Annotated in this window: 72 protein-coding genes, 2 tRNA genes and 2 rRNA genes (2 of these 76 running past the window's edge); 50 read left to right on the top strand and 26 right to left on the bottom strand. The window is 71.4% G+C overall.

The annotated features are described in order from the left end of the window. Positions 1–577, top strand: a 23S ribosomal RNA gene (locus WMF14_RS40000); it begins 2,430 nt to the left of the window's first position. 129 nt (positions 578–706) lie between these two features. After that, a 5S ribosomal RNA gene (gene rrf / locus WMF14_RS39995) occupies positions 707–823 on the top strand. Between the two features lie 624 nt (positions 824–1,447). Here the strand turns inward: rrf and WMF14_RS39990 are convergent. From WMF14_RS39990 to leuS, 7 genes are all read right to left on the bottom strand, one after another. Further along, positions 1,448–2,275, bottom strand: coding sequence for a hypothetical protein (locus WMF14_RS39990; RefSeq protein ID WP_437795128.1), 828 nt, complete (start codon positions 2,273–2,275; stop codon positions 1,448–1,450). Positions 2,276–2,338: 63 nt separating this feature from the next. After that, positions 2,339–5,002 (bottom strand): MGH1-like glycoside hydrolase domain-containing protein, encoded by a 2,664-nt coding sequence (locus WMF14_RS39985; RefSeq protein WP_437795126.1) that lies wholly within the window; start codon positions 5,000–5,002, stop codon positions 2,339–2,341. A gap of 87 nt (positions 5,003–5,089) precedes the next feature. After that, positions 5,090–5,617, bottom strand: a complete 528-nt coding sequence (locus WMF14_RS39980) for a peptidylprolyl isomerase (protein WP_272102685.1) — start codon at positions 5,615–5,617, stop codon at positions 5,090–5,092. Between the two features lie 59 nt (positions 5,618–5,676). Next, on the bottom strand, positions 5,677–7,053 hold the full coding sequence (locus tag WMF14_RS39975) for a hypothetical protein (protein WP_437795123.1): 1,377 nt from the start codon (positions 7,051–7,053) through the stop codon (positions 5,677–5,679). After that, positions 7,053–7,667 carry a penicillin-binding protein activator LpoB gene (locus WMF14_RS39970; RefSeq protein WP_437795121.1) on the bottom strand — a complete coding sequence of 205 codons (615 nt, stop codon included), beginning with the start codon at positions 7,665–7,667 and terminating at the stop codon, positions 7,053–7,055. Before WMF14_RS39970 ends, WMF14_RS39975 begins: the two co-directional genes overlap by 1 nt. A 61-nt stretch (positions 7,668–7,728) precedes the next feature. Then, positions 7,729–8,850: a trypsin-like serine protease gene (locus WMF14_RS39965; RefSeq protein ID WP_437795119.1), complete on the bottom strand. Its 1,122-nt coding sequence runs from the start codon at positions 8,848–8,850 to the stop codon at positions 7,729–7,731. Positions 8,851–9,162: 312 nt separating this feature from the next. Next, the gene (leuS, locus tag WMF14_RS39960; RefSeq protein WP_437795117.1) at positions 9,163–11,727 is read right to left on the bottom strand and encodes a leucine--tRNA ligase; all 2,565 of its coding nucleotides are present in this window, start codon (positions 11,725–11,727) and stop codon (positions 9,163–9,165) included. A 542-nt stretch (positions 11,728–12,269) separates the two neighbouring features. Here leuS and WMF14_RS39955 point away from each other — a divergent pair. Next, positions 12,270–13,559, top strand: a complete 1,290-nt coding sequence (locus tag WMF14_RS39955) for a hypothetical protein (RefSeq protein WP_437795115.1) — start codon at positions 12,270–12,272, stop codon at positions 13,557–13,559. Positions 13,560–13,642: 83 nt separating this feature from the next. Beyond that, positions 13,643–15,103, top strand: coding sequence for a UDP-N-acetylmuramoyl-tripeptide--D-alanyl-D-alanine ligase (locus tag WMF14_RS39950; RefSeq protein ID WP_437795113.1), 1,461 nt, complete (start codon positions 13,643–13,645; stop codon positions 15,101–15,103). A 51-nt stretch (positions 15,104–15,154) separates the two neighbouring features. Here WMF14_RS39950 and WMF14_RS39945 read toward each other — a convergent pair whose 3' ends face one another. Beyond that, a complete protein-coding gene (locus WMF14_RS39945; RefSeq protein WP_272102692.1) occupies positions 15,155–15,766 on the bottom strand; it encodes a peptide deformylase in 612 nt (203 codons plus the stop codon). Positions 15,767–15,897: 131 nt separating this feature from the next. Here WMF14_RS39945 and WMF14_RS39940 point away from each other — a divergent pair, with 131 nt between their 5' ends. The 4 genes from WMF14_RS39940 (at position 15,898) to WMF14_RS39925 (ending at position 21,882) form a co-directional block, all read left to right on the top strand. Beyond that, complete coding sequence (locus WMF14_RS39940) at positions 15,898–18,357, top strand: MMPL family transporter (protein ID WP_437795110.1); 2,460 nt, start codon at positions 15,898–15,900, stop codon at positions 18,355–18,357. Between the two features lies 1 nt (position 18,358). Further along, the gene (locus tag WMF14_RS39935; RefSeq protein WP_437795108.1) at positions 18,359–19,765 is read left to right on the top strand and encodes a hypothetical protein; all 1,407 of its coding nucleotides are present in this window, start codon (positions 18,359–18,361) and stop codon (positions 19,763–19,765) included. After that, complete coding sequence (locus WMF14_RS39930) at positions 19,762–21,123, top strand: hypothetical protein (protein WP_437795106.1); 1,362 nt, start codon at positions 19,762–19,764, stop codon at positions 21,121–21,123. Before WMF14_RS39935 ends, WMF14_RS39930 begins: the two co-directional genes overlap by 4 nt. Positions 21,124–21,459: 336 nt before the next feature. Beyond that, the gene (locus WMF14_RS39925) at positions 21,460–21,882 is read left to right on the top strand and encodes an RNA recognition motif domain-containing protein (RefSeq protein ID WP_437325211.1); all 423 of its coding nucleotides are present in this window, start codon (positions 21,460–21,462) and stop codon (positions 21,880–21,882) included. A 115-nt stretch (positions 21,883–21,997) separates the two neighbouring features. Here WMF14_RS39925 and nhaA read toward each other — a convergent pair whose 3' ends face one another. Further along, positions 21,998–23,404, bottom strand: a complete 1,407-nt coding sequence (gene nhaA / locus WMF14_RS39920; RefSeq protein ID WP_437795103.1) for a Na+/H+ antiporter NhaA — start codon at positions 23,402–23,404, stop codon at positions 21,998–22,000. A gap of 155 nt (positions 23,405–23,559) precedes the next feature. On the opposite strand from nhaA, the gene WMF14_RS39915 reads away from it, so the two are divergent. The 7 genes from WMF14_RS39915 (at position 23,560) to rpsI (ending at position 30,607) form a co-directional block, all read left to right on the top strand. Next, positions 23,560–24,912, top strand: coding sequence for an MFS transporter (locus WMF14_RS39915; protein WP_272102698.1), 1,353 nt, complete (start codon positions 23,560–23,562; stop codon positions 24,910–24,912). Between the two features lie 58 nt (positions 24,913–24,970). Then, the gene (glmS, locus tag WMF14_RS39910) at positions 24,971–26,806 is read left to right on the top strand and encodes a glutamine--fructose-6-phosphate transaminase (isomerizing) (RefSeq protein ID WP_272102699.1); all 1,836 of its coding nucleotides are present in this window, start codon (positions 24,971–24,973) and stop codon (positions 26,804–26,806) included. Positions 26,807–26,971: 165 nt separating this feature from the next. Further along, on the top strand, positions 26,972–28,732 hold the full coding sequence (locus tag WMF14_RS39905; RefSeq protein WP_437795101.1) for a sensor histidine kinase: 1,761 nt from the start codon (positions 26,972–26,974) through the stop codon (positions 28,730–28,732). Between the two features lie 191 nt (positions 28,733–28,923). Then, positions 28,924–29,010 (top strand) — tRNA-Ser (locus WMF14_RS39900). Positions 29,011–29,115: 105 nt separating this feature from the next. Beyond that, a tRNA-Ser gene (locus tag WMF14_RS39895) sits at positions 29,116–29,200 on the top strand. Positions 29,201–29,756: 556 nt separating this feature from the next. Beyond that, positions 29,757–30,206, top strand: a complete 450-nt coding sequence (rplM, locus tag WMF14_RS39890) for a 50S ribosomal protein L13 (protein ID WP_272102702.1) — start codon at positions 29,757–29,759, stop codon at positions 30,204–30,206. An 8-nt stretch (positions 30,207–30,214) separates the two neighbouring features. After that, entirely contained in the window at positions 30,215–30,607 is a 393-nt protein-coding gene (rpsI, locus tag WMF14_RS39885) for a 30S ribosomal protein S9 (protein ID WP_272102704.1), read from the top strand. A 220-nt stretch (positions 30,608–30,827) separates the two neighbouring features. Here the strand turns inward: rpsI and WMF14_RS39880 are convergent, their stop codons facing one another. Next, positions 30,828–32,942: a peptidoglycan DD-metalloendopeptidase family protein gene (locus tag WMF14_RS39880; RefSeq protein WP_437795099.1), complete on the bottom strand. Its 2,115-nt coding sequence runs from the start codon at positions 32,940–32,942 to the stop codon at positions 30,828–30,830. A gap of 117 nt (positions 32,943–33,059) precedes the next feature. Here WMF14_RS39880 and WMF14_RS39875 point away from each other — a divergent pair, with 117 nt between their 5' ends. Both WMF14_RS39875 and WMF14_RS39870 read left to right on the top strand, forming a co-directional pair. After that, positions 33,060–33,932, top strand: a complete 873-nt coding sequence (locus tag WMF14_RS39875) for a tetratricopeptide repeat protein (RefSeq protein ID WP_272102706.1) — start codon at positions 33,060–33,062, stop codon at positions 33,930–33,932. A gap of 3 nt (positions 33,933–33,935) precedes the next feature. Continuing rightward, positions 33,936–35,183 carry a DUF2062 domain-containing protein gene (locus WMF14_RS39870; protein ID WP_437795096.1) on the top strand — a complete coding sequence of 416 codons (1,248 nt, stop codon included), beginning with the start codon at positions 33,936–33,938 and terminating at the stop codon, positions 35,181–35,183. A 1,241-nt stretch (positions 35,184–36,424) separates the two neighbouring features. On the opposite strand, the gene WMF14_RS39865 is transcribed toward WMF14_RS39870, so the two are convergent. Continuing rightward, positions 36,425–36,877, bottom strand: a complete 453-nt coding sequence (locus WMF14_RS39865; protein WP_272102708.1) for a DNA-binding protein — start codon at positions 36,875–36,877, stop codon at positions 36,425–36,427. 2,088 nt (positions 36,878–38,965) lie between these two features. On the opposite strand from WMF14_RS39865, the gene WMF14_RS39860 reads away from it, so the two are divergent. The 4 genes from WMF14_RS39860 (at position 38,966) to WMF14_RS39845 (ending at position 45,055) form a co-directional block, all read left to right on the top strand. Next, positions 38,966–39,214, top strand: coding sequence for a hypothetical protein (locus tag WMF14_RS39860; protein WP_437795093.1), 249 nt, complete (start codon positions 38,966–38,968; stop codon positions 39,212–39,214). A 118-nt stretch (positions 39,215–39,332) separates the two neighbouring features. Beyond that, positions 39,333–41,588 carry an excinuclease ABC subunit UvrC gene (gene uvrC, locus WMF14_RS39855; protein WP_437795091.1) on the top strand — a complete coding sequence of 752 codons (2,256 nt, stop codon included), beginning with the start codon at positions 39,333–39,335 and terminating at the stop codon, positions 41,586–41,588. Between the two features lie 282 nt (positions 41,589–41,870). Then, a complete protein-coding gene (locus tag WMF14_RS39850; protein WP_437795089.1) occupies positions 41,871–43,208 on the top strand; it encodes a serine/threonine-protein kinase in 1,338 nt (445 codons plus the stop codon). Between the two features lie 77 nt (positions 43,209–43,285). Beyond that, positions 43,286–45,055, top strand: a complete 1,770-nt coding sequence (locus WMF14_RS39845; RefSeq protein ID WP_272102711.1) for a VanW family protein — start codon at positions 43,286–43,288, stop codon at positions 45,053–45,055. Positions 45,056–45,224: 169 nt separating this feature from the next. Here WMF14_RS39845 and WMF14_RS39840 read toward each other — a convergent pair whose 3' ends face one another. After that, positions 45,225–46,253 (bottom strand): tryptophan--tRNA ligase, encoded by a 1,029-nt coding sequence (locus WMF14_RS39840; protein ID WP_437795086.1) that lies wholly within the window; start codon positions 46,251–46,253, stop codon positions 45,225–45,227. A 277-nt stretch (positions 46,254–46,530) separates the two neighbouring features. Between WMF14_RS39840 and coaBC the strand changes: the two genes are divergently transcribed. Continuing rightward, positions 46,531–47,889 (top strand): bifunctional phosphopantothenoylcysteine decarboxylase/phosphopantothenate--cysteine ligase CoaBC, encoded by a 1,359-nt coding sequence (gene coaBC / locus WMF14_RS39835; protein WP_437795083.1) that lies wholly within the window; start codon positions 46,531–46,533, stop codon positions 47,887–47,889. Next, positions 47,886–48,689, top strand: a complete 804-nt coding sequence (locus WMF14_RS39830) for a CPBP family intramembrane glutamic endopeptidase (RefSeq protein ID WP_437795080.1) — start codon at positions 47,886–47,888, stop codon at positions 48,687–48,689. Before coaBC ends, WMF14_RS39830 begins: the two co-directional genes overlap by 4 nt. Before the next feature lie 22 nt (positions 48,690–48,711). Here the strand turns inward: WMF14_RS39830 and WMF14_RS39825 are convergent, their stop codons facing one another. The 4 genes from WMF14_RS39825 to WMF14_RS39810 all read right to left on the bottom strand — a co-directional run bounded on the left by WMF14_RS39825 (position 48,712) and on the right by WMF14_RS39810 (position 53,736). After that, a complete protein-coding gene (locus WMF14_RS39825; protein ID WP_044966745.1) occupies positions 48,712–49,461 on the bottom strand; it encodes a YebC/PmpR family DNA-binding transcriptional regulator in 750 nt (249 codons plus the stop codon). A 306-nt stretch (positions 49,462–49,767) separates the two neighbouring features. Then, the gene (locus tag WMF14_RS39820) at positions 49,768–50,982 is read right to left on the bottom strand and encodes an ammonium transporter (protein ID WP_272102715.1); all 1,215 of its coding nucleotides are present in this window, start codon (positions 50,980–50,982) and stop codon (positions 49,768–49,770) included. Between the two features lie 143 nt (positions 50,983–51,125). Next, the gene (locus WMF14_RS39815) at positions 51,126–51,572 is read right to left on the bottom strand and encodes a universal stress protein (protein ID WP_437795076.1); all 447 of its coding nucleotides are present in this window, start codon (positions 51,570–51,572) and stop codon (positions 51,126–51,128) included. Beyond that, positions 51,547–53,736 (bottom strand): DUF2079 domain-containing protein, encoded by a 2,190-nt coding sequence (locus tag WMF14_RS39810; protein ID WP_272102717.1) that lies wholly within the window; start codon positions 53,734–53,736, stop codon positions 51,547–51,549. The genes WMF14_RS39815 and WMF14_RS39810 overlap by 26 nt, the downstream gene beginning before the upstream one ends. Before the next feature lie 137 nt (positions 53,737–53,873). Here WMF14_RS39810 and WMF14_RS39805 point away from each other — a divergent pair, with 137 nt between their 5' ends. Next, positions 53,874–54,512 carry a hypothetical protein gene (locus WMF14_RS39805; RefSeq protein ID WP_437795074.1) on the top strand — a complete coding sequence of 213 codons (639 nt, stop codon included), beginning with the start codon at positions 53,874–53,876 and terminating at the stop codon, positions 54,510–54,512. Between the two features lie 79 nt (positions 54,513–54,591). Here WMF14_RS39805 and WMF14_RS39800 read toward each other — a convergent pair whose 3' ends face one another. Both WMF14_RS39800 and WMF14_RS39795 read right to left on the bottom strand, forming a co-directional pair. Next, positions 54,592–55,575 carry a lysylphosphatidylglycerol synthase transmembrane domain-containing protein gene (locus WMF14_RS39800; RefSeq protein WP_437795071.1) on the bottom strand — a complete coding sequence of 328 codons (984 nt, stop codon included), beginning with the start codon at positions 55,573–55,575 and terminating at the stop codon, positions 54,592–54,594. 114 nt (positions 55,576–55,689) lie between these two features. Further along, on the bottom strand, positions 55,690–56,751 hold the full coding sequence (locus WMF14_RS39795) for a glycosyltransferase family 2 protein (protein ID WP_437795068.1): 1,062 nt from the start codon (positions 56,749–56,751) through the stop codon (positions 55,690–55,692). A 512-nt stretch (positions 56,752–57,263) separates the two neighbouring features. Here WMF14_RS39795 and WMF14_RS39790 point away from each other — a divergent pair. Further along, entirely contained in the window at positions 57,264–58,847 is a 1,584-nt protein-coding gene (locus WMF14_RS39790; protein WP_437795066.1) for an AAA family ATPase, read from the top strand. After that, complete coding sequence (locus WMF14_RS39785) at positions 58,799–60,427, top strand: ATP-binding protein (protein WP_437795064.1); 1,629 nt, start codon at positions 58,799–58,801, stop codon at positions 60,425–60,427. The genes WMF14_RS39790 and WMF14_RS39785 overlap by 49 nt, the downstream gene beginning before the upstream one ends. A 140-nt stretch (positions 60,428–60,567) precedes the next feature. Here WMF14_RS39785 and WMF14_RS39780 read toward each other — a convergent pair whose 3' ends face one another. Continuing rightward, positions 60,568–61,395, bottom strand: coding sequence for a hypothetical protein (locus tag WMF14_RS39780; RefSeq protein WP_437795062.1), 828 nt, complete (start codon positions 61,393–61,395; stop codon positions 60,568–60,570). A 337-nt stretch (positions 61,396–61,732) separates the two neighbouring features. Between WMF14_RS39780 and WMF14_RS39775 the strand changes: the two genes are divergently transcribed. From WMF14_RS39775 to WMF14_RS39730, 10 genes are all read left to right on the top strand, one after another. Beyond that, positions 61,733–63,691, top strand: a complete 1,959-nt coding sequence (locus tag WMF14_RS39775) for a serine/threonine-protein kinase (RefSeq protein WP_437795059.1) — start codon at positions 61,733–61,735, stop codon at positions 63,689–63,691. 47 nt (positions 63,692–63,738) lie between these two features. Further along, positions 63,739–64,038: a hypothetical protein gene (locus WMF14_RS39770; protein ID WP_437795056.1), complete on the top strand. Its 300-nt coding sequence runs from the start codon at positions 63,739–63,741 to the stop codon at positions 64,036–64,038. Continuing rightward, complete coding sequence (locus WMF14_RS39765; RefSeq protein ID WP_437795054.1) at positions 64,035–64,868, top strand: sigma-70 family RNA polymerase sigma factor; 834 nt, start codon at positions 64,035–64,037, stop codon at positions 64,866–64,868. The genes WMF14_RS39770 and WMF14_RS39765 overlap by 4 nt, the downstream gene beginning before the upstream one ends. Positions 64,869–64,894: 26 nt before the next feature. Continuing rightward, positions 64,895–65,890, top strand: coding sequence for a hypothetical protein (locus tag WMF14_RS39760; protein ID WP_437795051.1), 996 nt, complete (start codon positions 64,895–64,897; stop codon positions 65,888–65,890). A gap of 47 nt (positions 65,891–65,937) precedes the next feature. After that, positions 65,938–67,080 carry a PEGA domain-containing protein gene (locus tag WMF14_RS39755; RefSeq protein ID WP_437795048.1) on the top strand — a complete coding sequence of 381 codons (1,143 nt, stop codon included), beginning with the start codon at positions 65,938–65,940 and terminating at the stop codon, positions 67,078–67,080. Positions 67,081–67,094: 14 nt separating this feature from the next. Further along, a complete protein-coding gene (locus tag WMF14_RS39750) occupies positions 67,095–68,654 on the top strand; it encodes a PGRS family protein (RefSeq protein ID WP_437795046.1) in 1,560 nt (519 codons plus the stop codon). Between the two features lie 172 nt (positions 68,655–68,826). Further along, positions 68,827–69,945, top strand: coding sequence for a PEGA domain-containing protein (locus tag WMF14_RS39745; RefSeq protein WP_437795043.1), 1,119 nt, complete (start codon positions 68,827–68,829; stop codon positions 69,943–69,945). Between the two features lie 263 nt (positions 69,946–70,208). After that, positions 70,209–70,985, top strand: coding sequence for a PP2C family protein-serine/threonine phosphatase (locus WMF14_RS39740; protein ID WP_437795041.1), 777 nt, complete (start codon positions 70,209–70,211; stop codon positions 70,983–70,985). A 266-nt stretch (positions 70,986–71,251) separates the two neighbouring features. Further along, entirely contained in the window at positions 71,252–71,509 is a 258-nt protein-coding gene (locus WMF14_RS39735; RefSeq protein ID WP_437795039.1) for a hypothetical protein, read from the top strand. A 591-nt stretch (positions 71,510–72,100) separates the two neighbouring features. Beyond that, the gene (locus WMF14_RS39730; RefSeq protein ID WP_437795036.1) at positions 72,101–72,844 is read left to right on the top strand and encodes a DUF434 domain-containing protein; all 744 of its coding nucleotides are present in this window, start codon (positions 72,101–72,103) and stop codon (positions 72,842–72,844) included. A 16-nt stretch (positions 72,845–72,860) separates the two neighbouring features. On the opposite strand, the gene WMF14_RS39725 is transcribed toward WMF14_RS39730, so the two are convergent. After that, positions 72,861–73,820, bottom strand: a complete 960-nt coding sequence (locus tag WMF14_RS39725) for an NAD-dependent epimerase/dehydratase family protein (RefSeq protein WP_437795033.1) — start codon at positions 73,818–73,820, stop codon at positions 72,861–72,863. A gap of 581 nt (positions 73,821–74,401) precedes the next feature. Here WMF14_RS39725 and WMF14_RS39720 point away from each other — a divergent pair. Together WMF14_RS39720 and cysK are read left to right on the top strand one after the other, a co-directional pair. After that, positions 74,402–75,472: a sulfate/molybdate ABC transporter ATP-binding protein gene (locus WMF14_RS39720; RefSeq protein ID WP_272102724.1), complete on the top strand. Its 1,071-nt coding sequence runs from the start codon at positions 74,402–74,404 to the stop codon at positions 75,470–75,472. 55 nt (positions 75,473–75,527) lie between these two features. Beyond that, positions 75,528–76,484 carry a cysteine synthase A gene (gene cysK, locus WMF14_RS39715; RefSeq protein WP_272102725.1) on the top strand — a complete coding sequence of 319 codons (957 nt, stop codon included), beginning with the start codon at positions 75,528–75,530 and terminating at the stop codon, positions 76,482–76,484. Between the two features lie 12 nt (positions 76,485–76,496). Here the strand turns inward: cysK and WMF14_RS39710 are convergent, their stop codons facing one another. Then, positions 76,497–77,249 (bottom strand): hypothetical protein, encoded by a 753-nt coding sequence (locus WMF14_RS39710; protein WP_437795030.1) that lies wholly within the window; start codon positions 77,247–77,249, stop codon positions 76,497–76,499. A 242-nt stretch (positions 77,250–77,491) separates the two neighbouring features. Then, on the bottom strand, positions 77,492–78,025 hold the full coding sequence (locus WMF14_RS39705; RefSeq protein ID WP_272102727.1) for a hypothetical protein: 534 nt from the start codon (positions 78,023–78,025) through the stop codon (positions 77,492–77,494). An 89-nt stretch (positions 78,026–78,114) separates the two neighbouring features. Between WMF14_RS39705 and WMF14_RS39700 the strand changes: the two genes are divergently transcribed. From WMF14_RS39700 to WMF14_RS39670, 7 genes are all read left to right on the top strand, one after another. After that, the gene (locus tag WMF14_RS39700; protein ID WP_437795027.1) at positions 78,115–79,179 is read left to right on the top strand and encodes an AAA family ATPase; all 1,065 of its coding nucleotides are present in this window, start codon (positions 78,115–78,117) and stop codon (positions 79,177–79,179) included. Further along, positions 79,176–81,314 carry a hypothetical protein gene (locus tag WMF14_RS39695; protein WP_437795024.1) on the top strand — a complete coding sequence of 713 codons (2,139 nt, stop codon included), beginning with the start codon at positions 79,176–79,178 and terminating at the stop codon, positions 81,312–81,314. Before WMF14_RS39700 ends, WMF14_RS39695 begins: the two co-directional genes overlap by 4 nt. Then, positions 81,311–82,555: an ABC transporter ATP-binding protein gene (locus tag WMF14_RS39690; protein WP_437795021.1), complete on the top strand. Its 1,245-nt coding sequence runs from the start codon at positions 81,311–81,313 to the stop codon at positions 82,553–82,555. Before WMF14_RS39695 ends, WMF14_RS39690 begins: the two co-directional genes overlap by 4 nt. Then, a complete protein-coding gene (locus WMF14_RS39685) occupies positions 82,552–84,300 on the top strand; it encodes an ABC transporter permease (RefSeq protein ID WP_437795018.1) in 1,749 nt (582 codons plus the stop codon). Before WMF14_RS39690 ends, WMF14_RS39685 begins: the two co-directional genes overlap by 4 nt. 238 nt (positions 84,301–84,538) lie before the next feature. Then, a complete protein-coding gene (locus WMF14_RS39680) occupies positions 84,539–85,789 on the top strand; it encodes a serine/threonine-protein kinase (protein WP_437795015.1) in 1,251 nt (416 codons plus the stop codon). 942 nt (positions 85,790–86,731) lie between these two features. Next, complete coding sequence (locus tag WMF14_RS39675; protein WP_437795012.1) at positions 86,732–87,964, top strand: hypothetical protein; 1,233 nt, start codon at positions 86,732–86,734, stop codon at positions 87,962–87,964. Positions 87,965–88,103: 139 nt separating this feature from the next. After that, positions 88,104–88,964: a hypothetical protein gene (locus tag WMF14_RS39670; RefSeq protein WP_272102734.1), complete on the top strand. Its 861-nt coding sequence runs from the start codon at positions 88,104–88,106 to the stop codon at positions 88,962–88,964. A 39-nt stretch (positions 88,965–89,003) separates the two neighbouring features. Here the strand turns inward: WMF14_RS39670 and WMF14_RS39665 are convergent, their stop codons facing one another. Then, complete coding sequence (locus tag WMF14_RS39665; protein WP_437795009.1) at positions 89,004–90,854, bottom strand: hypothetical protein; 1,851 nt, start codon at positions 90,852–90,854, stop codon at positions 89,004–89,006. 207 nt (positions 90,855–91,061) lie between these two features. Further along, on the bottom strand, positions 91,062–91,574 hold the full coding sequence (locus tag WMF14_RS39660; protein ID WP_272102736.1) for a hypothetical protein: 513 nt from the start codon (positions 91,572–91,574) through the stop codon (positions 91,062–91,064). A 415-nt stretch (positions 91,575–91,989) separates the two neighbouring features. Here WMF14_RS39660 and WMF14_RS39655 point away from each other — a divergent pair, with 415 nt between their 5' ends. After that, the gene (locus WMF14_RS39655; RefSeq protein ID WP_437795006.1) at positions 91,990–92,910 is read left to right on the top strand and encodes a transposase; all 921 of its coding nucleotides are present in this window, start codon (positions 91,990–91,992) and stop codon (positions 92,908–92,910) included. 178 nt (positions 92,911–93,088) lie between these two features. Here the strand turns inward: WMF14_RS39655 and WMF14_RS39650 are convergent, their stop codons facing one another. Continuing rightward, on the bottom strand, positions 93,089–93,976 hold the full coding sequence (locus WMF14_RS39650) for a hypothetical protein (RefSeq protein ID WP_437804386.1): 888 nt from the start codon (positions 93,974–93,976) through the stop codon (positions 93,089–93,091). 656 nt (positions 93,977–94,632) lie between these two features. Here WMF14_RS39650 and WMF14_RS39645 point away from each other — a divergent pair. Both WMF14_RS39645 and WMF14_RS39640 read left to right on the top strand, forming a co-directional pair. Continuing rightward, the gene (locus WMF14_RS39645; RefSeq protein ID WP_437795003.1) at positions 94,633–95,649 is read left to right on the top strand and encodes a DNA methyltransferase; all 1,017 of its coding nucleotides are present in this window, start codon (positions 94,633–94,635) and stop codon (positions 95,647–95,649) included. A 45-nt stretch (positions 95,650–95,694) separates the two neighbouring features. Beyond that, a complete protein-coding gene (locus WMF14_RS39640; protein ID WP_272102739.1) occupies positions 95,695–96,654 on the top strand; it encodes a gluconeogenesis factor YvcK family protein in 960 nt (319 codons plus the stop codon). 123 nt (positions 96,655–96,777) lie between these two features. Here the strand turns inward: WMF14_RS39640 and WMF14_RS39635 are convergent, their stop codons facing one another. Beyond that, the gene (locus tag WMF14_RS39635; RefSeq protein WP_437795001.1) at positions 96,778–98,664 is read right to left on the bottom strand and encodes an APC family permease; all 1,887 of its coding nucleotides are present in this window, start codon (positions 98,662–98,664) and stop codon (positions 96,778–96,780) included. Between the two features lie 460 nt (positions 98,665–99,124). Here WMF14_RS39635 and WMF14_RS39630 point away from each other — a divergent pair, with 460 nt between their 5' ends. Both WMF14_RS39630 and WMF14_RS39625 read left to right on the top strand, forming a co-directional pair. Continuing rightward, a complete protein-coding gene (locus WMF14_RS39630; protein ID WP_437794999.1) occupies positions 99,125–99,508 on the top strand; it encodes a hypothetical protein in 384 nt (127 codons plus the stop codon). A 180-nt stretch (positions 99,509–99,688) separates the two neighbouring features. Next, on the top strand, positions 99,689–99,952 hold the beginning of the coding sequence (locus WMF14_RS39625; protein ID WP_437794996.1) for a hypothetical protein. 354 nt of this gene lie beyond the right edge of the window; 264 of the gene's 618 nt are visible here — the first part of the coding sequence; its start codon is at positions 99,689–99,691; its stop codon lies off the right edge, out of view.

The following is a 99,952-nucleotide window of genomic DNA, read 5'->3' as shown; positions in this document are numbered from 1 at the left end:
CAAACGCACAAGGGAGCTTAACTGTGAGACCGACAGGTCGAACAGGTGCGAAAGCAGGCGTTAGTGATCCGGTGGTTCTGTATGGAAGGGCCATCGCTCATCGGATAAAAGGTACTCTGGGGATAACAGGCTGATCGCGCCTGAGAGTTCATATCGGCGGCGCGGTTTGGCACCTCGATGTCGGCCCATCGCATCCTGGGGCTGGAGCAGGTCCCAAGGGTTCGGCTGTTCGCCGATTAAAGCGGTACGCGAGCTGGGTTTAAAACGTCGTGAGACAGTTTGGTCCCTATCTGCCGTGGGCGTAGGACACTTGAGAGGAGCTGCCCATAGTACGAGAGGACCTGGGTGGACGTACCTCTGGTGTTCCGGTTGTCCTGCCAAGGGCATAGCCGGGTAGCCATGTACGGAACGGATAACCGCTGAAAGCATCTAAGCGGGAAGCCGGCCTCAAGACTAGGTGTCCCGGGCCGCAAGGCCCCTAAAGACCCCTTGTAGACCACGAGGTTGATAGGCCGGGTGTGGAAGCCGAGCAATCGGCGGAGCTAACCGGTACTAATAGGTCGTGCGGCTTGACCATACTTCTAAGGCAAACATCGAAGCGTCGCGCCCGGAGTTCGGGTGACGAGCAGCGTGACACAGCTGGCCTGGCGTAGAGCGTCGCGAGAAGCGGGCTCCGTCGGGTTCCGATTGGACGCACCCACAAGTTTCCGGTGGTGATATCGAGAAGGTCACACCCGATCCCATACCGAACTCGGAAGTTAAGCTTCTTGGAGCCGATGGTACTGCCAGGGCAACCTGGTGGGAGAGTAGGACGCCGCCGGGATTTTCTTCGAACCTGCGCACGGTGAGAGCCGTGCGCAGGTTTTTTTTTGTCCATTGTGCTTCGAACTCCGGATGCGCGTTGCGGCGTCCTGGCCGCAGTGAGGCCTCGTCAGGGACGTCGGCCGCTGCGCGAGGCGCGTTCCGGGCTGATCGGCCCCCGGCGAGGGTGCTCGTCGGGCGGCGCAGCGAGGGCTGAACTCGCCTGGGACGTTCTGTCTCCGGCGCGCTGTGCACGCCGGCGACAGAACGTCGATCGGGCTCAGACATCAGCCATCGCCACGCCGCCTGACGAGCCCCCTCGCCGGGAGCCTACGGTTCGTCAGGACGGCTTCGTTGGGAGCAGGCTCAGATCAGCCCTCGCCACGCTGCCCGACGAGCCCCCTCGCCGGGAGCCTACGGTTCGTCAGGACGGCTTCGTTGGGAGCAGGCTGAGACATCAGCCCTCGCCACGCTGCCCGACGAGCACCCTCGCCGGGGCCTGCGGTTCGTCAGGACGGCTTCGTTGGGAGCAGGCTGAGACATCAGCCCTCGCCACGCCGCCCGACGGCCATTTTCGCCGGGGGCCTACGGTTCGTCAGGACGGCTTCGTTGCGGCGGCGTCGGGATGTATGTGCCGCGAGGGCCGTCAGTGCGGGCGCTCGGCGGCTCGCCTCGGGCCGTAGCTGCGCAGGAGGATGAGGCCCGCGAGGACGGACAGGGCGGCGATCTGGAGAGCGAACGGGATCTTTTGCACCCATTCCTCCTCGTCGATCCCGATTGTGGCCAGGAAGAGGCCGAGCAGGCCGCCCATGGCTTCGCCGGCGCGGCTCACGGATGTCGCTGGGCCGCTGGCGACCGCCTCGTGGGAGAGCGCGTGCAAGAGGAGGCCCGCCACCGCGGAGAGCAACCAGGGCTCGATCGCCTCGAAGTGCTCCACGTCGACAAGCCGCGTCGCGAAGGCGCCAACCACCGTGGCGAGCGCAATGCCCGCGAGCGCAGCGCTCATGGCGCGCTTGCCGCCCGCATCGGCTCTCACCTCGAGGACCTGAATGGCCACCACCATGGCGAGCGGCACCGTGTGCGCAGCGATCACGAGCACGACAGGGAGCGAGAGCTGTCCAACGCGTGAGAGCGACGCCACCGCCGCGCCCTCGCCGAACTGGTGCGCGAGCACCGCGGCATACCCCATCGCGAGCGCCGTCGTCGGCGTCTGGTGACCCCCAGCGTCCCCGAGCACGAGGCGCTCCAGCACCGCCGGCGCGAGGAAGCCAGCCACCGCGGCGAACAACGCGAGCCAGCCGATCTCGCCGATCGCCTCCGGGAGCAGATGAAGCAGCGCGATCGACGCCGCACCGACGAGGGCGAACGTCCGCAACGCAGACATCGCGCCCTCACTCCGGTGACGGAACACCGCCGCAATGCCGCCCAGCACGACGGCCAACGCGAGGAGCGAGACGCCGAACGCCAGCGACACAGGCGCCCTCCTAGCACGGATCCGGCTCGAACCGGTGATGAGCCGAACGCTCTGTGGGGTGCGCTACGAACGTGGGGGGGTGTGCCGTTCCGTGCGTAGGATCAGGTCGCCCACGAGGGCAGTCCAGCCGGTCTGGTGTGAGGCCCCGAGCCCAGCGCCGGTGTCGCCGTGGAAGTACTCGAAGAAAAACAGGCGATCTCGGAATCGAGGATCGCGCTGGAAGAGGGGGTGCTCGCCGTAAACAGGGCGGCGCCCCTCGCGGTCACGCTCGAAGATCGCGATCAGCCGGCGCGCGATCTCGTGCGCTCCGTCGCGGAGCGTGCGAGGGCCGTGGCCGCCGAGCGACGGGATCGTGGGCACGTCCCCGAAGCCGTGGTCGAGCCGGAGGAGCGAGCGGTAGAGCAAATAGCCGAGCGGGAACCAGATCGGGCCGCGCCAGTTGGAGTTGCCGCCCTTCATGCGCGTGATCGACTCGCCCGGCTCGTAGTCGACCTTGTACTGCGCATCGCAGGGCTCGAGCCCGAGCGAGACGGGCGCGGCCGCGTGCTCCTTGGAGAGCGAGCGCGGGCCGAACGGCGAGAGGAACTTGTCCTCGTCGAACAGGTGCGCGAGCACCCGCTCGAGGCGCCCCGGCGGCACGGCGGAGAGCACCTGGCGGCCGTCTGGACGTACGGTGATCGCCTCGGCCAGCGCGGGGTTTCTGCCGAGGAACCACTCGGTCCGGCGCCGGAAGTTCGCGAGCTTGCCGTAGATCTCCGGGGTGATGACGTGCACCGCGCAGAGCGGGATGAGGCCGACCGCCGATCGGATCTTGACGTGCCGCGGCTTCCCTCCGGCAAAGAGGATGTCGAAGTAGAAGCCGTCCTCCTCGGACCAGAGCGGCAGCCGGCCGTCCGCCGTGTGGTGGAGCGCGTGCGCGATCCGCAGGAAGTGCTCGAAGAACTTGCTGGCGAGATCCTCGTACGCGGAGTTGTCGAGCGCGAGCTCCAGCGCGATGCGCATGAGGTCGAGGCAGTACATCGCCATCCACGCCGTGGCGTCCGCCTGCTCCAGGCGCATCCCAGGGGCGAGCCGCTCGCTGCGATCGAAGAGCGAGATGTTGTCGAGGCCGAGGAACCCGCCCTCGAAGACGTTGTGCCCCTCGGCGTCGCGCTTGTTGACCCACCAGGCGAAGTTGATGAGGAGCTTGTGGAACACCCGCTCCAGGAACACCCGATCGCCCTCGCCCCGCTGCTTCCGCTCGATCTTGTAGATCTGGTAGGTCGCCCAGGCATGCACGGGGGGGTTCAGATCCGAGAACTCCCACTCGTAGGCAGGCAGCTGCCCGTTCGGGTGCTGGTACCACTCCTTGACCATCATCTTGAGCTGGGCCTTCGCGAGGTCGATGTCGAGCGAGGCCAGCGCGACCGCGTGGAAGGCGAGATCCCAGGCCGCGAACCAGGGGTACTCCCACGCGTCGGGCATGGAGAGGACATCGGCGACGGAGACGTGCCGCCAGTGGGCGTTTCGGCCGCTCAGCCGCTCGGGCGGCGGCGCGTACGCGTCGCCGCGGAGCCAGGTGTCGACGTCGTAGTGGTAGAACTGCATCGTCCAGAACAGCCCCGCCGCCGCCTGACGCTGGATGGCGCGGCGATCGTCGGACAGGGCAGGGCCCTGGACGGCGAGATAGTACTCGTCCGCTTCCCTGCGCCGCGCTTCGAGGAGCTCGTCCGCGCCGTCGAAGGGGCACTCCACCGGCTCGGGCGCGAGCCGGAGCAGGATCCGCCGGCTCTCGCCGGCCGGCACCTCGAGGCGATGCCAGCTCGCCGCCTTCGTGCCGCGGCGCTCGGCGTTCACCCGCGCCTCGTCGCCGTGGACGACCCGGTGATGGAACGCGTCCTTGACGTACGGTGTCCGCGAAGGGGCGCCATAGAGCCGCTCGCGGTTCGTCTCGTTGTTGGTGAAGAGCAGCTCCGGGCTGCCCTCGATGTACAGGTGATGCGCGCCGTGCTCGGGGTGCGCCGCGCGCAGCATCACATGACCGGGGTCGGTCTCCATGGCCCGGATCTCCGGGACCGAACCCGGAGGCTCGCTCCAGGACCACGTGTTGCGGAACCAGAGGTGCGGGAGCACGTGGATCGGCGCGGCCTCCGGGCCGCGGTTCACCACGGTGATGACCATCAGGATGTCGCTCGGGCTCCGCTTCGCGTACTCGACGAAGACGTCGAAGTAACGATCCCCGTCGAAGGCGCCGAGATCGGGGAGATCGACCTCACCCTCCGAGAGGCCGCGGTCGCGCGCGGCGGCGACGAGCGCCTCGTAGGGGAACGGCCGCTGCGGGTACCGGTAGAGGTAACGCAGGTAGCTGGAGGTCGGCGTCGCGTCTTCGTAGTAGTAGATCTCCTTGACGTCCTCGCCATGGTTGCCCTCCGGCCCGGTCAGGCCGAAGGCCCGCTCCTTCAGGATCGGATCCCGCTCGTTCCAGACGGCGACGGCGAGACACAAGATCTGGTGTCGGTCGCAGATGCCGCCGAGCCCGTCCTCGTTCCAGCGATAGGCGCGGCTCCGGGCATGGTCGTGAGGGAAGTGCGCCCACGCGTCCCCGTTCGCGCTGTAGTCCTCGCGCACCGTCCCCCAGGCCCGCTCGGAGAGGTAGGGGCCCCAGTGCTTCCAGCGCAGGAGGCGCTCGCGCTCTTCCTCGAGGCGGCGGTGCTCAGCGGTCGGCGCAGCGCGGACGGTCCTCGTCATGCGCGCCACGCTAGGCGACGAAGGCCGAGGCGTCGAGCCCGCGGCCGGCGCGCGGTGAGCTGGAGCGCTGGAGTGCTGGAGCGGGCGCTACTCGGTGCGCTTGATGATGTGGAAGCCGAACGGCGTCTCGACGATCTCGCTCACCTCGCCGATCTTCAACGCGAAGGCGGCGTCGGAGAAGCCCTTCACCATCATGCCGCGCTCGAACACCCCGAGATCCCCGCCGCGCTCGGCGGCGCCCGGCTCGTCGCTGTACTCCGCGACCACCTCCTCGAAGCTCGCCCCGCCGCGGATCTTGAGGAGCGCCTCCTGCGCGCGCGCGTGCGCCTCGGCGCGCGTACGGCGGAGGCCCTCGGGCTTGCTCTTCGAGCCCTCGTGCATGACGAGGAGATGCCGCGCGCCGATCTGCTTGGGCTGACTCGCGATCACGGCGCGCTCCCGCTCGATCGCGGCGTCCTCCTCGGCTGCCCGGATCGGCGCGGAGACCGCGAGGCCGCCGCCGACCCAGGAGGGCGAGGTGGCGAGCGTCCCGCAGGCGGTCGCGCAGAGGAGCGCGAGGGGAGAGCACGCCGAGAGCGCGTGGACCAGCACGGCGCGGAGAGGAGGGCTACGCATCGGCGCGGAGACTGCCGCGGGAGGGGTGCGCCCGCAACCCTCGCGTCCGCGCGCGTCGCTCAGCGGAGCACCATCACCGGGACGAAGGCCCACCCGCCGGCGGCCACGCTCACCCGGGCGCGCCGCGACTCGCCGCGGACGCCGACGACCACGTCGTGCGTGCCCGCGCGGACGCGGGTCCGCGCGATCGCGATGCGCGCGGGGAGCGTCGACCATCCGCGCGTGTCCGGCGTGTCGAGCGCGGTCAGCGTCGCGCTCGTCAGCAGGCCGACGAGCAGGCCCAGCGGCCCGGAGTCCTCCGCAGCAGCCTCGGTGGCGCCCTGCGCGGCCTCGCCGGCCGCGATGCGGGCGAGGGTCCTCGTGATGGCCGACAGGATGACGGTCCCCTCGTTCTTCTTCCAGGCCGCGCGCACCTGCGCCTCGACGTCGAGCGCCTGCTCCATCGGCTGCGAGCGCCCATCCAGCTTCAGCGTCGGAATCGAATAGCCGCCCTTGCCGCGCGCGAGCGTCGGGTAGTTGACCCAGGTCACGAGCCCCTTCGCCGCGAGCTCGCTCGCCCGCGCGCGATCCGTCGGGCTGAGGTCGTTGGCAACGAGCGTGAGCGCGAGGCCGATCGGGAGGCGCTGCGGCACCTTCTGCGGGACGCGCCCGAACCCGACGACGACGATGAGCTCGGCCTCGCCGGTCTCGTCGAGGGGCGGCGGCGGGGCCTCGCCCTCGATCAACGCGGCGATGCGGGGCGATCTCGGCTCGCCGCGCGTGAGCGCGCGGAGCGGGCGGCGGAGCGACGGATACGACCCGTGGCGGAGGGCGTCGTCGTAGTGGAGGAGCGCCTCGTCAGCCTGGCTGCTCTTCTCGAAGGCGAGGCCGGCGAGGTAGCTGCCGAGGCCGAGGAGCGCCGTCTCGCCCTCGTGATCGCGCAGGTATCTCTGCATGACCGCGAGGCGACGAGCCTCGACCCTGGCCCCGCTGAGGTCGCGCTGCGCCAGGTAGTTCATCATGTTGATCGTGTTGATGAGCAGTTTCTCGTAGGCGGGCGCCTTGTACGGGCCCACGTCGTCCGAGAAGAGGTATTTGCCGAGATCGTGGGCGGCCCCGCGGGACATGTCGAGCAGGTCGATCGACTTGTCCGCGGCGCCGAGATCGCGCGCGGACAGCCGGTAGCTGTCCATGCTGAGGAGGATGTTGCCGCGGTCGAGCAGGAGGAGCGCGTTGTCGCCCCGGAGCGCCGGGAGCTGGGCCGCCGTCTCGACCTCGAGCTGCTCGTTCAGCGCGGCCACCGCCTCGGCGGGAGCGCCGCGATCGAGCGCCTGGAGCGCGGTGCGCACGCGATCTTCATGTCCGCCGCAGGCGGCCTGCCAGAGGCCGAGGAGCAGCGCGAGAGGAGCCAGGGCCGCACGCTTGCGCCCCGCGAGGCCCGCGTGCCGCCGGCGCATCACTCCTGGATGAGCGCCTTGGTGAAGGCCGCCCTGTTCTGCCAGGCCACCGCGCTCGTGGCGACCTCGATGAGCTGCATGAACATGAAGTACTGGACGCGGCGCTCGTCCTCGGTGCGCTCATCGGCGGTGAAGACCTTGCCGGTGAGGTAGTACTTCGCGCCGAGCTGGCGGTTGTACTCGGCGATGTGGCTCGGATCGAACCCGCCGCCGTGCTGCTTCTCGACCTCCGCGACCATCTGCTGCTGGCGCTCGACGCTCACCACGGTGACGAGGCTCGCCTGAGCCAGGTACGTCTCGACATCGGAGAGGAGCGCCTGAAGCTGGCTGTCGATGTGCTCGCTCGTCTGGTTCGACAGCGGATAGATGGCGAGCGTGGGCCGCGAGCCGTCGTGCGCCCACGCCTTGGCCACCGGAGAGGCCATCAGCGACGTCAGGTTCTCGTGGAGGAGCTGCTCGATGTCGCGCCTGTCGATCCCCGTGCTCATCGCCGCGTCGTCGAGCCCCTCGACCTGATTGCCGCGCACGTAGGTGGGGCCGCAGCCGATGGGAAGCGCGGCGAGCGTGAGCGCCGCGAGCAGCGCGGCCGGACGGATGATGGGCGAAATGGGCATGGACACTCCGCAGGGCAGGACGCCCGCATCCTAGCAGGCGAGGTGTGCGCTGGAGCTTCGATCAGGCGGAAATCGTGCTCTGCGACGCCGCGCGCGCGCCGCGTGCACGCCGCGCGCGGCATGTCAGCAGCGCCGACGTCCTGGCTCGCTTCAGCGCGAGCAGCGCGAGCAGCGCGAGCAGCGCGCGCGCCGCTGGGGCCCCGCTGTCGTCGCCGACGACGGGGCCGTACGCGCACGAGAGCCAGCGCTCGTCGAGCGGCCGGCGCGAGGGCAAGCGCTCCGCGGAGTCCGACGCCGTCGCCCACCAGGGCGGGTCGTAGTCGCCGACGTCAGCGGCGCGCCTCGCCTCGGTGACGATCCAGTCGCGATGGGCGATCAGCCCACCATAGATGGGGTCGGCGCAGCCGGCTGGCCCGCGCGACGTCACGCCGATGATCCGCCCCGCGACGTCGAGCGCCGGTCCGCCCGAGTCGCCGCTGCAGATGCCGTTCTCGCCGCGCCACTCGCCTCCTGTGACGCGCTCCTGCGTTCCACACCCGTACCCCACGCACTCGACGTGGAGCCCATCGCGGCGCCTGCGGACGCCGCCGCCGCGCGATCTGCCCTCCGTGTCGCCGAAGCCCACCGCCGAGTAGACCTCGCTCTCCTCGGGCGGCCGATCGAGGCGAGGCGCGAGCGGCGTGACCTCGCTGCCGCCGAGCGGGGAAGACAGCACGACGAGCGCGATGTCGCGCCCGCAGACGGCGTTGCCGTCGGGCGGGCTGAGCAGCGCGCGCGCGCCGATCCACGGCGTGTCGGCGGCCCACAGGGCCCCGCCGAGCGTGGCGTAGACCTGCGAGGCATCGACCGGCTCACCGAACGTCGCCGTCTTGCAGGCAATGAGCTTGGGAGCCTCCGCGATGCAGTGCTGCGCGGTGAGCACCAGGTTGGGCGCGATCACGGTGCTCGAGCAGGTCCGCGCGACGCGCCCTCGGCGATCGGTGATGAGGAGCCCGGCGATCGCGCGATCTCCAGCGTCTGGATAACCTCCCTTGATCTCCAGCGCGGCCTCGGCCGCGTCCTCCTCGTGCAGGTCAGCTTCGTCCGCGTCTCCAGCGCAGCCCGCCAGCGCGGCGGCGAGGAGGCATCCAGCTCGGGTACGCCATGCGGTGCTGTTCCGGCACACGGCCAGCCGCCATTGCACGGCACCTGCCAGCCTGGGCTGTGCACCGCCGCGCTCCCCGAGGGAGGAGAGGGTTGCTTCCGAGGAGGCTCGACCGCCGGCGGAGCCACGCCGCTGCGCTGTGGTGCGGGATGCGGTCAGCGCGCCGGTCGGGCTCATGTACAGCCGAGCGCCCGACCCTGTCGTCAACCGAGCTCAAAGCTTCGGTGAGGAGGCGGCGCGGGCGCGCGGCCTCGCGCTCCGGGAACACCTCCCTCGCGCTGGTGTCGCGCGCGTCCGTTCGCGACGTCGCCGCGCTGCGAGCGTTCACCCTCTCCCGGCGGCGCCCGAGCGTCAGCCGACCACGATGTTCACGATCTTCCCCGCGACGTAGATGAACTTCTTCAGCTGCTTGCCGGCGGCGAGGGCGGCAACGCTCTCCAGGCCGAGCGCGGCGGCTCGTGCCTCTTCCTCCGATGCCGCCTTCGCCAGCATCACGCGACCGCGGACCTTGCCGTTCACCTGCACCGGGATCTCCAGGACGTCGTCGACGCAGAAGGCCTCGTCGTACGTGGGCCATGGCTCATAGCTGAGCGAGCGCTCGTGGCCGGTGAGCCGCCACAGCTCCTCCGCGAGGTGCGGCGCGAAGGGGGAGACGAGGAGGATCAGCCGGAGGACCGCCTCGCGCGGCGGCGAAGGCAGCGAGCTCAGGTGATTCACGAAGACCATCATCGCGGAGATGGCGGTGTTGAACGCCATCGCCTCGATGTCGCCGGTCACCTTCTTGATCGTCCTGTGGAGCTGCCGGCTCGTCGCGTCGTCCATCGCGTCCGAGAGCGGCCGCGTGCAGGTCGCGAATACGCGGTCCCGGAACCGGACCACCCCCTGGATCTGCGCCGATTGCCACGGCTTCACCGCCTCGAGCGGGCCCATGAACATCTCGTACAGCCGCAGCACGTCGGCGCCGTGGACCCGCACGATGTCGTCGGGGTTGATCACGTTGCCCCGCGACTTCGACATCTTCTCGTTGTCCTCGCCGAGGATCATCCCCTGGTGGACGAGCTTCGCGAAGGGCTCGGGGTGCTTCACATGGCCGAGGTCGTAGAGCGCCTTGTGCCAGAAGCGCGCGTAGAGGAGGTGCAGCACGCCGTGCTCCGCGCCGCCGACGTAGAGGTCGACGGGCATCCACGCGTCATACGCGGCCTGCGAGAACGGCTCCGCGTCGTTCTGCGGATCGAGGAAGCGAAGGTAGTACCAGCACGAGCCCGCCCACTGCGGCATCGTGTTCGTCTCGCGCGCGTACCACTTGCCGTCCTGCTGAAAGAAGCGCCAGTCGACGGCGCGCGCCAGCGGGCCCGCAGGGTCGTTGCCAGGGCGGAAGTCGGCGAGCGGCGGCAGCTCGATCGGGAGGCTGGCCTCGTCGACCGCGATCGGCTGATCGTAGCGGATCGTGTGCGCGGCGCCCTTCCTGGGATCGCCCTGCGGATCGGCGAGCTCGACGGGGAAGTAGATCGGGATCGGCTCGCCCCAGTAGCGCTGGCGCGAGAAGACCCAGTCGCGCAGCTTGTAGTTCACCTCGCGCTTGCCTCGCCCGAGCGCCTCGAGGCGCGCGATGACCGCGCGCTTGCACTCCTCCGTCGCGAGCCCGTCGAACTCGCCGCTCCGGACCGCGACGCCCGGGTCGACGTAGGCGGCCTCGAGCTGGTCGTGCAGGGTGCCGTCGGGGCTCACGACCTCGACGATGGGCAGCCCGTAGGTGCGGGCGAAGGAGAAGTCGCGCTCGTCGTGCCCTGGCACCGCCATCACGGCGCCGGTGCCGTAGCCGCCGAGCACGTAGTCGGCGACCCAGATCGGCACCTCCACGCCCGTGATGGGGTGGACGGCGACGAGGCCGGTGTCGACGCCGGTCTTCTCCCTCGCCGCCGCGGCGAGCCGCTCGCGATCGCTCTTGCCCGCCGCGGCCGCGACGTACGTGCGCACCGCCTCGCGGCGCTGCTCGGACGCGCCGCTCTCGGCGCTCGTGAGCCATGTCGTGAGCGGGTGCTCGGGCGCGAGCACGACGTAGGTGACGCCCATCAGCGTGTCGGGGCGGGTCGTGAACACGCTCAGCGAGCCCTTGCCCCATCCCTTGACCTCGAACGTGATGAGCGCCCCCTCCGAGCGGCCGATCCAGGAGCGCTGCATCGCCACCGTCCCTTCAGGCCAGTCGAGGAGGCGGAGATCCTCCGCCAGGCGGTCGGCGTAGGCGGTGATGCGGAGCATCCATTGCCTGAGCGGCGTCCGGTAGACCGGGTGCGAGCCGCGCTCGCTCTTGCCGTCGATTACCTCCTCGTTCGCAAGGACGGTCCCGAGCGCCGGGCACCAGTTGACGCTCACCTCATCCTGGTACGCGAGCCCGTTCTTGAAGAGCTGGAGGAAGATCCACTGCGTCCAGCGCACGTAGCGCGGATCGGTCGTGGAGAGCTCTCGCGACCAGTCGTAGCTGAAGCCCAGCATCTTGAGCTGGCGCTTGAAGGTCGCGATGTTCCGCGCCGTCGTGTCGGCCGGGTGCGTGCCGGTCTCGAGCGCGTGCTGCTCCGCCGGCAGCCCGAAGGCGTCCCAGCCCATGACGTGCAGCACGTCGATCCCGCGCATGCGGAAGTAGCGGGACATGATGTCGGTCGCCGTGTACCCCTCGGGGTGGCCGACGTGCAGCCCCGCCCCCGACGGATAGGGGAACATGTCGAGCACGTAGCGCTTCGCGCGGGCGGGGTCCGCGCTGCGGACGGCGCGGAACGTCTCGCCTTCCTCCCACGCGCGCTGCCAGCGCGGCTCGACGGCGGCATGATCGTAGCGCGCGGGCTCACGCGGCTCGTTGGGAGAAGGTTCGGTGGAGGCGCGGGGGTCCATCGTCTCGGCGGCCATATCGCGACGTGCCATAGCACTGCGCTGCCGCGGTCGACAGCCGCCCCGCGGCGGCAGAAGCCTGCGCCCCGGCGGGAGCGGCATGCCCGTCCGCGGCGCGCCGCGGCCATGTCGAGAGTTCCCGAGAAGCGTGGACAGCGCCTCGGTCCGAGCTCTGCCGTCGGAGACGCCCGCGCCCGAGAGGGCCGACCGCGCGCTCCGCCGCGCGCTCCGGAGCCACCCGCGCGCTCCGGAGCGGCGTGCGTGCCCCTGCGCGCCGCTGGCGCTGGTGGAGGAGCGCGCGCCTCGTGAGCGCCTCGGCGGCGGGACGAGCTCGCTCTTCACCGAGCCGACCGGAGGCGCGCACCCCTGGCGTCGCTGTCCTGCGTCCGCGACGGGCGGTGTCGTCCCGTGAGGCGCGCGTGGCGTCAGCGCTGACGAGCGGCAGCGCCTCGCGGGGACGGGGCGACGCGTCAGAAGAATGGCCGCACGCCGAGACTTGGGGGTAGATTGAGAGCGCTGTTCCGCTTCAGTGTGAGGCGGAGGGGTCGCGTGGGCGGTCCCTCCGAGGCGCGCGGATGACCGACAAACACGTTCCATGGGGAGCCCCCGAGAGTGAGAGGACGGCGCAGCCAGGCCGGCCGCTCCCGTCGGCGCACGGCTCGGGGAGCCCTTTCCGGCCGCTGCCCGTGCCGCCGCTGATGGCGCCCGGCGCCCTGCGCCCGCTCGCCGCGCAGTACGCGCTGAGCCCTCATCTACAGCAACAGAGCCCGCCCGCGTTCTCGAGGCCGATGCCGTCGGCGCCCGCGTATTCGGGGCCGGCATTGTCGGCGCCCGCGTTCTCGGGGCCAGCTCCCGCCGGGTACACCCAGCCGCCCACCGCGAGCGTCTCGGCGCGCGGAGGGACCCTTCCGCCCGGGCTCGTCTCGCAGCAGGACGTGCTCTCGGCCAGCGGCGTCTTTTCTCCGAACGCGCTCCCGTTCATCTCGGCGCCGCCGCAGTCGGATCCGGTGCCTCCGAGCCAGCCGGCCTTCCAGCCGGCGCCGATCACGGACCGGATGGGCGCGAGCGGGGCGCAGCCGCCTGCGCCGGCAGCGCCGCCCGGGTTCGCGAGCCCTGGCTTCGGTGCCGCCGCGCCCGCCGCGCCAGAGGCCGCACGCGCGCCGATGCCCTCGCCGCACGCCGGCCAGCCGCCTGCGCCGGCAGCGCCGCCCGGGTTCGCGGGCCCTGGCTTCGGTGCCGCCGCGCCCGCTACGCCGGAGGCCGCGCGCACGCCGCTGCCCTCGCTGCACGCGGGGATGTCGGCTCAGGGCGGGCCGCCATCGGCCGCTGCGCCAGCGTCGGCGATGAGCGCAGCTCCCGGCGCGGCGGCGCACGGCGCGCCCCAGGGGGCCGGCGGGTGGGACGGCGCGGCGGCGCACGGCGCGCCGCCGGCGGCAGGCGGGTGGGACGGCGCGGCCATGCCGCCGGCCGAGAGCCCGTGGGCCACCACGTCGGCGCGCCTCGAGATGCCGGCGCTCCCGTCGACCTTCGTGCAGGAGCGCCCGGAACCGCAGAAGCCACCCGCCGCCGTCACGCCGCGGCGGCGGGAAGGGGGCAGGACGCTCATCATCGTGCTCAGCGTGATCCTGGCGGTGGCCTTGCTGGCGCTCGTCGGGATCACGCTGTGGCAGAGCATGCGCGGCGGAGGACCGATCGCGATCGACTACAAGGAGCCGCCGCCCACGGCCACCGAGGCGTCGCCAGGGCCCACCGTGAGCGTGACAGCGGCCCCCAGCGCGCCCGCCGCGCCCCGCCCGGCCGCGCGCCCGCGGCCGAAGGGCGACGACATCTACGACGAGGTCGACAAGGAAAAGACCCGGCGCTGAGGCGGCGCGACGCCGCACAGACGGGGCGCGCCGCAGGCGATTCGTTGGCCCCGCGCCCTGTTCCGTGCTGGTGATCGCCCGCGATGGCGACGCCGATCCCGCACAACCTTGCCCCCTTCTCCCTCGACGAGCTGGCGCGCGCGACCGGCGGGCGCGTGCTGAGGAGCGGGCCGGACGCGCGGGGCATCTCGACCGACAGCCGGACGATCGCGCCCGGAGCGGCGTTCGTCGCGCTCACCGGCGAGAGCTTCGATGGCCACAGGTTCCTCGACGCCGCCGCGCAGCGCGGGGCGGCCGCGTTCATCGTCTCCCGCGAGGTGGCCCTGCCGCCCGGAGGAGGCGCGGTGCTCGTGGACGACGGCCTCGCGGCGCTCGGGGCGCTGGCCAGAGCGCACCGCGAGCGATGGCGGAGGGGCGCCCACGCCGACGGGCCGCGGGCGATCGTCGGGATCGGCGGCTCGGCCGGCAAGACGACGACGACGCGGACCATCGCGGCGCTGCTCGCGGGGGTGGGCCGCGGCGAGGTGCACGCGACAGCGGGCAACCTGAACAACGCCATCGGGCTGCCGATGACGCTGCTCGGGCTCGAGGACCGCCATCGCTTCGCGGTCGTCGAGATCGGCACGAACCAGCGCGGCGAGGTCGCGGCCCTCGCGCGGATCGCGGGGCCGGACCTTGCCGTGCTGACGTCCATCGGCGTCGAGCACACCGAGGGGCTCGGCACGCTGGAAGACGTCGCCGCCGAGGAAGGGGATCTGCTGGCCGCCTTGCCGGCCGAGGGCGTGGCCCTCGGCAACGGCGACGACGCGAAGGTGGTCGAGCAGCTCGAGCGCGCCGGCGCCGCGCGGCGGATCACCTACGGCTTCGGGGAGCGCGCGCGAATCCGGATCGCGGGGAGGCGGCCGGTCGGGGTGCGCGGCACCTCGGTGAGGATCGAGCGGGGAGGCGAGGCGCTGGAGCTCGTCGTCCCGCTGCTCGGCGAGGCGGGGGCGCTGGCGGCGGCTGCGGCCGTCGCCGTCGTGGAAGAGGCGGTCGGCGAGCCGCTCTCGACCGAGCGGGCGACCCGCGCCGCCGCAGGGCTCGCGCCGCCAGGGGACGGGCGGCTGTCCGTCCGCGAGCTGCGGGACGGGACCGTCGTCATCGACGACACCTACAACGCCAACCCGCTGTCGATGCGATCGTCCCTCAGGACGGCCGTCGAGGTGGCCGAGGCGCTCGGGAAGCGGCTGGTCCTGCTGCTCGGCGAGATGCGCGAGCTCGGCGCGCTCGCGGCGGCGGAGCACGACGCGCTCGGCGAGCAGGTCGGCGCCGTCCGCCCCGCCGCGCTGATCGCCGTCGGTGGCGAGGCGGCGCGGATCGCGCGCGCCGCCGAGGCTGCCGGCGTGCGGGCGTGGTTCGCCGGCGACGCGGACGCCGCCGCGGCCCGAGCGCAGGAGATCGTCGAGCGCGGCGATCTGGTGCTCGTGAAGGGCTCGCGCGGGATCAGGATGGAGCGGATCGTGGAAGCCCTCGTCGCCAGCGCCGGCTCATCACCCTCGCCGTGAGCGCGCGTCCGCCGGTCGAGCGCGCTCGCCTCCCGGCGCGCCGGACCGCGGTCACGCGTCGAGCGCGGCCCGCGCCTCGGCGACGGACAGGCTGAGCAGGAGCTTCGCCTCCTCGTTGCTGCAGAAGGAGCGCGTGACCATGCGATCGACGTACAGCGTGCCGCGGAGGTGATCGACCTCGTGCTGGAGGATCCGCGCGGGCCAGCCCGTCGCTTCCCACCGGACCTCCTTGCCGTCCTCGTCCACGCCGCTCACCTCGACCGACAGATCTCGCTCGACCAGCGCCATGTAACCCGGGACGCTCAGGCAGCCCTCGAAGAACGTCGCCCGCCCCGCGCCTGCCGCGTCCGGGAGCGACGGCGCGAGGACCCTCAGCGTCGGGTTGATGACGACCCTGAGCGGGAAGGGCACGCGCCCGCGCTCGGCGCGCTGGCCCGGCGTGAGGCGGGCCATGAGCTCCTCGCTGTCTTCGAGCACGATCACCTGCTGGCCGACGCCGATCTGCGGCGCCGCCAGCCCCACGCCGGGCGCCTTGCGCATGACGGAGACCATCGTCGACACGAGGTGCTTGAGCCGCTTCGTCCCGATCTCTTCGGGCGGGACGGGCGCGGCGGGCTTCCGCAGGACGGCTCTGCCTGCGAGGACGATCGGGGGGAGCTCCATGCTGCCGGGATGAATCGGCGCCCTCGCGAGCGCAAGCGTTGTGAGCTCGAGAGCATGGTCCGTGTGTGAGGCCTCGCGGCGAGGCGAGCGTGAGGGTAGAGGAGCGGCGCCGGGCTCGGCTCCGGGTTTCCATGGCAGCACCCCCTTCGCCTCCTCCGGCTCGCGCGGACGCCCGCCGCCGGCCGCTCCGCCTCGTCGTCGTCGTCGCCCTCGCGGCGCTGACGCTCGCCGCCTTCGCCGCCGTGACGCTGCGGCTACAGCTCGAGCCGAACGTCGCCTCGCTCCTGCCGGAGCGCGGGGACGCCGCGGCGCTGCGCCGGTACGTGCGCGGGTTCGGGGGCGGCGACCTCGGCGTCGTGATGGTCAAGGGCGACGACCCCGACGAGAACGCGGCCGTGGCCGCGGAGATCGCGCGGGCCCTCGCGGCGCGCCCGACCGTGCAGCGCGCCGCCGATCGGATCGACGTCTCGCGCTCGCTCGATCCGTGGGTCGCGTTCCGGCACGCGGACGCGCGCGTGCGAGAGCGCCTCGCCGCCGCGCTCTCGCCCGAGGGGATGCGGGAGCGCCTTGCCGAGACGCGCGCCATGCTGCTCGCGCCGGGCGGCGGCGCCGCGGCCGAGACGATCGCGGCCGACCCGCTGCGCCTCTCGCAGCTCGTCTTCGAGTCCGCGGACATCGGATCCGGGGTGCGCACGCAGGCGGACGGCGCCTTCGCTTCGGACAACGGCAAGGTGCACCTCGTCTTGGTGCAGCCGGCGGGGCAGGCGCTCCGCGGCGCCGACGCGCGGGCGTTCGTCGCGGACGCGAACGCCGTCCTCGGTCCTGTGCGCGCGGCGCACCCGGGGCTCACGCTCGGGCTCACCGGCGGGCACGCCATCGCCGCGGCGACCGAGGCGATGCTCACGCGCGATCTCGCGATCTCGGGGTCGCTCTCGATGCTGCTCGCCTCCGTCGTCTTCGCGCTGCTCTTCCGCCGCCTGCGCGCCCTGGCCGCGGTGATGCCGCCGCTCGTGCTCGGGACCCTCTGGACCGCGGGGCTCGCCACGGCGCTCCCGGGCGGGCTCAGCGCGATCGCCGTCGCCTTCATGTCGGTGGTCGTCGGCGTCGGCGTCGACACCGGCGTCCACGTCTACGCCGCGCTGCTCGAGGCGCGGCGCGAGGGCCTCGATCCCGAGGCGGCCGGGCGCGCAGCGAGGGCGCGGACCTCCCGCGCCGTGCTCATCGCCGCCGTCACGGCGGGGGCGGCGTTCGGGGCCCTCGCGCTGTCGGACATCAACGCGCTCCGGCAGCTCGGGCTCCTGTGCGCCGCGGGCGAGGTCCTGACGGCGATCGCCATCGTGCTCGTGACGCCGGCCGTGGGCGCGTGGCTCGAGCGGGGGACCCCGCCGATCGAGGCGCCGGCGCGCTGGCCCGACTTCCTCTACCGGCTCACCCGTACCCGGGGCCGCGCGCTCGCGCTCGCGGGGCTCGCGGCGCTCCCCATCGCGGCCGTCGCCCTCGGCGCCTCCCCGCCGCTCGCGGAGGCCATCGTCGCGATCCGGCCAGCCGAGCTCGAGCCGCTCAAGGTACAGCAGGAGATCTTCGAGGCGTTCGGCGGACGGCGGGGGCAGTGGGTGGTGCTCGTCGCGGACGGCGACCAGGAGCGCGCCCGCGCGCGGGGCGACCGGATCGCGGAGCGCCTCGCCTCGATGAAGGACGACGTGGAGGCCGTCGACGCGCTCACCGCGCTCGCCCCCGCCGCCCCGACGCAGGCCGAGCGCTTCGCCGCGCGCGACGCGCTCGATCTGCCCGCCAAGGCCGACGAGCTCGAGCGCGCGCTCCGCGACACGGGCTTCGCGCCCGAGCGCTTCTCGTCGGTGCTCGACGGGATGCGCGCGCCGCCCCGGCAGGAGGTGGCGCTCTCCGATCTCGAGCGCGGCCCCGCGTCGATCCTGCTCTCGCGCTACCTCGGGGCGGACGGGGGAGAGGCGCTCGTCGCGCTGTACGTGAGGCCCCGCGAGACCGGCTCGGTCGAGCGGATCGAGCGCGCGCTCCGCGAGGAGGACCCGCGCGCCATGCTCACCGGCTACAGCCGGCTCGAGGCGTCGCTGCGCGAGACGCTCGCGCACGACATGCCGCGGATCGCGCTCGTCGCGGGCGCGCTCGTGCTGCTGGCGCTCTCGGCTTCCCTCCGCAGCGCGCGCGACATCGCGCTGGCCGCGCTCGTCGTCGCCTCGGAGATCTCCCTCGTCCTCCTGCTGATCCGGGTGCTCGGCATCCCCCTGCACGCGTACGACGCGCTCGTCATCCCGGTGCTGCTCGGGATCACGGTGGACGAGGGGATGTTCCTGCTCCACCGCGCCCGCGAGATCGAGGCGGCGGGCGGCGGCGACGCCGTGATCCGCGAGATGCTGCGCCGCGAGGGGCCGGCGATCGCCGCCACGGCGCTGACCACGGCCGCGGGCTTCTCCGCGCTCGCGTTCTGCGGCTTCGACGGCCTCCGCGACCTGGGCCGGGTCGGCGCGCTGGGCAGCGCGGTCGGCCTCGTGGTCGCGCTCCTCGTGGTGCCGGCGGGGCTGCGGCTCTGGCCCCGGGCCCACGGACGCGCGTAACATGTCGCCGTTGTCGCCCCGGGGCCTCCTCCTTGTCGCTCTCCTCGCGCTCGCGCGTCCCGCTGCCGCGCAGCCGTCTCCTCCGCCCGCTGCGCCGCCTCCTGCCGCGCCGGCGCCGAGGCCGCCGCGCTCGGCCGTGGCGCGCGCCGTCGACGCGCTCGTGCGCTCGCTCGGCGCCGTGGACGGCCGCGCGCTCGTGGCCGCCGCGCCGCTGGTCTCCGACGCGCCGGCGCCGCGCGGCGCCCAGCTCGTGGCCACGCTCGCCGCCCAGGTCGCCGGCAAGCTCGGCGCCGGCGTGCGCGCGCAGAAGGATCCGATCCCGCTGCCGCTCGCGCGCGAGGCGGCGCGCGACGACGCGGCGCTCGTCCACCTCATCGTCGAGATCGCGGCGGGAAAGCTGCGCGTCACCGCGGACGTGTACCCGGTGCCGCGCACCGTCTGGGCGCGCATCCGCGATCCGGAGCCGGGGCCGATCGCCCACGCCTACGCCGAGGCGCCCCTCGACGCGGAGATCCGCAGCTTCCTCGCGCCGATCCCGCTCGTCGCCGCCAGGGTCGACCGCGCGAAGAACTTCGAGGGCGACGTGGTCGCGCTCGCGTGCGGCGATCTCGACGCCGACGGGGCGCTCGAGCTCCTGAGCGTGAGCCGCCGGCGCGTGACGACGCTCCGCCTCCGCGGCGGCCGGGTCGTGCCGCTCGCGTCGCGCCCGTGGCCGGACGTGGTCGCCGTGCACCCGGCGCCGCTCCGCGAGCCGCTCGCGTTCGCCACGCTCGTCGAGCGCGCGAGGGACGGCGAGCTCCTGCCTCCGTTCGCCGACATCGGGCTCACCGATCGCGCGCGCAGCGTCCGTTTCGACGGCGAGCTGAAGGCGCTCGCCGAGCTCCCGGGGCTGGCGATCCCGGACGCGGGCGGCTCGGCCTGCACGACGACGTGGGGGCCGCTCCTCACGGGCCCGCTCGGGCCGTGCGCCCCGGCCGATCCCCCGCCGGCGACCGCGACGCTCTCCGGCCGGTACGACGCGCTCGCGTCGGCGCAGCTCCTGTCCGCGCAGGGCGAGCCCTTCGCGGTCTGGGCGACGCGCGAGCGCGGCGCGGTCGAGCTCCGGGACAGCGCGGGCCGTCGCAAGGTCGTGGGTAGCGCCGGGGCGCAGCTCGCGATCGGCGATCTCGATCAGGATGGAGAGCCCGAGCTGCTCGCAAGCCTCGACGTCCTCGATCCGCTAGAGGACGCCGTCGTGGTCTGGTCGTGGCGGCGCCGGGAAGGCGGCCCGGCCCGCGCGGCGCCCGAGGAGATCCTGCGCTTGCCGGCGCCGGCGGGGGTGCGCGCCCTCGCGGTCTGTCCGCCCGACGGGGCCGGGCGCGCCCCGTTCGCCGTCGCGACGGCGGACGAGATCTGGGTGGTGCGGTGAGCCGATCGCTCCTGCGCCGCGCCTTCCTCGGCGGCGCCGGCGCGCTGCTCGGCGCGGCCGTCCTCCCGGAGGGCGCGCGTGCGATGGGGCGCATCCCGCTCGGCGGCCGCCTCTCGATGCACCTCCCGTGGCCGACGAGCTCGCTCGATCCGCACGACCTGAGCGATCCCGCCGCGGCGCTGTTCGCGCCGGCGATCGCCGACAGCCTCTACGGGCTCGACGCGTCCGGGAACCCGTACCCGACGCTCGCGTCCGCGCTGCCGTCCCGCGAAGGGGACGGCGCGGTCGTGCGCCTGCGCGAGGGGTTGCGCACCGCGCGCCTGCTCAAGCTCGACGGCCGCGACGTCGTGAGCTCCGTCGAGCGCGCCCGCGCTCGCGGCGCCGCCGCGGCGCTCGCCGACATCCCGAGGCCCGAGCGGCACCCGAGGGATCCGCTCGCCGCGGTGTTCCCGCGCGCGGATCCCGCCCGCGTCGCCCGCGCGCTCGCGTCGCCGATGGTCGCGCTCCTGCCGCGCGCCTTCGACCCCGCGGCGCCGGATGGCACCGGCGCGTTCCGGGCCGACGTCGGCCCGGGGCAGATCACGCTGACGCGCAACGACGTCGCCGCGCGCGGCGCTGCCTTCCTCGACGCGATCGAGGTGATCCGCTCCGAGGACCTGACGACCTCGCTGCGCGCGTTCGAGACCGAGCGCGACGACCTCGGCTGGCTCGGCGCCGGCCTCCACACGAACCGCCGCGGCGCCGTCCGCTTCGATCTGGGCGTCGCCGGGTGGATCGTGCTCACGACGGGCCCCGACGCCGGGCTCTTCGGTCAGCCTGGCGTCGCGCAGCGGCTGGTCGACGCGCTGCCGCCCGAGCGCCTGGCGCACCTCGGCCTCGTCGGCCTCCCGAGGGCGCACGGCGATCCCGGATGGGGAGGGCCCCCGGCGCCGCTGCTCGTGGACGAGTCTGCCGCTCACCTCGTCGAGGTCGCCGAGGCGGTCGCGCCGATCCTCTCGCGGCCAGGGCACGAGGTCACCGCGGAGCCGGTGGCGCGGGCGGAGCTCGGGCGCCGCCGCGCCCGCGGGAAGGCGACGCTCGCGATCGAGCTGGTGCGCCCGCTCGGCCCGGGGCCCCTCGGCGCGCTGCTCGCCCTCGCGACCGCCGACGATCGCAGCCGCGCCCTCGATCTTGCCCGTCACCCGCCCCGCCTCGCGCCCGGCGCCGCCCCGCGCTCGCTCACCGCGACGCTGCGCCTCGGCGTGATCGCCGAGGTCCGGATCGCGGGCGGCGTGCTGCCGGACATCGCGCTCGCGCGCGCCGCCGGCGGAGAGGGCTGGGATCTCGGCGCCACCTTCCGCCGCCCTGCGAGGCGCTGATGTGTGCCTACCCGCGTGGAAGCGAGCGCGACCGCGCGGCAGCTGTTCGGGACGTCCGGGGGAGCCTCGCGACGATGGGGGCCGCTTGGAGCGCTTGCGCGGTGGGGACATTTGGTTACTATCGGCTGGTCACGAACGTCACTGGCACTCGACACGACGCTTCTCTTCTCGGGGATCGCGGATTGATCGCGGACTGGACGACGCAACGTGTGGCGCATCGGGGGCTCCTCCCCAGCGCCGCCCCCCCTCGATCCCCCACGGCTCCATCGGGGCGGCAGGGCACTGTTCGGCACCGAAGCTGACGCATCTCGCAGAGCCGTGAAGTGAATCAGTGTCATGGGTACTCGCCTCTACGTTGGTAATCTCCCCTTCTCCGCCACCAAGGCCTCCGTGCAGGCCGCGTTCGCTCAGAGCGGCGAGGTGACGGATGTGCACATCGTGACCGACCGCGAGAGTGGCCAGTCACGCGGCTTCGGGTTCGTCACGATGGGCACGCCTGAGCAGGCCCAGCAGGCGATCGAGAACATGAACGGCGCCATGATGGACGGCCGTCCGCTTCGCGTGAACGAGGCGGAGGAGCGGGTCCAGCGTGGTGGCGGTGGTGGCGGCGGCGGCTACGGCGGCGGTGGCGGCGGCGGCTACGGCGGCGGCGGCGGCGGTGGTGGCCGCGGCGGTCGTGGCGGTGGCGGCGGCGGTTACGGCGGCGGCGGTGGTGGCGGCCGCGGTGGTCGCGGCGGCCGCGGCGGCGATCGGTACTAAGCCGAGATAGGCCGACGTTTCAGCGGCGGCGCCTCTCCCCAGAGGCGCCGCTGTTCTCGTTTGTGCGTTGCCCCTTGGCGGCGACCGCCGCCTCGCGCTCCGAGGTCCCGGTCGCTCAGTACTCCGTCGATGCCTCCGCCTCATCGGCCGTCGCGGCGATCTGGCCTGCCTGCGCGGGGCGGAGCACGAGCTTGCCGACGGCCATCGCGACCAGGGCCGAGAACAGCGACCCGAGCAGGACGGCGAGCTTCGCGACCCCGAGCCTTTGCCCCGTTCCGAACGCGAGCCCCGCGACGAAGATCGCCATCGTGAAGCCGATGCCCGCGACGCAGCCGACGACGAGCACGCCTCGCCAGAGGACGCCGCGCGGGAGGGCGGCGAGGCCGAGCTTCACCGACAGGAAGCACGCGACCATGATCCCGAGCGGCTTGCCCATCGTCAGGCCGAGCACGACCCCGAGCAGCAGCCGCGTCGAGCCCGCCGCGCCGAGGTGCACGTCGCCGAGGCTCACGCCCGCGTTGGCGAACGCGAAGAGCGGCATGATCCCGTAGGCGACCCACGGATGCAGCGCGGCCTCCAGGCTCACGACGGGCGGCAGCGCCTCGCGCCGCGCCTGCGCGAGCTGCGCGAGCGGCCCGGTGAGCTCGCGAGCGTCATGCCCGCCGGTCGCGCGCTCCTGGAAGTCCTGCAGCGCCCTGCGGGCCTCGGCGAGGAAGCCCTCCTCGCCGAACCAGGGATGCACCGGCGTGAGCAGGCCGAGCAGGACCCCCGCGATCGTGGGGTGCACGCCGGCGCTCAGCAGGCCGGCCCAGGTAACGACGCCGGGCGCGACGTAGACCGCCGGCGAGCGGACGCCGAAGCGCTGAAGCGCGAGCACGCCCGCGATGCCCAGGGCCACGAGCCCGAACCCCGCGACCGAGATGCTCGACGAATAGAAGACGGCGATGACGAGGATCGCGCCGATGTCATCGATGATCGCGAGCGCGAGGAGCAGCACGCGCAGCGCAGCCGGGACGCGGTTGCCGAGCAGCGCCAGCGCGCCGACCGCGAACGCGATGTCCGTCGCCATCGGCACGCCCCACCCGCTGCGCTCCGGCGGGCTCGGGTTCAGCGCGAGGTAGATGAGCGCCGGGAAGAGCATGCCCCCGAGCGCGGCCGCGACGGGCAGCACCGCCCGCTTCAGGACGGAGAGCTCGCCCTGATGGATCTCGCGCCGGATCTCGAGCCCGACGACGAAGAAGAAGATCGTCATCAGCCCGTCGTTGATCCAGAAATGGAGATCGTGCTCGACGAGGTAGGAGCCGAGGCCGAGCCTCATCGGCGTGCGCCAGAGGCGCTCGTACGAAGCAGCCCAGGGAGAGTTCGCCCACGCGAGGGCCACCGCGGTGGCGATGAGCAGGACGATGCCGCTCGCCGCCTGGACGTGGAGGAACCGCTCGAGGGGCTGGAAGATCCAGAGCGCCAGGCGGCGCGCGGGCAGCCAGGTTCCGGGCGGCGCGTTGCGGAGGTCCGAGGTGCCCATCCCGCGCGTACGGTAGGGCGCCCCACGGCGATCGAGAAGCGGCAATGAAGGCTGCTCCGCGCTTCCAGAGCGCGGAGCTTGCTCCTTTGCCTGGCGGGCGTCAGAGAGCGGCACGCTGCCCGCCCCTCGCGCTCGGGGCGGGCCGCTCACAGCCGATGCCACCTCCCATCCCTTCAGAGCACAGGCCGTCGCCGCGGGCGATCTCGCTTTACTACTTCGGTATCTTCGCCGTCCTCGGCGTGTACCTGCCGCTGTTCCCGAGCTGGCTGGAGGCGCGCGGGATCCGCGGTCTCGCGATGGGGGCGATCGCGGCGACGCTCCCGGCGATGGGCCTCGTCGCGCCGCCGGTGTTCGGCTTGATCGCCGACGCGCTCGGCGTGCGGGTGTGGCTGCTCAGGGCAGCCTGCGCCGGCGCCTTCGTCGTGTTCGCGCTGCTCGCGCTGTCGTCGGCGCTCGGCGTGTCGCTCGGCTTCGGCGGCCTCTTCGTCGCGGCGCTCGCGTTCGCGTTCTTTCGATCGCCGATGTTCATGATGGCCGACGTCGTCGCGGTGGAGGCGTCGGCGAGCTCCGGCATCGCTTACGGCAGGCTCAGGCTCTGGGGCTCGATCAGCTTCGCGCTGATGGCGATCGCCAGCGGAGCCCTCGTCGATCCGGCGCGGCCGGCCGCGTTTCCCAGCACGATCGCTGCCTCCCTGCTGATCGCGTTCGCCATCTCGTGGGCCCTTCCGGCGCGCGGCGAGGCGCCCTTCCGTCGGTCCGCGCTGCGCGACGGAGCGGCCGACGCCGCCGGCGCTGCGCGCTCTCCGGCCGCCGAAGGCGAAGGCGCTGCCGGCGCTGCGCGCTCTCCGGCCGCCGAAGGCTCCGTGCGGCAGCGCGCCCGTGCCCTCCTCCAGAGCCACGATTTCCGCCTGTTCCTCGCGGCGTCGTTCCTGGCTCAGAGCGCCACCTCTTCGTACGATCTCTGTTACACGCTGCACCTGCGCGACATCGGTTTCCCCGAGTCGCTCGTGGGGGTCGCGTGGGCCGTCGGCGTCGCCGGCGAGATCGCGCTCATGGCGTTCTCCGGCCCCCTGCTCAAGCGGTTCGCTCCGCCCACGGTGCTCGCGTTCGCCTTCGCGGGCGCCTCGCTCCGCTGGGCGCTGCTCTCGTATGTGCGCTTCTGGCCCGCCCTGCTGGCCATCCAGCCGCTCCACGCGGTCTCGTTCGGCATGATGTGGGTCGCGTCGCTCGCCTACACGCGGGATCGCTCCCCGCCTCAGATCCTCGCCACGGCGCAGGGGCTCTTTACTGCCAGCGCTGGCGCTGGATCCGTCGTCGGGATGCTCGTCTGGGGGGAGCTCTACAAGCACGGGGGCGGCACCCTCACTTTTGGGGTCGCCTCGATCACGGCGTTGATAGCGTTCGTCCTGGCTGTGACCTTCGCGCGATCAACGCGCCCAACGCGACCGACGCGGCGTTCACCGTCAGGGGGCTCGATTTTCTCTGTCAGCTCCCGGTGCCAGGAGTAACGTTCCATTTTCCGCCGCACGCGTAGGCGCGCGCGGGCACTACCTGAACGAGGCGAGCATGTGCGGGATCGTCGGATACGTTGGGTCAAAAAAGGCGGCGCCGATCATCGTCGAAGGGCTGCGGAAGCTGGAGTATCGAGGCTACGACTCGGCCGGCATCGCCATTCATGACGGTAAGGGCATCGAGATCGTCCGGACGCTCGGCAAGCTGATCAAGCTCAGCGAGGCGCTCGAGAAGCGGACCCTCGACGGTACGACCGGCATCGGCCACACGCGGTGGGCGACGCACGGCCGCCCGAGCGAGGTGAACGCGCACCCGCACTCCGCGGGCCCGGTCGCCGTCGTGCACAACGGCATCATCGAGAACCACGTGGCCGTCCGGCAGCAGCTGGAGAGCCAGGGGGTCAAGTTCCTCTCCGACACGGACACCGAGATCGTCGCTCACCTCGTCCACCGCGAGCTCCAGAAGGGCGCGAAGTCGCTCTTCGAGGCCGTGCGCGGCGCGCTCCGGCAGGTCCACGGCGCCTACGCCATCGCGGTCCTCTCGCGCGATGAGCCCGACGTCATCGTCGCCGCCCGGTACGGCTCGCCGCTCGTCGTCGGCGCTGGCGAGGACGAGATGCTGTGCGGCAGCGACATCCCGGCGCTGCTCGCGCACACCCGGGACATGATCTTCCTCGAGGACGGCGACATCGTCGAGCTGCGCGCGAGCGGCGTCCGCATCGAGACCGTGGCCGGGGGCGAGAAGGTCGAGCGGCGCGTGAAGCGCATCGACTGGAGCCCCGTCCAGGCGGAGCGCGGCGGCTACAAGCACTTCATGCTGAAGGAGATCCACGAGCAGCCCGACGTCGTCGAGGCCACGCTGCGCGGCAGGATCGATCTCGCCGCGGGCGACGTGCACGCGACCGAGATGGGGGTCACGCCCGAGTTCGCGAGGGAGCTGCGCCGCGTCTACATCGTCGCGTGCGGCACGAGCCACCACGCCGGCATCGCCGGGCGCTACTGGATCGAGCAGCTCGCCAGGGTCCCCACGGTCGTCGAGCTCGCGAGCGAGGTCCGCTACCGCGAGCCGATCTTCTTCCCCGACGATCTCGTGATCGCCATCAGCCAGTCGGGCGAGACCGCCGACACGATCGCGGCGCTCAAGGCGGCGAAGGCGCAGGGCGCCAAGGTGCTGGCGCTCTGCAACGTGCTCGACAGCGCGATCCCGCGCCTCTCCGACGGCGCGCTCTACACGCACGCGGGCCCCGAGATCGGCGTCGCCTCGACCAAGGCGTTCACCACGCAGCTCGCCGCGCTGCTCCTGCTCGCCGTCTATCTCGGCCGCCGCCGCGACTCGCTGTCGGCGGAGCGCGGGCGCGAGATCCTCCAGGCCCTCTGGGAGATCCCGAGCCACATGCGCGAGGTGCTCGGCGACGCCGACTACGTGCACGCGATCGCGAAGCGCCTCGTCCACGCGAAGGACGTCCTGTTCCTCGGGCGCGGCCTCGGCTTCCCCATCGCGCTCGAGGGCGCGCTCAAGCTCAAGGAGATCTCGTACGCGCACGCCGAGGGCTACGCGGCCGGCGAGATGAAGCACGGGCCGATCGCCCTCATCGACGAGGCGCTCCCCGTGATCGTCGTCTGCCCGCGCGACGCGCACTACGACAAGACGTTCTCCAACCTGCAGGAGGTCCGGGCGCGCGAGGGGCAGGTCGTCGCGATCGCCACGAAGGGCGACGAGTCGATCCTCGAGATCGCTCAGCACCACGTCTGGATCCCCAAGGTGCCGGACGAGGTCGGGCCGCTCCTTACCGTGCTCCCGCTCCAGCTCATCGCCTATTACGTCGCCAACCTGAAGGGCAACGACGTCGATCAGCCGCGCAACCTCGCGAAGACGGTCACCGTCGAGTAACGAGCAACGCCGCTCTCGCGGCGGGGCATCCCCGCCGCGGCGAGCGGCCTCCTGTGCGACGCGCGCAGCGCTCCTCTGCAGGGCGCGCCCCTCTTTCTTCAGCGCGGGCTTCAGCGCCGGCGCTCCCGCGCCGCGCCTGCGCGGGGCCGCGGTTATGCTGCGCGCATGCGCATCCCCGGCAGGACGGAGCGGCGGGTCGTCGCGGCCATCCTCGTGACCGCCCTGATCCCGCTCGTCGCCAGCATCGTGGTCGCCAGGACGGTGATCGCGCGGGTGTCGGCGACGGCGTTCCAGCCGGAGTTCGGCGTCCACCTGGACAGGGCGCTCGGCGTGTACGCCGAGCTGGCCGCCGCCATCAAGCAGGGCATGCGCTCCGAGGCCGACGCGATCGTCGCGGCGGACCCGCTGCGCGAGAGCGCCTTCAGGGGCGACGCGCAGCGCCTCGATGGCGAGCTCACGCGCATCATCGCGGCTCACCCCGCGCTGGTCTCGCTCCGCGTCGAGCGCTGCGGCGGCGATCTCGTCGGAGCGCGCGAGCGCGGCCGCCCGGTGGATCCGGCGCACGAGAAGACGCTCACGGTCCGGAAGGCCATCGCGCGCGCGCCCGGCCACGCCGCGGAGCCCGGCGATCCCGCGCCCGACGACGGCGACTGCGACGGCGACGAGCGGACCCTCGTCGCGACGTTCGCCGCGCCGAGCGCGCGCTTCGACGAGCTCGACGCGGCGCAGGCGTTCGCGCAGGCGTACCACGCCCTCGAGCGGGAGCACCGGAAGGAGTACCTCGACGAGAGCTACGGCGACGCCTTCGCCGCCCTGCTCGGCGCGACGATCCTCCTCGCGATCCTCGCGGGTGTGCTCGTGGCGCGCCCCGTGGTCGACCGCATCGCGCGGCTCGCCGCGGCGACCCGGCCCGTCGCGGAGGGCGACCTCTCGGTGCGCGTGGGGCTGCAGGGCGACGACGAGGTCGCCGATCTCGGCCGCGCCTTCGATCGCATGCTCGAGGAGCTCGAGGGCAGCCGCGCGCGGATCGAGTTTCTCAAGCGCATGGGCGAGTGGCAGAAGATGGCCCGGCACCTCGCGCACGAGATCAAGAACCCGCTGACCCCGATCCAGCTCGCCGTCGAGGAGTGCCACCGCCGCTATGCGGGCAGCGATCCGAGGTACCAGCGCTTGCTCCAGACGACGCTGGAGGTCGTCGAGGAGGAGGTCGGCACCCTGCGCCGCCTCGTCGGCGAGTTCTCCAATTTCGCGCGGCTCCCGCGGGCAGAGCTCGAACCCTCGGATCTCGCGGAGTTCCTGCGCGAGCAGGGCGAGCGCTTCGCCGCGGTCGAGGAGGCGGGGCGCGAGCACGCCTCGGACGAGGTGCTGCTCGGGCGCGTCGATCTCGAGTTCGACGTGCCGGATGTCCTGATGCCGGCCGCGCTCGATCGCGAGATGCTCCGGCGCGCCCTCGGCAACATCGTGCGCAACGCGGCGCAGGCGCTGCGCGACGCGCAGCGGGCGATGCCCGGCGGAGCAGCCCGAGAGCGCCCGGGCGCCGGTGCGTGGGGCAGGGTTCGCGTCTCGGCGCGGAGCGAGGGGCAGAGCCACCTCATCGCGATCGACGACGACGGCCCGGGCATCGATCCCGCCGTGCGGGACTCGGTGTTCGATCCGTACGTCACGACGAGGTACGACGGCACGGGGCTCGGCCTGAGCATCGTGAAGAAGATCGTGGTCGATCACGGCGGCACCATCGACGTGCTCGAGTCCCCGCTCGGAGGTGCGCGTTTCATCATCCGGCTCCCGCGCGCAGGCACGCCGGCGGCGCGCGCCGCGCTCGGGGCCGCGGCCTTCTCCGAAGGCGATCGCGCGCCTGCGTCCGAGGGCGCCGCGCCGGCGCGGCCAGCCGCTCGCGGCGGGCAGGCGCCGCGCGGGGCGGGGTAGGGCCGCGCCCGTCCCTGCGCTGCGCGCGGATCCTGCAGCGCCTGAGAGCCGCACGCTGGACGACGATCTCCTGCCCCGGGAGCGCGCGCCGGGCTGCTGGCGAGGGGCCTCGGAGCTGAAAGCGCACCTCGGACCGGTCGGTTGTCAGGAGATGCTTGACCAGCCGGCCCCGCTTTGCCATGTTCGCCGGCGGAGAGGTGACCGAGAGGCCGAAGGTGCCTGATTCGAAATCAGGTGTACCCGCAAGGGTACCGCGGGTTCGAATCCCGCTCTCTCCGCTACGCTTGGCTGCTTGCCCCCGTTGAAACAGGTGGGCTCTGACCGCCCGCTCTCTCGCGAGCGGCGCCGGTCGGGCAGAAGCGGGGCGCGTTGAAGTTGTATCGGGAGAGGTGACCGAGTGGTCGAAGGTGCACGACTGGAAATCGTGTGTACGGCAACGTACCGCGGGTTCGAATCCCGCCCTCTCCGCTGAGCTGAACCGTCGATCGATTCCCTGGCGTGATGAGCTCCTTCAAGCGAGCCAGCAGGACGTCGGCGAGCGATGTGACGTGAACGATGAGCGATGAGACCGAGCGGTCGGTCGCTCGACCGCCGTGCCCGCTCGTCGAGCTGAAGTCGGGTTTTCTGTAAAGTGTGGCCTGACGCGGCGCCCGAGGGGGCTCCGGGGTCGGTCGCCGTCGATGCCGCTGAGGCGAGGCTCTGTGCGGGGCGACTGAGCTGCACCGAGCAGGGAGATGCATCGATGCGAGGGGGCTCTGTCTGTTCAATGCCCTGGTGATCTGGATGGGCGGGCAAAATGAGAGAAATCTGGGAGCCCGAGACAACCAGCGATGCTAGGCGGGACGGAAGAGACGACGGGGACGACGACGACGGGACGACGACGACTTCTTGACGGACCCGCTTGACCAACCCCTGCTGGACGATGACGATGCTGCCCCAGAAGCCTGACGCTTGACAGGCGAAGGGCCGCCTTGTAGAAGTGGCGCCCCTTTTTGGCAGGCGCCCTTCCGGAGTTTTTCGCCCAATGAATCCTCAGCCCAAGTCCTTTTCCGCCAAGCCTGCGGAGGCCCGCAACGAGCGTACGTGGTGGGTGATCGACGCGGAAGGCAAGCCCCTCGGCCGCCTTGCCAGCCGCATCGCCACGGTGCTCCGCGGCAAGAACAAGCCCACGTTCACGCCGCACGTCGACACCGGCGACTTCGTGATCGTCGTGAACGCCAAGAAGATCCTTCTGACGGGCCGCAAGCTCCAGCAGAAGAACTACGTGCGGCACAGCGGCGAGCCGGGCGGCTTCCGCTCCGAGTCGTACGGTCACCTGCTCGAGCGCAAGCCGGAGCTCCCCATCCAGAAGGCCGTGAAGGGCATGCTCCCGAAGAACGTGCTCGGGCGCGAGCTCCTCACCAAGCTCAAGGTCTACGCCGGTCCCGATCACCCCCACGCGGCGCAGAAGCCGCAGCCCCTTAGCTACAGCTGAGCAAAGCCATGACGGAAACGAGAACGTACGCCACTGGTAAGCGTAAGACCGCCGTTGCGCGGGTCTTCCTCTCGCCGGGCACCGGCAACATCAAGGTGAACCAGAGGCCCGCTGACGATTACTTCGTCCGCGAGACCTCGCGCATGGTGATGCGTCAATCGCTCGAGTTGCTCGAGCTGCTCGATCAGTTCGATGTGAACGCGACCGTGGTCGGCGGCGGCCACAGCGCGCAGGCCGAGGCGATGCGGCACGGCATCGCGCGCGCCCTCTGCGAGCTCGATCCGGAGCGCAGGTCGTCGCTCAAGCGCGCGGGCTTCCTCACGCGCGACGCGCGCAAGAAGGAGCGCAAGAAGTACGGCCAGCCCGGCGCCCGCAAGCGCTTCCAGTACTCGAAGCGTTAACAGGCCTGGGCCGCCGCCCATCGAGGCGGATGCCATGGCAAGGACATCGAGGACGCGAGGGTTCACCCCTCCGCGTCCTCGGTGCGTTTTGTCTGTCGGATGCCGCGAAGGCGCCGACGATGGGACGGCTGGCCCCTCGGCATCTCTCTCATCGAGCGGACCTCTCGGCCCGCTCGGTGTTCTCTGGTCTCCTCGAGCGGACCTCTCGGCCCGCTCGGCGTCACATCGCTTCCGGCGGGCTCTTGAGATCGGCGCCTTCGATGAGCTCGCCCTCGTCGTCCCCGGCGCCTTCCGGCGGCCGCGCTTCTTGCTCGGTCGGTCCACTCGGCCCGACATCCGGTGCCGCGGCGGCCGCCGGCTCGCTGCTGGTGGCCGCGGGCGGCGGCGAGGGAGGCTCTGCCGCTTCGAGCTTCACCGGTTCGGGCGGCGGCTCGGGCAGCGGAATGGCGTCGAGCCGCTTGTCGAGCGCTTCCTTCGTCGCGGCGAACGCCGCGCGATCGACGCCGGGCATCACGCGCTCTCCGTCGAGCTGGAGCGACTCGGCATCGAAGTACTTGCCGTCCCTCTTCGCGCTGAAGTGAAGGTGAGGGCCCGTCGAGCGGCCCGTCGACCCGACGTAGCCGACGAGCTGGTGGGTACCCACCTTCATGCCGGCCTTGATGCCGGGGGCATACCTCGACAGGTGCGCATAGCCGGTGGTGACCCCGTTCGCGTGCGTCACCGTGACGAGGTTGCCGCTCGGACCCGCCGGACCGACCCAGTCGACCGTGCCGCGATACGCCGAGTACACCGGCGTTCCCATCGGCGCGCCGAAGTCCGTCCCGTTGTGGGGCATCCTCTTCTTCAGCACCGGGTGCATTCGCTGCGGGTTGAACTTCGACGTCACGGGGGCGCCCGGGACCGGCGCGCGCCAGCCGCCGGCGTGCGGCTGCCGGCCGCGCTCATCGAACGTGCCGCGAGCCTCCTGCCCCTTGAAATCGTAGATGCGCACCGGCTTCTCCGCGGGATCCGGGGGCCGGTACTCGAGCGCGATGACCTTCTTGTACCGGGAGAACATCCCGAGCGCCGTCTCCTCGATGGCGATCAGCCGGACCGTGCCCCCCTCCTCGAAGCTCTCCGTCGAGAGGCGCCCGTTCAGCGCGTCGTCGATCACGTCGAGCACGCCGGGCTCCAGGCCCCCTGCCCGGATCGCGTTGGCGAGATCCTTCCCCACGTAGAAGGAGGCGACGACCTCCTCCTCGGCGATCTTCATGTCGAGCGCGGCGCCCGCGAGCCGCCCGGCCGCGTCGTCCCTCGCCTGGTAGATCTCGCTCGCCGAGACCTCGTACTCGAAGGCGCGGACGCGGCGCGTGGAGCGATCCATCGCGACCGTGAACCGGTCCTTGCGGCCGCACTTGTCGAACTTCCGCAGCCCGTCGAAGGCCTTCATGATCCGGTAGATCTGCGCCTTCGGTACGCCCTTCTCGTCGAGGGCCGCGATGAACGACCTGCGGTCCATCACGTCGCTTACCAGGAGCACGGAAGGATCCTTCCCGAGCTCGGAGATCCGCCACGGGCCGGGCAACGGCGTGCGCTGCTTGGTCTTCACCTCGGACATGGAGGAAGGCTTGGCGGCCTCATCCGTACCTGCTGCCGAGGTCGCCGGGCTCGCCGCGACCAGCGCGCGCTCGTCGCGCACCGGGACGCCCTGGATCAGCAGCGCGATGAGCGAGGTGAGCGTCGCGAGGCCGAAAATACCGCCGAAGACCGCGGTCATGCGCGGCGACAGGTGCGGTCCTGGAGGGGGCCGGCCGAGGCCGGGTGGGAGCCGCGGGCCGTCCGTCGAACCGGGGCCGGCGTGGGGTCCGCCGTCCATGAGCGACGGCGTCCGCAGGGGCTGCACGCGCGGATCGCTGCCGCGCGACCAGGGCGCCGATGAGCGCCCGCGAGAAGAAGGAGGAGGGAGCTGCGGCCACGTCGATGCCGCGCGCGCGCGCGGATCGTTGCCGCGCGACCAGGGAGCGGCCGGCGCGCCCTCGCCCCGCCGGCTGCCCTGCAGCGGAGCGGTCAGCGGCGGCGTGGCTGGTCTGCCCGGGAGGTCGAGCGCGTCGTCCGCGACGTCCTCGGCCGCGCCGATGCGCACGATCTCCGCGCGCGGCGCGTCCTGCGGGACGGCGGCGCCGGGCGGCGCGTCCTGCGGGACGGCGGCGCCGGGCTCCGCGCGCGGCGCGTCCTGCGGGACAGCGGCGGCGGGCTCCGCCGCGCTGCCGGCCTCTCCGCTCCGCTCCCTGGCGCGGTCCTCGGCGTCCGGCGCTCCGGAGGCCTCGAGCGGGTTCTGGGGTACTGCACTCGGCACGCCGACGTGCGTACCAAGGCATCGACGGGGTTGCAACCGCGGGGCTCCCTCGCCGACGCAAGGGTTGCGCGGAAGGCGGATCCCATTGTACGCCGGTCGCGTAAGCTGACGGGCCTGATGGACGACCGGCTGAAGCAGCTTCTGGTTCTCGGCAGGGAGCACTACGAGCGGCGCGAGTACGATCTCGCCGAGCACGCCCTGCGACAGATCATCGAGAAGACCGACCGCTTCGCGGACGTCTACAACATGCTCGGCGTCATCCTCCACGAACGCGGTGATTTCCTCGCGGCCGAGGCCCACTTCGAGCGCGCGGTGCAGCTCAACGAGCACTACACGGAAGCGCTGCTGAACCTCGCCGTCACCTACAACGACCTCGGCAAATACGAGGCCGCGCGGCAGGTCTACTCTCGCATCCGCCGCGGCGAGGGGGAAGGCGGCATCCTCGACCCGTTCGCGCGCGGCAAGATCGCCAACATGCACGCCGATCTCGCGCAGGCCTATGCCGACGTCGGTTGCGCGCAGGAAGCGATCGCCGAGCTCACGCGGGCCGTGGCGCTGTGTCCGACGTTCGTGGATCTTCAGCTGCGCCTCGGGACGATGTACCGCGACGCCGGGAATCTGGAGCTCGCTCGCGAGCATTACGCCGCCGCGCGCGACGCGAACCCGAAGTACGCCCCAGCGCGCGTGCTGCTCGGGGTCGCGCTGCTCTCCCTCGGCGCGCCCGATCAGGCGAGCGCCGAGTGGCGCGAGGCGCTCGCGATCGATCCCGACAACAGGACGGCGAAGATGTACCTCCGCACGCTGGAGGCGCAGCGGAGCGGGCGCACTGCGGCCGCTGAGTCAGGCGATCCGGCGCCGGCCGCCGCGGCGGGTGGCACGTGGGATGCGCTCGACGAGGCGACACCCACGACCGTGAGCGACATCCTCTCCAAGACGACGGCCGATGCAGCGGGTGAGACGGATCGTGCTGCACGGGAAGGCAAACCCTGAACGTTGGCGAAATACTCTCTCCTCCGAGAGGAGGCGCGCCGCGCGTGGCGTGAGCTCCGTGGCAGCGAGCTCTCCGCCGGCCGGACCGCCGTGGCGGTGGCGATCGGCCTGTTCATCGGATCGCAGCCGATCTTCGGCTGCCACACGCCGCTCGTGCTCCTCCTCTGTCTGTGGTTCCGCCTGGATGCAGCGATTGCCTGGGTCGCTGCGAACATCTCCAACCCCTTGTTCGCGCCAGCGCTGCTCACGGCCGAGGTCCAGGTCGGCGCGTACCTCCGCACGGGTCGCTGGCTGCGCCTCTACGAAAAGATGAGCTGGGCGCAAGCGCTTTCGGACTTCCCCGAGTACATGTTCCTCGGCGCCCCGGTGGTCGGGCTCGCGCTCGCGGCGCTCGGCGGCGGCCTGATCTTCGTCCTCGTCACGCTGAAGCGGCGCCGCGCTCCCCTGCAGCAGAGCAGCAGGATGGAGCCGTATCGGCTCCCCGGGGATGCACCGCCGTGGGTTCACGCGGTCGAGCGCGTCGCCGGGCGGTACAGCCCGCCTGAGGGCGCCACGCCGGCGCAGCGTACCCGCTTTCACTATGTCCGCTTCAAGCTGCTCGGCGACCCCATCGCCCGGTTGATTGCCGACATCGCTGGCGACCGCCCCGGCGCGCTCGGGGAGGTCCTCGATATCGGGACCGGGGCTGGCCAGCTGCCGATTCTCCTGCTCGAGCTGGGGAGGGCCGAGCGCGCGCGTGGGTTCGACTGGGACCGAGCCAAGATAGAGGACGCTCGGCGCGCGGCCGGCGGGGGCTCCGGCGCACCTCTCCCGCGCTCGTCCGAGTCGCCCGGCGCGCAGCGCGCGGCCCACGCCGCCCCTCCGCTGGACGCCGAGTTCTGGTGCGCGGATGCGCGCGAGGCCGAGCTCGGAACTGCAGACACCGTGCTGCTCATCGACCTGCTCCACTACTTCCGCGTGGAAGAGCAGGACGCGATCCTGCGGCGGGCGGCGGCCGCGGTTCGTCCGGGCGGGCGCCTGCTCGTCCGCGAGGCGGACACCGAGCGCGGCTTGAGGAGCTCGATCACGCTCCTTGAGGAGCGCGTCTTCACCGCGCTTCGATTCAACCGGGGCGAGCGTGTGCGCTTCCGTCCTGCCCGAGAGATCGTGGCGCTCCTCGAGCAGCTCGGCTTCTCCTGCGAGACGATGCCCGCCTGGGGGAAAACGCCCTTCTCGAATGTCCTCATCGTCGGGAGCCGAGCCCAGCGCTGAGCCCGAGTCGCCCTCCCCGCGAGCTCTCACCCTCCCACCGCCCGCGCCGCGCCCTCAGCGTCAGCAGCCGTTACCGGGTGTCTGATCCGGCGCGCGGCCTCTTCTGAGCGCATCGCCCAGTGGCTCGATCACCGCGGATGGTCAGAACCTGTCCGGTATGTTGACGCGTTGCTCTCGAGGCTCCTTTCGGTACACGAGCCGAGCTATCCGGTGGAGCGACCCCCCTCATGGCACAGGCCATGCTTATCCCACGGGCCTGGCGGCGGAGCCCCGCTGTCCATGTTTCTTCCTGATCGCTAGAGGCCGACAGGCCTCCAGGGCACCGCCTTGCCAGGCGTCGGGCTCGCCCACATGGCAAGCTGGCAATATCCGCCTGGGGCGTCCTGTCCAGGTGTCCGTGGAGGTGCGTTGAGCTCCGGGCCGGCCGGGTCCAGTGTCGCTCCGAGGGCGCCGCGCGATCGTCGAGAAGGCGCCGGATGGGCGGAGCGGGTCAGGCGTTCACAGCAACAACGCCTGCGCGCAGCGCCGATCGTGCTCTTCCACGTCGGCAGTCCCTGCCGCCCTCACGACCCCACGGAACGAGCTCCGCCCGGCGGGGGTCCGGACCGGGATGACCGGACTCCCGCGCCGCGTCGCCGCGTCGCGCCGGTGCCTCTCGCTTTCGCTTCCTTGGAGCTCCGCCCCGCTTCACGCCCCAGCGTCCGTTTCGAGGCCGCGTCATCGCTGCGTGACAGGAGGCCCGACGGGATCGCTGATGCGCGAAACTAGATGTGGTGGTCCATCGATGATGCCCCACGATATGTTGGGGTCTCAGGGGTGATGGCGTGATGGTCTCTCCCGATCCGCCGTCGACAAGAGCACGGGCGTGGCGGCTCGGTAACCCAGCGTCCTGGGCACCAGAGCGGACATGTGCTCACAGACGCGATCGGGGAGAGGCGCAGCCTGCGTCGAGTCACCAGGCGGATCCGCTCAGCAGCGGTCGGGCGGCAGCTGACGTGCCTTGCGCGCGGATTTCTCCGTCGTCCTACGAGGAGACGACATGACTTGGAGGGACTTCCTGAGGGGCATCCAGCAGCGTGTATGGCTGCGGAGCTTGCTCCGCCCCGATGTGCGACGTCTCCGCGCCTGCCGGAATGGCTCCTGGCTCGCCGCGATTTCCCCTGCTGGGCTTGGGGGAAGGCGGGAGGTCGACCTCGGTCGGTTTGGCCGGACCCTTCTTCTGGAGAGCGTCGAGGCTGGCTTCAGCGGGAAAAGTACTTGGTAGCCCGCTTCTCTCCTTTCGACGTGATCTTCTTCTCGACGAGCAGCTTCCGAATCGGGAGGGTCAGCTCCTTCGTGGTCGTGCCCAGATCCTTGGCGATCTGCTCGACGCCCTGGCCGCTGTTGCTCCGGATGTGCTCCAGGACCTTCTGCGTCATCGCGGCGAGCTCTTCCTTCGAGCGCTTCTCGCCCTTCTTGCGGGTAGGCTTCGCAGCGCGAGCGGGGCGACCGACCGCCTTCTTGACCTCCGCAGGCTGCTGAGGAGCGGCCTTGGCCCGACCCACCTTGCGCGGCGCGGCGGCCGCAGCGACCGGCTGGCCCTCGCCTCGCAGGGCGTTGGCGACAGCCTCGAGAGCCGCTTTGCGGACAAGTCCGCTCAGCTGAGAGACGAATGCATCAACGTGGCTTTTGATCTCGGTTTCGACGTTGTTCATTGGATCTCGCGTCCCATGAATAGCTAGAGTTGTCAACTGCTGAACAGCACCTTGCTTGAAAATAATTCGAGAGGTGTCCCCTCAACGTGCGTCAAGAACCCGCGCTCGCCACCTCCCCGTCGGGTCATGGGGTGCTGGGGGCGACCGGTCGAGCCGGACTCCAGCCACCTCGTCTCCCTGGCGACGTCGCGCCGCGAAGCCAGGCACCGCCCCAACCAAGAGGGTGCGATGGACAGCGCCGTGCTCCGCTCTGCACCGCGCTCCGGATTTGGATGCCGCGGCGCGCGTGCCGTGGGCAGCCCCGTAACCGAGGGGAGCCAGCGACATTCCCATGAAGATCTGCTTTCCTGTGCTCCGGACACACGCGCCCCACCGCGCATCGGCCGAAGCGGGCGCCTGACCGAGGGACCGTGGAGGAGCCCGACCCCCCGGGTGGAGCACCCGCGATGAGGAAAGGTGTCATGGCCGAGGTCGCCGTTCCAGCCGATCGCCGGTGAGCTGGAACGGCAGCCTTTCACTTCTGCACTCCACCCTGCTCCCGCGGCGTAACCGTATGCCCGAGCTCTCGTCTCCCGACCGAGCCGCTCTCCGGGATCGACCGCAACGTGTCGGCCGTCGAGACGCCCTCCGGCGGTGTCGACGTCATGAGGGCTACCCCACCCACCTGCCAGGACATCCCCCTGGCTGATCGGCGCGGCGGCCCGACGCGGTTGCTCCCACCCATGTTGCAGCCCCCAGGCCATGTCGCCTCCGGTCTGGCTGCGTCTTTTTGCGGCTGTGCTGGAGCTGCCCAGCCTCCGGCCGAGTCTCCCAAACCGCTCGCCGTGCCCGAGCTCCGACGGCCGCCCCGGCAAGCCGGAAGTCGCCCTGCGGGAGGCCGCGAGGCTGCCGCTCCTGCTCAGCCGCTCATCCTGATTCAGGGGGTGACACTCGTGCTGCGCACCAGGGTGACGCTCGCCCGCGGCTCGCTCCCGTGCGAGGGGGCAAAGCTCACCGTCGCCGCCGAGGGCGACATCGATCCCCCGAGCGGGGCGGTGGTGATGGACGCTGGTGGACAGTTCGTCACTCCTCGGCAGCTCGACGCGCACTCCACCTCGGGGGCCGCCCGACACCAGGCGCAGCGGCGCACCTGGACGGCAGCGAACGGGAACCAGACACGGGGCCGGTGGCGCCGCAGGCTCAGTTCGCCGATGCCTTCTGGCCCCAGGACCCGGGTATCGAACGGGCAGTCGCTGGTGGTGTTACGACCATACAAGTCCTTTCGGGTTCAGGCAACCTGATTAGAGGGTGCGAGGCAACGATGGAGCTCCGACCGGGCATCGGTCCTCCCATCGCCCCTCCCTGATTCCTCCCAGATGCTTCCCAGACGCTCGCCACCGTGGCGCCCGGCGGGCTGAAAGTGGCTTGCGGGGAGAGCCCGAAGCGCAGCTACGGCGGGGACAAGCGGGCACCGATGGCCGGTACGGGCAACCTCGCTCTCCAGCGGGCGACCTCTCTCAAGACCAGGAAGCTCCAGACGGACTGGGCGCGATGGAGCGACCGGGAGTCGCGCCGGATTGCGACCGAGGCGAAGATGCCGCGGTCCGCCAGGCCACGAAGGAGGAGCGCTCGACACCCGAGACCTCCTCCCGCGGAGATCCTGCGGTCGGACCTACTGGCTGCTCGAGGGCGTGTCTCGCGTCGACCCGGGCGCGGCGGGCCATCACCGCAGTCGCTCGCGCTGCCTCCTACACGGGCGGTCGTGCGACGCGCGACGGCACACCGTGATCGGGTGGCCTCGCGAGCGCCGCGCGTCACCACGCGGCGCGCGCGGCTCACGTGATCAGGCCGCGGCGCGCGCGGCTCACGTGATCAGGCCGCGGCGCGCGCTGCGCGGCTCACGTGATCAGGCCGCGGCGCGCGCGGCTCACGTGATCAGGCCGCGGCGCGCGCTGCGCGGCTCACGTGATCAGGCCGCGGCGCGCGCTGCGCGGCTCACGTGATCAGGGCGCTCGCGCGCGCCGCGCGGCTCACATGATCAGGGCGCCCGCGCGCGCCGCTCACGTGATCAGCCCGCCCGCGTGCGCTGCGTGATGACGCGCGGCTCACATGATCAGCGCGCCCGCGTGTGGCCCGCGTGTGGCCCGCGTGTGGACCGATGGCAACGTGGTGCGCGTGGGACTCCCGCCTCGCCGCGCGGCGGCGATCGCCCGCAGTCTGGCCGGCGTGTTCGTGTCGCCTTCGCTTCGGCTCGAACATGGCCTCGCGAACGTCGCGGTCGGGTCGGGCGACCCGCTCGACATCTCGACCTGGGCGTTCTGCCCCGTCGCTCCCGGCGAGCGGCGCCGCGTCACATGACGGCGCTTTTCTAGATGTAAAGGAGAACCGGCACGGGCCGCGTCGGCCGCTCTCCACGGGAGGAGCCGTGATCGCGGCGCTTGCTGCCGGCGCGCGCGACTTCTAGATCGTTCCGGCCGTGGTCAACCCGAGCGCCAAGCAGGATCCCGAAGCCCTCCTCGCCGCCAAGCTCGCGTCGCTCCCGACGACGCCGGGCTGCTATCTGTTCATCGACAAGGCCGGCGCCGTCGTCTACGTCGGCAAGGCGAAGAGCCTGCGCTCGCGCGTCCGTAGCTACTTTCAGGAGAGCGGGAGCGACGCCAGGTACTTCATCCCGATACTCCGGAAGATCGTGGCCGATCTGGAGACGGTGGTCACCGCCACCGAGAAGGAAGCGGCCGTACTCGAGAACGAGCTCGTCAAGCAGCACAAGCCGCGGTTCAACGTCAAGCTGCGTGACGACAAGGACTTCCTTTGCCTCAAGCTCGACACGCAGAAGGCGTGGCCGATGCTCGAGACGGTCCGCCGTCCCGCCCCGGACAAGGCGCGCTATTTCGGGCCCTACCACTCGGCGACGAGCGCGCGGCGGACGCTCCACCTGGTCAACAAGCACTTCCAGCTCCGCACCTGCTCCGATACCGAGATGGCGTCGCGCCGGCGCCCCTGCCTGCAGTACCAGATCAAGCGTTGCCTCGCGCCCTGCGTGATGGATGTCGACCGGGAGCTCTATACGGAGATGGTCCGCTCGGTCGCGCTCTTCCTCGAAGGGCGCCACGACGAGCTCACGGGCGAGCTCACCACGCGAATGCGGGACGCGTCGCGGGAGCTCGAGTTCGAGCGCGCCGCCATCTACCGCGATCAGCTCCGGGCGGTCGAGGCGGTGCGCGAGGCCCAGCGCGTCGTCTACGTGAAGGACGTCGATCAAGACGTGGTGGGCATCTACCGCGAGGGGACGCTCGTGGAGGTCGAGGTGATCTTGGTGCGGAGGGGGCGCGTCGCAGACACGCTGTCCTTCTCGCTCCGCAACATGGAGCTGCCGGACGACGAGGTGCTCGGCGGCTTCCTGAACGAGTACTATGGCGTCGCGTCCACCACGATCCCCGATGAGGTCCTCGTGCCGGTGTTGCCAGACGGCGCGGAGGGCGTTGCGGAGTGGCTCGGCGATCGGCGCGGCCGCAAGGTGGCGCTCTTCGTGCCTCAGCGCGGGCCCCGCGTCGATCTGCTCAAGATGGCGAGCGAGAACGCAGCTCACGCGTTCCGGGAGAAGCAACGGAGCTCGGACGATCTCGAGGCCCGGCTCGAGGAGCTCAGGGAGCGCCTTCGTCTCCCGACGCTCCCGCGTCGCATCGAGTGCTGCGACATCTCGCATCTCGGCGGCGGCGACACGGTGGGATCGATCGTGGCGCTCCTCGATGGTCAGCCGGACAAGAAGCGCTACCGCAGCTTCAACGTGAAGAGCGTGGCCGACGGCGACGACTACGCCGCGATGTACGAGGTGCTCTCACGGCGCTTCCGCCGCGGAAAGGCCGCCCGGCAGGCGAGCCCCGCGTCCACCGCAGAGAGCGAGGCCGCCCTCGGCGCCGAAGGCGCGCCCGAGAGCGACGTGATGGAGGGCGTCGCCGAGAGCGACATGATGGAAGGCGTCGCCGAGAGCGACATGATGGAGAGCGATCCGGCGGAGAGCGACGCGCTCGAGAGCGATGCGATGGAGGGCGACGTCGCTGAGGAGGACATCGGCTTGGCAACAGCGAGCGACGCTACGCCGCAGACGGAAGGGACGCAGGTGTCCGCTGCCGCGGAGCGGGAGAGCGCCGGCTCGGGGGGTGATGTGTCGAGGAGCGCCGAGGCCAGCGGAGGCGAGTGGGATCTTCCAGATCTGTTCGTCGTCGATGGTGGGCGCGGCCAGCTCCAGGTAGCGCTGTCGGCGGCGCGCGATCTCGGCCTGCACGGCCTCCCGATCGTCGGCTTGGCGAAGGAGCGGGAGACGCAGACCGGAGAGAAGCTCGTCGACCGCGTCTACCTGCCTGGCCAGAAGAACGGTATCCCGCTCCGATCGACGAGCTCCGCCCTCTTCTTCCTGGCGCGCGCGCGCGACGAGGCGCACCGCTTCGCAAACCACGCACGCAAGCGGCTAGGCAAGGCGCGGCGCCTCCGGTCCGCGATCGAGGACATCCCAGGGCTTGGCAGCGCGGTGAGGACGGCGCTCCTCCGGGAGCTCGGTTCCATGGAAGGAGTGCGCCGCGCGACGGACGCTCAGATCCTGGCGGTGACAGGGGTCACCAAGCGACACCTGTCCGCGCTGCGCAAGGTCATCCCGTCTCCCGAGTCCTCACAGCCCGACGCGCCGGCCGAGGACACCGGCGATCTCTCCAAGGCTCGCGGGCTCACGCGCTGAGCGCGACCGCGGCCGCGCCGCGATGGATCGGTGAAAGATCACGCTGCGACCCGAACGGCGTTCCGGGTTGAGCGCCAAGGCGTTCTCTGCGACGATCCGAACACCAGGCGCCCGGCCGCAATCCGGGCGCACGCGGTCATTTTTCGATCAAGAGCACCACCTGGCACACCGAGCGCTTCTTGCGGACCCGACGTAGTGGGCGGGCCGCGGCGGGCCGCGCTCGGCGGGCTCGATTCCCGGCGGGCACTGCCTCGCTCCGGGGTTACGCGGCACGTGAGCACCATGGGAGAAGTACGCGCTGGCCACACGCTCGGTCGCTATGAGCTCCTCGTCCCCATCGCGCTCGGGGGCATGGCCTCGGTGTGGGCCGCTCGAACGGGCGGCCAGCTCCCCAGGATCGTCGCCGTCAAGCTGCTGCGCGCCGAGCTGAGCGACGATCCCGACTTCGAGGCGATGTTCCTCGACGAGGCCACCCTGGTCTCGCAGATCCATCACCCGAACGTCGCGGAGACCATCGATGTGGGCGAGGAGGACGGCGTCCTCTACCAGGTGATGGAGCTCATCGACGGCGAGCCGCTCAACCTGGTTCTCCGCGAGAGCAAGGCGCGCGGCGGCCTGCCGCTCCCCTTCGCGCTCCGCATCGTGGCCGAGGCGGCCCTCGGCCTGCACGCCGCGCACGAGCTGCGCGGCCGCGACGGCAAGCCCGTCGGCCTCGTCCACCGCGACGTCTCGCCGCAAAACATCCTGGTCGGATACGACGGGTCGGTGAAGATCCTCGACTTCGGCGTCGCCAAGGCCGCCTCGAACCTGCAGCGAACCCAGGTCGGCCAGGTGAAGGGCAAGTACGCGTACATGTCGCCGGAGCAGGCCGGCAGCGAGCCCATCGATCGCCGCACCGACGTGTTCACGCTCGGGATCGTCTTCTATCAGCTCGTGACCGGCAGGCACCCCTTCCACGCCGAGAACGATCCCGCGACGGTGCGCCGCATCTGCGACAAGGCGGCAGCCGAGCCGCCGCAGACCCTCGTCCCGTCGCTCCCGGAGGACGTCGGGCGCATCATCATGAGGATGCTCGCGAAGCCGAGGGAGGAGCGCTTCGCCTCGATGGCCGAGCTGCGCCGCTCCATCGAGCAGCTGTCGCCCGCGACGCCGATCGCCACCTCGGATGAGCTCGCCGCGCTGATGCAGCAGATGCTCGGCCCGCGCGGCGAGCGGCGGCGCGCCGCGATCCAGGAGGCCATGCAGATCGCGCGCGAGCGCGCGATCGACCCCGACTATCCGCAGTCACAGCAGAGCTCGCCGCACGCCGCCGCCCAGCCCGGGCGCGCGAGCGCTGAGCGCGGCGCCGCCGCGCCGCAGGGCGCTCCGCCGGCGCCGCCGACGTCCGAGGAGGGCCACGCCCGGCGCTGGCTCGTCCCTGCGACCGTCGGCCTCGTGGTCCTCGTGGTGCTCGCGGGCGCGCTCCTCCTGCGCTCCTCGCCGCATGGCGGCCCGCCGCGCCAGCGGGGCTCTCTGCTCGTGCCCAGGGCGGGCTCGATCGAGGATCCGCTCCTCAGGGCCGCGCGCGCCGCATCCAAGGCGCCCCGCGGCGGCGCCGACGCGACGCGCGCCGCACCGTAGCGGCGCACCTCGTCCGCGTTCCTGGCCCGCGTTCGCTTGACGGTTCGGGCAACGCTTTTCAAGATGGCCGCCCTCGCATGGATCTTCGCCGCTCGCCGGAGCTCTGGCGGTTCGCCGCGCTGGTGGCGATCTTCGTCACGAGCGGCCTGGTCATCACCTACCTCGTGCTGCCGCCCCCGCCGGACGACGGCCCGAAGCCCCCGCCGGTCCTCCGCGTGGCGCAGGTGCCCGTGCCGACGGGCGGCGACGTGGTGGCGAACGCGCTCGACCTCGTGCGCCGCTACGCGACCGGGGAGATCCGGATCGTGCTCCCCGACGGCTCCGCGCGCGCGCTCCGCCGCAACGATCTCGGCGTCGAGATCAACCGGGTCCGCCTCGCCGAGTTCGTGCGCGAGGCGCTCCGCCCCGAGAGCGCGCTCCGCCGCGCGCACGAGCGGGCCGGCGATGGCGACAAGCGCGATGAGGACGCGCCGCTCGACATCCCGATCCCGCTCCTCCTCGACTCCGAGCGGGCGATCAGCAAGCTGCTCGACCTGAAGGTCGAGCTCGACGCCCCCGCGGTCGACGCGTATGTCGACCTCGAGGCGAGGCAGCTCAAGCCCGAGAAGATCGGGTACCGGCTGGACGTCTACGGCACGCTCGCGCGCATCGACGCCGCTCTCCGGGCGGGCGAGGACACCGCGCTGGCCAGCGTCGAGACGATCCCGCCGAAGCTCGTCGCCGAGCAGCTTGGCAACGTCAAGTTCGATCAGGTGCTCGGCTACTTCGAGACGCGCTACGCGACCGGAGGGAGATCCAAGGAGAGGACGTACAACCTCAGGCTCGCCGCGTCCAAGCTCGACGGCGTGGTCGTCATGCCGGGCGAGATCTTCGACTTCAACGAGACGGTCGGCCCGCGCGACGAGGCGCACGGGTACCGCGTCGCTCCGGTCATCGCCCAGGGAGAGCTCGTCGACGGGCTCGGCGGCGGGACCTGCCAGATCTCGGGCACGCTCCACGGCGCCGCGTTCTTCGCGGGGCTCGAGATCGTCGAGCGCTACCCGCACTCCCGCCCGAGCTACTACATCAAGCTCGGCCTCGACGCGACCGTCGTCTACCCGACGATCAACTATCGCTTCAGGAACCCGTTCGACTTCCCGATCGTGCTCCACGAGACGGTGGCCGGCGGCGTCGTGCGCGCCGAGATCCTCGGGCCCTCGCGCAAGCTCACGGTCACGTACTTCCGTCGCATCGACGAAGTCATCCCGTTCGAGGAGCTGGAGCGCCCGACGCCGAAGCTGCCCGAAGGGATACGGGCGCTCGCTCAGCGCGGCATCCCCGGCTTCAGGACGACGAGCTCGCGGGTCGTCCGCGACGGCGCCTACGCGGTGCGGGAGAAGTGGAGCGACAGCTACCCGCCGACCGCGCAGATCATCCATGTCGGGAGCGGCCCGCGCGACCCGGAGGCCAAGACGGCCGACGACAATCACCCCGAGTACGTCGCGGACGAGTACCTCGTCGTCACGCAGGGGCCGGACGTCCGCACGCCGGGCGTGACCGGCCCCGAGCCGGGCGGCGGCACCGTCGAGAGCCGCGAGCCCGGGCTCACGGGCGAGCGCGGCTGGACCGAGCGCGCGGGGTTCGGCACGTTCCGCGCGAAGGGGGCGGAGCGCGCCGAAGGGGAAAGCGGCCGCGCGCGCGGCGAGGACGCGCCGCCCGCCGAGGGGATCGCCGTCATGCAGGCCCCGGGCGCGGCCGCGCCAGAAGGCCGTGGCCAGCGGGACCCCGCGGGGGACGAGGCGAAGGGCGGCAAGGGCAAGAAGCGACGCCAGAACCAGAAGAAGACGACGACGAGCGACGGCGGCTGAGCGGGTGGCGTCGAACGAGAGTGACGGCGGCTGAGCGGGTGGCGTCGAACGAGAGCGACGGCGGCTGAGCGGACGGTGTCGAACGAGAGCTACGGCGCCTGTTCGGCGGCGCTCGCTGAAGGCCGCGCTGGCCTCGGCGGGCTCCGCTCGTCCTCCGCCGTCGCGGCCTTCAGCGAGCGCCGACCGCCCGGCGCACCTCGTGGAGCGTCGGGCTCGCGAGCGCCCGCGCGCGCTGGGCGCCTTCCAGGAGCAGGGCGTCGACGCGGGCCGGGTTGGCCATGAGGTCGGCGTAGCGGCGCCGCGGCTCCTCGAGCGCGCGGTTCAGCACGTCGAACACGGCCTCTTTCGCCTCGCCCCAGCCGATGCCGCTCTGGTAGCGGCCGCGGAGCGCCTCCGCCTCTTCGGGCGTGGCGAACTCCCGGTAGAGGTGGAAGAGCGGCGAGGTGTTCGGATCCTTCGGCTCGCTCGGGGGCGACGAGTCCGTCTTGTACTTGAAGATCGTCTTGCGCAGCTTCTCCGGCGGCAGGAAGAGCGCGATGGTGTTGTCGTAGCTCTTGCTCATCTTGCGGCCGTCGAGGCCCGGGATCACCGCCGTTTCGGCGCTGATGCGCGCCTCGGGCAGGATCAGGGTCGGGCCGTAGATCGCGTTGAACCGCTGCGCGATATCGCGGGCGATCTCGATGTGCTGGACCTGGTCCTTGCCCACCGGCACGACATTCGTCTTGAACAGGAGGATGTCGGCCGCCATCAGCACCGGATAGCCATAGAGGCCCATGTTGATCCCGGCGTCGAGGTCGTCGCTGTCCTCGACGCCCGCGGCGCCCGACGCTCCGGCCCGCGACTCCATGTTCTTGGCGACAGCGGCCTTGTAGGCGTGGGCCCGGTTCATGAGCCCCTTCGCCGTGAAGCAGGAGAGGATCCAGCTCAGCTCGAAGATCTCCGGAACGTCGGATTGCCTGTAGAAGATGACCTTCTCGGGATCGAGGCCGAGCGCGAGCCATGTCGCGGCGACCTCGTGGACCAGGCTCCGGAGCTTCTGCGCGTCGTGGATGACGTTGAGCGCGTGAAAGTCGGCGACGAAGTAGAGCGCGTTCGACGCGGTCCCTGCGAGCGCGAGCGCCGGCTTGATCGCCCCTACGAAGTTGCCGAGGTGCGGCGTTCCGGTGGGCTTGATGCCGGTGAGGACGGTGCTTGCCATCGTTGTCGTGTTCCTCTGAGAGAGCTCATCCCATTACGCGCTCCGCGCGAGTGATGCCACTGCCGCGCCCCAAAAAATCTGCCGGGTTTCTGGCTGCCGGCGCGCGTCGGCGCGCGGCGTGCGCGCCGGCACGAGCGCTCTGCCCGCAGCGCAGCGCGGCCCTGGAGCGTCTCCGCCCGCGGCGCCGCGTGTACCGTGTCGTGGCCGTGTACGATCGGCGATTTTCGTGCCACGGTGGACGCCGGACCGACCCCCGACCCACGCTGGCACCTGCGCCATGTCCGGCCAAACGCCGTCATCTCCCGCACCTCGCCCCGAGGCCTCCGCCCCACCGCCCGCTGGCCGAGCCCCCGAAGGCGCGCGGCCGACCGTCGCGCTCGCCGTCTCGGGCAGCATCGCGGCGTACAAGGCCGCCGAGGTGGCCCGGCTCTTGATCCAGGGCGGCGCGCGCGTGCTCCCGATCATGACGCGCGCGGCGCAGCAGTTCCTCGGGCCCATGACGCTGAGCGGGCTTTGCGGCGAGCCGGTGCGCGACACCATGTGGGATCCCGGCTTCGCGGGCGAGCTGCACGTCGCGCTCGCCGCGGAGGCCGATCTGGTGCTGCTCGCGCCCGCGACCGCCGACGTGATCGCTCGCCTCGCCGCGGGGCGCGCCGACGACCTCGTGACGGCGCTCGCCCTGTGCGCGCGGGGGCCGGTGCTCGCCGCGCCCGCGATGCACCCCCGCATGTGGGTTCACCCCGCGACGGCGCGGAACGTCGCCACGCTCGAGGCCGACGGGCGCGTGGAGCTCGTCGGCCCGGTCTTCGGCGAGGTCGCCTCGGGCGAGCGCGGCCTCGGGCGCATGGCCGAGCCGGCGGCGATCGCGGCCGCGGCGTTCTCGCGGCTCGCACCGCGCGATCTCGCGGGGCTCCGGGTCGTCGTCACGGCGGGCCCGACGCTCGAGGACCTCGATCCCGTGCGCTTCCTCGGCAACCGGTCGACCGGCAAGATGGGCTTCGCCGTGGCGGAGCGGGCCGCGGCGCGGGGCGCGCAGGTCACGCTCATCGCCGGCCCCGTGTCGCTCTCGACGCCGCCGGGCGCGCGCCGGGTCGACGTGCGCGGCGCGCTCTCGATGCGCGAGGCGCTCTGGCAGGCGCTCGGCGAGGACCTGCACGGCGCCGACGCGCTCATCATGACGGCCGCCGTGTCCGACTACCGCCCGGCAGAGCAGCACGCGACCAAGCTGAAGCGGACGCCCGACCTCGCGTCGCTCCCGCTCGTGCCGAACCCTGACTTGCTCGCGGAGATCGGCGCGGTGCGCGGGGGTCTGGCCGGCGCTGACGGCGCCGATGGAGCGCGCTCGCCGGTGCTCGTCGGGTTCGCGGTCGAGACCGCCACCGACGAGGGGGTGATCGCCTATGCCCGGCACAAGCTCGCGAGCAAGCGCGTCGACATGATCGTCGCCAACCACGCGGCGGACTCGTTCGGCCGGGACGACAACCGCGCCACGCTCGTGACCCGCGACGCCGCCGACGCGCTCGGCGTACTGCCCAAGCCGGTGCTCGCGGACCGCATCCTCGATCGGATCTTGCAATTGTGTTGGCCGAGTCGGACGGGTTGGCCGAGTCGGACGAGTCAGGCGAGCGCGCGATGATCCCGGGCGAAGACCGCGCCGCGGCTCCTTCCGCCGCGGCTCCTCCGGCTGCCTCTGGCTCGGCCGCCGCGGCCTCGTCGCGCGATCGGCGGGCGATCGATCCGCGCGAGCCGCCGCGCTCGTCGCGCCGCGAGGCCGCGCTCATCGCCGCGTCCGTCACCGTCGGCGTCGCGCTCGCCGTCTCGTTCGCGTTCGATCCCGATCGCGCGGGCACGCCTACCATGCTCGCGGCGCTCGGCGCGCTCTACGCCGTCCTCACGGCGATCACCGTGATGTGGCTCCGCCGGCGCGGCGAGCTCCGCGCCGCGCTCCGCCCTCTGTCGGGCGATCTCGCGCGCGGCGCCCTTGTCGCGGCGGGGCTCTACGGGCTCGCCATGGCGGTGCAGCTGCTGCTCGCCCCGCGGGGCTCGCCGCGCGAGGCGTGGGTCCTTCGCCTGTACCTCCAGCTCGGCGACCCCTCGGCCGACGCGCGCGTGTTCGCCGGCGCGCTCGTCTTCGTCATCGCCGCGCTGGAGGAGATCGTCTGGCGCGGGCTCGTCCTGCGCGCCCTGGAGGGGCCGCTCGACCAGGTCGCTGCGTGGCTGCTGTCGAGCGCGCTGTTCGCCGCCGCGCACGCCCCCACGCTCTTCCTGCTCGGCGATCCGGTGGCCGGGCCGAACCCGCTGCTCGTCGCGGCGGGCTTCGGCTGCTCGATCGTGTGGGGTCGCATGGTGCACCGGACCGGGCGCCTGGCTCCGGCGGTCTTCGCCCATGCGTTCTTCTCGTGGGCGATCGTGAGCTTCCCCATCTGGCGCCCGTGACGGGCGCGCGCCCGGGCCGGGATCAGCCCTCGAGCTTCGCGAGCTCCTCTTCGGGCACGTCGAAGTCGGCGTAGACGTTCTGCACGTCGTCGTGGTCGTCGAGCGAGTCGACGAGGTTCAGGCAGACCTCGGCGTCGCGGCCCGCGACCTCTTTCTTGTTCTTGGGGACGTAGCCCGCGGAGTTCGACTTCACCGCGATCTTCGCGTCCTCGAGGGCCTTCACGACGGTGTCCATCACGTCGACGCTGGAGAGCACCTGCCACTCCTCTCCCTGGTCGCTGTAGTCGTCGGCGCCGGCGCCCACGGCGGTGTCCATGAGCTGATCCTCCGTCGCCGCGTCCTTCGCGAGGAGGATGATCCCCTTCCTCTCGAAGGCCCACTGCGCGGAGCCGCCGGCGCCGAGCTGCCCGTTGTTCTTCTCGAAGATCTTCCGGATCTCGGCCACGGTGCGGTTCCGGTTGTCGGTCATCGCCTCGCAGAGGAACAGCGTCCCGCCGGGCCCTGTGCCTTCGTAGAGGATCTCCTCGTAGTTCGCGCCCTCGATCTCGCCGGTGCCGCGCTGGATTGCGCGCTTGATCGTGTCGGCGGGCATCGCCTGGCCCTTGGCGTCGTTGATCGCCTTGCGGAGCCGCGGGTTGCCGTTCGGGTCTCCGCCGCCCATGCGCGAGGCGACGGTGATCTCCTTGATCAGCTTCGTGAAGAGCTTGCCGCGCTTCGCGTCGAGCGCGCCCTTCTTGCGCTTGATGGTGGCCCACTTCGAATGGCCGCTCATGCCTGTCTGCTCCGTGATGACGGGGCGCTCGCTCGCGGCGCGCGCCCAGGGGGAAGGTTCGGCGCAAGATGGAGCACCGATCGGTTCGGGCGTAGAAACCGTCAGGGCGCCGGGAGCGCCAAGAGATTGTCGAGCTCTCTTGGCGCTCTCGGCGCCTTTCGGTTCGAACCGTCTGTCGCTCTAGCGGTGCGCTCCGGGGGAGGCAACAACGACGGCACCCCCGGCCGCGTATCCCTCCTCACCGGGAGAACGAGCGCGGCCGGGGGCCCTTGTCGACCTGGGTCTGTGGCTGCCCCCTCTGTGTCGCTACAGCGCGTAGCCGGTCTCGCCGTGCTCCGTCGCGTCGAGGCCCTCGCGCTCGTCGCTCTCGGGCACGCGCAGGCCGATCAGCTTGTCGACCAGCTTGAGGAGCACGAAGGTCACGATCGCGGCGTACAGCCCGACGGCCGCGATGCCGGCCAGCTGCGGGACCAGCTGCCCCGGGTTGCCGGCGATCACGCCGTCGCGGCCGGCCTCGTTCAGGGCCTTCTCGGCGAAGACGCCGGTGAGGACCGCGCCGAGGAGGCCGCCCACGCCGTGGACGCCGAACGCGTCGAGCGAGTCGTCGTAGCGCAGGCGCTCCTTCGAGACGACCGCCGCATAACACACCACGCCCGCGAGCAGGCCGATCACGACGGCGGCCCACGGCGCCACGAACCCGGCCGCGGGCGTGATCCCGACGAGCCCCGCCACGATGCCGGACGCCACGCCGAGCGCGGTCGGCTTGCCTCGCTGCGCCCACTCGACGAGGAGCCACGCCGCGCCGCCCGCCGCCGCCGCGAGGTGCGTGTCGAGCAGCGCCAGCGCGGCGAGCCCGCCCGACGTCAGCGCGCTGCCGGCGTTGAAGCCGAACCACCCGAACCACAGGATGCCCGTGCCCGTCAGGGTCATCGTCAGGTTGTGCGGCACGTGCCGCTCGTGCGGATATCCCGTGCGCCTGCCCAGCACGAGCGCACAGATCAGCGCCGAGATGCCCGCCGCGAGGTGAACCACGGTGCCGCCCGCGAAGTCGAGCGCGCCCATCTCGAAGAGCCAGCCCTTCTCCGCCCACACCCAGTGCGCCACCGGGTCATAGACGAGCGTGGACCAGAGCAGGATGAAGACCAGGTACGCCGAGAACCGCATCCGCTCGGCGAACGCCCCCGCGATGAGCGCGGGCGTGATCACCGCGAACATCATCTGGAACGCCGCGAACGCGAGGTGCGGCACCGTGCCGCGCTCCGCCATCGCGATCCCGTGCAGACCGACATAGTCGAACCCGCCGATGAGCCCACCGTGCGAGGTCCCGAACGAGAGCGAGTACCCGATGGCCACCCACTGCACCGAGATCACGGCGAGCGCGGCGAACGAGTGCATGAGCGTCGCGAGCACGTTCTTGCGGCGCACCATGCCGCCGTAGAACAGGGCGAGGCCCGGCGTCATGAAAAGGACGAGGGCTGTCGATGCGAGGAGCCAGGCCGTATCCCCAGTGTCGATCTTCATGGCTCGGGCGTAACGTGCCCGATGTTTCAACGAGGTTTCGTGGTCGCGGCAGGACGCATTTGACAGGAAGTCGGGAAATTTCTAACGCCCGATCTGGCGGCGCCGGACACCGAATCCGATCGTTTCGTGATGTCACATACACATCAGGCCGGTTGTGGTCCTCGTATGGACATTACCGGGACCTTTGCCGATCTCACCACCCGCTGCGCAACGCTGCCGAGCAGCGCCCGCGCGACGGCGCCGCGCGCGTGTGTCCCGATCACGATCATGTCGGCGCCGATCTCGTCCGCGAGGCGGGAGATCTCTTCGTCGGGGACGCCGGCGCGCAGCACGCCCGAGATCTCGACGCCGGGCGTGGCGCGCCGGCGCTCGAGCACTTGATCGAGGCTCCGCTGCGCCGCATCGGCGATGCGCGCGGCGTCCTCGGCCGAGGGGATCAGGGACGAGCCTTCCGGGAAGCTGTACACGGGCACGCTGTACACGTGCGCCACGACGATCTTCGCGGACAGCTTGCGGGCGAGCTCGATCGCCGTGTCGAGGGCGATCTCGGAGGTCGCGTTGAAGTCATGGGCCAGGAGGAGGGTCTTCATCTTGCTCCGCGGTGCTGGAGGGCGCAGGCGGCGCGCCGCCGTCCTTTCGGTCCGGCTTTCGTAGCTCCGGGGGCGGGTCTCCGGTAGGGGGCTCGTCGGAGGCCGCCGGGGCCGGCGGCTGCGCCTTCGACGGCGGCTTCACCCGCTTGAACAGCGCCATCTTCTTCAGCCGGCTGAGCTCCTCGAGCTCGCCGCGCTTCACCGCCGCGTTGTGGCGCTCCAGGTCCTTGCCCTTGAGCTCCCCCTCGTCGAGCAGCACGTACTGGACGGCCGCGGCGCGGTCGCCCGGATAGAAATAGGCCTCCTTCCGGTTCGACACGTGCGGTCCCATCTTGCTCGTCGCGCCGACCACGGCGTCGCGGGGGATCGCGTCCGCCTGCTGGCGGACCCAGGCGTAGGTCGCCTCCTGGTCGGGCGTGAGCTTGCGCGCCACGCGGGAGAAGCCGCCCTTGAACGACGCGTTCTCGACGAGCCCGCCGAACTTCCACGACATCAGCGCGCTCGCCACGAGCATGGCGGCGAGCAGCGCGCGCGAGAGGCGCCGCCCGTCGAGCCCGGGGTACGCCGACGCGGAGCCCTCCACCCGCTTGAGGGCGATCGGCGTCAGCGCGAACGCGATGGGGAAGAGGATCGACGAGTACTGGAAGGCGATCGAGAACACCGCGTCGCGCGAGGCGAGCAGGCAGAACATGAGCCCGTAGGCGAGCATCCAGCGCCCGGGCTTCGCGAGGAAGGGCAGGAAGCAGAGGGGGACGAAGAGCTGGAGCAGGAAGATGATCTTCGGCTCCTCCGTCAGGAGCTTGAGCGCGAAGATGGGGTTCGTGAGGAGGGAGACGAGCAGGCCGCTGAGCCCGCTCCGGTTCGGTATGAGCTCCTCGTAGTAGTAAGCGTACGAATAAGCGTCCTTGCCGGACATGATGATGCCCGGCGACGTCATGAAGAACAGCTTCACGATGACGAAGTAGACGAGGCTCATCGCGATGGTCACCCAGCCGAGGCGGGTCCTGCCCGGGCGCCGGTCGAGGATCGCGTAGAGCCCGACGAAGCACATCAGCAGGGGGACGTCCTCCCGGCAGAGCAGCAGCACGGCGAACGTGAACCAGTACAGCCTGTTCCTGCCGGTCTCGTAGGCGTAGAGCAGCCAGACGACGAGCGGCGAGATCAGCGCGAGCGAGTGGAACTCGTACATGTTCGCGCCGTGCAGGGCCGGGTAGATGGCCCACACCGCGGCGAGGAGGAGCGCCTTGCCGCGGTGAGCGAGCTTGTCGCGCGCGAGCAGGTAGACGGGGACGACGCCGGCGCCGAGCCACACGGACTGGAAGATGAGGAGGAACTCCGCCCTCGGATAGATGAGGTAGAGCGGCGAGAGCAGGACGAGGAGCGGGTCGAAGTGCGCGGACCCGTGGTAGCCGGCCCTGAGCCAGGAGCAGCCGAGCGGCCTCCCGTGGACCGACTGGTAGAAGATGTTGTCGTAGTACCCGAGATCGGGCGTCCGGGTGTGCAGCGCGTGGTGGTTGGTGATCGCGAGCCGGGAGAAGAAGAGGGCGTAGCCCGCCCACATCGCGAGCAGGGCGACCGGCGCGAGCCACCGCGCGGCCATCGCGAGCGCGCGGCCATCACGAGCGCGCGGCCCTTGCGAGGGCGCGCCGTCGAGCTCGGACGCGTCATCGAACCTGGGCGAGAGCCGCTCGCCGCGGCCCCAGGCGTAGGCGCCCGCGCCCGTGGCCACGGCGGCGAGGACGGCGAAGAAGATCGCGGTCTTCGGGCTGTCCTTCTCGATGTTGGGGAGCTTGAGCGCGGCGATGAACGGGAACGCGAGCAGGGGGACCAGGGCGCGGTTGACGCGGCCCACGGTGCGCATGAAGTCCCACGACCGGGTGCGGGCCCGCCGCGCCAGCATCACGAGGAAGTAGGCGAGCCCGACCCCCACGATGGCGGCGGCGACGCCGCCGGCCATCCAGCGGCGCTCGACCTCGGTCAGCTTGTTCGTGTCGAGCTGCGCGAGCCGGCTCGGGTGGGTGAAGACCCAGGCCGTCACGGCGATGCTCATGCCGTAGAGGATCGGCCACGGCGCCAGGGTCAAGGCGGCACGCGCGAGCCGCTCGAGGGCGCCGTCGACCTTGGCGAGCGCGCTGTTCAGCCTGGTGCGGTGGTTGTCTAGCATGGGTGAGGCGGGTCCTCGGCTACTTGACTCCACCCCCCGCTGTCAAGGAACGGCGGGAACCTCGCGGAAGGACGCGGAACGGCGCGAGGACGCAGGAAGGGCAGGGCGCCGCGCGCGGCCCGCGGTAGAATGGCGGCATGTCGCACTACCGAGATCATCTCGATGCGGCTCGCGCGCGCATCGAAACCCTCGAAGCCAAGCTGAAGGAGCGGGACGCGGCGCTCGCCGCCCGGGACGCGGAGATCGCGGAGATCCGCGCGGAGGTGGAGCGGTTGCGCGACGGATCCAGCGATGATGGGCCGCTCGACGGGCCGCTCGGCCGGGGCGGCGGGCAGCGGGCCCTGCTGGTGGCGCTCGCGGTGTGCAGCTTCGCCACCGCGACGGGCTATGCGATGGTGCGCCCCTCCCACTGCCTGCAGCGCGGCGGGGCGTACCCTGCCTCTGCTGAGGCGTTGCCGCGCTCCCACGACGGGTACGACACCTGGTCCAGCCCGGTCGACGGGGCGCGCGTCCGGGTCGGCAAGGCCGCGGGCGCGGCGCTCGAGCACGGCCGTGTCCGGGCGAAGCGCTGCTGGCAGCCGGACGGGCCGAGCGGGGTGGGGAGCGTGACCGTGACCTTCGCGCCGAGCGGCGGAGCCCACGTGGAGCTGGACGGCGCGCCCTTCGCCGGCACCGAGATCGGCGTGTGCATCATCGACGCGTTCCGAGCCGCGGCCGCGCGGGTGCCGGCCTTCGAGGGGGACGCTCTTCAGCTCACGACTCCGATCTCGCTCTGAGCGCTTCGAAGGAGCTCGTCGCTCGATCGCCCTCCTCCCTCCTCACGGGCCTGTGGTGGTGAGGGACGAGCTCGGGGGACTAGTCGAATCGGGGGGTGGAGGAGGCTGGGGCGGTGGGTGGGGGGGCCAGCTGCCAGCTCACGAAGCCGATCGCGATGAGGATGAGGTACATGGCGGCGAAGACCAGGAGGCCGAAGCTGACGCCATGCTCGGCGGTGAAGCCGAGGGCAGGGAATATGAGGGAGAAGAAGAACTCACGGACACCTGCGCCAGCGACCGAGATCGGTAAGAGGCCGAGCAGGCTCGCGATGGAGAGCAAGCAGGTGACGTCGAAGAGCGAGAGCGATATGCCGAGGGCACGCGCGATCAGGTAGCCCTGCACGAAGTTGACGACGAACGTCACCACGGTGACCGGCAGCGTGAAGAGGAGCCCGCGCCCGACATGCGCGCGCAGCGCGACGAGGAAGCGGCTCGCCGCACCGGGCTCCGCGTTCTCCGATGGATCCTTCGCGATCTTGCGCGACAAGGCGAGGAGCAGGCGCTCGGCCAGCCCGGGGATGAGCAGCACGAGGGGCGCCAGGACCGTGAGCGCGATTCCACCCCACGTCACCCAGGCCAGGCGGCCGACGATCACCGCGCTGTAATGGGCGACGCCGACCGCGACGAACGCGGCGAGCACGTACAGATCACACAGCCTGTCCATCACGATGGTGGCCAGCCCCTCCGCGTACGGCACGCCGAGGTCGTGACGCAGGTAGCGGATCCTGAGCAGATCGCCGACCCGCCCAGGGGTCAGCATGCCGACGTAGAGCGACGTCGCGTAGGCGCTCCACGCGCGCCGAAGCGGATAAACGATGCCCCGGGCACGCAGCAGCGCTTCCCAGCGGACCACCTTGAGGTGGATGTTGACGAGGTTCAGCGCCGCCGCGAGCGCGAGCGGGCCAGCCGAGGCCGACACGACCGCGCCGAGCACCGCGTCCCGGTCGTCCATGCGCACGACAACGAGCACGAGCAAGAGCGGGCCAATCAGGCGGACGAGGGCGCGCAGGGCGGTGCGGTGCATGACGGCGAAGACCCCGGCCGCGCGCTCAGCGCAGCGCCGCGGAGCAGAGGGCCTGGAGAGAGGAGATGCCCCCGGAAGCAGGGAACCGGGACCGATCGAGATCAGGCTCGGCGATCACTCGAGCTCCTCGCGCACGGGCGGATCGTCTGCCAGGTGGCGCTGCTGCATCTGGAAGGTGAGGAACTCGCCGATGAAACCCATCGAGAAGAACTGGATGCCGAGGAGGATCATCAGCACGCCGAGGAGGAGCAGCGGCCGGTCGCCGATCTTGTGACCGAGCAGCCAGAGGAACGTCAAATACGCGTTGATGGTCACCCCGGTCGCCGCGAAGACCAGGCCGATGAGGCCGAAGAGGTGCATCGGTTTCTTCGAGTAACGCGTCAGGAACATGACGCTGAGCAGGTCGAAGAAGCCGCGCAGGATGCGCTCCAGTCCGTAGCGCGAGGCGCCGTACTTGCGGGCGTGGTGGCGCACCGGGATCTCCGTGACGCGGAAGCCTTGCCAGGCGGCGAGCGCCGGGATGTACCGGAAGAGATCTCCGTAGATCGGGATGGTGCGCAGCACCTCGCAACGGTAGGCCTTGAAGCCACAGTTCATGTCGTGGAGCTTCACGCCCGTGACCGCGCGGACGGTCCCGTTGAAGATCCGGGACAGGACGAGGCGATTGGCGGGGTCGAGCCGGTTGACCTTCCAGCCCACCACGACGTCGAGGCCCTCTTCGACCTTGGCGATGAAGCTCGGCAGATCGGCCGGGTCATCCTGGAGATCGGCATCCATCGTGACGACCACTGTGCCCCTCGCCTTGCGGAACCCGGCCGTGAGCGCCGTCGCCTTGCCGAAGTTCTTCCGCAGCCGGATCCCCTTCACGAGCGGGTTCTCCGCGCGGATCCTGGAGATGACGCCCCAGCTGTCGTCCGTGCTGCCGTCGTCCACGAAGATGATTTCGTAGGAGAAGCGCCCTTTCAACGCCTGATCCACCCGCTGCGCGAGCTCCGTCAGGCTCTCCGCCTCGTTCAGCCCCGGCACGACCACCGAGACGTGCGGCGCCGCCGAGGCGGCCGGCGCGATGGAAGGCGCCATGAGGCTCGGGCGGGGATCGAAGGCGGAGAGCCCGAACGTGGCGCGGTCCTCCGGAGCCTCGTGAGGGGCAGGTGTGGGGGGCTGGTCCACAATCACGGCGGCGGAGGATAGCAGAACGTCGCGAGAAGGCGCGGTTCCGTCCGAGGAAGGCGCTGCGAGCGCGACGGCGACAAGGGCAGGACGTGCTGCCGGTTACCGGGAGGGGGAGAGGGAAGGGCTGCGGAGACCCGGCAGGGGTTCGGGCAAGGGCTGCGGAGACCCGGCAGGGGTTCGGGCAAGGGCTGCGAGACCCGGCAGGGGTTCGGGCAAGGGCTGCGGAGAGCCGGCAGGGGTTCGGGCAAGGGCTGCAGAGACCCGGCAGGGGTTCGGGCAAGGGTGGCGGAGGCCCGGCAGAGGTGGAGGGAAGGGCGGCGGAGGCCCGGCAAGGGTTGCGGAGACCCGGCAGGGGCGGGGTGGAACGGTGGCTGGTGCCGGCGGGGACCGGAGCAGGGTCGGCCTTCCGTCGGGTGGGCGGCGCGACATGCACGGGGCTTGTCCGGGTCGGGTGACCGGCTCGGGCCGCGCCGGTGCGATATGCCGACGTCGATGCCGTGTGCGAGACTCTCCGCATGGGCGGCAGCATGAAGACGCTGAAGCATTTCCTGCGGATCTTCGAGGAGGACATCCACTTCGGTACCGTGATGGTGGACACGCTCGAGAGGGATGGCTTCGAGCTGACGCATGTTCGCCCGGCTGCGCCGCGCAGCTGGCTCCTTCGCGCGAAGCCGCCGCAGCACATCCAGGAGGGGTTCGGCCTGGCCCCCGAGCTGCTGTTCATCGCCGTCCAGGGCGAGGTCCAGTCGCGGGATCTTCAGCGCGCTGCCGACGAGGTCGTGCGCTCTGGCCTGCGCCTCGATGGTAACCTGGTCATCGTCACGGACGACGGCCACACGCATGACGACGGTTGGCCGCTCAAGGACCGCCTCGATCGGATGCCCGGTCGGGATCAGCGCGTGGCTTGGGTATGGGGCGAGGATCGGAGCTGGCCGCCGCTCTCCGAGGTGCTCCGCCAGCAGCTCCCCACGTACGACGTGTTCGAGGAGCGTCATCCGGTTCGAGGGTACCAGCTCATGGGCCGCGATGCGGAGGTCATGGAGCTCCGCACGCGGGTCACCCGTGGCGACGCCGTCGGCGTGTTCGGATTGCGCAAATGCGGCAAGACCTCGCTGGTCCGGGCGGTCACCGACTGGCTCGACCCGGCGAGCGGGATCAAAGCGCCAGGCGCGGAGAAGATGGCGTCCCAGGCGTGTGTGATCTGGTTCGACGCGCAGGGGCTGGATGCGGCGGAAGTAGACGATGTCGCCGACGAGCTGCTCGCCGCGCTGCGCCGCAGGATGCGCGCGGCCGGCCGCGCCGATGTACCGCCGGCACAGCAGGGCCTCGTTGGCCTGAAGTCAGCAGCCCAGGCGATTGTGGACGAGGGAATGCGCCTGTGCTTCGTGATCGACGAGTACGATTTTCTCTTCGAGCGCGAGGGCAGCCTCGGCCCGGTGCCGGGCATCTCGCGGCTCCTCGGGCTCGTGCGCGCCCTGTCCCAGCAACATCAGGGAGCCGTTTCGCTCGTGCTGATCGGGCGCGACCCCGAGCACCTGTCTGTTCCGCATCTGGATGGGGTGCCCAACCCCTTGCTCGCGGGGCTCACGCCGATGTGGCTCGGGCCGATCCGCGCGCCGCACGACACGGAGATGCTCCGCAAGCTAGGGCGCCGCGTGGGGCTCGCCGTGGGGCCCGAAACGGCGACGCTCGCCCGCGCGTGGACCGGTGGGCATCCGCTGCTGCACCGCCAGTTCGGCTCGGCCCTCCGCGAAGAGGTCCGGCGGCATGCGCCGGGGGTCCTGCTGAAGGAACCGACGGATCCTCATCGCGAGCGGGCTGTCGAGCGCTTTCTGGGCCGTCAAGCCGTGCTGGACGTGGACCGCGAGATCATCGCGCTGCTCTCGAAGAGGTACTCGGCGGCCTACGCGTTGCTCCTCGATCTCATCGAGAGTCATGACCCTGGAGCGGCCGTGAAGCGGGCAGGCGGATCGCAGAGCTCCGGCGTGCGGGTGCTGCGGAATTTCGGCTTGTTCGACGAGGCCACGCTGCCACTGCCGAAGCACCTGTCGTGGTACGTGCGGACCTTGCTCCCCACACAGGCGCCGGTGGCGATGTGACGAGGCGGTCCAACCCTTACAGCTGGCAGCACCACACGCCAGGTCACCCGGTGCCCCGACGCGCGCTGGTGGAATCGATCGTCGAGCATCTTCGTCAGGGCATCGCCGTCAAGGTCATCGGTGGCCGCGGGAGCGGAAAGAGCGTCTTGCTCCGCCAGATCCAGGTCGAGCTTCAGGATACGCCGGGGACGCGGATCGTGCTCGTGCCGGATCCGCCCGAGGAGCCGACCGTCGCCGGAGCGGTGCACGATCTCGCGGCGAGGCTCGGCATCCGCGATCTCTCAGCGCCGCGGATGGATGACCTTCTCGAGCGCGTGCTCCAGGGCGACGTGACGCGGCTGGTGGTTCTCTTCGATGAGGCTGACCAGTACGTCACGGCCGGAGCCGGAGAGCGGGGGGCGTTCGCGCGGAGCTGGTTCAACAAGCTGGACACCACGCGGAAGGAACACGGCGCACACTTCGATCTCGTCTTCGCGGGCGGGATCGGTCTCTTCTATCTCTCGACGGAGCTCGGCTCCGGGCTCGTCAGCCGCGCCGAGTCGTACGTGCTCGATCCCTTCGGACCGGCGGAGATCGTGGAGCTCTCCAGGCCTTTTCAGGACGACGGGCGTCCCCTGAGCGATGTCCACCTGGAGACGCTCCGCCTGCTCTCCGGGGGCAGCCCGGTCCTCGTGACCTACGGCCTGGAGCACCTCTGGGGTACAAGCAGCGCCTCCGTGCTGGAGCTGGAGAATGTTTTCGGCGTGTTCCGCGAGAAATACGACGGCTTCATTCGGTCGGTGCATGCTTCCGTCTCGCACTACGGGCGGCTCGATGCTCCGTTCCGGGTGCTGAAGGTCGTTCGCGAGCACGCCGGCTCGGTTCCGATGCAGCGGCTTCGCGATGCGTGCTCCTTGCAGGCTGGGGAGCGCATCCCCATGGACCCGGAGGAGGCGCTGACACTGCTGCGCGCGGCCGGCCTGGTGAGGGTCGAAGGCTCGAAGCTCGCCGACCCTGTGATCGCATGGCCCATCGCCTCGATCCTGAACCTGCCGGAGATCCCGGCGGGTTCAGGTGACCCCATCGAGCGTCTGGTCCAGGATGTCTGCGCGGTGCTGGCGAACTTGCGCCGCTTTGGACGCGATTTTCACGGTGAAGGCGGGCTGCTGCAGGAGCAGGTATTCAGCTCCCTCATCGCGGTGGGGCTGCGTCTTCTGGGATGGATCGAGACGGAGCGGGAGGCCATCCAGGCAGCGGGCTTCACCGATATCAAGGTGCGCCTGACCCGGCCGAGCCTCGACGGCCATGCGTTGATCGAGACCAAGATCTGGCGCGACGCTGCCCACAACGTGGGGATCCAGAAGCAGATCGACGACTATCGCCTCTCGGAGACCCGCCATGGGATCGCCGTGATGCTGGGCGCGCGTGATGCGGCGGGCTGGCCGGAAGCATACGAGCGAACGTGCCTCGCGGGCCGCAGCTTCGAGCAACTTCCGACGCCGCTGGATCTGGTGGGCCGTTGGCGGGTTCAGCAGGCCGATCCGGGAGGCAAGGCGTGGCTCACCGACCACCTGGTGGTGCAGCTCCCGAAGCGCAGGTGATCCCGGTAGGCGTGCGCGCTCGATACCGCCCTCATGGACGGGCATCGAGAAGCGAGCTGATGTCCGGATAGAGACGCGCGTAGCGGGTCAGGACGACACGAGCCGCCGCCAGCCGGTCGCGCTCCTCCGCCGGCAGGCGCTCATTCGGGCGCGCCCTCCGGCGTCTCAGGCTCCGCGGCGTCCTCCTCCGCGGCGTCTTCCTCCGCGGCGTCCTCCTCCGGCGCGGAAGCCGCCGCGGAGCGCTGCGGGCTGCGTTCGAGGAGGGCGAGGAACGGCGCGTGGAGCGCCTGGAGCAAATCGCGCTGCTTGCCGCTCGGCGTGTGCTCGATGAGCCAGCCGATGTCGGCGTGGATGGCGTTGAACGCCTGCGTGCACGCGACCACCGCCTCGCGGATGCGCTTCGAGCGCGCGACCGCGCGCTTCTGGCCGGAGGTGCGGCCGAGCCCCCGGGCGAGCGCCTCGGTCGCCTCCTCGACGCGCTTCAGGTACGCGCCGGCGCCGACCTTCTTCACGTCGGCGGCGAGCGGCGCCTTGCCCGCGACCGCGACCTGGTGCCAGCCGTAGTCGACCTCGGCGTCGTACGCGTACTGGGTCTGCTCGGTGCCCGCCCCCGCGAGCAGGGCGCCGCGGAGCCGCACCGCCGCGTCGCGCTGCGCCGGATCCTTGCTCTCGGCCGCCGAGGCCAGGAACAGGTGGAGCGCCCGCTGGGCCGTGTCCCACTCCGTGTCGAGCTCGGCGAGCGCCGCGGCCGAGGCGACGCCGAGCGCCTCGTCGAGCGCCGCGATGCTCCAGCGCGCGCGCAGCTTCCAGACCACCGGCCTGGGCGCTTCGAAGAGCAACGTCGCCGGGACGCGGTTCGGGACATCGTACTTGTCTATCGAGACGCCCTTCCACGCTCCCTGCTCGAGATCCCGCGCGAACGCGCTGAACGCCTTGTCCGTGACGAAGCTGTATCCATAGGCTGCCATCGTTCTCTTCTCCGATCCTCCCCCAGGAAACCGTGCATTCTAGCGAGAGGGGCGATACAGCTCGCAACCGCTTTTCACGAGGGGCCGAGTCGGAACCGTGCTCGGCGCGGCCATGGGCCAGAGGCCAGTGGCCATGGGCCAGCGGCCAGCGGCCAGTGGCCAGCGGCCAGCGGGCATGCGAGGGCCGCCGGGCCGTGAGCGCCTGGTGGTCGGCGGTCGCGTCGTTTTCGAAGGGGGAGACGTCGATCGGGTGAGCACTCCGGCGGCGCCGTACCGACATGGGTAGGCGACGGCAGCGCCTCCAGAGGAGGGGCGCTCGCCCGAGAGGCACCCGCCCATGGACAACGCGATGCTCCCTCTCACGGAACCCACGAGACGGCCGGCCTTCGTCACGGCGCCGCCGGCCGTCACGGCGGCGCTGGCCGTCACGGCGGACCTGCCCGCCGCCGCGCTGGCCGTCACCGAGGCGTTCCCGCCGCAGCAGCCCGCGGATAGCGTGGGCGCCGGGAAGGAGCGGGAGAGCGCCGTGAGCGACGCCGAGGAGCCGATCGAGCGGCAGGTGTTCCAGCCGGGTCAGGTCTTTCACCAGATGGAGATCGTGCGCTTCGTGGGCGCTGGGTACTCCGGCCAGGTGTACGAGGTCCGCCACCGGATCACCGGGGCGCGGTGCGCCCTCAAGATGATGCACCTGCGCGACCGGAAGGACGCCAGGAAGGCCGAGAGGAGCCTGGCCGAGGCCCACGGGACGTTCGGGATCCAGCACGCCAACGTGGTCGAGGTCTACGACATCGGCTGCGAGGCCGACGGCACAGCCTGGATGCTCATGGAGTTCCTCGACGGGCCGACGCTGACCACCATCCTGGAGCGCCAGGGGCGGCTGTCGCCGCTCTACGCGCTCCACGTCGCGCTCGAGGTCGCGTGGGGGCTCGACGCGGCGCACGAGAACCAGATCATCCACCGCGACGTGAAGCCGGACAACATCGTCTTTACCGACGACGGGCTGGTGAAGGTGGTCGATTTCTCGATCGCGAAGGTCATCCCCTACGAGATGCGGACGACCCAGCGCAACGTGCGCCTCGGCACGGCCGCGTACATGGCGCCCGAGAACCTCGGCGGGAACGAGGCGGACGCGCGCTTCGACGTGTACTCGCTGGGGCTCGTGCTCTGGGAGATGATGGCCGGCCGCCACCCGTTCCGCGACGCGTTCGACGACCGGACGAAGCTCGTGAACTGGCAGTTCTTCGCGGATCCCGCGCCGCTGTCGGAGGTGGCGGGGCTGCCGGCGTGCGTGGACGAGGTGATCCGGCGCGCGACGGCGAAGCAGCCGGCGGCGCGGTACCTCTCGATGGCCGAGATGGCGCAGGGGATGATCGCGCTGCGCAGGCGCCTCGAGCAGGACGAGGCGGAGGGCCGGATCTCGCTGGCGACGCCGCCCGGCGAGCCGCCGATCCCGGGCCGGCCGGGGCGGCGCGCGGTCTACCGGGCGCCGGTGACGGGTCCGACGCTCGAGGTGCCGCGGCGGGAGCCGTCGGCCAGGGTGGTGGTGGCGTCGCCGGCGCCGGCGCTGGGGCCGGGCGGGACGGCGCCGATGGATCTGGAGAGCGTCCGGGCGGCGGCGTTCGGGCCTGGACCGTGGCCGGCGGGCCGCGAGGGGGACGGGCGCGCGCCGGGCAGCCAAGGGAGGACGGCGCGGGGGACGGAGATCATGGAGGTGACGTCGCTGTCGTCGCCGTCCGGTCCGCCACCGGGGTCGTCCCGGCCGCCCGCGGTGCGCACGACGAGCCCGATGCTCCGGCAGCTGGCCGCGCAGGGCGAGCGCGGGTCGGGGGAGCGGGGAGAGGGAGCGCGCGCCGGGCGCGAGGTGCGCATGGCGCCGTGGATGCTGATCGCGCTGGTGCTCGCCTCCTCGGCGGCGAGCGCGCTGGCCGTGAGGTGGCTCGCGCCGCCGGGCACGCCCGCGACCTCGGCGGAGGATGCCGGCGCAACGGCGGCTGTCAGCGCAACGGCGGTTGCCAGCGCAACGGCGGTTGCCAGCGCAACGCCGGTCGGTGCGGCGGAGGGCGCAACGCCGGTCGGAGCGGAGGGCGCAACCCCGGTCGGAGCGGAGGGAGCGGAGGGCGCAACCTCGGTCAGGCCGGCAAGCCCGGCCAGGCCGGCGGCGGCAGCAGGCGCAACCTCGGCCAGGCCGGCCGTCAGGACGGCGACCCCGGTCGGGTCGGCGCGCCGGCCAGCGGCGACGGCCAAGCCGGGGCGGCAGGGGGCCGCGCCGCCCTTCGGAGACGCACCGATTTTCTAGGGATGTGCAGGGCGAAGCGCTGGAGCGCGCGCGGAGAGGAGGCCGGAATGTCACAGGACGATCGAAACGACGAGCAGCGGCTGCGCGCGGAGCGCGTGGTGGCGGAGACGATCGAGCGGAGCCTCGCGCCGTACCGCGGGCTCGTGCCGGAGGCGATGCTGGCGCAGCTGCGCGAGGCGATGGAGGACGAGCTCGTCAAGAACCCCTACTCCGTCGCGCTGTTGCGCCAGCTGATGGCGCGGCCGGTGCCGTCGTCGAGCGGGGAGGTGCCGTGCGAGGGCGCGCCGGCGGAGCGTGGCCACGACCGCAGCGGAGGCGCGGCGGGCGGCGGGAGGGAGGGCGCGTGACCGGCGAGGGCGACGGCAAGGACGCCGAGGTGCTGCCGCTGCTCACGCCGAGGCAGCGGGCGCTGGTCGAGCGCGCGCTGCCGATGGTCGAGGCCCAGGCCCGCTGGTACGCGCGCAGGTACGCGGGGCTTGTCGAGCGGGACGAGCTCGTCGCGGCGGGCTCGGCGGCCGTGGTGGAGGCGGTGCGCCGGTACGACGAGGCGCAGGGGGTCTCGTTCGAGGGGTACGCGCGCGCGCGGATGGACGGCAGCATGCTGGACCTGATCCGCGCAGAGACGCAGGCGCGGCGGCGTGACGTGGCGATGCGGCGGGCGATGGCGGCGCTGTCGGAGCACCACCAGGGCGAGTTCGACCTGTTGCGGGACGGCCCGGAGGAGATCCAGGGCCGTCTCCAGGAGTTCTGCGACGCGCTGGCGACGGTGGGGGTCGTGGCGGGGGTGGCGGCGATGCGGCGGCCGGTGTCCGACGAGGAGGCGGCCGAGCGCGTGGCGTACGTGGGGGCGATCCGGGCGCTGGGGGAGGCGTTCGCCGAGCTGCCCGAGGACGAGCAGCGGGCGCTCGGGGCATTGTTCGTGGACGGGATGGACATGCGCGAGGCGGAGGCGTTCCTCGGGGTGCCGTACATCACGGTGCGGCGGCGGCTGGAGCGTGGCCGGGAGCGGCTGCGCAAGGCGCTCTGGAAGCGGGGGGTGAAGGAGATGCCGCCGTCGCGGGGCGAGCCGTGGGGCGCGCCGGTGCTGCGCGGGGTGCGGGGCGATGGGCCGGCGGGTGGAGGCGCGGAGGGCACGGGAGGCGCGGGGAAGCGAGGACCCGGGTCGCGCGGGCGGTAGGCCGCGCGGGTGCAGGGAGCGAGGCGATGGCGAAGCAGCACGGCGAAGCGGCGGGCGTGCCCCGGGCGATCCAGAGCGAGGGCGAGGACGAGGCGAAGGCCTACGCGGTGGGGGAGGTCGCGCCGAAGCCGCTGCACCCGACGGTGGAGATGGAGCGGGTCCACATCGAGGATCCGCGGCGCGTGCCGCCGCCGCGGGAGGGCGCGAGGCGGGGCGGCGGAGCGCGCAACCCGGAGCAGCGCGCGCCGCTGGCGGACGCGGGGGCGCCGAGCGTGTCGATGCCGGAGGGGCTGGCGGTGACGAAGCGGCAGCCGATCGTGATCGACAGCGAGATACTCGCGGAGTGGCACGGGGGGCGGGGCGGGGGAGGCGAGGAGAGAGGGAGCGAGGGGGCGGGGGGCGAGGCGGCGGCGGAGGGAGACGAGGCGACGGGGAGCGCGGGCGCGAGACGCACGGCGCCGCGGCTCGCGGAAGTCGCAGCGGCGCGGCGCACGGAGCGACGGGCGGGCCGGCAGCGCGCGGCGTGGGTGCTGGCGATGGGCGTCCTGTTGGCGATCGGGGTGACGGTGCTGCGATCGGTGTGGGGAGCGGGCGGCGGTGCGGGAGAGGAGGCGCGCGGCGCAGGCGAGGCGGTGAAGCGCGATGCGAAGGGCGCTGTTGAGGAGAAGGTAGGCGCGCCGGATGAGGAGAAGGCAGGCGCGCCGGGCGCAGCGATGGCCCGCGCTCCAGCGGTGAGCGAGTCGGAGGGGCCGATCGCAGCGCCGGGTGGAGCTACGGCCTCGGTGCGGACGACGTCGCCCGTGGAAGGATCGTCAGGAGCGGCGACCAGCTCCCAGCAGGACAGGTCGGGAGGGCCGGCGGCGTCGGCGGCGTCGCAGGGCGCTGCGCCGAGGGCGCGCGCTGTCAACTCCGCGACGCCGGCGCGGCAGGCGCCGAGCGCGCCGGCGGGTGCGGCGCCGGTGAAGGAGAGGCAGGAGGTGCCGCGACCGCCGAGCCCCTACGACACGCCGAACTTCGATTGAGCCGCCAGGATGGATCGACCATGGGAGACGCGATGAGGAAACGGACGATGCTCTTGACGAGCGCGGCGCTCTGCGCGCTGCCCGCCTGCGCTCTGGCGCCTGCGACGGCCCGCGCGCAGGCAAGGCCGGCGGCCGTGGCGCCGGCCGTGGACGACGAGGGACGCGGCGACAACGCTCGCGCGACGCGGCTCTACCGAGAGGGGAACGAGGCGTTCAAGCAGAAGCGGTGGTCGGACGCGGAGCTTCTGTACCTGAAGGCGTGGGCGCTTGTGAGGACGTTCGACATCGCGGCGAACCTCGGAGAGGTGCAGATCCAGCTGAACAAGGCGCGGTCGGCGGCGGCGTTCCTCGCGTTCGCGCTGAGGACGGCGCCGCCGTCGACGAAGCCGGAGCAGATCGCGCGGATCCGGCACTTCCTCGACGAGGCGAAGGCGCAGGTGGGGACGCTGCGTGTGCGGGTGAAGAACGCGACAGACGCGGAGGTCTTTGTAGACAGCGAGCGCGTGCCGGACGAGGAAGTGAAGCACGAGATCTACGTGGAGCCTGGGGAGCGCACGCTGGTGATCCGGCGGGCGGGGTATGAGGACGAGGTGGTGCGGCTGGTGGCGGCGGCGGGAGTGACGGAGACGGTGATGCCGGAGCTGAAGCCGAAGGCGGTGAAGGCGCCGGAGGCGAGCGAGGCGGGAGCGGCGAGGCAGGGGACGGCGGCGGCGAAGGCGCCGGGGGCTGGGGGCGCGACGGGAGCGGCGGCGAAGGGGGAGGCGAAGACGAAGGCGCCCGCGGCGAGGGCGAGGGTGGAAGAGGGGCGGAGCTGGGTGCCGGTGATCGCGCTCGGGGCGGCGAGCGCGGTGGGGCTCGGGGTGGCGGTGGGGTTCACGGTGGCGGCGAACGGGGCGAAGGCGGATGGCGAGGCTCAGCAAGCCGCAATCTGGAATGCTCCCGGAGCATGCGTCGATGCCATAAGCGCCTACGCGGATGCGTGCAAAGAGCTTCGGAAGACGGGAGCGCGCGCCGACACGTTCGCCAACACAGCGCGTGTGGCCTATGTGGCATCGGGCGCCCTGGCTATCACTGCGGCGACCTACGCTCTCTGGCCGCGCGACAAGGGCAGCGGAGCCGCCGGGCGTGTGCTGGCGGTTCCGCTGCTTCACGCGTCCGGTGCCGAAATGATCCTGACAGGCGCGTGGTAACGAGCGAGGAAGCGATGAGAGTACGACGAAGCCGCTGGCTGCTCGGTGCGTTGGGGCTCGCTATCTGCGTGGGCGGTTGCGATGCCGTGTGGAGCAACCTGGAGGAGGACTGCTCCTTCACGCTGATGTGTGAGGAGTACCGGGGGCGCTGGAGGATCATCGAGACACCTTCGGACTGCGTTCCGAGCGAGAACCCTGACGTGGTGGACGATGCGTGCGGGGTGTTCGTGTCGTCGTCGGGGAGGGACGAGAACGCCGCGACGAAGGAGGCACCGGTGAAGACGCTGGGTGCGGCCCTGGCGCTGGCGGAAACGACGAGAACGCGGCGCGTGTACGCGTGCGCGGAGACGTTCGAGGAAGCGGTAGAGGTCGCGGGGAGCGTGACGATCTACGGAGGCCTGGACTGCGCGAGCGGGTGGGGCTGGGCCGGGGAGCAGAGGAAGACGGTGCTGACGGCGGGGGCAGGAGAGATCCCGCTGCGGATGCGCGGCGGGGGAGCTGAGGCGAAGGTGCGCGTGGAGGACGTGCACGTGCAGGCGCGGGGGATCGAGGCGGAGGACGTGCAGTTCGCGGGAGCGTCGTCGATCGCGGCGATGGTGGAAGAGGCGAACGTGGAGCTTGCGCGGTGCGTGCTGGAGGCGGGCGATGCGGCGGCGGGCGCGGAGGGAGCCGCGTACGAGACGAGCGCGATGGGGGGAGCCGAGGGAAAGAGCGGCGGCGAGGCATGCTCGGCGGAGATCGTCGTACCAGGCGGGAGCGTGAAGAACGACTGCGGCACGCCGGTGGATGAAAGCGACGATTCGCTCAGTGGTGCCGGCGGCATTGGTCAAGCGGGGAAGGGCGGCGGGGGAGACAAAGGTTCACCCGGGGCGATGCTGAACGGCGGCACGGGTGAGGAGGGCATTGTGCTCTGCACCGACGGGACTGCGGGAGAGAACGGCCCCGAGGGCGGCTCTGGTGCGGGCGCGACCGGTCTAGGCGAGATCAGCGCCAGCGGTTTCATCGGCGCCGCCGGCCGCAATGGCGAGAAGGGCGGCACGGCGCAAGGCGGAGGCGGAGGAGGCGGGGCGAAGGGCGGCGCGGGTGCAGACAAGTGCCCGAACGAAGCGTCGGCTGGCGGAGCGAGCGGCGGCTCGGGAGGAGCCGGCGGTTGCGGTGGTGCCGGTGGTCGAGGCGGTAGTGCCGGCGGAGCGAGCATCGCGCTGGTGAGCCTGAACGCGACGCTGAGCTTTGAGGAGGTGACGCTGAAGACGGGGCGCGGCGGAGCGGGCGGCAAGGGCGGCGCCGGCCAGGAAGGCGGCGCTGGAGGCGCCGGCGGTCCTGGAGGCACGAAGCTCGAGGAAGCGACGGCGCTCAACAACGCGTGCGCGGGCGGCGCGGGTGGCAAGGGAGGCGTTGGCGGTCCCGGCGGCGGCGGTCGCGGCGGTCACGCGATCGGGATCGCGTACAAGGGCACGGCGCCGCCGGTGCAAGGAGCGACGGTGGAGCTAGGCGAGGCGGGCGCAGGCGGTCCAGGAGCGAACGCGGAGGGCGAGGGCGCCGCGGGCGTGAAGGCCGAGGTGCAGGCGCTCTGAGGTGACGCGGCTCGATGCGGTGGCCGCGGCGGCGTGTGCGCCGCAGCCGCCGCGTGGAGCGGAGCGACGAGAGAGAAGAGCGAGACATCGCGCTGGAGCAGGCGCGACGAACAGGAGACGTGTGCGCGCTCGACGGGACGGCGAGCGCGGCGAGCGAGCGAGGCGCGAGCACGTGGACGGCGGACGTTGCGAGGACGAGGGAGCGACCGTGAGGCGAGAGCTGCATGCGGGGTGGTTGGCGATGTCGGTGCTGCTCGGGAGCACGGCAGCGACGAGCAGCGTCCGCGGCGAGGAGCGAGCGACGTCGAGGCCGAGCGCGGAGAGCGAGCGAGAGCGAGCGGTGCGTGACTTCGAGGAAGGGCGGAAGGCTCAGATTGAGGGGCGGCTGGAGGAAGCGGAGCTCGCGTACCTGCGCGCGTGGTCGCGCCTGAGGACGTTCGACATCGCGGCGAACCTCGGGCAAGTGCAGCTGCGGCTGAACAAGCCCGCGTCGGCGGCGAAGCACCTTGCGTACGGGGTGCGCACGGTGGGTCCGGAGATAGAGCCTGAGCGGCTGGCGCGGATGCAGGCGCTGCTGTCGGCGGCGAAGGCGCAGGTGGGGACGCTGCGCGTGTGGGTGAAGAACGTGGCGGACGCGGAGGTGTTCGTGGATGGGGAGCGCGTGCCGGCGGAGGAGCTGAAGCACGAGATCTACGTGGAGCCAGGGGAGTATCGGATCGTGATCCGGCGCGCGGGGTACGAGGATGCGATGATCGAGGTGGCGGCGGTGGAGGGGTCGCGCGAGGAGATCGCGACGGCGCTGAAACCGAAGATGGCGACGCGGCCGGGGGCGGCGGGCGCGCCGGTGGTCGGGAAGGTCGGAGAGGAGAAGACGAAGGTGCCCGGAGCGGGGGCGGCGGTGGAGGAGCCGCGGAGCTGGGTGCCGGTGGTCGCGCTGGGGGCGGCGAGCGCGGTGGGGCTCGGGGTGGGGGTGGGGTTGACGGCGGCGTCGAACGGGGCGCGCGCGGACGCCGACGCACAGCGCGACGCGATCTTGAAGGCGCGCGCACACTGTGTAAACCCGCCGACTGCAACCCCGGAGCAGTGCGCGGAGCTGCACAGGACCGTGTCGCGCGTCGACACACTCGGCAACGGTGCGCGCGTGGCGTACGCGACAGCGGGCGCGCTGGCGATAGCCGCGTTGATCTACGCGACATGGCCCGGAGGACGACCAGCGAGCGCGGTCGCTCTGGAGGCTGGGCCTGGGCTGAATGCGGGCGGCGCAGGCATCGCCGTGGCGGGCTCGTGGTGAGAGGAAGAGGCGTGATGAGGAGAAGGCGATGGGCTTGGGCGCTCGGTGCTCTGGGGTTCGAGGGGGTGCGCGGCGGCACTGACGCGATCGTGCGCGTGGACGACGTGGATGTGAGCGGGACGATGACGGCTCGCATGCTCTGACGACCCACGGCGGCGTCGCGGCGCGCTGCCCCAGAGAGAAGGACCCGGCGCCCTGCCACCGCAGTCGCAGCGCGCCATGGCTCGGCTCGTCGTGATGGCGAGCGCGCGAGGAGGACGATCGTGTATCCAACGCTCGCCATCGAGGCGGCAGCGCATTCGGACGTGGGCCGGCACCGGAGCCACAACGAGGACAGCTTCGCGGCGCTGCCGTGCCTGGGGCTGTTCATGGTGGCTGACGGACTGGGCGGCAACGCGGCCGGCGAGGTCGCGTCACGAATGGCCATCGAGGTGGTCAAGAGCTGCTTCGAGGAGGACGAGGATCTCGAAGAGACGTGGCCCTACGGCACGGGGAGTTCACACGACCGGGACGAGGTGCGGCTGGTGATGAGCGTGCGGCGTGCGAACCGGGCGATCTACGACGCGAGCCAGCGCCACGAGCACACGCGCGGCATGGCGACGACGTTCGCAGGCGTGTTGCTCGGGCCCGGTATGGCGTACATCGCGCACGTGGGCGACACGCGCGTCTACCGCATGCGCGACGGCAAGCTGGAGCGGCTCACCCGCGACCACACGCTGCTGGAGGAGTTGCTCCACGGCGGCGAGGGCGCGCTGGCGGCGCTGGAGGCGCTGAGCGGACGGGCAGACGCGGTGACCCGCGCCCTCGGGTGCGACAAGAGCGTCGACATCGAATCGCGCGTCGAGCCGACCCAGCCGGGCGATATCTTCCTCGTCTGCTCCGACGGGCTGTGGGGCCCGGTGCCTGAGGCGCGGATCGCGGGGGTGCTGGGAAGGCACCGGGACCTGAGCCTGGCGGCGAGCCTGCTGGTCGACATCGCCAACGAGCACGGCGGGCCGGACAATGTGACGTGCGTGCTGGCGCGCCTCGGGAGCAGGTGACGTGCGCGGGGATGACGCGCTGCTGCCGCCCTCACGGGCGCTCCACGACGGCGACGAGCAGCGCCCGCAGAGAGACGCGAGCGGGATCTGCTGGAACTTCGCGACCGATTGGCCTGTGAGAGAAATGAGATCGGCCATGTCAGTTCAAGAGAATTTCACGCAGACAAACGTAAGGCTGCGCGATGTCTCAGGTTTCGGCGAGGGTGAGCTTGGCGAGCGGGTTCGTCAGCGGCAGAATGGGTGCCCTCATCCCAAGAGGAGCGCTCGTGGCCAAGCGTCGGCGGTTCGGCGGCAACGGTACGCGTCGTTCGGGCAACGTGATTCACGTGAGCCCGAGGCTGATGTGGGAGCTCGCATGGCTGCGGAAGCTGGGTCTCGAGGACGTCGACTGGGATCCAGAGCTCTGTTGCCCGCGCTGCAGGGCAGAGCGAGCCGCTCGAGGGGAGCCGGTGGAGGATCAGGATCTCGCGCCGATCTCAGGGACGTGGCCCAAGCTCCCGCTGCACGACGACGAGCACGAGTGATCGACGGGCGCGGCGCAAGGGCGCCCGTCCAGGAGAGCTCGCAAGCGCGGAGACGACGGTTCGCGCGCCTGGTCACCGCGGTAGCGCCGCGGTGCGCTGCCACGGCCCCACGGCACGTAGAGGCCGCACGACCGGGACGAGGTTTGGCCTTGTGTTGAGTGCCCGGCGAGCCAACCGGAGGGCGAAGCGCGCCCCGGCTTCAGCCCGCCTGTGCGCCGCATGCAGGGCAAAAACCGGTTGGCTGAGTGAGAATTTCGGGGAGCTCGGAGGAATGCGATCGATGGCGGAATTGAGCTCAGCGGGCCGTGAATTTCGAGATGGAGGCGACGAAATCAGGAGACAAGACGCGCGGCGGCACGGTAGCGATCATCGTGTCGCGCGGCACTGCGACAGAGAGGCGGGCTGCTCCGCGCTTACGGCATCACCCGGCCCCGGCTGGGTGGTCCTGGGTTTGGGCAGAAGGGCCTCTGATCTGTTGGCCCCTTCTGCATCGAGCGGCGAGCGCGGAGATCCTCCGACGATCGCTCCGAGCAGCCCCTCAGCAGGTCGTCTATCGCGGCGTGGCAGCGGCGCGCCTCGGAGGCAGGTGACATGACGAGCGGGAGCAGCGGCGCGCCGCGCGGCGGGCACCCGGACGATGCGCGGCTGTTCGGCCCTGATGCCGTCCGGACGTTGCGCGTGGCCTTCGAGGAAGTGACGTGGCTCCTCGGCCGCGGCTATCCGCTGCGCACCGCGATCCGGACCGCCGGCGACCACCACCAGCTGGCCGCACGCCAGCGCCTCGCGCTGCAGCGAGCCGCTTGCTCGGACGCGCAGCGGGCGTCGCGCCTCGCGCGCTGCGCGCCGTCCTCGTCGCTCCAGGGCGCGGAGGCGAACATCGACGGCTTCAACCTGATCATCACCTTGGAGGTGGCGCTCGCGGGCGGGCTGCTCGTGCGCGGGCCGGAGGGGGCGCTCCGCGATCTCGCGGGGCTGCGCGGCAGCTACGCGCCGATCGCGGAGACCGACACCGCCATCGATCGGATCGGCGACGCGCTGTCCGGCGCCGGCGCGGCGCGCGCGCGCTTTCTGCTCGACGCAGCCGTCCCCAGCTCCGGGCGGCTGCGCGCGCGGATCCTGGAGCGGCTCGGCGGCGCGCCCGTCTCGATCGAGGCGACGCTCGTCCCCGATCCCGACCGCCTCCTCGCGGGGACGGCGGGCGTGATCTCGTCCGACAGCGTCGTCCTCGATCGCTGCGTGCGCTGGGTCAACCTCGCGGACGAGATCGTGGGCGCGCGCGTGCCGGCGGCGCGCGTGGTCGAGCTCCTCCCTCGCGGAGGCGCTGCCGGCGCGTGAGGGCGCGGAGCGCCCGTCACCGGCAGAGCCCGAGCCGCCTCGTCTGCCAGGCGACCTGCGCCGCGAGCCCCTCGCGCAGGGGCACCCGGGGCACGTACCGGAGCGCCGCCTGCGCCGCCGCGGTGTCCGCCCAGGTGCGCCGGACGTCGCCGGGCTGAGGCTCTCCCCGCTCGACGCGTACGGGTCCTGCGAGCTCTTCCAGCAGCCTGAGCGCGTCGTTGAGGCTCACCCGCGAGCCGCCGCCGATGTTGAACACGCCGACCGCGCCGCCCTCCATGGCGTCGACGTTGGCCTGCACCGCGTCGCTCACGTACGTGAAATCGCGCATCTGCTCGCCGTCGCCGTACACGCGGACCGGCTCGCCCTTCAGCACGGCGGCGATGAACCGGTGAAACGCCATGTCGGGGCGCTGCCTGGGGCCGTACACCGTGAAGTACCGGAGGGAGATCGTGGGCAGGCCGAAGTTGCGCCGGTAGAGCTCGCAGAGCTGCTCGGCGGCGAGCTTCGTGACCCCGTAGGGCGAGTGCGGTGCGGTCCGGCTGGATTCGTGCATGGGCACATCCCCCGTGTCGCCGGAGGGGTCGCCGTAGACGGAGGAGGACGAGGCATAGACGAGCTTGCGCACCTGGCCGTGCGCTCTGGCCGCCTCCAGCAGCCGCTGCGTCGCGAGCACGTTGTCGCGCAGGTAGACCTCGAAGCTCTGTCCCCAGCTCGGGCGCACACCCGCCTGCGCCGCCTGGTGGAAGACGATCTCGCGGCCCGAGAGCAGCGGGCGGAGATCGTCTGTCGCGAGGTCGGCCGTCGAGAGCGAGAAGCGCGGTTCGCCGCGCAGCCGTGCCAGGTTCCCCTCCTTGAGCTCGCGGGCGTAGTAGTCGGTGAAGCGGTCCACGCCCAGCACCTCGTGCCCGAGCTCGATCAACCGCTCCGCCAGGTGGGAGCCGATGAATCCGGCCACCCCCGTCACCAGACAACGCATCCGCCTCCCGTCCTGGTCTTGTTGCCGCGTCGCGGCCTCGCGTCCTCGTCTCGCCGCGGCGCGGCCTCCGGTCCCGGGCCTGCCGCGTCGCGGCGCGGCGCGGCGCGGCGATGCTAGCACTTCGTGCCGTTCGTTGAGTGGGCAGCAGCCGGCTGCGAAGCCCGCCACGCCGCTGAGCTCGCCCCGGGGTTTGGGGACCGACCGGCGTGGACCGACCGAGGTTGAGGACCGACCCGGGTTGAGGACCGACCGAGGTTGAGACCGACCCGGGTTGAGGACCCGGACCGACCCGGGTTGAGGATCGACCCGGAGTTGGGGGCCGCGTGGACCGACCGAGGTTGAGGACCGACCAGGACCGACCGAGGTTGAGGATCGACCCAGGGTCGGGGCCGCATGAGCCGATCGAGGTTGGGGTCAGCGCATACCCACCCTCTTCTTGCAAATACGCCCACCTTTCCGATGTGTATTTCTGAATCTGGTTGCGCCTACCCGCCCGGCGGGCGACGCTGGTGCGCGCTCGGGCCCCTCACTTTTTCTGTCCGAGGCGCGCTCGAGACGGGTCGGAAGGCTAGCTGTTGCTTATGGGAATTGTTGTCGAGCAGCTCACGAAGCGGTTCGGTCCAAACAAGGTGGTCGATGACGTCTCGTTCGAGATCGAGAGCGGCGCGCTGGTCGCGCTCCTCGGTCCGAGCGGAGGTGGCAAGAGCACCGTCCTGCGCATCATCGCCGGGCTCGAGAGCCCCGACTCCGGCGAGGTCATCCTGAACGGCAAGAAGGCGACGACCACCCGCGTCCAGGATCGGAACATCGGCTTCGTCTTCCAGAACTACGCGCTGTTCAGGCACATGAGCGTGCGTGACAACATCGGCTTCGGCCTCTCCATCCGGAAGCGGCCACGGAAGGAGATCGCGACCACCGTCGACGAGCTCCTCAGCCTCGTGCAGCTCGACGGGCTCGGCGGCAGGTTCCCGCACGAGCTCTCCGGCGGCCAGCGGCAGCGCGTCGCGCTGGCGCGCGCGCTCGCGCCAGGCTCGTCGCTGCTCCTGCTCGACGAGCCGTTCGGGGCGCTCGACGCCAAGGTCCGCCTCGAGCTGCGCGAGTGGATCCGGAGGCTCCACAAGGAGAGAGGGATCACGAGCGTCTTCGTGACCCACGACCAGGAAGAGGCGATGGACCTCGCCGATCGGGTCATCGTGCTGCACAAGGGGCGGGTCGAGCAGATCGGCACCCCGGAGGAGATCTACGACCGGCCGTCGACCGAGTTCGTCGCGAGCTTCGTCGGATCGATCAACGTGCTCAAGGGGGAGGTGCGCGACGGCCAGGCGGCGCTCGGGACCCTCGCGGTGCACGCTCCCCCCGGGACCGGCGACGGCGCGAGCGTGCGCGCCTTCGTACGTCCGCATGACATCGAGGTGCACACCCGGATCGACTCCTCGAAGACGCCCGCCGCCGACGACGCCAGCGTCGCGCGCGTCGAGCGGCTGTCGCGGGTCGGGTGGATGGTCAAGGCAGAGCTCCGCCTCTCCGATGGCCAGCCGCTCTCCGTGGAGCTGACCAAGGATCGCGTCGCCGAGCTCGGCCTGTCCGAGGGGGACAGGGTGCTGGTAAATCTCCGAGACGCCAAGATCTTCGTGCAAGATTACTCCATCTAACTAGCCCGCTGGCCGGCGCTCCCGTCTGGTCAACGGCCATCACGGGAGGCGGCACGTGGCTTCAATCTTCGACGACATCGCGGCGACGATCGGGCGCACCCCGCTCGTCCGCCTGAGCTCTGCGGGAAAGGGTCTGCGCGCCGAGCTGATCGGCAAGGTCGAGAGCCGGAACCCTGGCGGCAGCGTCAAGGATCGCATCGGCCTCGCGATGGTCGAGGACGCCGAGCGGCAGGGCAAGCTGAAGAGCGGCAGCGTCCTCGTCGAGCCGACGAGCGGCAACACGGGCCTCGCGCTGGCGATGATCGCCGCGGCCAAGGGCTACCGGCTGATCCTCACGATGCCGGAGTCGATGAGCCCGGAGCGGATCGCGCTGCTCCGGGCGTTCGGGGTCGATGTGCTGCTGACGCCCGGGTCGCTCATGGTGCAGGCCGTCGCGCGGGCGCGCCAGATCGTGGAAGAGACGCCCGGCGCGGTGATGCTCCAGCAGTTCGAGAACCCGGCGAACCCCGCCGCGCACCGCGTGACGACCGCGCGCGAGATCTGGGAGGACACGGACGGGACGGTCGACGTCGTGGTCGCCGGCGTGGGGACCGGCGGGACGATCACCGGCGTGGGCGAGGTGCTCAAGCAGAAGAAGCCGGGCGTGAAGATGATCGCGGTCGAGCCCAGGAACGCGGCCGTGCTGAGCGGCGGCCGCGTGGGTGCGCACCTGATCCAGGGCATCGGCGCGGGCTTCGTCCCGAAGATCCTCCGGCGCGAGCTCATCGACGAGGTGGTGCCCGTGTCCGAGGACGAGTCCTTCGACGCCGCGCGCCGGCTCGCCAAGACCGAGGGCATCCTCGTCGGCATCTCCGGCGGCGCGGCGATGGCGGCGGCGCTGTCGATCGCGGCGCGCGACGAGATGCAGGGAAAGAGGATCGTGGTGATCCTTCCCGACGGCGGGGAGCGGTACGTCACCTCGCCGCTCTTCAAGGAGCTCGTCGGCTGCGCTCGCGCGGCCGCGCCCCGCTGAACCGCCAGGGAACTAGGGAAGGCAGCCGCACATCGGGTCGCCTTCCCGGCAGAAGCACTCCGTCTTCCTGGGCGCCTGCGGCGCCGCTGGCCTCGCGGCCTTGACCTGGAGGGTCTCCCGGTCGCGCTTCGCCGCGAGCAGCTTGCGCTCGAGCTCCGCCTTCTCGGCCTGGCTCCGCACCGTCTGGTACGCGAGCGTGAGCTCGTCGATCTTCCTCTCGCTCGCCGCGAGGTCGCTCTGGAGCGTCGCGAGCCGCTGCTCGTGGGCGGCGCGCGTGGCCGTCTGCTCGGCCAGCGTCTGCTCCGCCTCCGGCTTGATCTTGCCGAAGAAGACGCCGAGCGTCGCGGCGAGCACGACGACGAAGAGCGCGCTCCCCCCCGTGACGAGCTGCTTGAGCCGCCGCTTCTGGGCGTCTCCCGCGAGGGCGGCGAGCCTGCGCTCGTGCTCCTGCTGCTTCGCCATCGCCTCGATGCGCGCGCGCTGCTCGGCCTCGATGCGGGCCTTCTCGACGGCCGCGACCCGGATCCCCTCGAGCCGCGCGGCCTCCTCGCGCGCCTGCTCCTCCTCGCGGCGGGTCCGCTCGTCTTCGGCCCGGATGCGCGCCGCCTCCTCCGCCCGAGCGCGCCGCTCGAGGGCGCGCCGCGCCTCTTGCTCTGCGAGCGCGCGCTGCCGCACGGCCTCCTCCTCCTCGCGCAGCCGCTGCTTCTCGAGGCTCATGAGCTGCTTGAGCGAGAACAGAACAGAGCTCTCCTGGATCTCGGCCATGACGGATCGACCTCCTTGCCCGCGCCGGGGTGCGGAGCGCACGGCGCACGCCGACGAGCGCGGCTCCAGCGGATGAACTCCGCCTGTCCGGCCTCGCTCTCGCGCGCGGTGCGCTCTCGGTTCTCCAGTTGGACCGAGCGACGAGATGGAAGCTTGGATGGCCGAGGAGCCGATCAGGACGGGCGCAGGGGAAGCGCCGCGAGGAGTGTGGGAGAAGGAGGGGGCGCCGCGAGCGGGCGCGATCACTCGATGCGGACGGCGACGAGGACCTTCATCCATACCCCTTCGGGCGGGATCGTCTTCGTCAGATCGACCTTGCCTTCCCAGTCGACGTGTACGGTGTAATCGCCGCTCTCGTCGTTCTTGTAGAAGAAGGGCCGGATGTCGTCGTTATAGACCCGATCGAGCGGGACGATGCGCTCCCCGGTGGGCATCGGCGCCTTCTTGGCGACGACGGTCGACTTGCCGTCGACGACGGCCGAGGCGGAGACGCTCTTGATGAAGGTGAGGTCGGGGACGTTGTTGTCGCGCGCTTCCAGCCGGATGTACATGAGCTCGGCCCTGTCGACCGAGTTCGGGTCCTCCGAGACGGAGAGCTCGCTCCATCCGGAGAAGACCGACTGCGAGGTGGGCTTGACGAGGAACTTGGTCTCCACCTCATGCTCGCCGACGACCGAGGCGCAGGCGCTCGCGCCGAGGGACAGCGCCATGGTGAGCGCCGCGCCGGTACGCGCGGAGAGGCAGAGCGAGGCGAGCCCACGGCGGCAGGTCAACATAAGCATCCTCATTCGCAAGACATAGCATGGCGAGGTCTGATCGACGCGCGGGGCGCGGCCGGCTATCGTCGTCGGCCGAGGGCGACCAGATGGCGGCGGAATCAGGCGCGGGTATTGACGGCGGGCAGGGTACGGCCCCCGCTTCGTTCGAGGCGAGGCTCGCGCTCGCCCAGCGGACGAGCGCGCGGCTGCGAGAGGCGATCGGGCAGGCCGTGGTCGGGCAGGACGACGTCATCGAGCAGACGCTCTGGGGGATCCTCGCGGGAGGGCACGTCCTCCTCGAGGGGGCGCCCGGGCTGGGCAAGACGCTCCTCGTCAGGACCATCGCCGGCTGCCTGGATCTCGCGTTCTCGCGCATCCAGTTCACCCCGGATCTCATGCCGAGCGACGTGACCGGCACGAACGTGCTCGTCGCGGCGGCGGACGGCTCGCGCCACTTCTCGCTGCACAAGGGGCCGATCTTCGGGCAGGTGATCCTGGCCGACGAGATCAACCGGGCGACGCCGAAGACGCAGAGCGCGCTGCTCGAGGCCATGCAGGAGCACGCGTGCACCATCGCGGGCACGCGGTACGCGATGGAGGAGCCGTTCTTCGTGCTGGCCACCGAGAACCCGATCGAGATGGAAGGGACTTACCCGCTGCCGGAGGCGCAGCTCGATCGGTTCCTGCTCAAGGTGCTCGTGCCGAGCCCGACCGAGGACGAGATGACCGAGATCCTCGCCCGGACCACGGGCCACGATCGCGGGCCGCCGCCCCGGGTGCTCACCCGCGACGACGTGCTCTCGCTGCGATCGCTCTGCCGCGACATCGCGGTCGCCGAGCCCGTCATGCGGTACGCGTCGCGGCTCACGCGGGCGAGCGATCCGGCGGCCGAGGGGGCGCCCGAGATCGTGCGGAGGTCGCTCCGGTTCGGCGCCGGCGTGCGCGGCGCGCAGTCGCTGGTGCTGGCCGCGAAGGCCGTGGCGCTCCTCCAGGGAAGGGCGCACGTCGCCTTCGCCGACGTGCAGCGGGTCGCGAAGCCGGTGCTCCGCCACCGGATGATCCGGTCCTTCGAGGGCGAGGCGGAGGGGATCACGACAGATCAGGTGATCGCGGCGCTCCTCTCCGCGATAGAGGCGCGCCCCGAGCCCGTGGCGCAGGCGATCCGGCGATGAGGCGCGTGGATGAGCCGCGGGGGCAGGCGATCCGGAGCGGGTCGCCGAGGAGGGGCGCGAAGGGCCTTGCGGGGGCGGCGTCGCTCGCGGCGCTCTTCTCGGCGGGGCCTGTGTCCGGGCAGGCGCCGCCTCTGTCGACCGCGACGGAGCTCGTCGTCGACGTGGCGCCCGTGCTCGGGACGAGCGGCGGGATACCCTGGGGCTGGAACCAGGTCGTCGTGCGCATCCAGAACAACGGCGGCAGGGCGGCCAGGGGCGAGGTCGAGGTCGAGTCGAAGCGCTACTCCGATGAGCGCGTCTTCGTCGCGTCGGCGCCGTACGCCGTCGGGGCGGGCGCGTCGGTCGACGTGCGCGTGCCGGTGCACGTGTCGCCTTTCGGCGACGTGCAGGTGCGGGCGCTCGATGAGGGCGGAGCACAGGTGTCGTCGCAGGGGCTCTCGTCGACCTCGCAACACGCGGTGGTGCTCTTCGACGTCAGCGAGAGGTCGCTCCTCCGCGGGGGCCTCCACGACGCGCCGATCGCGCCGCTGTACATATCGACCAGCCGCGCGCCCGGGGGGACGCCGAGCCCTGTCCTCTGGGTCGGGCAGCCTCGCTTCGACAGCGCGACCGGCGACCCGCTGCTGCCCGACCGGGCGGCCCTGTACAACGCGGCGGACGCCGTGCTCATGCGCACCGACACGCTGTCCAGGCTGAGCGGCTCCGAGCTCGAGGCGCTCGCCGGCTTCGTCCTCTCCGGCGGCACGCTGGCGCTGTCCGTCGCCCGCCCCGAGGATCTGCGGCACCCGACGCTCGCGGCGTTCGTCGGCGGTGAGGTCGCGAGGGCGCCCATCGCGCCGCCCACCCTCGCGGAGATCGCGCCGCCCGGCGGCTCCAGCGGCTTTGGCAAGCAGGGCAACGTGCTCCTGCCCGCGCCGAGCGCGACCCCCGCGGTGGCCGAGTCGCTCTGCGGCTGGTCGGGCGGCAACCTGCGCGGGAGCCCGTATGGCAGCTCGGCGTTCTACGGCCTCGGCGAGGTGCACCTGCTGGCGTTCGACCCAACGCGCTCGCCCGCGGCCAGCGACCCATGGGTGAAGATCCGTGTGGCCGATCTCGCTCGCCGCGCTTACGACCGTCGCTCCACGGTCGCCTTCCGCCCGGGGGAGGATGCGATGGGCGTCGACCTCGATCCGGTGCGGCGGGAGCTCGATCCGAACGAGAGCTCCCGCTGGGCGATCGGGGTCTCCGCGCTGCTGCTCTGCATTTACGCGGTGCTCGCCGGTCCGATCAATTTCTCGCGCGCCGCGCGGCAGGGGAGGCCGCTCCGCGCGCTCTGGTACCTGCCGGTGCTCTCTGCGGTCACGTTCGCGGTGATCGTCGGTGTGGGCCTGTTCGCGAAGGGGGTGCGCGGCCGGGCGCGGCACCTCACGTTGATCGAGGCGGGGGCCGGCATGACGAAGGGCGCGGTGCGCCGGTTCCGGGGCTTCTTCGTCGCCAGCGCGGAGGAGCTCACGGTCCGCACGACCGACCCGAGCGGCGTGATCAGCACGGCGGTGGTCGCCGAGCTCTCCGAGCGGCGCGACCGGCTGCTCGTGGACCGTGACGGCGCCCGGCTGACGAAGGTCGCGGCGCTCCCCTGGCAGACGGTGATCGTGCGCGAGGACGGGGCCGCGTCGCTCGGGGACGGCATCGCGATCGTCGCCGATCCGAGCGGCGACATCGTCGTGAGCAACCGGAGCGGCCGCGACCTCCGAGGCGGCGTCCTGTGGCTACCGGAGGGCGCGGCCCGCTACTTCGCCCGCATCGGCGACGGGGAGAGGGTCTCGTCGCGCGCGGGGGTCGATCTCGCGGCGCGGAGCGAGGGGCAGGGCTGGCTCTCGCACGCCGGCTCCGCGCGGCGGGTCGGCGGCATGGACGTCCACGACCTCGGCGGGAGGCTGCTGACGCCGCTCCTCGAGCCCGACGCCCCGGGGCTCGGCGCCGCGTGGCTGGCCATCGAGGAGGCGGCCGGCGGATCGGTCGACTGGTTCCCGGCCGGCGTGCCCGTGCTGTTCGGCCAGCTCGACGGCGGCGAGGGGCGCGCGAGCGACTCCGGGTTGCGGATCGACAGCGACCGCGTGCTCGTGCGGGTCGTCGGCTACGGAGGCCGGCCGTGAGCGCGGCGCTCGGCGGCGCTCCGCTCTCCACGGCCGCGGCGCAGATCGAGCGGCTTCGGCCGACGATCCGTGTCCGGCACCTCTCGCACCGCTTCGGCGCGCTCGACGTGCTGAAGGACGTCACCTTCGACGTGGGCCCCGGCGAGATCTTCGGCTTCATCGGGCCGAACGGCGCGGGCAAGACGACGACGATCCGGGTCATGGCGACCTTGCTCGAGCCCATGGCAGGGCGGGTCGAGATCGACGGCGTCGACGTGACGATCGACCCCGCGGCTGTCCGTCGCAGCATCGGGTACATGCCGGATCACGCCGGCGTCTACGACAGGATCACGGTGCGCGAGTACCTCGAGTTCTTCGCGGACGCCTTCCGGGTGCCGTCGCTCGACGTGGTCGACGCCGTCCTGGAGCTGACCGACCTCGGCAAGATCCAGGACCGGATCGTCGCCACGATGTCCAAGGGGATGAAGCAGCGCCTCCAGCTCGGGAGGATCCTGCTGCACGATCCCAAGGTCCTTATCCTGGACGAGCCGGCGAGCGATCTCGATCCGCGCGCGCGCATCGAGATCCGCGATCTCTTGCTCGAGCTCCGGAGCCTGGGGAAGACGATCTTCCTCTCGTCGCACATCCTCACGGAGCTCTCCGACGTGTGCACGTCGATCGGCATCCTCGAGAAGGGCCGCCTCGTCGTCGCCGGGCCGATCGGGGAGATCGCCGCGCGCCTCGAGGCGGTGCGCGCGGCGCAGGCGCACGGGCACGCGCCGCCGCGCCACGCCGTCGTGCCGGGCGCGTACGGGGCGCAGGCGTACGGGCATGCGCCGCCGCGGCACGGACCCGGGGCGGCCACGCCCGACGGCGCGCCGACGGATCCGGCAGCCGTCGATCGCTCGCAGGCCGACGGTCCGCCGCCCGGATACGGCCCGCACCCGCCGCACGCCGCTGGGCCGGCGAGCGCGGGGCAGGCGGCCTATCCGGCGCTCTCGCAGATCTCCCGGCGCAAGGTCAAGGTGCGGGTCCTCGGCGATCCCGAGGCAGCGGCCTTCCTGGTCAGGGGCGGGCCGGGGATCACCGACGTCGACATCGTCGCCGGAGCCGTTCACGTCGGCTACGTGGGCACCGACGTGAAGATCGCCGAGATCGTCCAGCACCTCGTGCGCAGCGGCGTCGGCGTGATCGGCGTCGAGCCGGAGCGCAATGAGCTCGAGAGGATCTTCCTGGAGGTCACGCAAGGAGAGGTGCAGTGAGCGTGCAGACTGGCACATCGCCGCCCGCCGGTCCGGCGTCGCAGCGGCTCGTCGATCGGGCGCGGCATCGCGTGGGGCACGTCCTGCGCGAGCCGAACCCGATCTGGATCCGCGAGCTCAAGCAGGCGGCGCGCCTCGCCCGCACGCCGATCATCCTGCTGGTGCTGGCCGTGCTGATGGCGCTGCTCGTGGCGACCATCGGCGGCATTGCGGCGAAGGAGATCGCGCCTGCGAAGACGGGCGTGATCCTGTTCCAGGTCTTCTTCTCGCTCGCGTACTTCGTGGTGGCGCTGGTCGGGCCGGCGGTCGCCGCGAACAGCATCGCTTCGGAGCGCGAGGGGCGCACCTGGGAGGCGGTGCTCCTGACGGGCATCCCGCCCGGCGAGATCGCGCGAGGCAAGTTCCTCGCCGCTTACACGGCGATCTCGATGTACGTGGTGATGCTCGCGCCGGTCGGAGCGCTGCCGTTCCTGTTCGGCGGGATCACCGCGATGGAGGTGGTGATCGCCTTCCTGTTCCTCTTCTTGATCGCGCTGCTCAGCGTGGCCTTCGGCCTGGCGATCAGCTCGAAGATGGCGAGCCTGCGCGCGGCGATCCTCGTCACGCTGCTGCTCGCGTTCCCGCTGTCGATCGGCCTGTTCTCGGCGGGGGGCTCGGGGCTCTCGTACGCGGCCCACCTGGCCTGGCCGGAGGTGCCCGAGGGGCCGCCGATCTGGCTCCCGATCGCCTACCAGCGCGCGCCTCTCGGCCTCGATTACGTGCTCTTCCTGATCCTCCTGCCGATCGCGGCGATCGGCATGCCCGCGTGGTTCCTGTACCAGGTGACCGTCGCGAACCTCACGAGCGAGAGCGACGATCGCTCTTCCGGGTTGAAGACGTGGTTCGCGGTCTGCGCGCCCGTGACGACCGCCGCCGTCGCGGTGCCGGCGCTCTCGGTGGACCCCTCCGATCGCATGCCCGCGATCGTCGCGGGCGTGTGCGCGGCGCTCTCGTTTCTGATCTTCTGCGTGTTCCTCTTTGCCGGTGAGCCGATCGGCCCATCGCGCCGCGTCGAGGTTCACTGGGCTCGGAGCCGCGCCAGTCGGCTGCGTCGCTTCTTCGGCCCCGGCGTGATGCGCTCGGCGTACCTCCTCCTCGCGGTGGGGGTCCCCGCCATCGCCGCGCTCTGGCTCATCGGGCACCGGCTGAGCCTCGGCGCGCCCGTCGCGACGCCGGAGATCCAGGCGCAGCAGGTGCAGCACGTCGCCGTCTATGCGCTCGCCGTCTACGTGTTCCTCGTCGGGCTCGGCGCGTTCCTTCGCGCGCGGATCGCCTCGCCCCTGGTGGCGCGGGCGCTGCTCCTGACGCTGCTCTTCACGATCGCGGTCGGCCCATGGATCGTCGCCGCCATCGCGGGCCTCGTCGCGGAGCTCGACACGAGCGAGAGCGCTCTCCTCGTCGCGGCCCCGTCGCCGTTCTACGCGTTCGTGATGCTCTCCAAGGCCGATCAGGGCGATGCAGGGTCTGTCATCGCCGCCGGGTACACGGCCGCAGCCGGCTGGGTCGCCGTCGGGCTCGGCCTGCTCTCCGCGGCCCGCGCGCGCTGCGCTGCCGTCGTCGCGCAACGCGAGGCGGCCTTCGCCGAGACGGACGCGCTCCTCGCCCGGGAAGATGAGGCGGCGCTCGCGGCGGAGCAGGCAGCGCCGCCGCACGCGGCCACGCCCGAGCACGCCGGGCCTGGGAGCGCCGCGGGCACCGCCGCCTGATCACGGAGCGCGATCGCGGCGCGCTCCGAAATCGTACGTGCACGTCTCTTTGTGTGGAAATTTGGATCGCGACCGGGGAATGCAGCAGGATGCGCTGCGCGCGGATCTGTTGAAATCTTGGGCGTCCTGTGGCGAGCGTGTGAAAAGAGCGCTCGCGCGCTCGAGGTCCGGGAGCGAGATGGGGATCTCGATTCCTCGCGTCGTGTGACGACGGCGGCACCACCTCGACCCGCAGAGGATGGCCTTGCCTTCGCACGAAGACTGCCGATGCGCGGCGCCTGAGCTGAGCGATACCTTGCTGGATGGAACGCCGTACCGGCCCGTGCGTCGGCTGGGGCGAGGGGGCATGGGCGAGGTGATCGAGGCGGCGCACGTGGGCCTCGACAAGCCGGTGGTGGTGAAGCTCTTGCACCGCGACCTGAACCGCGAGCCGCGGCTCGTGGAGCGGATGCGCGTCGAGGCGCAGTCGCTGGCGCGGCTCGCCCACCCGAACCTGGTGACCGTCACCGATTTCGGGCGGACCGCCGAGGGGAGGACGTTCCTCGTCATGGAGCGGCTCTATGGCCGGACGATGCGCGAGGAGCTCGCGGCGCGCGGCGCGCTGCCGGCGGTGGAGGCGCTCGATCTCGTGACGCAGACGCTGGCGGGCCTCGCCGCGGCGCACGGCGCGGGCATCGTCCACCGCGACGTGAAGCTCGAGAACCTCTTCGTGTGCGACGCGGACGCGCAGGGGCGGCGCGTGGTGAAGGTGCTTGATTTCGGGATCGCCAAGGTGGTCGCTCCGCGCGGCGATGGGCGCGCGCCGGCGCCGTCGCTCTATCAGACGGAGGAGGGGGTGCTCGTCGGTACGCCGCGCTATCTCTCGCCCGAGCAGGCTTGCGGGCTCGCCGTCGATGCGCGCACCGACGTGTATGCGGCCGGCGTGGTGCTCTACACGCTGGTCGCCGGTCGCGATCCGTTCGAGCATGTGAGGCGCGTCCACGAGCTCGTGCGCGCCCACGCGAGCGAGGTCCCGGCGCCGCCGTCGAGCCATGCGCCACGACCGGTGCCGCCGGAGCTCGACCGCGCGATCATGAGGGCGCTGGAGAAGCGTCCGGAGCTCCGTTTCCCGGACGCTGCGGCGTTCGCGGCGGAGCTGTCGCGCATCGCCGCGGGGCTATCGAGAGGGGTCGATGGTGGGTCGGTCGTACCGTCGGGGTCGTACTGGCAGCGCACGGCGCCGCTTACGCTGCCGCCGGTCCGGGCGCCGGTGCTCCCACCGACGTTGAGCGCGACCGTGAAGGCGTTCGGCCTGACGGCGCTGGACATGGCTGCGCAGGCCACCCCAGGAGCTGCGCAGCAGCGCGCCTCGGAGGCGCACAGAAGCAGGGCGCGCCGCGCGCGACGGGCCGCGCGCCCCGAGGCCAGCTGGGCGGCCATGGGATTGCTGGTGGTGAGCGTGGTGCTCTTCGGCTTCACCCTGGCGTTGCTGGTGAGCTTCGTGGGCTGACAGGCCGGTACGGCGTCGTCGCCGCGGATGCCAGGAACGTCACCCGGCGCGACGAACCCGCTACGATGCGGGCTGCGGAATGGGAGCGCTGAGGCTGAGAGGGCCAACCTGGGTCGGAAGGGGCAACCTGGGTCGGAAGGGGCAACCTCGGAGGGGTCAACCTCGGCGTGGTGGAAGGCTCAACCTGGGGGTGGGCCACGAGGCAAGGCAACTCAACCTGGGTGAGGGCCAAGGGCCAGGGTGTGGGCCACGAGGCAACTCAACCTGGGTGAGGGCCAGGGCCAAGGGCCAAGCTCAACCTGGTGCGGGGCCAGGCCAGGAGGCAGGAGAGAGGCTCAACCTGGGTGCGGGCCGTGGACGCGATCTGGATGCAAAAAATCGATGCTATGGCACACGGAAAATTTGGCGGCGTAGTAGTGGGCAACACCCGCGTGGTTCGGTGAGGAAGCAAGAAGGTGGCCAGGGTCAACTTTGCGCGCCGTCGATCCGCCGAGCCGCGCCTCGCGCGACGTCATGGTTCGCGACATCGGAGCCTTCGAGCATCAGCAGCCGGCACCATCACGTCCATGACGGCGCCGGCTCCCGATGCCCGTGCCCTCCCGTGGGGCGACCCTGGCATCGCTCCGGAGGGGGTGGTGACGCTTGGGTGCGTGGTGGTGGCGGCCGGGTGGAGTATCTTCGGGTCCATGCCGTGGCCCTGTCCCCGAGCGAGCTCCGAGGTATCGTGCGCGGGCCAGCGCACGTTCGACGCTGGCCTCCGGCGCCCCCGGGCTCGTCGGAGCGCTGTCGCGGCACCCGCCACGCCGTCTGCAGTGCAGCGGTCGAGGCAGATCACCTCGGGAGTGCGCCCATGACAGCGCGACGTCTTGCACCGAGGGCTCGATGCGCTGCTGCCCACGTTGGGCAGCAGCGCGCCTTTTGCGCGTGGCGAGAGGGGCAGGCATGACCAACAGGAACGCGAACAAGAGCTCGCCAGGGCAGCCGGCTGGTCAGGGCGCTGCGGGCGACGCCGCGCCGCAGCAACCGACGCTGCCGCAGCAGCCGCCGCGCGGGTACGACACGCCGAATTTTGCATCGCAAGAGCACCCCTCGCCGGCGCAACAGCGAGCGCTAACGCAGGAGCCGCGCCGCAGGCCTGAAGATGGAAACACCGGCCCCACAGCGCCACCCGCGGAGCGGATGGTGCAGTGGGGCGAGCCCAGGCCGCGGCGCCGCCAGGATCGCGAGGCGGGGCCGAGCGACAAGCAGGTGTATGTTCCTCCGGTCACGCTGCCCCCGAATCGCGAGCACCAGGCGATGGATCAGCAGAAGATCCAGGTAGCGCCGTCGCTGTTGAAGGGCGTCGACGAACGGAACCGGCCGACGATGCGCAGGATCCCTGTGCAGGGGTTGCCGGGCCCCCCGGGGGCTCCCGATGGGCAGGGCGGCGCGCGTCCCGGTGGCGTCCGCACGGCCCGCGTCGGTGTCGGCAGCGGCGTCTGGCCGCCGCCCGAAGACGAGTCGTCCGGCCCGCGCGGGCAGTCGTCCCGGAAGCAGAGGCCGATGGGAACAGCCGCCCCCCAGCCAGCAGCCGCCGCTTCTCGAGCGGGGCTGCAGCCGGCCGCCGCGCGTCCCGACGCCGCCGCGGTGACCGCAGCGGCCGCCGCGGCGGTGCTCGCGGCGCGCCGCCGCCGCGCCACGCTGGCGCTCTTCGCGCTGCTCGTGTTTCTGGGGAGCGCGACGGTCGCAGGCTTCTGGGTGCTGTGGCGTGCGGCCAATCCGACGAGCGGGCAGGATCCGACGCTGGCCGAGGGCGGCCGCGTTCCCACGCCCGATCCCGGCGGCCTCGCGACCCCCACGCCGAGCGCGCAGCCCGAACATCCGCCTCCGGCGGCGATCGAGCCGCCGCCCACCACAGAGCGACCCGTTCCCGCCGTGCCCGAGGTTCCGACGGCGTCGCCCTCGGCGGAGCCGAGCGCGCCGCCCGCACACTCCGCGGCCACGGTCGCCGCCCGTCCGTCATCAACGCGTCCTGCTGTGCAGGTGAAGCGTCCCACCAAGCCTACGACCGCGGCGGACGACATCTACGATTCGGCTGTTAGCCCTCCGATCCCACCACCGGTCCCGCCGTCCGCGCCCTCTGCGTCGCCCACAACGCCCCCGGGGACGACCGCTCCCCCGCGTCCCTTCCCCTGAGGCGTCGCCTCTCCGGATTGCATTTCTCCCGCCAGCCACCATGCGAAAGCCATTCTTGAAATACCTGTCTCTACTCCTCCCGTGCGCGGCGGTTCTTCTGGGGCCGAGCGTCGCGAGCGCGACCGGCGAGGCTCGGCTGATGCCGAACTCTCCGACCGACGCCCCGCCTGCGACGTCGCGCGCGGGCGAGCGCGCGGCGCAGCTCTACCGGGAGGGGAACAGGTTCTACGATGAAGCGCGATTCGCCGAGGCCGAGGCGCGTTATCAGGCGGCGTGGGATCTCCAGCAGAGCTTTGACGTGGCCGGCAACCTCGGGAATGTCGAGCTGGAGGTGAACCAGCCCCGCGAGGCGGCCGAGCACCTCCTGTACGCGCTCAACACCTTTCCGCTCGGCGAGAAGGCCGAGAAGAAGAGCTTCCTACAGAAGCGGCTCGCCGTCGCCCGGTCGCAGGTCGGAGCGCTTCGCATCAGCGTGAACGTCGACGATGCCGAGGTGCTCATCGACGGCAAGCTCGTCGGGCGTTCGCCCCTCGCGACCGAGGTGTTCGTCGATCCCGGCAAGCGCACGATCGACGCACGCCGCGCTGGCGCCAGGACGTCAACCTCGCTGCTCGTGGCGAGGGGCTCGGACCAGAGCATCGCCCTCAGCCTCGATTCGGGCCCGAACATTCCGCTGGTGGTCGCCGGCGGGGCCGTCGGGCTGCTCGGGCTCGCGTCGGGCGTGACCTTCGCGATCCTCTCCACGGCAAAGGGCGAGTCCGCGGCGACGGAGCCGTTCGGCAGCGCGAGGCGCACCGACCTGCGCGACGCCCAGACCACGCTCGCCAACGTCTCGTTCTGGAGCTTCCTCGGCGGTGGCGTGGTGCTCGCGGGGACGGCCCTGTACGCGTTCTCCGCGTCGAGCCGCACGCCGGTCACCAAGGCCGGGCTCCCCCGGTTGTATGCCGCGCCGTTCGTGGGCGGAGAGGCGAACGGCCTGCTGCTGGGCGCGAGCTTCTAGGTCGGTGGCCGCTGCGCGCTCCACGTTTCGTCCTCGGACTCAGCGCGGCTGGAAGTAACGGCCTACCTGCTCGCGGTACTCTTCGGGGACATCGCTGCGCTCGACGCCGCCGAGCTCCTGGGGACCCACGACACCGAGCGCGCTCTCGCCGCGCACGTTGGCCGTGTCTCCGGCGCGCCCGGCTGCTCGGCCCGTCACGATCCCCGGCATCGGCCTACCCGGGTTGAGCCTCGCGCTGGCGCGTGAGCGCAGCTCACCCCCGGCGATCGCGCCGGTCTGCCCTTCGTGGCTGCCCGATCCGGCGCCCTCCGAGTGACCTGGCTGCGCCGGCCCCTGCTTGCCGTCCCCGCCCCCCGACGACCCCTGCTGCCCGCCCTGTCCGCTGCCCAACCCCAGTTGGCCTGACCCGCCTGCGATCGGCATCGGGAGCGGCGTCCCCCCGAGCTGCCCCTCGGCCTCGCCCGCCCCGCGCTGCGCATCGTCGAGCGCTCGTTGGCGCTTCGATTCCTCACTGCTCGGGCTCCCCTCCTGGGCCATCCGGCGCAGCTGTTCCTCGAGTTGCTGCCGTCCGTCCGGCGTCTCGAGCTGCCGTGCGAGCTCGCGCATCTGCTCCTTCGATATGGGCTCTCCGAGCGCGCTCTCCGGGGACTGCGCCATTCGCTGCTTCAAGCGTTCGGCGAGCTGCTTGCGCTCCTCGGGGCTCAATTTTTCGAGCGCCTTCTCGAGGCTGCCAGCAAGCCGCCGCGCGTCGCGGTCGCTGCCGGTCCGGGCGAGCTCGCGGAGCGCGTCGCGCCCCTCGTCGCCGAGCCCGTCGCCGAGCGCCTCTGCCAGCTCCCTCAACGCGTCGGCCTGCTTGCCGCGCTGATCCAGCAGCTTGCGTTGTTCCTCGAGCGCCTTCGCCACGCCGGGAGCGCCGGCCCTCTTGGCGGCTTCGGCGGCCTCCTCGAGCACCTTCCTGGCCCGTTCGCGGTCGTCCCGTTCGAGCTTGTTCGCGAGCCGCGACATCTCCTCGTCGAACGCCACGAGGTCGCGATCGCCGAGCGCCTTCGCGGCCCGCTTCAGCTGAGGGTCTTCTCCGAGCTTGCCGAGCGCCGACTCCATCCCATGACGCTGCTCGCCCTCGCCGAGCGACAGCCGCTCGGCCGTGATCGCGTCGCGGAGCCTGCCGAGCTCGGCCTGCGCTTCGCGGCGCTCGACGCCGCTCTTCAGCTTTTCACGGAGCCTCTTCGCGTCGTCCGAGAGCTTTTTCAGTCGATCGTGTTGCTCCGCGTCCCGAGGGTCGATCTCGGCAAGCCGGACCACCCGCTCGAGGCCGGCGATCTCGGCGAGGCGCACCTGCTCTGCCCCGGGTGGGGGCGCTGCCGCCGCGGGCGCTGGTGGCAGGGGGAGCCAGCTGAGATAGCCAATGGCCGCTGCCGCGAGGGGCGCTCCGGCATGCCAGCGTCGCCACAGGGGCGTGCGGACTTGCCGGGCGGTCGCGGCATCGAGGGCCGCCGCCGCGTGGGCGAACACCACCTGGCGGGCCGCGGATGTGCTGGCGCCGGGCGCGCCGTCCGTCGCGTCCTCGGCTGCTGCGAGCTCAACGGCCGTGGAGACCGACTCGGCGGAGCCGAGCTTGCCGTCGAGAAACAACGCGACGTTCGGGTCAGTCCACCGGCGCCGGTGCGCCACCGCTGCGCCAGCCACAGCGCCGAGCAGGCCGCCCGCAGCCATCCAGGGGCGCAGCGCGCCTTGCCGCATGTGCCAGGCGACGGCTGCGCCTACCGCGCCGAGCATCATCCCAGCGGCGGCGCCGGTGAGGACCAGATCGATCGCGAGCCGCCGCCGGACCCGGCGAGACCACCGAACGAACGCGGCGCTGAACCTCCGCCGGGGAGACGCATCGACCATGGATCGAGGTGTACCTGCGGGCAGACGCGCCGGCCAGCGCCGCCTCGGGGCACTCCGCCAAGCCTCATTGCGGCACGCAGCGCCCGACCTCGCGCCCGGTGCGAGCGCCTCGCGCTCTGTGGGGACGCCCCGTGGAGCGGCGTCGGTCGTCTCGAGCCACGACGCGCCGCGGAGGAGCTGTCCTCGGACATACCGCGCCCCGCCCCTTCACGGGACGAAGCACCATTTCAAGTGGAATGACGCGAACTCGAGGCGCGCTGGGACAACGTCCTGGGCAGCGCCGAGCAAGTTCAGGCCACAGTCAGCGAAAGAGAACCTGCATTCGTGCGAGTCCTCGGACGATGTCCGGAGCGTCGCACGGCAAGAGCCATAGAAAAGCGCATCGTCGACGTACATTCGCATGTTCACGACAGCAGCGTCGCCGCCCTTGCGCTCGCTGCCGAGCAGATGGAGATCGAGGTAGTAGAAGCCCCTCCTGTCCTTCGAGTGATCCACCAGCTCCAGATTGGTTTCGCCATTGAGGCGGGAGCAGTCAACGTCCCAGCTGTCGTCGAATCCGGGGACAGGCAGCTTGCCGCTATCCCCCGTGTCAAGCACCAAGCTCTCCCCGTTCACGGTCATGACCGCCATGCCGTACGCTTCAGGAATTTCCGGGCTAGTAGAGCACCCGAACGGCGAGAGCGACAGCACGAGGCCTTGGGCGAGGAGGGGTCGGTGCATGGGAGTTCTCCAGCAGCATGGCGGGCGAGAGCATCGCACGAGGTCGACAACCATGAACGCGCGCAATGTGGTTGATCCATGCGCCGTGCCAGATGTCAACCGGAAACGGAGGCCCCTGTTGGGCCCGTGCCGGGCTGACTGCCGGGCTGACCGACGTTGCCGTTGACTGTCGACCTGACCGACGTTGCCGGCCTGCCGGCCCGGCCGGTCTGACCGACGTTGCCGTTGACTGTCGACCTGACCGACGTTGCCTTGGTGGCTTGGTGAGACCCGATACGTGTTGTCTACGGGGCGGTCCCAGGCATAGGTCATGGCGGGCGCCAGCGGAAAACAGCAGTCGCCAGGGTCTCGAAAAATTAAGTGTGCGAAATCATTGGCCGCGAGCCCCGGCACGCGTTTGGCATAGTCGGCAGCCATGAGCCAGCCTCGCGCTATTGTTGCAGGTGCCACCTATCTCCTCACACGACGCGCGTTGCGGCGACACCTCCTCTTCAGGCCAGATGCCGCGATCACTCAGCTGATCATCTATGCACTTGCGGTTTCGGCCAGGCGCTACGGCATTCGCCTGCATGCGTTGTGCGCCATGTCCACGCACCTGCACATCGTCGTCACTGACGTCGAAGGCGTACTTCCGCGATTCCTGCAGCTGTTTCATCGCCTCGTGGCGCTGGGGACCAAGGTGCTCCGAACCTGGGAGGGGCCGGTCTGGGGCCACGAAGCGACCAGCGTTGTTCGCCTCTTGACGCGGGCGGCCGTGGTGGAAAAGATTTCATATTCACTGGCGAACCCGGTAGAGGCGGGACTGGTGCGACGTGCGAAGGAATGGCCTGGAGCGAAGGTGCTCGTCAACGAAATCGGCCGTGGCGAGCTGCGGGCGAGGCGTCCTGACGTCTACTTTGCTTCGAGCAACCCCGCATGGCCTGAGCACGCCGCCATTGCGATCTCGCTTCCGCCAGATGTGGCGGATGGTGACGCGGACGCCTTTCGGCGCGAGGTGGCAGCGGAGCTCGAGCGGAAGGAAGCCGAGGCGCGCGCCGCGGTTCATCGAAATGGCCGCGGTTTCCTCGGCCCCGAGCGCGCATGCACGGTGTCGCCCGACGCTCGCGCGACGAGCTTCGAGGCGCCTCGCGGCCTCAATCCAACGTTTGCGGTGGGGAGAGGGTATTCAGACGCACGAAGAACCGCGGTTGCCGCCGTCCGCGCATTTCGCGCGGCATACCGTGACGCGCTCCAACAATGGCGTGCAGGGCTGCGCAGCGTGGTGTTTCCCGCAGAAACGTGGTGGATGCGCGTGTTCCACGGCGTGGCCGTGAACGATGATGCGCTCGTGTCGTGACAGGAACGATCGGGACGCCGACGCGGCATCTGGGCTGCTGATCGAGGGCGAATGAGCGGCGGACGCCCTCCGTTCGCGTGCACGATCGTGTAATTTGTGTGAAGCTACACGTCAACGGCGCCGCGATCGCGTGAGCCGGCCTGGTGGCCGAGGAAGCGCGGGCGGTTCGAGCGCGTCGCTACAGCGGTAGAGGGAGCTCGATATACGGCTCGGTGATCCGGCCGACGGCGATATCGCGCGCCTGCGTCCCATAGTAGGTCGATCCCGATTGCGTGCTCCAGGCATGTCCCACGATCGTTCCATTGCTGTTGGCATAGAGGCGCATGACACCCCTGCCAACACCCGGGTGCCAGGAGCCGTCCGCGTTGCGCCGGGTGTCGGTTGTCCCGTGGCCTGTGGTGCTCGAATCGAGGACGGGGAGAGTATACTGGATTGTCCCCGTGACGAACGGATAGGTCGCCACGCGTGGCACCGCAGCGCCTGCCGCGATGGCGACGTGCCCGCTCGCCGTGCTCCCCGCCGGATACTCGATCGCGACGATATCGCCGGCCTCGATCTCGCTCACGGTCATGATCTGCTCGAAGCCGACCTCCTCGATGATCCTGTCGTGGTACAGTGCGGCGTTCGGGCTCATGCTGCCGAACCATGTGTTGATGTCGTAGACGGACAGCTGATAGGCCTGCTTGAGGACGTTCGTGACGAACGACGCGCACAGGCTGCGGCTCCGATACTCCGTGGCTCCTCCTACGCCGGCCCAATAAACATAGGTCGTGCTGCTACCATATTCATTGTTTACCGGTGCGATGTGGGTCACGAGCGTGTCGGCCCAGTAGAAATGGCTTGGCTTCTCGGCCGTCTGGCCCTGAGCCGGGCGCGGCGCGAGCAGGCTCAATCCCGCCAGAACGGCGGCCGGGAGCGCGCGAACAGCGGCTCTCGAGCTCATGCGCTTCAATGCATTCATGATTTCCTCCCGTGTGGAATCGATGGCCCCGCGTAGGTTGGTCACACCGGTGTCGGCCTCATCGCGGGCATCGCCGCGGAGCGCCGGCAAAGCGAAGTTGCGCACCAAGCCACCGAACATACGCCGAACGAGCGATCTCTTCAATCACCGGCGCGAAGGCGGCACACGGGTCGTGCGCGATCCTGCGCGGATAGTGTTCCCCTCATTTCCACAGGCTGTCTCCTCCGGGCGACCTCCGGGCACGTCTTCGTAGATCCGCGCGTCGACGCCCACCGCAGGGGCGGCGCGGTGGCCACGGGCGGTACGGCGAGGGCGCTGCCGTCGCGACCGACGTTGCGTCCGATGCGTCCGACGGCCGTCACGACCGACGTTGCGTCCGACCGACGGCCGTCATGACCGACGTTGCGTCCGACGGCGGCCGTCGCGACCGACGTTGCGCCCGGCGGATGCGCCCGGCGGCCGTAACGACCGACGTTGCGCCCGGCCGTAACGACCGACGTTGCGCCCGGCGGCCGTCGCGACCGACGTTGCGCCCGGCGTCGACAGGAGGGCGGCGATATCGTACGGATCGGCCGAACCCGGGCGCTCCGGGAGCGCGGTCGGCGAGAGCCCGAGGCGCCGGCGGAGCGCGCCACGAGAAGCACGCCCCCCAGCGGAGGCCCGCCCCGCCCGCGCCGCGTGGCGCGCGGGTCCACGCGGGTCGCCGGGGCCGAGTTCCGCCGTTTTGTTGACAGATCCGCGCAGTTCGATTGGATGGCCGCGTGCCCCCCGTGAAGCGCGCATCGACCAACCTCCACCCCACCCTGACGCTCGGCGACGCGCTGGAGCACTATGCCTCCTGGCCGAGACCCACCGTGATTGTCTCCGACGGTGCTTATGGCGTCTCCGGTTTTCCCGGTGATCCCCCGACGCACGACGGGCTCGCCGCATGGTACGAGCCCCACGTCGCCGTCTGGTCGGAGCGCGCCTTGCCGTCCGCCACCCTCTGGTTCTGGGCGACGGAGATCGGCTGGGCGACGGTGCACCCGCTGCTCGAGCAGCACGGATGGGAGTACCGGACCTGCCACGTCTGGGACAAGGGAATCGCCCACATCGCGGGCAACGCGAACACCCGGACGCTGCGCAAGTTCCCCGTGGTGAGCGAGGTGTGCGTGCAGTACGTGCGCAAGGTCCTCCTGGAGAGCGGCGGCGTGCGGCTGCCCCTCAAGACCTGGCTGCGGCACGAGTGGGAGCGCTCGGGCCTCCCCCTGTGCCAGACGAACGAGGCGTGCGGCGTGAAGAACGCGGCCACGAGGAAGTACTTCACACGCTGCCACCTCTGGTATTACCCCCCTGCCTCGGCGTTCGAGCAGATCGCCGCCTTCGCGAACGCGCACGGCCGCCCCGAGGGACGACCCTACTTCTCGGTCGACGGCAAGCGGCCGTTGACGGGTGAAGAGTGGGCCACCCTGAGAGCGAAATTCCATTGCGAGGTCGGCGTGACCAACGTCTGGCAGGAGCCCGCGGTCCGCGGCCCCGAACGCTTCAAGGAGGACACCCGGTCGATCCACGGCAACCAGAAGCCCCTCAAGCTGCTCGATCGCATCATCCGCGCATCGTCCGATCCTGGCGATGTCGTCTGGGAGCCATTCGGGGGGCTCTGCTCGGTCGCGGTGGCGGCCTTCGCCGCAGGGAGGCGCTGCTACAGCGCCGAGATCGCGCCCACGTACCACGCCGTCGCGTCGCGCCGCCTCGCGAAGTGCGCGCCGCAGCCGCGCGCCGAGATCTCGGCGGCCTGACGGTCGGTATCGGCCCCGCTCGTCCGCATGGTAGCCTGCTCCCCGATGGCGACGCCGAAGATCGTGACCGTGGGAGGGGGGACGGGCCATTACACGCTCCTCACGGGCCTGCGTGGTCTGAGCGCCCGGATCACCGCGATCGTGACCATGATGGACTCGGGCGGGAGCTCCGGGAGGCTCCGGGACGAGTACGGCCTCCTGCCGCCAGGCGACTTCACGCGTTGCCTCGTCGCCCTGTCCGAGCACCCGGAGGCGCTGAAGGAGCTGCTCGGCCACCGCTTCCGCTCGGGGAGCCTCGGCGGGCACACCCTGCGCAACCTGATATTCACCGCGGTGCAGGAGATCACCGGCTCGCTCCCCCTCACGGTCGAGCGCCTGCACGAGATCTTCTCCGTCAAGAACCGCGTCCTCCCGGTCACGATGGATCACGTCGATCTCGTGATGCACCTGGAGAACGACCGGACCATCCGTGGGGAAGCGTCGATTGACAACCTCTCCGACATGCTCGATGCGCCGGTGCTCTCGGTCTATCTCGATCCCGAAGCCCGGGCGTATCCAGCGGCGCTCGACGCGATCGCGGACGCCGATCTCATCATCCTCGGGCCGGGAGATCTCTACACGAGCCTCGTGCCGAACCTCCTGGTCAAGGGCGTGCGCGAGGCCATCGCGGCGAGCCGCGCCCGCGCGATGTTCGTGTGCAACCTGATGACGAAGCCCAACGAGACCCCAGGCTACACGGTCGAGGACTTCGTGGGGACCATCGCCATGTACCTCGGCGAGGCCCGGCTCGACGCCGTGCTGGTCAACGACGTCTGGCCCTCCGAGGGCCTCGAGGAGTACGCCTCCGCCGGCTCTGAACCGGTCGTGACCTCGCCGGACAAACCGCTCGCCTCCGACCTCCTCGTCCCCGCCGACCTGCTGTTCGGCGGCAAGCTGATTCGCCACGACCCGCAGAAGCTCTCGGCCGCGATCGTCTCGCTCGCCCGCCAGCGATCGTGGTGGTGAGGCCCCGGGCCAGGCTCCGCCGCGCCTGTCCCCGCGCTCGATGACCACCCGCGGCGCGCTGCCGGGACACGGCGCTCCCGGGTTGGCCCGGCGGCCTCGGGCCGGCGCGGCCGCGCACGACGCTCAGGCGGCATTCGGCGCGTCGGGCAGATGAAAGGGCGTGTTGACGATCACAACGCCCTTCCCGCCCCGGAAGAGAAGGAGCCATTTGAGGATCGACGCCGTGTGGTTGTGGAGCAGGTAATGGTACCAGCGTGACTCGACCACCTCCGGCACGACGACCGCCACCTGCCGATCCGGGTGGGCGCGCGCGAGGGTGGTGACGAAGCGGAGCAGCGGCCTGAAGAGCCGCCGGTAGCGGGACCGCACCACGGAAAGCCGCGGCGCCGGCACCCCCTTCTCCTTCGCGGGCGCTTCCACGAGATCGTGCCATTCGCCGCTCAGGTCCTCGACGCGAGGATCGTCGAGGAGCACCTGGAGCGCGTAGACCTCAGGCGAGAGCCGAAGCGCGAACCGGAGCCCCTTCTGCGCCACGAGGTCCCAGCGCCTGATCGGGACCACCACGATCGGCGGCGGAGGTGGGGTGAAATCGAGCGGCGCGCGGTCGCAAACCACCTCGTCGATGTGCTTGTAGTGGCGTCGCACATTGCAGAAGATGAGAAAGGCTGCGAGCACGAGCAGGGTCGAGATCCACGCCCCTTCGGTGAACTTCGAGATGATGATGACGACGAGCGTGGCGGCCGTGGCCGTGGCGCCGGTCGCATTGACGGCGAGGTGGAGCCGGGAGCGCTTGCCGCGGACCCTGTGCCAGTGCGCGGTCATCCCTGCCTGCGACATCGTGAAGGCGAGGAACGCGCCCACCGCGAAGAGCGGGATGAGGGCGTCGGTGATGCCCTGGAAGACGACGAGCAGGAGGGCCGAGAGCCCGGCGAGGACGCCGATGCCGTAGGAGAAGGCGAGGCGCCTGCCGCGGTGGATGAACGGCTCGGGCAGGAAGCGATCGAGCGCGAGGAGCTGGCAGAGGCGGGGGAAGTCGGCGAAGCTGGTGTTGGCGGAGAGCATCAGCACCGCAACCACGGCGGCCAGGGTCACGTAGTAGAACGGACCGCGCCCCACGACCGCGCCCACGATCTGCGAGACGATGCTCTGGTAGCCGCTCCTGCCGGGCTCGGTGGCGGTGACGCCGTACACCCGCGCGAGGATCGCGATCCCGGCGAGCAGGATGGCGAGCGAGGCGACGATGTACGAGAGCGTCCGGCGCGCCTGCTCGCTGCTCGGCTTGCGAAAGGCAGGGACGCCGTTGCTCACCGCTTCCACGCCGGTCATCGCGGTGCACCCGCTCGCGAAAGAGTGGCAGAGGAGCCCCAGGCTCGCGGTCCCGAGCGCGACCGGCAGCGAGGGCGGCGCGACCACGGGCGTCGGGTGCCCGCCGTGCAGGATCGTCTTCCCGATACCGATCGCGATCACCGCGAAGAGGCAGCCGAGGAACGCGTACGTCGGCGCCAGGAACACGAGGCCTGCGGTCCGGAGCCCGCGCAGGTTGGCCGCGGTGAGCAGGGTGAGGACGGCGAGGCAGAGGACCAGGGTGTGGGGCAGGAGCGCGGGCACCGCCGAGACCAGCGCGCCCACCCCCGCGGAGATGGCGACCGCGACGTTGAGCACGTAGTCGATGAGCAGCGCCGCCGCCGCGACGAGGCCGGCGCGCGTGCCGAGGTTCTCTTTCGCGACGATGTACGATCCGCCGCCGTTCGGGTACGCCGCGATCGTCTGGCGGTACGAGACGTAGACGATCGCGAGCAGCCCGATGACCAAGGCGCTGAGCGGCACGATGTAGTGGACGCCGAGCGCGCCGAGGGGGATGAGCACGGTGAGCGCGGCCTCGGGGCCGTACGACGCGGAAGCGAGCGCGTCGAGGCCCAGGACCGGGATCCCGGAGAGCGGGCCGATCTGTTCCTTCTCCTCTTCATCCGAGGCCAGCCGCCGGCCGAACAGCACCGTCGTGAGCGACATGGGTGAGGCGATTCACGCAAGGCATGTGCCGGGAGCGAGCTCCGTTGAGCGCGCGTCGGTCGGAGCCGCGGCGTGCAACCGGTGCTCCAAGCTCGCGCCGAGCGCTCGTCAGCGGTGCTGATCGATCACGGGCGTCGTCTCCATGAGCGTGGGCGCAGCCCGCAGCATTCGACGTCTGCGGGCAGCCCCTCGTCCGATGCGAGGCGATGTCGCGCGAACCGATCGAGGTGGGATCATTTGCCACGCCTGGCCAAGTTGCCTCATTGCAGGCGGGCGCCCTGGCCTGCGAGCGCGCTCGCCGTTGGCGCAAGCGGCTCGCCTGCTGCTGGCGCAAGCCGCGCGGGCTCACCGTTGCTGCGCGTCGGCCGCTCCGGCGCTTCCTGCTGGTATGTGCTTCGCATGGCGCCAGGAGGCTATCGCCACTTCCGTGGCGGATCATCTCAGGACGAGGTAGAGCGCTATGAGCATCAGTAACGACCAGTACACTTCGGGCGGGTACAAGAACGGGATTTACGAGGGCGGCTCGCAGGAGTCCGGCTCGCACGAGCCTGGCGCGCCGCAGACGCAGGGCGGCGAGGGCGCGGTGAGCCTCGACATGCTGCTGAAGTTCGCCAAGGACATCCAGACCAAGGTCAAGGACGTCCCGTACATCGTCCCGCTCGCGATCGGCGGAGCAGCGTTTGCGATTGGCGTGCTCGCCAGCTCGAAGATCCTGCGCCAGCTCACCCTTCTCGCCGGCGGCTATGCGGTCAAGTACGCGATCCAGAACGTCCCCAGGGAGCCGATCGTCGACTTTGCAAAGAAGGTCGTGTCGGACTCGTTCAGGGCGTCGTCGAGGGCCTGAGCCGGGGACGCGCTGCGGCGTGCAGGGGCGCTCGACCGCCAGCAGCCGTGCGAGCTCCGGCAGAAGGCAGCCTGACCCGAGATCCTACCTTCGCCGCGCCGGCGGCACACCTGCCCCCATTTCTGGCATCATGGAGGTGGTGGTGCCGACGCGCCGCCAGCGCGCGGCCGGGAGGATGCCATGGATATCCGGGAGAGCATCGAGGTCCGCTGGTTCCTGCCTGCAGACGACGCTCGGGCGGCGCGGCTCGTGTCGTGGTTCTCGGGTGCGTCCTCCGAGGCGCCCCGGCATGACCGCTACCGGCGCCTGCGGCGCGCCGATCTCGGGATCAAGAAGCGCGGCGGTCGGCCGACGAGCCTGGAGATCAAGTTCCGGGGCTGCGCCTTCGGCCCCATCCACCTCTCTCCCACGGTGCTGGGTGAGCTGGAGGGGTGGACGAAGCTC

The organism is Sorangium sp. So ce693 (genome assembly GCF_051521375.1).
GTDB lineage: Bacteria > Myxococcota_A > Polyangia > Polyangiales > Polyangiaceae > Sorangium > Sorangium atrum.
Note: the sequence above shows the minus strand (reverse complement) of the source record. Positions and strands in the feature narration are given on the sequence as shown.

Excerpts from the sequence above, each read along its gene's own strand:
- WMF14_RS39875 (WP_272102706.1), top strand. The coding sequence starts at position 33,060 with ATGGACGACCGGCTGAAGCAGCTTCTGGTTCTCGGCAGGGAGCACTAC.
- WMF14_RS39845 (WP_272102711.1), top strand. The coding sequence starts at position 43,286 with ATGGATCTTCGCCGCTCGCCGGAGCTCTGGCGGTTCGCCGCGCTGGTG.
- WMF14_RS39975 (WP_437795123.1), bottom strand. The coding sequence starts at position 7,053 with ATGCGCCGGCGGCACGCGGGCCTCGCGGGGCGCAAGCGTGCGGCCCTG.
- rpsI (WP_272102704.1), top strand. The coding sequence starts at position 30,215 with ATGACGGAAACGAGAACGTACGCCACTGGTAAGCGTAAGACCGCCGTT.
- WMF14_RS39775 (WP_437795059.1), top strand. The coding sequence starts at position 61,733 with ATGGACAACGCGATGCTCCCTCTCACGGAACCCACGAGACGGCCGGCC.
- WMF14_RS39755 (WP_437795048.1), top strand. The coding sequence starts at position 65,938 with ATGCTCTTGACGAGCGCGGCGCTCTGCGCGCTGCCCGCCTGCGCTCTG.
- WMF14_RS39985 (WP_437795126.1), bottom strand. The coding sequence starts at position 5,002 with ATGACGAGGACCGTCCGCGCTGCGCCGACCGCTGAGCACCGCCGCCTC.
- WMF14_RS39725 (WP_437795033.1), bottom strand. The coding sequence starts at position 73,820 with ATGCGTTGTCTGGTGACGGGGGTGGCCGGATTCATCGGCTCCCACCTG.
- WMF14_RS39720 (WP_272102724.1), top strand. The coding sequence starts at position 74,402 with ATGGGAATTGTTGTCGAGCAGCTCACGAAGCGGTTCGGTCCAAACAAG.
- WMF14_RS39980 (WP_272102685.1), bottom strand. The coding sequence starts at position 5,617 with ATGCGTAGCCCTCCTCTCCGCGCCGTGCTGGTCCACGCGCTCTCGGCG.
- WMF14_RS39760 (WP_437795051.1), top strand. The coding sequence starts at position 64,895 with ATGGCGAAGCAGCACGGCGAAGCGGCGGGCGTGCCCCGGGCGATCCAG.
- WMF14_RS39925 (WP_437325211.1), top strand. The coding sequence starts at position 21,460 with ATGGGTACTCGCCTCTACGTTGGTAATCTCCCCTTCTCCGCCACCAAG.
- WMF14_RS39670 (WP_272102734.1), top strand. The coding sequence starts at position 88,104 with ATGCCGAACTCTCCGACCGACGCCCCGCCTGCGACGTCGCGCGCGGGC.
- WMF14_RS39850 (WP_437795089.1), top strand. The coding sequence starts at position 41,871 with ATGGGAGAAGTACGCGCTGGCCACACGCTCGGTCGCTATGAGCTCCTC.
- rplM (WP_272102702.1), top strand. The coding sequence starts at position 29,757 with ATGAATCCTCAGCCCAAGTCCTTTTCCGCCAAGCCTGCGGAGGCCCGC.
- WMF14_RS39935 (WP_437795108.1), top strand. The coding sequence starts at position 18,359 with ATGTCGCCGTTGTCGCCCCGGGGCCTCCTCCTTGTCGCTCTCCTCGCG.
- WMF14_RS39865 (WP_272102708.1), bottom strand. The coding sequence starts at position 36,877 with ATGAACAACGTCGAAACCGAGATCAAAAGCCACGTTGATGCATTCGTC.
- WMF14_RS39630 (WP_437794999.1), top strand. The coding sequence starts at position 99,125 with ATGAGCATCAGTAACGACCAGTACACTTCGGGCGGGTACAAGAACGGG.
- WMF14_RS39905 (WP_437795101.1), top strand. The coding sequence starts at position 26,972 with ATGCGCATCCCCGGCAGGACGGAGCGGCGGGTCGTCGCGGCCATCCTC.
- WMF14_RS39790 (WP_437795066.1), top strand. The coding sequence starts at position 57,264 with ATGGGCGGCAGCATGAAGACGCTGAAGCATTTCCTGCGGATCTTCGAG.
- WMF14_RS39680 (WP_437795015.1), top strand. The coding sequence starts at position 84,539 with ATGGCCTTGCCTTCGCACGAAGACTGCCGATGCGCGGCGCCTGAGCTG.
- nhaA (WP_437795103.1), bottom strand. The coding sequence starts at position 23,404 with ATGGGCACCTCGGACCTCCGCAACGCGCCGCCCGGAACCTGGCTGCCC.
- WMF14_RS39750 (WP_437795046.1), top strand. The coding sequence starts at position 67,095 with ATGAGAGTACGACGAAGCCGCTGGCTGCTCGGTGCGTTGGGGCTCGCT.
- WMF14_RS39675 (WP_437795012.1), top strand. The coding sequence starts at position 86,732 with ATGACCAACAGGAACGCGAACAAGAGCTCGCCAGGGCAGCCGGCTGGT.
- WMF14_RS39665 (WP_437795009.1), bottom strand. The coding sequence starts at position 90,854 with ATGGTCGATGCGTCTCCCCGGCGGAGGTTCAGCGCCGCGTTCGTTCGG.
- WMF14_RS39635 (WP_437795001.1), bottom strand. The coding sequence starts at position 98,664 with ATGTCGCTCACGACGGTGCTGTTCGGCCGGCGGCTGGCCTCGGATGAA.
- WMF14_RS39660 (WP_272102736.1), bottom strand. The coding sequence starts at position 91,574 with ATGCACCGACCCCTCCTCGCCCAAGGCCTCGTGCTGTCGCTCTCGCCG.
- WMF14_RS39810 (WP_272102717.1), bottom strand. The coding sequence starts at position 53,736 with ATGCTAGACAACCACCGCACCAGGCTGAACAGCGCGCTCGCCAAGGTC.
- WMF14_RS39700 (WP_437795027.1), top strand. The coding sequence starts at position 78,115 with ATGGCGGCGGAATCAGGCGCGGGTATTGACGGCGGGCAGGGTACGGCC.
- WMF14_RS39825 (WP_044966745.1), bottom strand. The coding sequence starts at position 49,461 with ATGAGCGGCCATTCGAAGTGGGCCACCATCAAGCGCAAGAAGGGCGCG.
- WMF14_RS39945 (WP_272102692.1), bottom strand. The coding sequence starts at position 15,766 with ATGGAGCTCCCCCCGATCGTCCTCGCAGGCAGAGCCGTCCTGCGGAAG.
- WMF14_RS39695 (WP_437795024.1), top strand. The coding sequence starts at position 79,176 with ATGAGGCGCGTGGATGAGCCGCGGGGGCAGGCGATCCGGAGCGGGTCG.
- WMF14_RS39705 (WP_272102727.1), bottom strand. The coding sequence starts at position 78,025 with ATGTTGACCTGCCGCCGTGGGCTCGCCTCGCTCTGCCTCTCCGCGCGT.
- WMF14_RS39955 (WP_437795115.1), top strand. The coding sequence starts at position 12,270 with ATGACCGACAAACACGTTCCATGGGGAGCCCCCGAGAGTGAGAGGACG.
- WMF14_RS39730 (WP_437795036.1), top strand. The coding sequence starts at position 72,101 with ATGACGAGCGGGAGCAGCGGCGCGCCGCGCGGCGGGCACCCGGACGAT.
- WMF14_RS39840 (WP_437795086.1), bottom strand. The coding sequence starts at position 46,253 with ATGGCAAGCACCGTCCTCACCGGCATCAAGCCCACCGGAACGCCGCAC.
- WMF14_RS39940 (WP_437795110.1), top strand. The coding sequence starts at position 15,898 with ATGGCAGCACCCCCTTCGCCTCCTCCGGCTCGCGCGGACGCCCGCCGC.
- WMF14_RS39970 (WP_437795121.1), bottom strand. The coding sequence starts at position 7,667 with ATGCCCATTTCGCCCATCATCCGTCCGGCCGCGCTGCTCGCGGCGCTC.
- WMF14_RS39770 (WP_437795056.1), top strand. The coding sequence starts at position 63,739 with ATGTCACAGGACGATCGAAACGACGAGCAGCGGCTGCGCGCGGAGCGC.
- WMF14_RS39915 (WP_272102698.1), top strand. The coding sequence starts at position 23,560 with ATGCCACCTCCCATCCCTTCAGAGCACAGGCCGTCGCCGCGGGCGATC.
- coaBC (WP_437795083.1), top strand. The coding sequence starts at position 46,531 with ATGTCCGGCCAAACGCCGTCATCTCCCGCACCTCGCCCCGAGGCCTCC.
- WMF14_RS39860 (WP_437795093.1), top strand. The coding sequence starts at position 38,966 with ATGATCAGCGCGCCCGCGTGTGGCCCGCGTGTGGCCCGCGTGTGGACC.
- WMF14_RS39655 (WP_437795006.1), top strand. The coding sequence starts at position 91,990 with ATGAGCCAGCCTCGCGCTATTGTTGCAGGTGCCACCTATCTCCTCACA.
- WMF14_RS39710 (WP_437795030.1), bottom strand. The coding sequence starts at position 77,249 with ATGGCCGAGATCCAGGAGAGCTCTGTTCTGTTCTCGCTCAAGCAGCTC.
- leuS (WP_437795117.1), bottom strand. The coding sequence starts at position 11,727 with ATGGCACGTCGCGATATGGCCGCCGAGACGATGGACCCCCGCGCCTCC.
- WMF14_RS39820 (WP_272102715.1), bottom strand. The coding sequence starts at position 50,982 with ATGAAGATCGACACTGGGGATACGGCCTGGCTCCTCGCATCGACAGCC.
- WMF14_RS39800 (WP_437795071.1), bottom strand. The coding sequence starts at position 55,575 with ATGCACCGCACCGCCCTGCGCGCCCTCGTCCGCCTGATTGGCCCGCTC.
- WMF14_RS39815 (WP_437795076.1), bottom strand. The coding sequence starts at position 51,572 with ATGAAGACCCTCCTCCTGGCCCATGACTTCAACGCGACCTCCGAGATC.
- WMF14_RS39830 (WP_437795080.1), top strand. The coding sequence starts at position 47,886 with ATGATCCCGGGCGAAGACCGCGCCGCGGCTCCTTCCGCCGCGGCTCCT.
- WMF14_RS39780 (WP_437795062.1), bottom strand. The coding sequence starts at position 61,395 with ATGGCAGCCTATGGATACAGCTTCGTCACGGACAAGGCGTTCAGCGCG.
- glmS (WP_272102699.1), top strand. The coding sequence starts at position 24,971 with ATGTGCGGGATCGTCGGATACGTTGGGTCAAAAAAGGCGGCGCCGATC.
- WMF14_RS39640 (WP_272102739.1), top strand. The coding sequence starts at position 95,695 with ATGGCGACGCCGAAGATCGTGACCGTGGGAGGGGGGACGGGCCATTAC.
- WMF14_RS39950 (WP_437795113.1), top strand. The coding sequence starts at position 13,643 with ATGGCGACGCCGATCCCGCACAACCTTGCCCCCTTCTCCCTCGACGAG.
- WMF14_RS39805 (WP_437795074.1), top strand. The coding sequence starts at position 53,874 with ATGTCGCACTACCGAGATCATCTCGATGCGGCTCGCGCGCGCATCGAA.